Source organism: Salmonella sp. 2020_1395, from assembly GCF_043848115.1.
Taxonomy (GTDB): Bacteria; Pseudomonadota; Gammaproteobacteria; order Enterobacterales; family Enterobacteriaceae; genus Salmonella; species Salmonella enterica.
On record NZ_JBCMFH010000005.1, the window covers coordinates 1 to 115,343 of the forward strand.

General features: G+C 50.3%; 101 protein-coding genes, 3 tRNA genes and 4 pseudogenes. 50 read left to right on the forward strand and 58 right to left on the reverse strand.

The features are described from left to right. Positions 1-168 precede the first annotated feature (168 nt). The 5 genes and pseudogenes from ACH0WD_RS09365 to ACH0WD_RS09385 all read right to left on the reverse strand — a co-directional run bounded on the left by ACH0WD_RS09365 (position 169) and on the right by ACH0WD_RS09385 (position 4,838). A complete protein-coding gene (locus ACH0WD_RS09365) occupies positions 169-1,095 on the reverse strand; it encodes a site-specific integrase (RefSeq protein ID WP_000142420.1) in 927 nt (308 codons plus the stop codon). Continuing rightward, positions 1,085-2,697: pseudogene (mobH, locus tag ACH0WD_RS09370) on the reverse strand (MobH family relaxase). Before mobH ends, ACH0WD_RS09365 begins: the two are co-directional and overlap by 11 nt. Positions 2,698-2,987: 290 nt before the next feature. Then, positions 2,988-3,443 carry an NUDIX hydrolase gene (locus ACH0WD_RS09375; RefSeq protein ID WP_031602458.1) on the reverse strand — a complete coding sequence of 152 codons (456 nt, stop codon included), beginning with the start codon at positions 3,441-3,443 and terminating at the stop codon, positions 2,988-2,990. A 105-nt stretch (positions 3,444-3,548) separates the two neighbouring features. Continuing rightward, a pseudogene (locus tag ACH0WD_RS09380) lies at positions 3,549-4,459 on the reverse strand (ArdC family protein). 85 nt (positions 4,460-4,544) lie between these two features. Further along, complete coding sequence (locus ACH0WD_RS09385; protein WP_001748007.1) at positions 4,545-4,838, reverse strand: hypothetical protein; 294 nt, start codon at positions 4,836-4,838, stop codon at positions 4,545-4,547. Positions 4,839-5,285: 447 nt separating this feature from the next. Between ACH0WD_RS09385 and ACH0WD_RS09390 the strand changes: the two genes are divergently transcribed. From ACH0WD_RS09390 to ACH0WD_RS09400, 3 genes are read left to right on the forward strand one after another with little or no spacing between them, the layout of a single operon-like run. Next, on the forward strand, positions 5,286-6,338 hold the full coding sequence (locus ACH0WD_RS09390; RefSeq protein ID WP_001748006.1) for a site-specific DNA-methyltransferase: 1,053 nt from the start codon (positions 5,286-5,288) through the stop codon (positions 6,336-6,338). After that, the gene (locus tag ACH0WD_RS09395) at positions 6,335-8,347 is read left to right on the forward strand and encodes an ATP-binding protein (RefSeq protein ID WP_001052203.1); all 2,013 of its coding nucleotides are present in this window, start codon (positions 6,335-6,337) and stop codon (positions 8,345-8,347) included. The genes ACH0WD_RS09390 and ACH0WD_RS09395 overlap by 4 nt, the downstream gene beginning before the upstream one ends. Beyond that, positions 8,347-9,735: a hypothetical protein gene (locus ACH0WD_RS09400; RefSeq protein ID WP_000121182.1), complete on the forward strand. Its 1,389-nt coding sequence runs from the start codon at positions 8,347-8,349 to the stop codon at positions 9,733-9,735. The genes ACH0WD_RS09395 and ACH0WD_RS09400 overlap by 1 nt, the downstream gene beginning before the upstream one ends. 120 nt (positions 9,736-9,855) lie before the next feature. Here ACH0WD_RS09400 and ACH0WD_RS09405 read toward each other — a convergent pair. Then, positions 9,856-10,076: pseudogene (locus ACH0WD_RS09405) on the reverse strand (conjugal transfer protein TraG); the annotation flags it as partial. A gap of 75 nt (positions 10,077-10,151) precedes the next feature. Here ACH0WD_RS09405 and ACH0WD_RS09410 point away from each other — a divergent pair. After that, a protein-coding gene (locus ACH0WD_RS09410; protein WP_100229112.1) for an IS3-like element IS1351 family transposase occupies positions 10,152-11,263 on the forward strand; the annotation gives its coding sequence in 2 pieces (ribosomal slippage) (positions 10,152-10,413 and positions 10,413-11,263; 1,113 coding nt in all). A gap of 362 nt (positions 11,264-11,625) precedes the next feature. On the opposite strand, the gene ACH0WD_RS09415 is transcribed toward ACH0WD_RS09410, so the two are convergent. After that, on the reverse strand, positions 11,626-12,096 hold the full coding sequence (locus ACH0WD_RS09415) for a hypothetical protein (RefSeq protein ID WP_001222753.1): 471 nt from the start codon (positions 12,094-12,096) through the stop codon (positions 11,626-11,628). Positions 12,097-12,842: 746 nt separating this feature from the next. On the opposite strand from ACH0WD_RS09415, the gene ACH0WD_RS09420 reads away from it, so the two are divergent. The 5 genes from ACH0WD_RS09420 to ACH0WD_RS09440 all read left to right on the forward strand — a co-directional run bounded on the left by ACH0WD_RS09420 (position 12,843) and on the right by ACH0WD_RS09440 (position 17,691). Beyond that, a complete protein-coding gene (locus ACH0WD_RS09420; RefSeq protein ID WP_001099274.1) occupies positions 12,843-13,148 on the forward strand; it encodes a helix-turn-helix domain-containing protein in 306 nt (101 codons plus the stop codon). Positions 13,149-13,152: 4 nt separating this feature from the next. Beyond that, positions 13,153-14,481, forward strand: coding sequence for a type II toxin-antitoxin system HipA family toxin (locus ACH0WD_RS09425; RefSeq protein WP_001255026.1), 1,329 nt, complete (start codon positions 13,153-13,155; stop codon positions 14,479-14,481). 311 nt (positions 14,482-14,792) lie between these two features. Beyond that, complete coding sequence (locus tag ACH0WD_RS09430) at positions 14,793-15,782, forward strand: restriction endonuclease (RefSeq protein ID WP_077905772.1); 990 nt, start codon at positions 14,793-14,795, stop codon at positions 15,780-15,782. A 188-nt stretch (positions 15,783-15,970) separates the two neighbouring features. Further along, positions 15,971-17,167 carry a hypothetical protein gene (locus ACH0WD_RS09435; protein ID WP_000542997.1) on the forward strand — a complete coding sequence of 399 codons (1,197 nt, stop codon included), beginning with the start codon at positions 15,971-15,973 and terminating at the stop codon, positions 17,165-17,167. Continuing rightward, positions 17,164-17,691 (forward strand): hypothetical protein, encoded by a 528-nt coding sequence (locus ACH0WD_RS09440; protein ID WP_001043245.1) that lies wholly within the window; start codon positions 17,164-17,166, stop codon positions 17,689-17,691. The genes ACH0WD_RS09435 and ACH0WD_RS09440 overlap by 4 nt, the downstream gene beginning before the upstream one ends. Positions 17,692-17,959: 268 nt before the next feature. Here ACH0WD_RS09440 and ACH0WD_RS09445 read toward each other — a convergent pair whose 3' ends face one another. Continuing rightward, positions 17,960-18,943 (reverse strand): toll/interleukin-1 receptor domain-containing protein, encoded by a 984-nt coding sequence (locus tag ACH0WD_RS09445; RefSeq protein ID WP_000210270.1) that lies wholly within the window; start codon positions 18,941-18,943, stop codon positions 17,960-17,962. 297 nt (positions 18,944-19,240) lie between these two features. Between ACH0WD_RS09445 and ACH0WD_RS09450 the strand changes: the two genes are divergently transcribed. Genes ACH0WD_RS09450 through ACH0WD_RS09465 form a run of 4 tightly spaced genes read left to right on the forward strand, consistent with a single transcriptional unit; the run spans position 19,241 to position 26,450 of the window. Further along, complete coding sequence (locus ACH0WD_RS09450) at positions 19,241-20,740, forward strand: class I SAM-dependent DNA methyltransferase (RefSeq protein WP_000172636.1); 1,500 nt, start codon at positions 19,241-19,243, stop codon at positions 20,738-20,740. Between the two features lie 5 nt (positions 20,741-20,745). Continuing rightward, positions 20,746-22,236: a class I SAM-dependent DNA methyltransferase gene (locus tag ACH0WD_RS09455; protein WP_006495883.1), complete on the forward strand. Its 1,491-nt coding sequence runs from the start codon at positions 20,746-20,748 to the stop codon at positions 22,234-22,236. After that, on the forward strand, positions 22,237-23,385 hold the full coding sequence (locus ACH0WD_RS09460; RefSeq protein ID WP_000139625.1) for a restriction endonuclease subunit S: 1,149 nt from the start codon (positions 22,237-22,239) through the stop codon (positions 23,383-23,385). Positions 23,386-23,387: 2 nt separating this feature from the next. Beyond that, the gene (locus ACH0WD_RS09465) at positions 23,388-26,450 is read left to right on the forward strand and encodes a type I restriction endonuclease subunit R (RefSeq protein ID WP_000481469.1); all 3,063 of its coding nucleotides are present in this window, start codon (positions 23,388-23,390) and stop codon (positions 26,448-26,450) included. Between the two features lie 75 nt (positions 26,451-26,525). Here the strand turns inward: ACH0WD_RS09465 and ACH0WD_RS09470 are convergent. Beyond that, positions 26,526-27,822: pseudogene (locus ACH0WD_RS09470) on the reverse strand (Fic family protein). Positions 27,823-27,943: 121 nt separating this feature from the next. On the opposite strand from ACH0WD_RS09470, the gene ACH0WD_RS09475 reads away from it, so the two are divergent. Continuing rightward, entirely contained in the window at positions 27,944-28,366 is a 423-nt protein-coding gene (locus tag ACH0WD_RS09475) for a fosfomycin resistance glutathione transferase FosA7.2 (RefSeq protein WP_000941935.1), read from the forward strand. 352 nt (positions 28,367-28,718) lie between these two features. Then, positions 28,719-29,594, forward strand: coding sequence for a phosphorothioated DNA-binding restriction endonuclease (locus ACH0WD_RS09480; protein WP_000199890.1), 876 nt, complete (start codon positions 28,719-28,721; stop codon positions 29,592-29,594). 477 nt (positions 29,595-30,071) lie between these two features. Here the strand turns inward: ACH0WD_RS09480 and ACH0WD_RS09485 are convergent, their stop codons facing one another. The 3 genes from ACH0WD_RS09485 to ACH0WD_RS09495 form a co-directional block, all read right to left on the reverse strand. Beyond that, on the reverse strand, positions 30,072-30,788 hold the full coding sequence (locus ACH0WD_RS09485) for a YebC/PmpR family DNA-binding transcriptional regulator (protein WP_000532939.1): 717 nt from the start codon (positions 30,786-30,788) through the stop codon (positions 30,072-30,074). Positions 30,789-31,347: 559 nt separating this feature from the next. Further along, the gene (locus ACH0WD_RS09490) at positions 31,348-32,979 is read right to left on the reverse strand and encodes a class I SAM-dependent methyltransferase (protein ID WP_077905762.1); all 1,632 of its coding nucleotides are present in this window, start codon (positions 32,977-32,979) and stop codon (positions 31,348-31,350) included. Positions 32,980-32,983: 4 nt separating this feature from the next. Then, a complete protein-coding gene (locus tag ACH0WD_RS09495; RefSeq protein ID WP_001054380.1) occupies positions 32,984-33,241 on the reverse strand; it encodes a YjhX family toxin in 258 nt (85 codons plus the stop codon). Positions 33,242-33,728: 487 nt separating this feature from the next. Here ACH0WD_RS09495 and ACH0WD_RS09500 point away from each other — a divergent pair, with 487 nt between their 5' ends. From ACH0WD_RS09500 to ACH0WD_RS09510, 3 genes are all read left to right on the forward strand, one after another. Next, positions 33,729-34,337: a DUF1062 domain-containing protein gene (locus tag ACH0WD_RS09500; RefSeq protein ID WP_000864870.1), complete on the forward strand. Its 609-nt coding sequence runs from the start codon at positions 33,729-33,731 to the stop codon at positions 34,335-34,337. A 351-nt stretch (positions 34,338-34,688) separates the two neighbouring features. Further along, positions 34,689-35,600, forward strand: coding sequence for an STM4504/CBY_0614 family protein (locus ACH0WD_RS09505; RefSeq protein WP_000556763.1), 912 nt, complete (start codon positions 34,689-34,691; stop codon positions 35,598-35,600). 204 nt (positions 35,601-35,804) lie between these two features. Next, positions 35,805-36,266, forward strand: a complete 462-nt coding sequence (locus ACH0WD_RS09510) for a DUF302 domain-containing protein (protein ID WP_001654330.1) — start codon at positions 35,805-35,807, stop codon at positions 36,264-36,266. A 16-nt stretch (positions 36,267-36,282) separates the two neighbouring features. On the opposite strand, the gene ACH0WD_RS09515 is transcribed toward ACH0WD_RS09510, so the two are convergent. Continuing rightward, positions 36,283-36,948: a dienelactone hydrolase family protein gene (locus tag ACH0WD_RS09515; protein WP_000588696.1), complete on the reverse strand. Its 666-nt coding sequence runs from the start codon at positions 36,946-36,948 to the stop codon at positions 36,283-36,285. 349 nt (positions 36,949-37,297) lie between these two features. Between ACH0WD_RS09515 and uxuR the strand changes: the two genes are divergently transcribed. Then, entirely contained in the window at positions 37,298-38,071 is a 774-nt protein-coding gene (gene uxuR, locus ACH0WD_RS09520; RefSeq protein WP_000841654.1) for a Uxu operon transcriptional regulator, read from the forward strand. Here uxuR and trpS read toward each other — a convergent pair whose 3' ends face one another. Next, positions 38,072-39,085, reverse strand: a complete 1,014-nt coding sequence (gene trpS, locus ACH0WD_RS09525) for a tryptophan--tRNA ligase (protein ID WP_001094623.1) — start codon at positions 39,083-39,085, stop codon at positions 38,072-38,074. Between the two features lie 717 nt (positions 39,086-39,802). Between trpS and ACH0WD_RS09530 the strand changes: the two genes are divergently transcribed. After that, entirely contained in the window at positions 39,803-40,333 is a 531-nt protein-coding gene (locus ACH0WD_RS09530; RefSeq protein WP_000907671.1) for an Hcp family type VI secretion system effector, read from the forward strand. Between the two features lie 238 nt (positions 40,334-40,571). Beyond that, positions 40,572-41,306: an aspartate/glutamate racemase family protein gene (locus ACH0WD_RS09535; protein WP_000683250.1), complete on the forward strand. Its 735-nt coding sequence runs from the start codon at positions 40,572-40,574 to the stop codon at positions 41,304-41,306. Positions 41,307-41,311: 5 nt separating this feature from the next. On the opposite strand, the gene hypT is transcribed toward ACH0WD_RS09535, so the two are convergent. From hypT to mdtM, 7 genes are all read right to left on the reverse strand, one after another. Further along, a complete protein-coding gene (hypT, locus tag ACH0WD_RS09540) occupies positions 41,312-42,220 on the reverse strand; it encodes a hypochlorite stress DNA-binding transcriptional regulator HypT (RefSeq protein ID WP_000383509.1) in 909 nt (302 codons plus the stop codon). A 118-nt stretch (positions 42,221-42,338) separates the two neighbouring features. Next, positions 42,339-43,511, reverse strand: coding sequence for a beta-aspartyl-peptidase (gene iadA / locus ACH0WD_RS09545; protein WP_001113057.1), 1,173 nt, complete (start codon positions 43,509-43,511; stop codon positions 42,339-42,341). A 12-nt stretch (positions 43,512-43,523) separates the two neighbouring features. Then, positions 43,524-43,985, reverse strand: a complete 462-nt coding sequence (locus ACH0WD_RS09550; protein ID WP_000211979.1) for a YjiG family protein — start codon at positions 43,983-43,985, stop codon at positions 43,524-43,526. Next, positions 43,982-44,653 (reverse strand): nucleoside recognition domain-containing protein, encoded by a 672-nt coding sequence (locus tag ACH0WD_RS09555; RefSeq protein ID WP_000068752.1) that lies wholly within the window; start codon positions 44,651-44,653, stop codon positions 43,982-43,984. Before ACH0WD_RS09555 ends, ACH0WD_RS09550 begins: the two co-directional genes overlap by 4 nt. Before the next feature lie 871 nt (positions 44,654-45,524). Continuing rightward, on the reverse strand, positions 45,525-46,709 hold the full coding sequence (locus ACH0WD_RS09560) for an MFS transporter (protein WP_000233266.1): 1,185 nt from the start codon (positions 46,707-46,709) through the stop codon (positions 45,525-45,527). 219 nt (positions 46,710-46,928) lie between these two features. Further along, complete coding sequence (locus tag ACH0WD_RS09565; RefSeq protein WP_001033027.1) at positions 46,929-48,200, reverse strand: DUF445 domain-containing protein; 1,272 nt, start codon at positions 48,198-48,200, stop codon at positions 46,929-46,931. A gap of 86 nt (positions 48,201-48,286) precedes the next feature. Next, positions 48,287-49,528 (reverse strand): multidrug efflux MFS transporter MdtM, encoded by a 1,242-nt coding sequence (mdtM, locus tag ACH0WD_RS09570; protein WP_001188919.1) that lies wholly within the window; start codon positions 49,526-49,528, stop codon positions 48,287-48,289. A 478-nt stretch (positions 49,529-50,006) separates the two neighbouring features. On the opposite strand from mdtM, the gene ACH0WD_RS09575 reads away from it, so the two are divergent. After that, positions 50,007-50,972: an Rpn family recombination-promoting nuclease/putative transposase gene (locus tag ACH0WD_RS09575; RefSeq protein WP_000749992.1), complete on the forward strand. Its 966-nt coding sequence runs from the start codon at positions 50,007-50,009 to the stop codon at positions 50,970-50,972. Between the two features lie 180 nt (positions 50,973-51,152). Further along, on the forward strand, positions 51,153-52,523 hold the full coding sequence (locus ACH0WD_RS09580; RefSeq protein ID WP_172480783.1) for an NAD-dependent succinate-semialdehyde dehydrogenase: 1,371 nt from the start codon (positions 51,153-51,155) through the stop codon (positions 52,521-52,523). A 94-nt stretch (positions 52,524-52,617) separates the two neighbouring features. Here the strand turns inward: ACH0WD_RS09580 and ACH0WD_RS09585 are convergent, their stop codons facing one another. Next, positions 52,618-52,761, reverse strand: coding sequence for a hypothetical protein (locus ACH0WD_RS09585; RefSeq protein WP_031602460.1), 144 nt, complete (start codon positions 52,759-52,761; stop codon positions 52,618-52,620). Here ACH0WD_RS09585 and yjiS point away from each other — a divergent pair. Further along, complete coding sequence (gene yjiS, locus ACH0WD_RS09590; protein WP_000397917.1) at positions 52,728-52,892, forward strand: DUF1127 domain-containing protein YjiS; 165 nt, start codon at positions 52,728-52,730, stop codon at positions 52,890-52,892. The genes ACH0WD_RS09585 and yjiS overlap by 34 nt on opposite strands. A gap of 76 nt (positions 52,893-52,968) precedes the next feature. Here yjiS and ACH0WD_RS09595 read toward each other — a convergent pair whose 3' ends face one another. The 6 genes from ACH0WD_RS09595 to btsT all read right to left on the reverse strand — a co-directional run bounded on the left by ACH0WD_RS09595 (position 52,969) and on the right by btsT (position 59,257). Further along, a complete protein-coding gene (locus ACH0WD_RS09595; RefSeq protein ID WP_001280249.1) occupies positions 52,969-53,889 on the reverse strand; it encodes a DUF5655 domain-containing protein in 921 nt (306 codons plus the stop codon). Positions 53,890-54,299: 410 nt separating this feature from the next. After that, positions 54,300-54,941 (reverse strand): LysE family translocator, encoded by a 642-nt coding sequence (locus tag ACH0WD_RS09600; RefSeq protein WP_000438687.1) that lies wholly within the window; start codon positions 54,939-54,941, stop codon positions 54,300-54,302. 47 nt (positions 54,942-54,988) lie between these two features. Next, positions 54,989-55,804 (reverse strand): AraC family transcriptional regulator, encoded by an 816-nt coding sequence (locus ACH0WD_RS09605; protein ID WP_001128429.1) that lies wholly within the window; start codon positions 55,802-55,804, stop codon positions 54,989-54,991. A gap of 37 nt (positions 55,805-55,841) precedes the next feature. Then, positions 55,842-56,798, reverse strand: coding sequence for a GTPase (gene yjiA, locus ACH0WD_RS09610; RefSeq protein ID WP_000612223.1), 957 nt, complete (start codon positions 56,796-56,798; stop codon positions 55,842-55,844). 10 nt (positions 56,799-56,808) lie between these two features. Then, positions 56,809-57,012 carry a YbdD/YjiX family protein gene (locus ACH0WD_RS09615; protein WP_000460616.1) on the reverse strand — a complete coding sequence of 68 codons (204 nt, stop codon included), beginning with the start codon at positions 57,010-57,012 and terminating at the stop codon, positions 56,809-56,811. A gap of 94 nt (positions 57,013-57,106) precedes the next feature. After that, positions 57,107-59,257 carry a pyruvate/proton symporter BtsT gene (gene btsT / locus ACH0WD_RS09620; RefSeq protein ID WP_000379928.1) on the reverse strand — a complete coding sequence of 717 codons (2,151 nt, stop codon included), beginning with the start codon at positions 59,255-59,257 and terminating at the stop codon, positions 57,107-57,109. A gap of 366 nt (positions 59,258-59,623) precedes the next feature. Here btsT and tsr point away from each other — a divergent pair, with 366 nt between their 5' ends. Further along, positions 59,624-61,285: a methyl-accepting chemotaxis protein gene (tsr, locus tag ACH0WD_RS09625; RefSeq protein WP_001747537.1), complete on the forward strand. Its 1,662-nt coding sequence runs from the start codon at positions 59,624-59,626 to the stop codon at positions 61,283-61,285. Positions 61,286-61,453: 168 nt separating this feature from the next. Here the strand turns inward: tsr and opgB are convergent, their stop codons facing one another. The 6 genes from opgB to ACH0WD_RS09655 form a co-directional block, all read right to left on the reverse strand. Further along, positions 61,454-63,745, reverse strand: a complete 2,292-nt coding sequence (opgB, locus tag ACH0WD_RS09630) for a phosphatidylglycerol--membrane-oligosaccharide glycerophosphotransferase (RefSeq protein ID WP_001292705.1) — start codon at positions 63,743-63,745, stop codon at positions 61,454-61,456. A gap of 282 nt (positions 63,746-64,027) precedes the next feature. After that, on the reverse strand, positions 64,028-64,489 hold the full coding sequence (locus ACH0WD_RS09635) for a DUF2501 domain-containing protein (protein WP_001090314.1): 462 nt from the start codon (positions 64,487-64,489) through the stop codon (positions 64,028-64,030). 57 nt (positions 64,490-64,546) lie between these two features. Continuing rightward, positions 64,547-65,284 (reverse strand): DNA replication protein DnaC, encoded by a 738-nt coding sequence (gene dnaC, locus ACH0WD_RS09640; RefSeq protein ID WP_000799924.1) that lies wholly within the window; start codon positions 65,282-65,284, stop codon positions 64,547-64,549. 2 nt (positions 65,285-65,286) lie between these two features. Next, positions 65,287-65,826 (reverse strand): primosomal protein DnaT, encoded by a 540-nt coding sequence (gene dnaT, locus ACH0WD_RS09645; protein WP_000098573.1) that lies wholly within the window; start codon positions 65,824-65,826, stop codon positions 65,287-65,289. A 92-nt stretch (positions 65,827-65,918) separates the two neighbouring features. Continuing rightward, positions 65,919-66,392: a threonine/serine exporter gene (locus tag ACH0WD_RS09650; RefSeq protein ID WP_000511329.1), complete on the reverse strand. Its 474-nt coding sequence runs from the start codon at positions 66,390-66,392 to the stop codon at positions 65,919-65,921. Beyond that, the gene (locus ACH0WD_RS09655) at positions 66,383-67,159 is read right to left on the reverse strand and encodes a threonine/serine exporter ThrE family protein (RefSeq protein WP_001747536.1); all 777 of its coding nucleotides are present in this window, start codon (positions 67,157-67,159) and stop codon (positions 66,383-66,385) included. Before ACH0WD_RS09655 ends, ACH0WD_RS09650 begins: the two co-directional genes overlap by 10 nt. A 712-nt stretch (positions 67,160-67,871) precedes the next feature. Here ACH0WD_RS09655 and ACH0WD_RS09660 point away from each other — a divergent pair. Further along, positions 67,872-68,597: a response regulator transcription factor gene (locus tag ACH0WD_RS09660; protein WP_000936652.1), complete on the forward strand. Its 726-nt coding sequence runs from the start codon at positions 67,872-67,874 to the stop codon at positions 68,595-68,597. Further along, entirely contained in the window at positions 68,558-69,232 is a 675-nt protein-coding gene (gene bglJ, locus ACH0WD_RS09665) for a DNA-binding transcriptional activator BglJ (RefSeq protein ID WP_000431546.1), read from the forward strand. The genes ACH0WD_RS09660 and bglJ overlap by 40 nt, the downstream gene beginning before the upstream one ends. 50 nt (positions 69,233-69,282) lie before the next feature. Here bglJ and ACH0WD_RS09670 read toward each other — a convergent pair whose 3' ends face one another. From ACH0WD_RS09670 to ACH0WD_RS09680, 3 genes are all read right to left on the reverse strand, one after another. Then, on the reverse strand, positions 69,283-69,741 hold the full coding sequence (locus ACH0WD_RS09670; RefSeq protein WP_000058276.1) for a YbaK/EbsC family protein: 459 nt from the start codon (positions 69,739-69,741) through the stop codon (positions 69,283-69,285). Between the two features lie 150 nt (positions 69,742-69,891). Continuing rightward, positions 69,892-70,680 carry a siderophore-iron reductase FhuF gene (gene fhuF, locus ACH0WD_RS09675; protein WP_000331535.1) on the reverse strand — a complete coding sequence of 263 codons (789 nt, stop codon included), beginning with the start codon at positions 70,678-70,680 and terminating at the stop codon, positions 69,892-69,894. A 120-nt stretch (positions 70,681-70,800) separates the two neighbouring features. Next, positions 70,801-71,865 carry a GGDEF domain-containing protein gene (locus ACH0WD_RS09680; protein WP_000211207.1) on the reverse strand — a complete coding sequence of 355 codons (1,065 nt, stop codon included), beginning with the start codon at positions 71,863-71,865 and terminating at the stop codon, positions 70,801-70,803. 250 nt (positions 71,866-72,115) lie between these two features. On the opposite strand from ACH0WD_RS09680, the gene ACH0WD_RS09685 reads away from it, so the two are divergent. Beyond that, entirely contained in the window at positions 72,116-72,352 is a 237-nt protein-coding gene (locus ACH0WD_RS09685) for a DUF1435 domain-containing protein (protein ID WP_000941879.1), read from the forward strand. A 31-nt stretch (positions 72,353-72,383) separates the two neighbouring features. Here ACH0WD_RS09685 and ACH0WD_RS09690 read toward each other — a convergent pair. The 4 genes from ACH0WD_RS09690 to rsmC all read right to left on the reverse strand — a co-directional run bounded on the left by ACH0WD_RS09690 (position 72,384) and on the right by rsmC (position 73,921). Next, a tRNA-Leu gene (locus tag ACH0WD_RS09690) sits at positions 72,384-72,470 on the reverse strand. 31 nt (positions 72,471-72,501) lie between these two features. Continuing rightward, positions 72,502-72,588 (reverse strand) — tRNA-Leu (locus tag ACH0WD_RS09695). 27 nt (positions 72,589-72,615) lie between these two features. Further along, positions 72,616-72,702: transfer RNA gene (locus tag ACH0WD_RS09700), tRNA-Leu, on the reverse strand. A 190-nt stretch (positions 72,703-72,892) separates the two neighbouring features. Further along, complete coding sequence (gene rsmC / locus ACH0WD_RS09705; RefSeq protein WP_001272293.1) at positions 72,893-73,921, reverse strand: 16S rRNA (guanine(1207)-N(2))-methyltransferase RsmC; 1,029 nt, start codon at positions 73,919-73,921, stop codon at positions 72,893-72,895. 102 nt (positions 73,922-74,023) lie between these two features. On the opposite strand from rsmC, the gene ACH0WD_RS09710 reads away from it, so the two are divergent. The 8 genes from ACH0WD_RS09710 (at position 74,024) to ACH0WD_RS09745 (ending at position 80,508) form a co-directional block, all read left to right on the forward strand. Then, a complete protein-coding gene (locus tag ACH0WD_RS09710) occupies positions 74,024-74,461 on the forward strand; it encodes a DNA polymerase III subunit psi (RefSeq protein WP_000203996.1) in 438 nt (145 codons plus the stop codon). Continuing rightward, a complete protein-coding gene (gene rimI, locus ACH0WD_RS09715) occupies positions 74,406-74,852 on the forward strand; it encodes a ribosomal protein S18-alanine N-acetyltransferase (protein ID WP_001092434.1) in 447 nt (148 codons plus the stop codon). Before ACH0WD_RS09710 ends, rimI begins: the two co-directional genes overlap by 56 nt. Before the next feature lie 21 nt (positions 74,853-74,873). Continuing rightward, a complete protein-coding gene (gene yjjG, locus ACH0WD_RS09720; protein ID WP_000870686.1) occupies positions 74,874-75,551 on the forward strand; it encodes a pyrimidine 5'-nucleotidase in 678 nt (225 codons plus the stop codon). A gap of 91 nt (positions 75,552-75,642) precedes the next feature. Continuing rightward, a complete protein-coding gene (gene prfC / locus ACH0WD_RS09725; protein ID WP_000175965.1) occupies positions 75,643-77,232 on the forward strand; it encodes a peptide chain release factor 3 in 1,590 nt (529 codons plus the stop codon). A 401-nt stretch (positions 77,233-77,633) separates the two neighbouring features. Then, complete coding sequence (osmY, locus tag ACH0WD_RS09730; protein ID WP_000178963.1) at positions 77,634-78,251, forward strand: molecular chaperone OsmY; 618 nt, start codon at positions 77,634-77,636, stop codon at positions 78,249-78,251. Positions 78,252-78,379: 128 nt separating this feature from the next. Continuing rightward, on the forward strand, positions 78,380-78,541 hold the full coding sequence (locus tag ACH0WD_RS09735) for a DUF1328 domain-containing protein (protein ID WP_000490276.1): 162 nt from the start codon (positions 78,380-78,382) through the stop codon (positions 78,539-78,541). Positions 78,542-78,664: 123 nt separating this feature from the next. Then, positions 78,665-79,738 (forward strand): patatin family protein, encoded by a 1,074-nt coding sequence (locus ACH0WD_RS09740; RefSeq protein WP_000531537.1) that lies wholly within the window; start codon positions 78,665-78,667, stop codon positions 79,736-79,738. Continuing rightward, positions 79,735-80,508: a metal-dependent hydrolase gene (locus ACH0WD_RS09745; RefSeq protein ID WP_000119005.1), complete on the forward strand. Its 774-nt coding sequence runs from the start codon at positions 79,735-79,737 to the stop codon at positions 80,506-80,508. The genes ACH0WD_RS09740 and ACH0WD_RS09745 overlap by 4 nt, the downstream gene beginning before the upstream one ends. 32 nt (positions 80,509-80,540) lie before the next feature. Here ACH0WD_RS09745 and ACH0WD_RS09750 read toward each other — a convergent pair whose 3' ends face one another. Beyond that, a complete protein-coding gene (locus ACH0WD_RS09750) occupies positions 80,541-81,404 on the reverse strand; it encodes a YjjW family glycine radical enzyme activase (protein ID WP_001064943.1) in 864 nt (287 codons plus the stop codon). Then, complete coding sequence (locus ACH0WD_RS09755; protein WP_001111685.1) at positions 81,376-82,926, reverse strand: YjjI family glycine radical enzyme; 1,551 nt, start codon at positions 82,924-82,926, stop codon at positions 81,376-81,378. Before ACH0WD_RS09755 ends, ACH0WD_RS09750 begins: the two co-directional genes overlap by 29 nt. Positions 82,927-83,185: 259 nt before the next feature. Between ACH0WD_RS09755 and deoC the strand changes: the two genes are divergently transcribed. The 4 genes from deoC (at position 83,186) to deoD (ending at position 87,615) form a co-directional block, all read left to right on the forward strand. After that, positions 83,186-83,965, forward strand: a complete 780-nt coding sequence (deoC, locus tag ACH0WD_RS09760; protein WP_001519713.1) for a deoxyribose-phosphate aldolase — start codon at positions 83,186-83,188, stop codon at positions 83,963-83,965. A gap of 123 nt (positions 83,966-84,088) precedes the next feature. After that, complete coding sequence (gene deoA, locus ACH0WD_RS09765) at positions 84,089-85,411, forward strand: thymidine phosphorylase (RefSeq protein ID WP_000477840.1); 1,323 nt, start codon at positions 84,089-84,091, stop codon at positions 85,409-85,411. 51 nt (positions 85,412-85,462) lie between these two features. Beyond that, positions 85,463-86,686, forward strand: a complete 1,224-nt coding sequence (gene deoB, locus ACH0WD_RS09770; protein WP_000816454.1) for a phosphopentomutase — start codon at positions 85,463-85,465, stop codon at positions 86,684-86,686. A 209-nt stretch (positions 86,687-86,895) separates the two neighbouring features. Continuing rightward, positions 86,896-87,615 (forward strand): purine-nucleoside phosphorylase, encoded by a 720-nt coding sequence (gene deoD / locus ACH0WD_RS09775; protein WP_000224864.1) that lies wholly within the window; start codon positions 86,896-86,898, stop codon positions 87,613-87,615. 37 nt (positions 87,616-87,652) lie between these two features. Here deoD and ACH0WD_RS09780 read toward each other — a convergent pair whose 3' ends face one another. The 7 genes from ACH0WD_RS09780 to ACH0WD_RS09810 form a co-directional block, all read right to left on the reverse strand. After that, positions 87,653-88,225 (reverse strand): membrane protein, encoded by a 573-nt coding sequence (locus tag ACH0WD_RS09780; RefSeq protein ID WP_000841607.1) that lies wholly within the window; start codon positions 88,223-88,225, stop codon positions 87,653-87,655. Then, positions 88,222-90,630 carry a fimbrial biogenesis outer membrane usher protein gene (locus ACH0WD_RS09785; protein WP_000876248.1) on the reverse strand — a complete coding sequence of 803 codons (2,409 nt, stop codon included), beginning with the start codon at positions 90,628-90,630 and terminating at the stop codon, positions 88,222-88,224. Before ACH0WD_RS09785 ends, ACH0WD_RS09780 begins: the two co-directional genes overlap by 4 nt. A gap of 13 nt (positions 90,631-90,643) precedes the next feature. Beyond that, a complete protein-coding gene (stjC, locus tag ACH0WD_RS09790; protein ID WP_001112028.1) occupies positions 90,644-91,351 on the reverse strand; it encodes a fimbrial biogenesis chaperone StjC in 708 nt (235 codons plus the stop codon). 77 nt (positions 91,352-91,428) lie between these two features. Next, on the reverse strand, positions 91,429-92,118 hold the full coding sequence (locus tag ACH0WD_RS09795; RefSeq protein ID WP_000722272.1) for a DUF1120 domain-containing protein: 690 nt from the start codon (positions 92,116-92,118) through the stop codon (positions 91,429-91,431). 47 nt (positions 92,119-92,165) lie between these two features. Further along, positions 92,166-92,855 (reverse strand): DUF1120 domain-containing protein, encoded by a 690-nt coding sequence (locus ACH0WD_RS09800; protein WP_000734714.1) that lies wholly within the window; start codon positions 92,853-92,855, stop codon positions 92,166-92,168. A 310-nt stretch (positions 92,856-93,165) separates the two neighbouring features. Next, a complete protein-coding gene (gene lplA / locus ACH0WD_RS09805) occupies positions 93,166-94,182 on the reverse strand; it encodes a lipoate--protein ligase LplA (protein ID WP_000209772.1) in 1,017 nt (338 codons plus the stop codon). Positions 94,183-94,215: 33 nt separating this feature from the next. Beyond that, entirely contained in the window at positions 94,216-94,860 is a 645-nt protein-coding gene (locus tag ACH0WD_RS09810) for a YtjB family periplasmic protein (RefSeq protein WP_000090067.1), read from the reverse strand. A 116-nt stretch (positions 94,861-94,976) separates the two neighbouring features. On the opposite strand from ACH0WD_RS09810, the gene serB reads away from it, so the two are divergent. The 3 genes from serB (at position 94,977) to nadR (ending at position 98,794) form a co-directional block, all read left to right on the forward strand. Then, complete coding sequence (serB, locus tag ACH0WD_RS09815) at positions 94,977-95,945, forward strand: phosphoserine phosphatase (protein WP_001132983.1); 969 nt, start codon at positions 94,977-94,979, stop codon at positions 95,943-95,945. 83 nt (positions 95,946-96,028) lie between these two features. Continuing rightward, positions 96,029-97,411, forward strand: a complete 1,383-nt coding sequence (gene radA, locus ACH0WD_RS09820) for a DNA repair protein RadA (RefSeq protein ID WP_001029710.1) — start codon at positions 96,029-96,031, stop codon at positions 97,409-97,411. A 150-nt stretch (positions 97,412-97,561) separates the two neighbouring features. Further along, entirely contained in the window at positions 97,562-98,794 is a 1,233-nt protein-coding gene (gene nadR, locus ACH0WD_RS09825; protein WP_000093829.1) for a multifunctional transcriptional regulator/nicotinamide-nucleotide adenylyltransferase/ribosylnicotinamide kinase NadR, read from the forward strand. Positions 98,795-98,911: 117 nt separating this feature from the next. Here the strand turns inward: nadR and ettA are convergent, their stop codons facing one another. Further along, positions 98,912-100,579: an energy-dependent translational throttle protein EttA gene (gene ettA, locus ACH0WD_RS09830; protein ID WP_000046770.1), complete on the reverse strand. Its 1,668-nt coding sequence runs from the start codon at positions 100,577-100,579 to the stop codon at positions 98,912-98,914. A 175-nt stretch (positions 100,580-100,754) separates the two neighbouring features. Between ettA and sltY the strand changes: the two genes are divergently transcribed. Together sltY and trpR are read left to right on the forward strand one after the other, a co-directional pair. Further along, positions 100,755-102,725, forward strand: coding sequence for a murein transglycosylase (gene sltY / locus ACH0WD_RS09835; protein WP_217483834.1), 1,971 nt, complete (start codon positions 100,755-100,757; stop codon positions 102,723-102,725). Between the two features lie 57 nt (positions 102,726-102,782). Then, positions 102,783-103,109: a trp operon repressor gene (gene trpR, locus ACH0WD_RS09840; RefSeq protein ID WP_000192005.1), complete on the forward strand. Its 327-nt coding sequence runs from the start codon at positions 102,783-102,785 to the stop codon at positions 103,107-103,109. A 101-nt stretch (positions 103,110-103,210) separates the two neighbouring features. Here the strand turns inward: trpR and yjjX are convergent, their stop codons facing one another. Then, positions 103,211-103,726: an inosine/xanthosine triphosphatase gene (gene yjjX, locus ACH0WD_RS09845; RefSeq protein ID WP_000554310.1), complete on the reverse strand. Its 516-nt coding sequence runs from the start codon at positions 103,724-103,726 to the stop codon at positions 103,211-103,213. 48 nt (positions 103,727-103,774) lie between these two features. Here yjjX and gpmB point away from each other — a divergent pair, with 48 nt between their 5' ends. Beyond that, positions 103,775-104,422 (forward strand): 2,3-diphosphoglycerate-dependent phosphoglycerate mutase GpmB, encoded by a 648-nt coding sequence (gpmB, locus tag ACH0WD_RS09850; RefSeq protein ID WP_000942363.1) that lies wholly within the window; start codon positions 103,775-103,777, stop codon positions 104,420-104,422. Here the strand turns inward: gpmB and robA are convergent. After that, entirely contained in the window at positions 104,419-105,288 is an 870-nt protein-coding gene (gene robA, locus ACH0WD_RS09855; RefSeq protein WP_000371685.1) for an MDR efflux pump AcrAB transcriptional activator RobA, read from the reverse strand. The two genes, gpmB and robA, sit on opposite strands and share 4 nt — an antisense overlap. 211 nt (positions 105,289-105,499) lie before the next feature. Here robA and creA point away from each other — a divergent pair, with 211 nt between their 5' ends. From creA to creD, 4 genes are read left to right on the forward strand one after another with little or no spacing between them, the layout of a single operon-like run. Continuing rightward, positions 105,500-105,973, forward strand: a complete 474-nt coding sequence (gene creA, locus ACH0WD_RS09860) for a protein CreA (protein ID WP_000875811.1) — start codon at positions 105,500-105,502, stop codon at positions 105,971-105,973. A gap of 12 nt (positions 105,974-105,985) precedes the next feature. Continuing rightward, the gene (gene creB, locus ACH0WD_RS09865) at positions 105,986-106,675 is read left to right on the forward strand and encodes a two-component system response regulator CreB (protein WP_001187046.1); all 690 of its coding nucleotides are present in this window, start codon (positions 105,986-105,988) and stop codon (positions 106,673-106,675) included. Continuing rightward, complete coding sequence (gene creC, locus ACH0WD_RS09870) at positions 106,675-108,099, forward strand: two-component system sensor histidine kinase CreC (RefSeq protein WP_001219534.1); 1,425 nt, start codon at positions 106,675-106,677, stop codon at positions 108,097-108,099. Before creB ends, creC begins: the two co-directional genes overlap by 1 nt. A 57-nt stretch (positions 108,100-108,156) precedes the next feature. After that, on the forward strand, positions 108,157-109,506 hold the full coding sequence (creD, locus tag ACH0WD_RS09875; protein ID WP_000920382.1) for a cell envelope integrity protein CreD: 1,350 nt from the start codon (positions 108,157-108,159) through the stop codon (positions 109,504-109,506). Positions 109,507-109,563: 57 nt separating this feature from the next. Here creD and sthE read toward each other — a convergent pair whose 3' ends face one another. The 5 genes from sthE to ACH0WD_RS09900 all read right to left on the reverse strand — a co-directional run bounded on the left by sthE (position 109,564) and on the right by ACH0WD_RS09900 (position 115,147). Then, a complete protein-coding gene (gene sthE / locus ACH0WD_RS09880) occupies positions 109,564-110,649 on the reverse strand; it encodes a fimbrial major subunit SthE (RefSeq protein WP_001253776.1) in 1,086 nt (361 codons plus the stop codon). Positions 110,650-110,689: 40 nt separating this feature from the next. Further along, positions 110,690-111,247, reverse strand: coding sequence for a fimbrial protein (locus ACH0WD_RS09885; protein WP_001056992.1), 558 nt, complete (start codon positions 111,245-111,247; stop codon positions 110,690-110,692). A gap of 17 nt (positions 111,248-111,264) precedes the next feature. Further along, positions 111,265-113,802, reverse strand: a complete 2,538-nt coding sequence (locus tag ACH0WD_RS09890; protein ID WP_001160699.1) for a fimbrial outer membrane usher protein — start codon at positions 113,800-113,802, stop codon at positions 111,265-111,267. 45 nt (positions 113,803-113,847) lie between these two features. Then, positions 113,848-114,531, reverse strand: a complete 684-nt coding sequence (gene sthA, locus ACH0WD_RS09895) for a fimbrial biogenesis chaperone SthA (RefSeq protein WP_000680525.1) — start codon at positions 114,529-114,531, stop codon at positions 113,848-113,850. Positions 114,532-114,601: 70 nt separating this feature from the next. Next, positions 114,602-115,147, reverse strand: coding sequence for a fimbrial protein (locus tag ACH0WD_RS09900; protein ID WP_000482232.1), 546 nt, complete (start codon positions 115,145-115,147; stop codon positions 114,602-114,604). Positions 115,148-115,343 lie beyond the last annotated feature (196 nt).

The window sequence follows — 115,343 nt, forward strand, 5'->3', positions numbered from 1 at the left end:
GTAAAAGAGTCCGTGGCAATTTATAACCATGAACGGCCACACCTGGCCCTGAAATACAAAACGCCCGATGATGTTCATCAGGCGTTTTACAGACAAAAAACTGTCAACCTATATCAGGACTAGTCAATAAAGCCTCGTGCCGGATCTTTTCACTCACTCCCTGTTTTGTCAATCTCTCTCCACGCAACTTCTGAGCATCTCGACATTGTGCTCAATATAGCTGAGCGTCACCTTAATATCGCGGTGGCCGAGTAGTTTCTGCGTGACATACAGATTTTGCTCCGGTTTCTGCATCAATTCTGTGGCAACGGTATGACGGTAGCGATGTGATGAAAAACGGCTGTGGCAGGCATCGCTGAGTTTGGCAAAGAAATAACTGACCTGATTTTCCGTCATTGGTTTACCCTGGCGCAGCGTCCGCCGACTGAAACGATTGATGTTGAACAACTGATCGTCAGCCCGCATTCCCTTTGTTTTCGCTTCTTCAAGCAGATGTTCCAGATAGGGCCGCAGCCGGGAGGCGATGGGAACGATATGTTCATCATGGCTTTTGCTGCCTTCGCTCTGAATAAATAGCGTGTCATGGACCAGATCGATATCCCTGACCCGCAGGTGAATAAGCTGATTCAGCCGGATCGCGGTATAGTTGAAGGTTTCAACCACGGTCAGCCAAAACCATGCCGGATATAAAGGCGAACGATAGCCGCGCTGCATTTTCTCCCGTTCGATAAATTGGTTCAGCACTTTGCGGGATGCGAGGATTTGCTCGCGGGTCAGGGTTTTCTTTTTCCTACGAGATTCCCGCAGTGATGTTTTCTGGAACGGATTGATAAACTGCTCCAGCAGCCCTTGTTCAATCGCGAAGTTATATAAGGCCCGCATATGGCGCATATAGTGATTCCAGCTCACCGGCTTGATACAGCGCACATTTAGAAGGTAATGACGCCACTCCAGCACCATATGCGACGTCACTTCGGCGGGTAACACGTTGCGCCAGTGAGTGAACTGGTTTACTGCCGTGCGATAACAGCTCTGGGTGTCAGGTCGCAATAAGCGGGCAAAAAAATACTCTTCCAGGATCTGTTCAAAGGTCATTTGAGTGACTTCCTTCATTGAGCAAGAGATGAGGGCTATTAAAGGGAACGTCATCTCCAAAAAGCGGCGTGGGATCGTCAAGTAGATATCCCTTCAGACATGAACAACGGCGTGGGCCGACAACGGCGCAGTGCCAGATGTTGAGGCCGTTTTTTTGTTTTCGGTGAAGATTCAGGTTCTGGAACTTCTTCTGTACCTCCCGCCAGTATTCTTCAGGGACATTCTGACCGCAGGCGCTAAGCCAGAGTTTGAAAATACCGGGTGTCACCAGAAACACCGACCCGGCTACGGTATGGATCCGGGCGTTAGGTTCATTGACTTCCAGATGTTGAGCCTGAACATTACGAACCAGCCACTGCCAGAAAGCTTCGCCTGAAAGTAGGGTATCGTCATGTTCGGGGATGGTTGTTCAACTACGCAGTTCGGTGCAATCACTGTTTTTGTCGCATTCTGGACCTCCGCTATCGGTGTGACGGTTCCACTAAAGGTTGCGGGCCGCTGTTGTGGATCTTCCCAAATTAGCAAAGGGGAAAAGCGCAGCAACGTCAGTTCACTACTCCAGCCGCCGTTAGCCTCAATCCGGCAATACCAGATGGCTTTATCCTCGCAGGGGATAAGTAGCTGGTGAGCCTGCATCTCGTCGAACAGCCGCACGTTATGTTGCGGTATGGCATCAATGCCCTGGCGCAGTAGCCAGCCACGCACGGCATCGGCAGCGTTCTTACTGACCAGCCATAGCGCCTCTTCCGTCAGCCAGCCGTCAGAGCCGCCGTCTGGGTTGTTGAGCCGGAACTCATGCGCCAGCAGGTCGTGCAGGGCGGTGATAATTTGCTGCGGCAGCGAGGTTTGCGGGCGATGAATAGCTTTAACCGGATCGCCGCCGAGATTAAATGCCACCGACGCCCGGTCGGCTTTCTGTACCAGCTCCCCGGCAAGCCCGGCATACTGATATTGTCCGTTAAGGCAGTGCAGCAGGGTGGATAACGCAGCAGCGTCGGCGGCGAGCCAGTCGAGGCTTTCCGGGGGGAGAAGTTGGATAAGCAGAAGAGCTGCCGCAGCCGGATGGCGCAGGTAATCACGTTGCGGCAGATAGCGGAACCGATAAGGCTGGGTTAGCGGGCCATGCCATGGAAACCAGTGTTTCCCGCTAATATTTTCCACTTCGATATCGGTGATGAGTTTGCCCAGATCGTGCAGCAACGCAGCGTAAATGATGACCGTCGTCCAGCGTTCGGACTGAGCAGCCTGATCTTCCGGTGCTGCATCAGACGGAAAAAGATAATTCTGCCGCAGCCGTGCGGCATAACAGGCAGCTTCGAGGCTGTGGTCGAGCAAACCGCCTGCGTGGGCGTGGTGATGGTTTTCCGAGGCCGGGAACAACTGCGCCAGTTCTGCGAAGCGGTGGATTGGTATCAGCCAGAAGCGTTCAAACAGTGAGGCGGGAAGCGCGGTGCTCTGGCGAATAAACTGGATAAGCTGCTGGCGCGACGGGACTGCCAGTAATGTTTGTACGGATTCAGGATGCAGCCATCCCTCCGTGGCATCTGGTTCGCCAGTGGATGGTGTGGTGTTTTGCTTTTTGCGCGTCAGCCATATCCGCATAATGGCCCTTTATTCCCAATGGATTTTGAGGCGCAGGAAGGCGGCGACGCAGTGAATCCCCAGGAGCTTACATAAGTAAGTGACTGGGGTGAGCGAGGAAAGCCAACGCACCTGCAACTCGAAAGACGAAGGGAAGCCCCTTTTTCGGGTAAGCCCGTTCCCCCTTCACTCTCTTCCCCTTAACCCTTTGGATTTTGCCTTTTGGTGCCGTCAGATTTGGGGCGAAATTGTTTATTGGATCGCGCAAATTTATTTTGTGTGTAGTTCAGGTACCTGTTGGTGAATATCAGTTAGCGGTGGGTCTTTTCAGACTCGGAGAGGAGCGCGGATATATTTTCAGGAAAAATAACGTCAGTTGTTTTTTCCAGATCGTCAGGCGTCCACCAGTGATAGTCATTGATGACGAGCCGTTCATGATCGCTCCATGCTTCGGTGCTGATCTCTTCATCGTTAATATGCACAATAAAAAAGCGTTCCTGAGCCAGAACTGTTTCGCCGCTGGGTAACAGCATCTGAAATGTACGTTCTGCGACAGAGGGGCCGATATCCTGGCGCATAATTCCTGTTTCCTCACGAAGTTCTCTTATCGCTGCTTGTTCAAAGGATTCACCATCTTCGACACCGCCTCCGGGTGTGGCCCAGTAAGATCTGCCAGCCAGTGCGTCAGAATTGTGAGTGAACCGGAAAAGCAGGATCCGGTTTAAAGGATCAATAATCAGTAATCGTGATGAAGGGCGTGTTCTCACTGAAGGTCTCGCTATCGTTATCAATAAAATAGGGTTGAGATGTTAGCATTTAACAGCCAGGAAAGTGCCGACAGACAGAGTGAACATGCTGTCGGCATGATGAAGTTATGCGCTCAGCGCTAACGGTTGCTGCGCCCGTTCAAGCAGATACTCGCAGGCATTACGCGCTAACCCGCTGGCGCGGAAAATCGCTTTTTTGTCCTGCTGCAATACCTTCAGCCACGATGCGATGTAGCTGTCATGCTGTAGTTTCGCCTGAATGCCGACATGGGCGCAGAGAAATGCAGATCCCATTTCGGCGATGAGTTCCTCAAAACTGTACGTCGGATCGCCAAAGGTATGGTTTCCAGCAGTGATGCCGTCCCGGTTCAACCGCGAAGCGTGTCCGGTCGCGTGCGTCAGTTCATGTAGTAGTGTGCCGTAATAATCCTCACGCGAAGTGAACTGCTCAGGATGCGGCATGATGATGCAGTCGCGTCCTGGCGAGTAATACGCCCGGTTCTGTCGTCGGTGAGTGATCGTCACCGCGCTTTGCCGGGCAACCTGCTCAGCGGCGGCGATGGGATCATCGACCATCACGACAGGCTGTGAAAACGCTTCCAGCAGTCCTTCACATTGCTGAGTATTGAACAGCCGGAATTCGCGTACTACAGCGTAAGACGTCACATTAGGGTTGCCGTCGGCATCAAGAACCGTGTTCCCGTTGCTGTCCACTACCTCGCGCTGCTGGGGCAGATAGAACACGGCAGTGTGGATTTTTTGCCTTTACGAATGTTACCGCCCGCATTGCGAATCTGAGTGAAGGTCAGCCAGCGATCGCTCTCATATCCCTGTCGCTCAGCGCTGTTCCAGAGCAGAGGAATATTGATGCCGTGATACAACCGCCCGGATAAGGCATTCATCGGCACCACCGGTTCCCCTTCCCGCCATGGGCGAACCCAGGGGATCACGCCTTTCTCCAGCGCGGCGATAATTTCATCGGTGACTTTCTGGTAAAGATCGTTGCTTCTGTTCATAAGCGTAACCTCATGATAAAGAAGCCGGGTACAGCGCTCCCGGTCGGGAGTCGCCCGGCACGGGGAGTGAAGGATGCTGAGGCAATCAGCAGGTATGAAGGGCAGTAACCAACAGGTGGTTATCTTCAAGGGTTAAGCGCAGCGGCGTCATCAGCGGTACATTGCTGCTGCCGTCAGAAGGCAAACAGTACAGACCGAAATTAATGCTCTTACGGTCCGGGCCTGCGCTTTTGAATGTCAGCATGGTGGCGACAATCAGGTTTTCGAGACGGTCATCCTCCTGAGAGGGATCGGGGGGAAAACTGACTACCTTTTCCCATGCTTCAGGTGAGACAGACAACGATAAGGATTTTGCTTCGGGGCAAGATGAAGTAGGCATAGTATTTCTCCAGTGATGAAAGCAGAGAAACACCGCCCGGCAGGGAGGGATTCCCTGCATGGTGGGGTAGAGGATGTATCAGGCGCTGAGCGCTGTCCGCGAGGATGATACGGAGCGGACGAAAAGGCGAGCCTCACCGGGAAGGTGGCAACCTGAAGGCTCTGGTTGCGGACAAATCAGTTTGAATTATGCACAACTTTGGTTATTGAGCAATAGGGTAATTTGCTCGTGAGTAAAGTGAACTATCTGGTTTTGTTGAATATATTGTTACTACTGTAACAGATTATGATTGACGTCTTAGAATGTACACTCAGATGCGCTATACGGTAGAATTGTGTCTACAAATGCTCAAATACGCTGAAAACCTGAAACATTTAACAGCAAAAGAATTTTGTAAGGGATAGATTTCTCGTGCGAACTTAAGAATCTCTGTCCCTTTGAGACTCTGTGTTACCTGGGCTGAAAGCAGCTGAGGAAACACAGATTTGGATTTTAGAAAACTTGATAAATTTACAAGGTATTCAATACCATATGAATCTCTACTATAAAACAGAACTTGGAAAGCTTTATCTTGGGGACTCTCTTGATGTCCTTAATGACGAGGACATCAGTAAATACGTAGGGAAAGTAAACCTTATCGTTACATCACCACCTTTCCCATTGAATAATAAGAAAAAATATGGAAATGAGATAGGCGAAGCATACCGCGAATGGTTTAAAAAACTGACACCTATATTTAATCAACTCCTTGCTGATGATGGTTCACTTGTCATTGAGATAGGTAACGCTTGGGAACCGGAGAGGCCTGTGCAATCAACTTTGCACTTAGAATGTTTGTTTGAAATGACAAAACAGAAGAATTCTGAACTCAGATTAATTCAGGAGTTTATTTGCTATAACCCCGCAAAATTGCCATCTCCTGCTCAATGGGTCACAGTTAATAGGTTGCGTACTGTTGATAGCTATACCCATGTTTGGTGGCTTGCTAAGACTGATTATCCGAAAGCAGACAATAAAAAAGTCTTACGGCCTTATAGTAAAAGTATGCGAAAACTATTAGAGCGCCAAACTTACAATGCTGGAATGCGGCCATCTGAACACAAAATTAGTGAAAAAGGTTTCCTAAAGGATCATGGTGGAAGCATATCCCACAATTTTTTTGAACTTGAGCCTATAGATGAATATCGAGATGTTCGATTGCCGCATAATGTAATGTCTTTTTCAAATGTATCATCTAATGATTTTTTTATTAGAAAATGCAAGGAAATGGGTATTAAACCTCATCCAGCACGAATGAATAAAGGTATAGTTAATTTCTTTATCGATTTTCTAACAGATGAAAATGATCTTATATTTGATCCTTTCGGTGGTAGTAATACAACAGGATTTTGTGCAGAATTAAAAAAAAGAAGATGGTTAGCAATAGAAGCGGATGAGAAATACGCAGAACAATCAAAAGTCAGATTTGAAGACCCTGAATTGAAAAAGGAAATAATATGAATTTAAATGCGGCTTTATCAACAGATTTATTAAAAGAAGGTAGAAATAAGGAACAGTTTGTTGGTCGACCGTTCTATTTATCTTATGATATTGCTAGGCTGTTAGTTTGTGATGCCTGGAAAGCACAGGTTAAAGGGATACCAGCCGGTTGTTTTCTACTTGCATTTTACGATGGTGAAGACGGTGTTGAAGAGGCTGTATTGCTTAGAGCACTTTCTCAGACAAAACTCCCTACTGATAATGATGTAATATCATCAATGATAGAGTATTACAAGGATAACTTAGATATATCAGGGCGAGCTGGTAGTTTGAAAGGCGGGAAGTTAGATGAATTTACACGTTACGAATTTAGTTTTTCAGGTTTAGAATGTAGGGTTCTTGGAGTATTTTATAGAACACAGAAAGGGAATATAGAATTTGGTGCTGACCTTGAGAACTTTTATGCAGCTAATAATTACACTGTATACAAAGCCAATAGAGATGTTCTTGAATTTATAGTAAATCAACGAGATGATGGCGGTTTAGTTGGTCAGGACTCTGAATTTAAAATTGGTAGTGTAAGATATTCATCTAGCCGTAGACATCAATCTCAAGAGGAAAATGTTAATGTATGGGTAAATCCTAAAGATTTTTTAGGAAAAAGGTCTGCTATGTTTGGGATGACCCGTACTGGTAAGTCGAATACTGTAAAGAAAGTGATAGAAGCAACAGAGGAAATTTCAAGAAAAGCTTTAATACTATTGGATTCAGCTTCTCCTGAAACATCTGAGTTTACATCTTCTGGAAGTCCAACATTCCCCGTAGGGCAGATTATATTTGATGTGAATGGTGAGTATGCAAATGCAAATAGACAGGATTCTGGAACGGCTATATATGATCTATATAAAGAAAAAGTTTATAGATATAGTGTATTAGAGAAAGATGATTTTAAAGTGATGAAAGTTAATTTCTTTAAAGACATTGAAAGTGGTTTTAGTCTTATATCTAGTTACTTTCAAGAGCAGTCTTTAGGGGGCGACTATGTTAACAACTTTATTGCTGTTAGTTTTGAAAAACCTGAAAGCACAAATCTGAATGGTTCAGAATGGACAAGATATAATAGATTAATTGCTGCCTATAAATGTTGTTTGTACAGAGCTGGTTTCAAAGCGCCAAATGGTGAAAAAATTAGATTTACTGGGGCGGCAGAAATTAATGGTGAAATCCTAGAGGGTAGAGTTTTGGATCCTAAACAAGGATTAACCCTTGAAGAGGCTTGTACATGGTTTGAAAGAGTATGGGAACAGTATGATGAGCTGAAGTTTTTCAAAGATTATATAAATAAGAAAGGATATGAATGGGCAAATGATGATTTAAAATCAATGATGGTATTTTTAACGACTTACAAATTACCGGGTAAAAAAAATCAAGTAAGTGGTTATAAGAAGATTCGTGTAAAACAATTGCATAATTTACACACTACGAGTATGGATGAATCGTTTGAAATAGAAATTCCTCGTCTGCTACAACAAGGAAAAATTGTTATTGTTGACTTGTCACAGGGGGAACCGGTAGTTCAGCGATTATTCTCTGAGAAAATTTGTCGTTCCACATTTAACATCTCTATGGATCGCTTTATCAATAACCTTCCAAATAATTTTATCCAATTTTATTTTGAAGAGGCACATAACTTATTTCCTAAAAAAGATGATAAAGATCTTAGTCAGATATATAACAGAATTGCTAAAGAAGGAGCTAAGCTACATTTAGGGATGATATATGCTACTCAAGAGGTTAGTTCTATTAGCTCGAATATATTAAAGAATACACAAAACTGGTTTATTGCACATCTAAATAATATTGATGAAACAAAAGAGCTTGAGAAATATTATGATTTTAAAGATTTCACACATTCATTAGTTAATTTTTCTGCAACCAATGATAAAGGTTTTGTTAGGATGAAAACTTATACAAATCCTTTTATTGTTCCAGTCCAAATTGATCGTTTTTTAGCAAATAAGGGTATGTGATGAGCTATAATGCAAAAGGCAACCGCCCATTTGAGTGGGCTAGTAAATCACAGCATACTCATGTGATCAATGATCCTTCTGTTCAAAATTTGATGAAAAGATGTAAATTCCCCTCTACCAATGAAGAGTCGAAAAATGATGTCCTTGAGCATTCTATTGAAATAAATACAGGTGCATCTAGAGACGTAACGACCATCATAGCTGTTGATGGCGGTTATACTGAGGTTACTGTAAGGAAAAATTATCCGAGCTCGAAGGTTGCATTTTTTCAATTTGGTGGACTGGAATTTAGTTTGGATGACTTAAAACAGTTGGGAGATTATCCCTTTATCCATCCAGAAAAAATGGAAAAATTTAAAAAACTAGCAAGATTTAAACTTGCCATCCCTACAAAGGCAACGTCTTTAGATTCTCTTTCAATGGTTGATTCTGTCAGAATACCTATAATTGAGTTTTTTAATGAGAATAGGGACGGTAAAAAATATATAGATACACTTAAGTGGTTGGTATTTCATGAGTTTAAAAGGAAAAGCATTGACTGTGATTCATCTCTTCATCAAATAACATTTGGGAGTTTGCCTAAACGGAATGGTGAGATATTTAAAGATGTTGTTGTCAATAAATCTGATATAGATGGTCAAGGGTATTTTGTTTATGGTGGGGAGATATTTAATCTTATTGATATTTTAAGATTTCATGAGGTTGTAGATGAGGAGTTAGGGGCTAGCGGTATTTTAGGATACTTGACGAATGTGATTGAGCATATAATTATTGTTCATTGTATAAAAGAAATTGTAACTCGGAAGCCTTCATTTTTAAAACGATTTCTTTTCATTAAAGATGGTCCTTTAGGTTTTTTTGGACAAACGGCAAAGTTGCATAAAGATATGAGGGAGTTATGTAATTTATATATTGATGAACATTCGCTAAAATTAGTCGGCTTAGAAAAATCAGGTTCTTTTGTTGAACACGCAGAGCAAATCTCTTCTGGAGATAGCGCTTGTTTGCTAAAAGGTCAAGCGCTGCCACTTTTTAATAATTATATTTATAAACATATACTTCCTGGCCCTTCTACTGAAGAGGAATTAGATAAGGTTCCTCCATATGCCTCAACTTCCTATTACAGTGGAAAATTGATTTATCGTAGCAAATCGGATAGGGTTTGGGTTTTAACTATACCTATTAAAACCAGTGAGGAAATAAAAAAGTTAAATAGAGCTTCATTTTCTAATTTAGATGAAATTCTTAATGTTGTTGAACATCTGAAGTGTGACATGTATGAGAATGCTATTGTCCCTATCGCGTTAGTTAATCAGCTAGTATCTCTTGCAAATCACCCATCTTCTAATATGTTAGAAAAATTTGCTATTCAATCAATGAATGAATAAGTGCACAAAACCTTAGGTATGAAGGTGAATTAATGTTCACCTTTATTCTCTGTTAAAATAACTAAGTGCATATGATTTTTTCTATAGATTATAGGTATATTTATTATAACTATTGTTTATTCACAATAATCTCCCCACAGCCTTCCCCCCACTATCCTGCGCCACCTTAGCTCCGCCCCCAGCGCCCCATTCACCGCCACCCCAACCCTCACTCCAGCCCACGTCATCGCCCCCAGCCAAAATGTCGGCAGCACCAGAAACATCGATCCCATCACCAGATTGATAATCACATCATCCTGCGAGTTCTGAAGCCCGGCCAGATTCCAGCTACTGTGGGTGTAAGTATCCCGCATAATCGTGCCATTCACATTTAGAGATCATCCGGCATAATCAATCTGCCAGCGAAGGAGATCGCTATGCGTAAAGCCCGTTTTACTGAGCATCAGATCATCACTGTGATTAAGTCGGTTGAAGCTGGACGAACCGTTAAAGATGTCTGCCGGGAGGCCGGTATCTCTGAGGCCACCTACTATAACTGGAAGTCCAGATACGGCGGCATGGAACCTTCTGATATTAAAAAGATAAAAGATCTTGAGGACGAGAACCGACGCCTCAAACAGATGTTTGCCGACCTGAGCCTTGAGAACCGGGCGCTGAAAGACGTTATCGAAAAAAAGCTTTAAAACCAGCCTTTAAGCGTGAGCTGGACACTCATCTGATAACGGCATTCGGACTCAGTATCCGTCAGGCCTGCCGGAGCCTGAACCTGAGCAGAACGGTTTATCATTACCGTCCGGATAACACACGTGACGAACCCGTTATTACCGCACTGCAGGCGGCAGCTGAACGGTATCCACGATACGGTTTTCCGAAGCTTTTTCAGGTTCTGCGGCGGCAGGGATACATGTGGAATCACAAAAGGATCCACCGTATTTATTGTCTGCTGAAGCTGAATTTTCGCCGTAAGGGCAAACAACGGCTGCCGGTGCGTAACCCTTCGCCACTGGCCACGCCGGAAGCGCTGAACCAGAGCTGGTCTGTTGATTTTATGCATGATGCCCTGGTCTGTGGGCGTCGTTTTCGCACGTTCAATGTCGTTGATGACTTTAACCGTGAGGCGTTGTCGATTGAAATAGATCTGAATCTGCCAGCCCCACGAGTGGTCCGGGTGCTTGACAGGATCGCGGCAAACCGTGGCTATCCGGCCATGCTTCGCATGGATAACGGCCCAGAATTTATCTCTCTGGCACTGACTGAATGGGCAGAGAAACATGCCGTAAAACTGGTGTTTATCCAGCCGGGTAAGCCGACACAAAATGCTTTCATTGAGCGTTTTAACAGGACATATCGCACAGAAATACTCGATTTTTATCTGTTCAGAACGCTGAATGAAGTACGTGAAATCACGGAAAAATGGTTATCAGAATATAACTGTGAACGCCCGCATGAATCGCTGAACAATATGACACCGGAGGAATACCGACAGCACCATTATTTGGCCGGGAACTCAAAAAATGTATGGAACTAAAACGGGTCTATTTACAATATGTGTTTCCTGTTGCGGGTGGGTGTTCGCGCAGAGTGATGGCGAGGGGGTGTGAGCAATAGGAAAACGAAAACGCAGGCGGGAAGATTGTTTGGCGGAAATTTTGATGCCACTGGCATTACCCTTTAGCCTATTGTTTGCTAGGTATTGATAGGCGCTAGCGTGGTTTCAGTGGCATTAATCCCCATAACATTGTGCTGATTTATCAGAGGCAGCTTTTGTTGCGGGGTTTAGCTCAGATCCTGGGATACCCTATAAACCGTTTTCTTATATCTCGGTTAAGAGATTTTCGCGGGCCAGGGTCCGCAGGTCATTACGCGCAGTGTTAGGCAAATTTACACATATCAGGGTTTTTCAACGTCACTTTGCACATTTTTTGAGTTGAGTTGTTCCAGCAACTTGGGATCTTTAACTTCTTTCGCGGGCTTGAAATCCTCATCCAGCATTTGCGGTAAAGGAGAGGTTCCATCGCACACACCATCTCCATAACCATTAGCTATATTTTGCAGGTTCTGTTTTTGGCACTCCTTCATGTAATAGCCTTTGATTTGCTGATTGTGCCACGCCATCAACTGCTGAATATCCTTTTTTGCACTGGGTGCGTTACCATTCACCAAGACATTACTAGCGCATGCGGCAAAATCAGTTGAGCTTACAGATGGGGTATAACAGTCAATCTTTGCCTGCTCGGTTAGTCCCGCATCATCTTCTCTAGAGGGGGATGTCAGTTGTGATACCCAACCATAAATCAGCGCAGCGACCAAGCCTAGTGCAGGAAAGATAAACGGGACGCGGCTGTAATATCGAATACGCATATAAAAAACAACTCCATTCAGCACTTTCAATTATCTTGATTTTTAGCGCTAGTATATGGACTCATGACTGCTTATAGCCTACCTCTTGTGCTTTCCGCCATTCTTGAATCTCTGCATTGGCCAGTACCGGTACAGCCCAAATCGCAGCAGTTGAACTCGACGCAGCATGGACAAACGGGTTAACAGGTCGTCTTGTATATGAGCTGAGGTAGTTTTAGCGAAATTCGGTGCAGCATTGATGTCAGTGGCATCACTCTATTGCCTATTGATTGGCAGCAGATTGATAGGCGTTTATGTGATGCCATTGGCATCACCCTTTTACCTATTGATTGGTGTCGGATTGATAAATGTTGATGTGATGTCACTGGCATCACAGCGTATTTTGCTGTTTATCTCTACACAAAGGACACATAAAAGTGCCTTTTGTGTAGAGATAAATAAATTCCTTTATTTGTTGCTCTTAGCCTAAGCACCTGGCGTTAGAATTAATTCACATCTTTTCTTCAGGTTTTTCGCGCGAAAAACTTGAATTAAGGATTGGGTAACTATGTTGGCTTTATCTTTTCCTGTTTCAGAATGCTGCTGATGAGAACTCATCAGATAAAGAGACCTCTTTTTACAGCTTATAGGGTGTTTTATTAACTTAACAGCTTATAGACTGTATTTTGCATTTACAGCTTATAGGGTGTATTGTTTAAAAACAGCTTATAGACTGTATCAGCGCTTCTAACAATGGTAAATGCCTTATGAATACTGTTTATCCGTTGAAAACTTTGAATCAAATTCGTCCATTGCTGATTGGCTTTCGCAAGGCTAATGGACTGACACAAAAGGAAGTTTCTGAAAGGTTAGGAGTAACTCAGCAAACTTATGCCCGACTGGAAGCGAATCCAGCCAGTGCCAGTATGGAGCGACTATTCAGGGTATTTACCGTGCTGGGTGTAGAAATGGTACTCTCTTCTGGGCCACAGATACTTTCTTCGATGTCATCTTCAACAATGGAAGAGTCAGAACAGCAAATAGATTCACCTGCCAGACGGGAAAAATGGTGACGATATGCGTCGAACACAGCAGCGTTTATCAATATGGATGAATGGAATCCGGGTCGGATTCTGGGAGAAGGCCAGAGGCGAGGATTTATTACAATACCTTCCAGAATGGATAATTGATGAACAGGGAAGACCTTTATCGCTTTCTTTGCCTTTCACTCCAGGTAATCAGCTTTGGCGTGGTAATGTTGTTCGTGACTATTTTGATAATTTATTGCCTGACAGCGAAAGTATACGCAGACGTTTAGCCGTGCGTTACCAGGCTGAAAGCCTTGAGCCTTTTGATCTATTGGCTGAGCTGGGAAGAGACTGCGTTGGTGCAATACAGTTACTGAATGTTGATGAAGAGCCCACAGATTTATTTTCCGTAAATTATCGCCCACTTTCTGAAGCTGATATCGCAACTACATTGCGTAATACTACGGCGATATCGTTGCCTGGTCGGCAGGACGAAACTGACGATTTGCGATTATCAATTGCCGGTGCGCAGGAAAAAACGGCTTTATTGTGGCATGAAGAACGATGGTGTTTACCTGAAGGTAATACCCCAACAACGCATATCTTCAAACTACCGCTTGGGTTGGTTGGGAACATGCAAGCGGATATGAGTACATCGGTTGAAAATGAATGGCTGTGTTCTTTGCTTGTTGAGCACTACGGGATCCCTGTAGCAAAAACACAGATTGCGCAGTTTGAGGATCAGAAGGCATTAGTAGTTGAGCGTTTCGACAGAAGATGGTCAGGCGATCGGCAATGGATCATTCGTTTGCCACAAGAGGATATGTGTCAGGCTTTAGGTGTTTCTCCGTTACGAAAATACCAGTCTGATGGTGGGCCGGGTATTTCCGATATTATGGAAATACTGAGTCATTCAGATCAGGCTGAGCAGGACAAAGAGCAGTTCTTCAGGGCTCAAATTATTTTCTGGTTGATGGCTGCTACTGACGGCCATGCCAAAAATTTCAGTATCGCTATTGAGCCACAAAGTCGTTACCACCTTACGCCTCTTTACGATATTTTATCAGCATGGCCGGTAATTGGTCATGGTAATAATCAGATTTCCTGGCAAAGATGCAAACTGGCAATGGCTGTTCGCGGTAGCAGTAATTATTACCACATTTATAGAGTTCAACGACGGCATTGGATTAATCAAGGTGAATTAAACGGATTGGGAAGACGACAAGTTGAGTCCATGATGGATGACATTATATCCAGCACACCTGAAGTCATTGAGCGTGTATCTGCGTTGCTTCCAGAGTCGTTTCCATCTGAGCTTGCTGAGTGTATTTTTGAAGGTATGCGGCAGCAGTGTAGGCGTTTGGCTGGAAGGGAATAACGCATAAGAGGAATTTCAGGAGCCTTTAAATTGAAGTGCACTACGGATAGCTCATTGTGCTTACAGGGATATCGCTTGATGTGATATTTGTTTGTTTCTTTTCTAGAGCCTAAAGGAGAAAAAAGGAATGGCTTTCGAATGGAAAGAAATTATCACACCTGTTGCGACGCTGACTGCCGTTTGGCTAGGGGTGAGATTTACACTGCGTAATGAATTGCGAAAAAAAATGGAATGACCATATCCCGGTAGACAGTTTCTGTCTTCACGGTGAGGCATTTTCAGAAGGAATTATTGTGGCGACTAAAATGTGGATGATCCGCGGTGATGGCGGAAAATTGTACGATGACTTCAGGGACAAGCAGGTTGTTGCAATCGGCTGGTCGCAGCTCGCTCCCTATGTGAAACCGGGATGCTCAAGAGAGCAGTTGTTTACCCGGTATCAGGAGCTTGAGCCACAGACTAAGCCAGGCACAGTTCGTTCCGGTGCTTCCCAGGTCTGGCGCTTTGTGAATGAGATGCAGAAAGGTGACTGGGCTATCACTTATTCACCTTCTAATCGGACTTATTTGATAGGGAAAATCGCCTCAGATTTTGAGTTTCATGCCGAGTGGCTTGAAGACGGCATGGGCATCGCCCGTAAGGTGAAGTGGAACGCGGAAGAGATCAAGCGTGATAGTCTGAGCGATGCAACCAGAAACACCCTTGGCTCTACGCTGACGGTTTTTCAGGTGCCTGATTTTGCCGTGAATGAATTAGTGCAGGGCAAAAAACCTGTCTCAGATGTCGTGCCGGAAGTACCTGTTTCAGGTGGAGAGGATGAGGTTGTTTCTAATCCTCTGCGTGACATGGAAATGATCGCTTTTGAAGGCATCAAAGATCGTATCAACCGTCTCGACTGGGATGAGATGCAAAATCTGGTCGCTGGCGTGTTACGCAGCATGGGATATAAAACTCAGGTATCGCCTGCTGGTGCTGACCGTGGGAAAGATATCATTGCTTCCCCTGACGGTTTTGGCTTCGAAAATCCGCGCATTATTGTTGAGGTGAAGCACCGGCGGGAACAGATGAGCAGCCAGCAAATTCGTAGCTTTATCGGTGGCCGTCATAAAGACGATCGCGGGCTGTATGTCAGTACCGGTGGGTTCAGCAAAGATGCGCGTTATGAGGCCGATCGTTCTACAATCCCGTTGACGCTATGGACGCTGGACGATTTGGTACGCGCGTTAGTGGAAAACTATGAGCAGGTGGATATTGAAACTAAGCTGTTGGTTCCGCTTAAGAAAACGTACTTGCCTGCATGAATAACCTATGATTACTATTAATTCAGGCTCAGTATGACAAAATTGTATGCTTAAACGCGATAAAAGTTGTCTATCTGCGGTGGGGCGAGAGTACATAACGTATTGGGCTACCATACAAATGGTGGCCTACATGCAGAACAAGCTATAAAACACAGCCATTCTGCACTACTGTGTTGCTGGCTTGCCCTATGCATGCCTTCGTACTTTTTTCTTCATCTTTCAATATTTTCATGAAATACTTGGGAAAATCACATTTGAGAGATGAGTGTATGAGCGTCGGTATTGTTACATTTTTCAAGTATACACAGCTTGGTTTTTATCGTTATGGCAATGATGATTATTGCGAGCCACTTGAAATGGATACCCTTCTTTCATCCCTCCATGTGTGGTTTCAGGATAGAATTTCACTAGAAGATACACTTCTTTGGGATGACGAAACTCCTGGCTATTCTCATCGTAAAAAGGTTTATCTAAAAGCAATCGAAAAAGATGAAGAAACGGGTGAATATATCCTTGTTCTTTGGAGAGCCGTAGGAAGTGGTGATGGTGTTTATGGAATAAAAGCTGATGCGCGGCTCGATGACAACACTTTATATGATGCTAATAATGCAGCCGCTGGAGATCGAGTCATTTGGGGTGAAGCATCCTATTATTGGTTTATTCCATCTAAAAATTTGTTTGCATCAATCCGATTCTCTAATTCAATTGCAGATACCAATCTAATGAATTTATTTTTCAGAGATTTTGTCTGCTTACACGCTGATTTTAGAGAAAAACGCCGAGAAATTAAAGAAGGGAGCACAGGTTCTTACACAAAAATAACGTTCCCTGCGCAGCAAGCAGGTGAAACTGGAAATTTGTGGTTTCGTATCAGCTCAAAGCAATACACAAAACTCACTACACGAGCTGATCTGGGCGCTATCGCCCGTGACATAACTCATTTTGTTAAGCGTGAAGTGATTGCAGCAAGAGATGTAAATCAATCCGATTGGACAAGGTTTTTCGGAAGGCTCCCTTTTGTCTCTGCTGAGGTTACAAAAGATACTCGTAAAGTTGAGGTGAATATTGAAGCTAAACCAACGGCAGAAGAATTGCAGCAAATTTTCGAACAATATGCCGAGGATTACAACGGTGGTTTAGATGGTTGGCGTAACCTTGGGTTTAGAAAAGAGGGAGTGGGTGGTATTTGTTGGTTGAATAGTTTTGTGGTAAAAAATGTTCTGCCGATTGATGATACAACAGGCGGTGGTGTGGATGAAACGGGCCATTATACAGCGCAGCGCCTTTTCACAGCCCTACAATTTAAACGCGATGGTTTGCTTGCACCATTTGGCGTTGGCGCGGAGGAAGCCACTGCCCCCCAAGCTATTCAGGAATTACCATGAATAAATCTAAAGTTATTGTTTGGCATATACTGGTAGTTTTGGTTGTAACTTATTTAAGCTACAGCTTTAGGCTAGATATAGATTTTAAAGATGTTGAACCTATAATTTCTATCTTGCAAAATACATCAGCAATGATTTTTACAATAATGGGGATCTGGATTGCTTATGTTTATCCGAACGCTGTATTAAAAATTGTTCAACCCTCAAAGGTGACAGTGATATTTTCTGACGATGACTTAAAGAGAGTTAAGTTGCTGGTGGGGGTAGTTATTTCCTCAGCATTAATTTTGTTATTGTTATTGGTTGGGGTTGTCGTAAAAACGTTTGTGATAAAGACTTATCTATTTATGCAGTACCAATCAGCATTTACAGTTATTGGTTTATGGTTTTTACTCTCTTTAATTTATGCACAATTATTTTGCATATATGCGGTAATAGCATCTAGCGTAAATTTCATTATCGATTTAAAAAACCTTAACACTAAAAAACGGCTATCAGAAAAACTCGATGGCAAAATTAAATAATATGCGCTGTAATTATAAAAGCGTATTTATGATACGCTTTTATTTACTCTTAATGGAGTTGATGAAAGTTAGTGAGTTCATAGAGTTAATTTCTCCACGCACAAGAAAAAATCATTGATTGTTCAATGATACCCTATACCCGTTATTTTCGTTACAAAGTAAAAGTACTCTGATAAGGTTCAGTTGCAGCAAATCTCAACCCCTATTGAGATTTGCTAATAATGACAGCACAAAAATCGGGCAGTATGCCCGATTGTGATACGGCAAATTATCGGGACATTCTTTGCTTGATTAGCCCGAAGAACATTTCCCAGAAATGTTCCGACATCCCTTCATTCGTCAATAGTTCGTCTCGTGAGGTGCCACGACTGAAGCCTCCCATCAGAGCACGAAAACCAAGAGTCTGACCATTATCAGCAAGGCTTAGACTTTCGTTAATACTGTTTCGAACAACATTATCCTGGCTGTAACAAATATCCCCCATTCCATGGTGTTGATTTCCACGCCAGATGCCACATTGACCGACCTTACTGCCATTGATATAAACAGCACAGGTGAATGAATCTGTATCAAGCCGATTAAAATCGATGTCTAATCCGGAGTGGCGATTTTTGAGTTCATCTAACGAGTTCTCAAAATAGTGGGCAACATATTCAAAGCCTTCACGTCTGGCGCGATCTTTATCCAGATCGGTAAAATTCTTGGGTAGAGAAAGGTTGCTTGAACGCGGTGTAAAAACGGTATCCACTCCCTGAAACATCGGATTCGCCGGAGCCGGTGAAGGGATATGTGTGGTTTGCTGTGGTTTTTTGGCTTCCATCTGGGCTATGGCACGCGAGATGGCCTCGACGACCTGAACATAGCCTTCATCGTGGCTGGCAAACTTAGTGATGGGTTTACCGTCGGTAGTCGCCGCCATAATGCTGCCAAATTCTAACTGATGCCAGGCACAGTCTCTTAAAATTACCGGAATGACCACCGCCTCGCCCCGGTTATGCCGTTCCAGTGCATTTTTCATCTCTACCTGATAGCAGTAATCTGAAGCGATAAAGTCACTGCTGATCAGGAGCAGGATGATATCTGCTTGCGAAAAATAGTGGTCAATCTGACGTTCAAACTCCTGGCCAGGGACGATGCGGCGATCGTGCCATGTTGTGATCTTCCCGGTTCGCTTCAGCGGGGAGAGATGCTTCTCAAGTTCGTTGCGTAGTGCTTCATCTGCATGGGAATAGGAAAAAACGAGAGTGGTCATAGCGCGTAAGATGCTCCGGTAGAGAAATGAGGAATACCGCTATTATTGCGCCAATAAGTGTAAAAGAGTAATCCCCCTTGGCTACAAGGTATTGATGCGGAAATCAGTCCTTCATCTTGGTATCATTCTGGTGCCAGAGTATGATCTCTGGCGATTTCCTTGATTTAAGCAACTTGGGTAAAGGCGTCATACTCATTGAACGCTCAGGTGGTTGTGGAATCGCTTTGCTTGCTTTTTTACTGTGAAATCCATGAGTTGCTGAGAGTTCCAGCTTCGCAGGATCGATAAGAGACAACAATGACACTGATTAACCTAAAAGATCTCGAGGCCCATCTTTGGCATGCAGCCCATATCATCACTGGGCCTATTGATGCGTCAGATTACAAAACGTACATTTTTCCCATCCTGTTCTTCAAACGCATTTGTGATGTATATGACGAAGAATTTGCCGATGCGATGGAGAGCGTTGGGGATGCAGAGCTTGCTAAAGGGAAGATGTTTCACCGTATTCAGATACCAGAGAATTGTCACTGGCGTGATGTATTCGCTGAGACCAAAGACATTGGTCAGGCCTTAAAAGACTCTTTCCGTGGTATAGAGCTGGCAAACCCTAAACTGCATGGCATTTTTGGCGATGCCAGTTGGACCAATAAAGAACGCCTTTCTGATGAGTTACTGGCTACGTTACTTAATCACTTCAACAAAGTGAATCTCGGCGTTGCCAGTGTCCGTGATGATGATATGGGGCGCGCATACGAGTACCTGATCAAACGTTTTGCTGATAAAGCTAACAAGAAAGCTGGTGAGTTCTACACCCCACGTACTATTGTTCGCTTGATGGTTAACATTCTTGATCCAAAAGCTGGTGAGAGTGTCTACGATCCCGCCTGTGGTACTGGTGGTATGCTGCTTGAAACTATCCACCATGTAAAAGAAAACGGCGGTGATCCGCGCTTGCTAAAAATTAAAGGTCAGGAAAAAAACCTGACTACCGAAGCCATCGCGCGAATGAACCTGTTCCTGCACGGTCAGGAGGATTTTGATATTGTTCGCGGGGATACGCTGCGTGAACCTAAGTTTTTACAAAGCGATCGTTTAGAAACCTTCGACTGCGTGGTTGCCAACCCACCATTTAGCTTGAAGGAATGGGGATACGATCTGTGGTCGAACGATCCCTATGGCCGTAAGCAATATGGTCTGGCGCCTAAAACAAATGGTGATTTTGCCTGGGTGCAGCATATGTTTGCTTCACTTAACGACAATGGACGTATGGCTGTCGTGTTACCTCATGGTGTGCTGTTTCGTGGCGGCGCAGAGGGAGTAATACGAACCAAATTGCTGAAAGAAAATCGCATCGTAGCGATTATTGGTGTCGCTTCCAACCTGTTCTATGGGACTGGGATTCCTGCGTGTATTTTGGTGCTGCGCAAATCACGCCCGGCAACGCATAAAGATCATGTATTGATTATCAATGCTGAAGAAATCTATACCAAGGGGCGTGCGCAGAATACACTGTCCAACAAGCAGGCTGATGACATATACCAAATCTATCATGACCAAGCGCAACAGGGGCCGGATGCAAAAGAAATCGAAGGAGTTGCACGCTGGGTACCTCTGAAGGAGATTGAAGAAAATGACTTCAATCTAAATATTGCTCGTTATGTGCAAAAGCCACTCGAAGAAGAAACCATCACTGTGGAAGAGGCGCTCAAAGATTTTCAACGGAAGTTGGCTGAACTGGAAAAAGCAGAAGAGGAGCTGGAAACCCTGCTTATCAAAGAAGGGTTCGAGGTATGAGTACTATGAGTAATAAAAAGCTGGAAGAGCTGCTCTGGGGGGCCGCCGAATTTCTTCGTGGCCAAATTGACGCATCAGACTACAAGCAGTATATCTTCCCGTTGCTGTTTTACAAACGCCTGTCAGATGTCTATCTGGAAGAATATAATGAGGCGATGGAGCTCCATGAAGGCGATGCCGAATATGCCGCCATGCCGATGTTTCACCGTTTTAACATTCCCTCTGAGGCAGCTTGGGAAAAGGTCCGCAATACCAGTAAAAACATTGGCGAAGCGATCCAGAATGCGCTTCGACTAATTGAAGTCAATAACCCGCGTTTACATGGCGTCTTCGGTGATGCGCAGTGGACCAATAAAGAGCGCCTGCCCGATCATCTGCTGGCTGATCTGATTGAACATTTCAGTAAAATTCCGCTCGGTATTAAATCTGTCGCCCAGGATGATCTTGGTGAAGCCTACGAATACCTGATTAAAAAGTTCGCTGATGATTCCGGTCACACGGCTGCAGAGTTCTACACCAACCGAACAGTCGTGCATTTAATGACGCGCATTATGGGATTAAAACCGGGTGAAACCGCCTATGATCCGACGTGCGGCACTGGCGGGATGTTGCTAAATGCAGTGATGGATCTCCGTGCAAGAGGTGAAGAGTGGCGCTCAGTGCATCTTTATGGTCAGGAGGTGAACCTGTTGACCTCCGCTATCGCCCGTATGAATATGTTCCTGCACGATATCGAAGAATTTGATGTGCTGCGCGGTGATACTTTGGCTGAGCCAAAGTTTATTGAAAACGATCGGCTCAAGCAGTTTGATGTGATTTTTGCCAACCCGCCATACTCCATAAAAAAATGGAATCGTGACAAGTTTGCTGCCGATCCATATGGTCGTAATCTTTATGGTGTACCACCGCAGGGCTGCGCTGATTATGCTTTTTATACCCATATAATCAAAAGTTTAAAACCAGATACTGGTCGCGCCGCCATGCTCTGGCCACATGGCGTGCTGTTCCGTGATTCAGAGCAAACCATTCGTAAACAGGTGGTTGAATCGGACATCATTGAAGCGGTGATTGGGTTAGGCCCGAATTTGTTCTACAACTCTCCGATGGAGTCTTGCGTGGTAGTGCTTAACTGCAATAAACCTGCTGAGCGTAAAAACAAGGTGTTATTTATTAATGGGGTGGAACACGTTACTCGTGAGCGCGCCCATAGTCGCTTATCCAAAGATGATTTGGCTGTGTTATGCGAGGCTTATTTTAGCCCTGAAAACCAAAATAATATCACTGCACTGGTGGATATCGACGCTATTAAAGGGAATCTCTACAACCTGTCGATCCCGCTGTATGTGCAAGCGCAACAAAACGGTAAAGTACATAATATTGAACATGCGATTGAAGCGTGGAAAGTAAGCCGTATACAGTTGAAAAAACAAACTAATAAATTATTCCAAAGCCTTGCGGAGCTTGGGTATAATGTTCAAAGCAAGGTGGGGCAGTAAATGACGGAACAGCAATTACCGGAAGGCTGGCAAATGGTGAAGTTTGGCGATATTGCGAAACATATCTCTAAACGTGTAGAACCGAGCGAGACAGACCTTAAAATCTATGTTGGCTTGGAACACTTAGATCCTGATAGTCTGAAGATTAAGCGACATGGCGTACCGGCGGATGTTGAAGGGCAAAAGCTGTTGGTAAAGAAAGGGCAGATCATTTTTGGCAAGCGTCGTGCGTATCAACGTAAGGTAGCTGTGGCTGATTGGGATTGTATCTGCTCAGCGCACGCAATGGTTCTTGAAGAAAATTCTAAAATGGTTATTCCCGGGTTTCTTCCTTTCTTTATGCAATCCGATATATTTATGAATCGAGCTGTAGCTATATCGGAAGGGTCATTATCACCAACGATAAAGTGGAAAGTTTTAGCCGAACAAGTTTTCCTATTCCCGTCAAAAAATCGACAGCTGAAAATGTTGCCAATATTATCATCATGTAATTTGGCAAGTTTAAAAAACGATGCAGCCTTAGAATCATTACTCTTTTTTAGGAAGGTTATTTTTAGGGAACATATATCTAAGCTAATAATCCGTCATAATGTTTCTAGAGAAAAACTAGGTGATGTTTGTCGAATCAGTACAGGGAAGACGCCTCCTCCTAATGAACGTGAATACTGGGAGGGGGATATTCCGTTTATAACTCCGGGTGATATTAGCTCTGATTCATTATATATTAATAGCGGCGAGCGTAATATTACTCATAAAGGGCTAGAAAAAACTCCATCTGTGCCTAAAGGATCGGTTTTACTGACTTGTATAGGTTCAACAATAGGAAAAGCAGCAATTGCATCGTGTGATTTATCTACTAACCAGCAGATAAATTCATTAATTTGTAGTGAAAAAATATTGCCAGAATACCTTATTGTTTGGATTCAGAATAATTTGGAAGTTATTAAAAAATACACAGGCATTCAGGCCGTCCCTATTATTAATAAATCCACGTTAGCAAATATTGATGTCGATGTTCCTTTTCTCGAAGAACAGTTAAAGCTTGTGATGGTAGTTAGAGAAATGGATAGCTTGAGACATAAATTGAAAAAAAAAGGTGTAATTCTTACAAATTTAACAAAATCTCTCTTTGTTCAGGATAGTGATTAATTATGTTTAACGAACAAACCGTCACAGAAAATGGAATTATCGATCGCTTAAAAGGGTTGAGTGGGGTCAAGTGGTCTTACTGCCACGGTGAAAAACTGCCTAAAAAAGCGCAGGATATCTTCGTTGATGAGTGGCTAAAAGACGCGCTTTGTTCGTTAAACCCTGATATCGGCAGACAGCCTGACTATGCCGATGAGGTCATTTACAAACTTCGGGGAGTGGTTTTAGAAGCCAGACATACCGGTTTAGTAAAGGCCAATGAAAACTTCCAGGAATGGTTGATGGCAGACAAAACCTTGCCCTTTGGCGAAAATGGCGACCATATCACCATCAATCTGATTGATTTTGAGAACATAGAGAACAACCATTTCGTGGTGGCACAGCAGGTTCACTATATCGCGGCCACTGAAGTCTATTTTGATATTGTCCTTTATGTGAACGGTATACCACTAGTTGTAGGCGAAGTTAAAACCGCAACACGTCCTAGCGTAACCTGGCAAGACGGTGCCGCCGACTTTATGGGCGGCAAAAAGTACTACTGGAAAAATGTTGAATCTTTCTTTGTACCTAACTTGCTGTGTTTTGCCAGCGAAGGTAAAACCTTTGCCTATGGTGCCATTAATGCCCGAGTTAAAGATTGGGGACCATGGCATAATACTGAGCTTCGTGATGAGATTCTGCCGGGCCTGGCATCGGTACTCAACAGCTGCGAGGGTTTATTAAATCCGCAGACCTTATTGCAACTACTGGAATCTTTTGCATTATTTTCAACCGTCAAAACAGGCAAAAATACTCCACCTAAACGCGTTAAAATCCTGCCGCGTTATCCGCAATTTGAAGCAGCAAAACAAATCGTTGAGCGTGTTCGCAGAGGTTATCCAAAAAAAGGTCTGATTTGGCATTTCCAGGGATCGGGTAAATCCTTGTTGATGCTTTACGCCGCTAAAATGCTGCGTGCCGATAATGCGTTAAAAAACCCGACGGTACTTATCGTTGTGGACCGGCGAGATCTGGACAGCCAAATTAATGAAACTTTTGGTGGGGCCGACGTTAAGAATCTGATTAAAGTGCAAAGCTGCAAAAAGTTGGGTGAATACATTGAGCAAGACAGCCGTGGCATTTTAATCACCACCATCTTTAAATTTAAAGATATCGAAATTGACGATAGCAACCCTAATGGCCTGAACAACCGTGACAACATCATTGTGTTGGTTGATGAAGCCCACCGTACCCAGGAAGGTGGGTTAGGTGAGAAAATGCGTTGGGCGTTGCCTAATGCGCACTTCTATGGCCTGACTGGCACACCGATTTCTGGCATTGATCGTAATACATTCAAGTTGTTCGGTGCTGAAGAAGATCCTGGTCGCTATATGAGCCGCTATAGCTATAAGCAGTCGATCCGTGACGGAGCGACTAACCCAGTGAAGTTCGAACCTCGGTTGGCTGAACTCCGAGTGGATCGTGATGCTATCAACGAAGAGTTCGAGCAACTGGCCACCGAAAACAACCTGGATGAAGAAGAAAAAGCAGCATTGTCCAGACGCGCTGGCAAGCTGGCTATTATGCTGAAATCCCCCAGACGCATGGCTGCGGTGAGTAATGATATTGTTGAGCATTTTACCAGCCATGTTATGCCGAAAAAGATGAAAGGCATGGTTGTGGTATACGATCGTGAAGCCTGTGTGCAGATGTATTATTTGCTCGGTGAAAAGCTCGGTTTTGATGCGGTTGAAGTGGTTATGAACGTTGACCAGGCTCCGGTTAAAGTTGAAGAGGGTGGCAAAAAAGATAAGCTTAATAAGGACTGGCTCAAATGGCATGACGAATTGGAGCTACCTATTAAACAAGCCGATTTCGAACGCTGGCAGCACATTGATGCGGAAGAGCAAGTGCAAAAGGATCTGATTGAATGCTTTAAAGATCCTGTGCATCCGTTACAGCTTATCATCGTTACCGCCAAGCTGCTTACGGGCTTTGATGCGCCAATTTGCTATTGCATGTACCTCGATAAGCCTCTACGCGATCATACTCTTCTTCAGGCCATGTGCCGAACCAACCGGTTGTACGAAACCGATGATGTGCGCAAGGACATGGGATTAATTGTCGACTACCTCGGCGTTTTCGAAAATCTGCGTACTGCTCTGGCCTATAACCCTGAAGAAATTGAAGGGGTTGTAGAGGGGATCGAGGCATTTAAAGAGCTATTGCCGTTACAACTGAATAAATGTCTGGCCTTCTTCCCTGGTATAGATCGTTCTATAGAAGGTTTTGAAGGCATTATGGCTGCGCAGGAATGCCTGCCAACCAACGAGAAACGCGATGAATTCGCTGCCAGCTTTGGTGTGTTATCCAAGTTATGGTCAGCTATCAACCCAGATCCTTTTTTGACTCCTTATCGTCAGGACTATAAATGGCTAGCGCAAATTTATGAATCGGTGCGTCCGGTGGGGCAGACAGGTGCGCTTGTTTGGGCAGCCCTTGGCCCCGAAACAATTAAGATGATCCATGAGCATACTGATATCAATCGTATTCGCGATGATATTGACGAGTTGATCATGGATGAGCACGCAATTTTTACCCTGACGGTTAAAGAACAGGAACAACGCGCAAAACGCCTGGAGATTGATCTTATGGGGCGTTTACGCGGTAGCCATGATCCTAAATTTGTGGCATTGGGTGAGCGTCTGGAAAAACTGCGTCAGGACTATGAAGCTGGTGTTATCAAGGCCATCGACTGGTTGAAAGGCCTGTTGGATGCTGCGAAAGATACCGTACAAGCCGAGCGCGAAACGGGCGAGCGCCCAGTAACTGAAGCTGATAATAAACAGGCTTTGACCAAACTTTTCCTCGAAACACGCCCAGAAACTACCCCTAAGTTAATCGGCGACGTTGTTGAGCAAATCGATAAAATCGTCAAAGCAACTCGCTTTGATGGCTGGCAAAGTTCCCACAGCGGTCCACGCGAAATTCAAAAGGCGCTTTTGCTCACTCTGGCTCAATTTGGATTAGGTAAAGATAAAGAGTTATTCCAGAAGGCTTACGGGTATATCGAGGAGCATTACTGATTTTTTCTTAATGTCGTGGCCATTGTATTTGAAGGTCGGGAGGAGGTTATTTCCTCCCGATATCCTTCCAGTATATTAGCTAAGATCCCGAGATACTTTAAAAACCGTTTTCTGGTCGTTTTCTGATATCTCGGTTAAGAGATTTTCACGCGCCAGGGTACGGAGGTCATTACGCGCTGTGTTATCCGATACGCCCAGTGCCTCCGCTACACCTGCTGCGGAATATTTCTTACCAGGCTCCGCCAAAATGATATTGAGTAGTGTGACTTGTCTTCCGCTCAGCCGCGATAAACTCCCAGATTTATACAAAAAATGGTCAATTCGGGCCGCGCGGGCAACCAGGTCGTCTACATACTGTAAGAGTCTTGTCATAGCCCGATGGATAATACTGGCCTGATATTCAAGGTAGTACGTCAGATCCATATCATCGGTTTCAGTGTACTGGTAGCTGTGGGCATATTTGGCCGGGGCGGCATGTAGTAACTGGCTGATCGAGATATATTTAAACACGTCGTATTCTGATTTCAGCATGTACCAGTAAAATAGCCCACGGCTTGTACGCTCGTTACCGTCTCTGAAAGGGGGCTCGTGAGCGATCATGAAGTGAAGAACGCAGGCTTTTACCAAGGAGTGAACGTAGGATCCTGTGTCATTTACGAAGTCACACACCATTTGCAGACGCACCTGCAGGTCGGTGGCGGCTGGCGGTTGATGAACAATGTTACCGTCATAATCTGCAATCACCACATCATCGGTGTCGCGGAATTCTCCAGGACGGTATTTTTCGTCATTTATTCCACCCATTCCAACGGCATGGAAACGGCGGATTAAGTCTGGTGTTAATGGTTCCTGGAGCAGATCTGGTATTTCGGCCATCAACCGCGCATTACCAGCGATCATGTGTTCATCTTCGGTACGGGGGGCTCTGCTACTTTCAAACATGTCGCGCGCGACAAGCGTAGTTGTGTTAGCGCCTTCCAGCTGTGATGAGGTGATGGGCTCTTCCATGCTTAGTGCTGTTAACTCTTTCCCTGCCCCTGAGTCTGGCGGTGAGTTCTTTGAGCGTCAGCCTTGTGGCGTGCTTGTCCACCTGTTCACACACTGACATGATGTTAGGTGTAAGGACAAAGCCAGCCTGATCGCCTGTTTCGTTGCGATAATGGATCCGTTGCATAGCTGAGCCACGCGCGCGCCGCGTAAGCGTCCAGGCGATAGAGACATTTTCTCCGCTGGACGTACGGCGGCAGAATTCGTCAAACGGAAGATAGCGGCCTTTATCGTCCGTCACGCGGCTGTAGTGTTGGTTGAGTTTCAGATCCACTCCGTTAAGTTGGGACAATGCAATAAGTACCGGTGATCTTTTGATTGACATGTTGCTATCTCAAAATTTGATGAATTTGAGTTATACAGACCGCCACTTAAAACTATCTCAATTTTCCTTTTTTTGAGATAGAACGTTCCCTGTGAAGACATGATAATTTATAGGTATCCCTATGCTTCAATCTCTGAACCACTTAACGCTTGCTGTCAGTAATTTGCAAACTAGCCTGACCTTCTGGCGCGATTTGCTGGGGTTGCAGCTACATGCTGAGTGGGATACTGGCGCTTACCTTACCTGTGGCGACCTTTGGGTCTGCCTTTCTTACGACGTATCCCGTAACTACGTGGCCCCGCAGGAAAGTGACTACACCCACTACGCATTCAGCATTGCGCCAGAAGATTTTGAGCCGTTCTCGTGTAAGCTGAAACAGGCGGGAGTGACGGTCTGGAAAGACAATAAAAGCGAAGGGCAATCTTTCTATTTTCTTGATCCGGATGGCCACAAGCTGGAGCTGCATGTGGGAGATTTAGCATCCCGACTGACGCAGTGCCGGGAGAAGCCTTACTCTGGAATGCGTTTCGGGCCTGGAAAATAATCACGCAACTTTGTGATCTTCCACGCAGTATTCAATTTTATGTCCCATTTTGGGGGCAAATCCCCAAACTAAAACCTCACAACCCATTAATTTTCAATAGATTAAATGAAAAGGCGAGTCCGGCCTTCGCACCAGGAGCATGTAAATGGACCTCAACTGAGATCTTTTTTATGTCTAAAATCCAGAAGTTACCTACCTTTCTCGGTTGAGCGCTGTGTTTTTTCCGTTGTTATCAGCATGCTAACCGTCAGGACAGAGCCGATAGACAAAAAGTATGTCTGCAATAATGTCTTGAATGTACATATAGTTGCGAGCATCATCGCAACTATGTGCTCATGAATTCTTCAATGTAATGACCTCTGACAAAACCCTAAAGCAAGCGATATCAAATATTACTATTTGGCGCAAAGGCGAACAGCGAGCGCCGCATAAGCCGTTATTGCTGTTATATGTCCTCTCGCACTATCGGCAGAGTCACGATCGTCTATTTGATTATGGTTCTGAAATTCATGAGCAATTGCTGGATTTGTTGGAGCGCTATGGGCCACAGCGCCGTGAACAGCGCCCGGATATGCCGTTCTGGCGTTTGAAGGGCGATGGTTTCTGGGAATTGCAAAACGCGGAATTCTGCTCAACCAGCGGTAGCCGCCAGCCACCTAAACGTGAACTCATTGAATATAATGTTGCTGGTGGGTTTGATGCCGTCAATTTCGCGCTGGTAACAAAAAAACGTAAGCTAATCGACGCGCTGGCGCAGCAGATCCTTGAGGCGCATTTTCCGACCAGTATTCAGGAAGACATCGCTGACGAGATGGGTTTTGATATTTGCACCTCTCTCCGTCAACGCGATCCGAAGTTCCGCCAGGCGGTGCTACGAGCTTACAATTATCAATGTGCGGTCTGCGGCTTCAATATGCGCCACGACAACGCCCCTATAGCCCTTGAAGCAGCCCATATCAGATGGAAGCAGCATCATGGTCCTTGTGAAGTACCTAATGGCCTGGCGTTGTGCGCAATTCATCATAAAGCGTTCGATCGTGGTTCGATTGGCTTGGATGAAAATATGCGTGTGGTGGTTTCCGACGCGGTGAATGGTGGCGGAGTGGTACAGCGGCTGTTCTGGGATTTTGCGGGGAAAGAGATCGCGTTGCCGCAGATGAAAGAAAATTATCCGGGTGAACGGTTTGTGGAATGGCACAAGAGGGAGGTGTTCAGAGGAGGGCATTGATCTGGGGGAGTATTTTGAGTGTGGTATACGTTATCTGTTAAAAATAGCTCCACATCAAAAGCATCGAAGTAATCGGCCACGGTTCTCGCACTATGGTCTGTAGCGCGCTGGTGGAGTCACACCTGTGGTCAAGCGGCGCGTAGAGCGCCAGATGAGCCATCATGAGCGCAAGCGGAATTTATGAGGCGCGGCATCTTAAAGAGCACGGGGAGATTGTAAGTAGCCCGATATTGTTGGCTTTTGCTTAGCTTGCTGACGGGATTCGTCGTATGAAACATGAAAATTACCTCATGTTTTATATAAGGATTCGACACTATATCAAAACCGGTAACTCTCAATCTTTCAAAGCTATGTGTCAGATCAGGTCGTGATAATACACGTAAATTTAAAAATCTATATCTGGCCAAATAGACTTTTTTATAACAGCTTTATAAATTAAACAAATCTGCCATAGAGACAGATTTGTTTAATTTATAATTAGAGGTTTGCAACGTTATGATATACTTTTTGCACATCATCATCATCTTCAAGGGCATCAACAAGTCCTTCAAAGATTTCTAAATCTTCTGGTGAAAGTTCAACTTCTGATTGAGCAATCATTTCTAATTCTGTTGTTGAAAATTCAGTAATTCCAGCTGCTTTTAGCGCTGCGATTCCTTTATGCAGGTCTGTAGCTTCAGTATAAATAACGATGTTTCCTTCTTCTTCGGTTACATCACGAACATCAACTTCAGCATCAAGCAAAATTTCAAAAATATGGTCAGGGTCTGTTCCTTTAAATACAATTACTCCAGTATTGTCAAACATATAGCTGACAGCACCTGCCGCTCCGATATTCCCGCCTTTTTTATTAAAAATTGTGCGGATATTAGCAATCGTACGGTTAACATTAGACGTCAACGTTTCAGCGATAACCATTGAACCATTTGGTCCAAAGCCTTCATAACGCCCTTGCACGAACGTTTCATCTCCGCCACCTTTGGCTTTATCAATGGCTTTATCAATAACATGTTTTGGAACCTGTGCCTGTTTCGCACGTTCAATAACGAATTTTAAAGCTGAGTTTGATTCCGGGTCTGGTTCACCTTGTTTAGCCGCAGCATAGATTTCTACACCAAATTTTGCATATACTTTAGACGTTGCACCGTCTTTAGCCGTTTTTTTAGCAACAATATTTGCCCATTTACGTCCCACTGGAAACATCTCCTCAAAAAATTATTTACATTAATGGCAGGTTAATAACCTGCATATTTTTCTATCGTATTATATCATAATATATAAATTCTCGTCTATGAGAAATAAAAACATCCAGCTTTTACGAGGGATTACTTTGATTTTAACAATAGCTAATATGGTGGATAAGTCCTTTTCTGATTTTCTTCCGGTTCTTTTTTTATTTTTAATAATTGAATCGCAGCAATAACGTCTTATTGATGGTGATTTCGCTCATCAGGTGAGGTGGAATGCTTGCACGTCTTGCGACATATTGTGGCAGAAACTTAATGGCGAAATTAAGAGCCTATCCCATTAGGGCTATTTTACTTGCCATTTTGGACCTGGGCAGTGCTCAAAATCCTCACGTACTACGTGTACGCTCCGGTTTTTGCGCGCTGTCCGTGTCCAAACTGGCTGCGCCAATAACGCCTGGTGGGATAGTCTCTAAGACGATATATTCCCGCCTTGAGCCGTGTTAATTTGTTGCATACTTTTAAACGGAGGTATACCTCTTGTAGGCTATACCTCCTGCTTCACGTTATCGCGCGATTAACGCAAATACGCCCCAGCCAAAGTATTCTCGCGTCCAGGTGACGTGACGTTTGGGGGCTACCGTCAGTTCTGTTCGAACCTCTTGCGCAAACTCATCGTCAGGGTTTTCCTCCAGCCAGCGGCGCATGGTCATCCACTTCGCGGCTTCATATCTGTCCCAGCCTTGCGGGTCCGCCAGCACCATTTCCACTACGTCATAGCCGAGTTGGTCGAAAAAGGCGACCAGCTCGGGCAGGGGACGAAAATCGGCGACGGATGAGACGCCACAGGCGTGGGCGATCTCTTCCGTTGCGGGAATCTGACGCCAGTACGGTTCACCGATGAGAATGATCCCGCCAGGTTTGAGGCTTTTGGCCAGCAGATCTATTGTCCCCGCGACACCGCCCGCAATCCAGGTCGCGCCTACGCAGGCCGCCACGTCATATTTTTCCTCGTCGATATAACCGGCCGCGTCGTTATGAATAAAATGTACGTATTCACTGACGCCGAGCTCTTCTGCACGTTGTTTTGCCTGTGTGGTGAAGAGCGGGCTTATGTCAATGCCAGTACCTGTAACACCGTAATCGCGAGCCCAGGTGCAGAGCATCTCACCCGAACCGCTACCGAGATCGAGAATCCGTGTGCCTGGTTTCATGCGTAACGCATGGCCCAGCGTGGCGTACTTTTCCGCTGTAAACGGATTATGGATACGGTGTTCGCTTTCGCTAATGGTAAAAATACGTGGGATATCCATTGGGTTATTCCTTTTACTGAGGGCTATTCCCTCAGCGGGAGGGGCTTTTTCAGCCAGCAGCGCAAACAGCTTGCCTGCAAAAGTCTCGCCGACCGGCCAGGTGTGACTGTCCGGGCGCTGCAACACAGTGAAGCCAGCATCACCAAGCAGGCTGATATATTCATCATCGCGCCAGGCCTTCATTTGACTGCCGAAACGGGTGGTACAGCCGTTTTCCGCTATCGCCCAGAACTGCGTTGAGCTGGTTTGGGCCTCTTCATCCCAGGCATTTTCCGTTAACAGCAGATGAGGCATGGCAAGAAACAGGCCGTGCGGACAACGCTGCCAGCCTGGCTGCGCCATGCCCTGGCGTTTAACTTCATCAAAGGTATGCACTTCAACAAGCAGTTTGCCGTCCGGTTTCAACCACTGCGCGCAATGACTGATGAGGCTTTGCGCATCCGCAGCGCTAAAGACATTCAGTTCCCCAAACGTCATCATAATGAAATCGAAAGGTTCCGTGGGGTGGTATGTACGAATATCCTGCTGAATGTAGTCAATATTCAGGTTTGCGGCTTGCGCCTGCTGGCGAGCCCATGTGATGGATGCCGGAGAGAAATCTACGCCTGTGCAGTGAAACCCACGCTCCGCTAACAGGCGGGTATAAAAACCGGGTCCACAGCCGAGATCCAGAATGCGGGCGCCACCGGGTAACTGACGGGTAATCCATGTTACCTGTTGCTCAATCACGGTTAGCCGGCGGCTGGCCCAGTCGTGGTCCTGCGACAGATGATTTTCCAGCATGCGTTGGCTGAAGGCTGGCTCGTCCCAGGGGATTTTGCCTTCATCGGGTAATAGCCGAATGCGATGCGTTGCAAAAATAACGGCGCTGATATCCATCATCATCTCCTTAGCGATTATCAGGCTGGGCGCGGACGTTGTTCAGCCCGGTTGTATTAATGCGGTAGGGCTGACCGTTAACGGATTTGATCAGCTTTTTGGTTTTGAGTTTTTTGAATACAGCGAGCGTGCAATCGGCGAGCAACAGCCCTTCGCGGCTATAGCACTCAACGGCGGTGACACGGCCTGACGCATCGCGGATGTGCGTAATGCGTCCGCCTTTGGCGAGAACGTGTAAGGTACGTTGTTCCTGACGGGATAAATTCATGCTGAAGAACCTGTTTAATCATCATAGGCAAAACGTGCAAACACACTGCGGTGTCCGCATTCGATTTCGGCACATTGATAATCAGTCCGGCCTGAAAAGGTCGGAGAACTGATTATCAGATGATGACATTCTCCAGCATCAAAGCCTCGGGTTGAGTTGAAAGGTATTTACGTCGTGAATGATAACACCTGATTTCTGTAAGTGAATAACCGGGAGTGAAAAGTGTGATCTCAAAGGGAGGATCATGCGTTTAGTAAGTCAGTTGAATAGATCCCGCCGCTACCATAATGAATATTGATTAAACTCATATACCCGATAATGGCCGCTTTGATAATCTCGGCGTATCTTTTTAGCCATTGACAGGGTTGTTGCGTTGGAAATCTTTTTTTAACCCACTGAAAAATATCACTTAAATATTTTTCATACATAAACATTTATGGTCCGCTGAGTTCGGATCCGGTTTTGTATGGGTTAAAAAAGGTACGTTATGAAAGTCATATGGACTGTCACTCCTGTGGGGTATCAGCGCATAGCGAAACGTTGCCCTTCATGCAGCGTAAAACGGGACTTCACGCCTTCTGGGGCATTTCGGGTTAATTCGCAAAAGAAGGTACTCGATGTCTGGAGTATCTATAAATGCACACACTGCGATTACACCTGGAATATCTCCCTGTTCTCGCGCCTGCCAGTCAGCAAAATTAACCGCGGTCTTTATGGCCGACTGATGGCGAATGATGCCGCCACGGTGCAATATTTTGCTTATGACAACGCGATCCTGAAGCGAAACAATGCTGAATTATCGGGGCAGCCTGATTTTCACATTCAGGAACGGTGGCTGGTCAGTATCGCCTCCCACAAGCAGGTCAGTGTTAGCGTCAGGATTTCCCGTTCTTTTCAGGTCAGCCTGCTGTCGATTTTGAAGAAACAACTCCTGTTAAGCGCAGCCGAAATCAAGAGACGGATTGAAACAGGGCAAATAAGTGGCGTCACGATGAAAATGCTTAAATCGCGAAAACTGAAGAATGCGAAATATGATTTGCAGCTCTCAGTTGAAACACTGTATGACCGGCGAAGGATTGTTCTGACCCGTCGATAAAAACAATAAGCTCACCTTACGTTTAAGTGTGCTGGTATGGCAACGACGCAACGGAATGAAAGAAGGACTAAGGGACAGGTGAGCTTTAGTTGAATAACCCTTGTCTGTGGCATTCAGTGAAGACTGAATGCCATGGATAATCCAGATTTTCGCACCAGTGATGATCAGCAGAATGACAAAGGGCGATGGATTACAATTATCTGTAGAGTAAATAAATATTCACGCAACACCATTAAAAAATAAGAAAAAATGGCTCACTGTTGAGCTGATATTAATACCTGAACCACTGAATTAGAGTAATGTAGCGCTATTCATAGCGTAATTTTTTCTGTTGCGGTTACAGGGGGAGGAATGCACACCTTTAGACCATACTCACTAAGGCATAGCGATCTGTTATATGACGATATTCCGTTAGAAATACGCGAGCAAATAATCTTATTGATTATCAATACGCTAGGAAATTGCTCCTCTTTTTATGATATGACATTATACTGCTATCATAATAGTCATTCTGACGAAGTTTATCGAAGAATATGTAAAACGTTGCGCAAAGAGTATGGCTTATTCACCTTATATGCGCATTCAACGTCATATCTGGATGAAATGAGTAATCTGTTATTAAAAACAGATGATAAAAGAAAGCATATTGATACCATTGAGCTTGCTTTTAACTATATAGATACCTACCTTCGAACCTATGAAGTTACGCTTGGGTTAGAACCGGATAAGGCGATTAGTGAATTAAACAATATATTTCATGAGCATAGTTTAAAATATCGCTATGAAAATGGTAGAATTGTAAGGTTGCGCAGAATAAAACGGCTTAAAAACATATGTTATTATTTGTACTCTCCTGGAGAGTATGGCTTTGTCGAATATGATCTTATGGAAGCGTATAATCGCCTGATACTTAATGATTTTGCCTGTGTTGTAAAGGAATGTCATGCAGCCTTCAGAAGCGTTCTTCTCAGAATTCATGAGAGAAAAGGTATCGTATATCATGAACAAGATAGTTTAAATACACTAATGGCTAATCTGATGGCGAGAGGCGTTATATCTGCTGAATATGTACATAAATTTCATTTTTTAAGTAACGTGCTGGAGTCAGAAATATTTCTGCCAATGACGCCAGAAAAATCGCATCATCACTACACAATGATGCTCCGTATCTCTGAAGAATTGGCCTGTAGTATTTATTATCTTACTGAGCGGAGTATATTCTTTCTTACCCAGCGGGCTGAAGAAGATGGTGTCGCGCCATAATAATGATCGCGCTGTCGCTCAGTCAGACTGGATTATCGTTATTTAAATTTGTTCAGACGTCGGAATTTTTTGTTCTGCCGTCTGTTTTTTTAGTGATGAGCTGTTCAGTGCAATAATAAGGGGTACAGTACGATGACTGATTTTTAAACTGAATATCATCTGTGTCGCATTTACTCATGGGTATTGGGTCAGGGAGAGAGAAGAATGAGTACTATTTTAAAGCCTTTTTTATTGGCGGTAACCCTGATGTTAATCTTAATAAGGCCTGGCTTTGCAACGGAGGATGGAGCGATAACCATGGTTAAAACCTACAGCGCTTATGACTATTTGCAGACTCGAGCGCGGTTGATGCACGCTGTCGCCGATCACGGTCTGGTGTTATTTGGGGAATTTGACCATGCCAGAGCGGCACAGAATGTTAACCTGAAAATGCCGCCGACAACGGTTCTGGTCTTTGGCAATCCTAAAGGCGGAACGCCTCTCATGCTGGCGCATCCCGAACTGGCGCTGGATTTACCGTTTCGGGTGCTCATTAGCCAGCAAGCCGATGGGCGAACGTTAGTCAGTTATCATCCCGCTGAAACGCTGCAACGTTATGGTCTTGATGCCGCAGACATACAGGCTTTGAAAAAACTGGAACAGCTCGTTGAAAAAAGTCTCCACTGAAGCGGAAAATCTGGCTTCAATCGGGCGATGTGTTTGCACGAGTGATGTCGCGAATAAATGCGGTCACATCGTCCATTACCTGATGCGATAAGGCGGCATCGAAGGTGGCGCTATCAGCATCACAGAACCCGTGCCGCGCATCGTACATTTTACACTGCACCCGGGGGCGCTTTTCCAGCGTCTGTCGCATGGCGAGGGGATCAAACGCCGGCTCATAACGCGCGATAATAACCAGTGTCGGACAGCGAGGCGCAAGATGAAGGTACTGGCGTATACGGGAACCGTAATAGCAAATGACGCCATCGCATAACCCACTGGCTGCACTTAGCCATGCGAGCGTTGCGCCGACACTATATCCTACGACGATTAACGTCTCATACTGCGTTCTGAGCTCGTGGAGTAATGTGGTAACGACGGCGGGATCAAAGCCGACATTTGCTGAAAAGTGACGGTAAGCCTCCTCCTGCTGTTCATAGCGAAAGGGGGTATGGTGAGGAAACAGCGCGGGAATATAGATGTCGAATCCGCGCGTCATCCATTCATGGCCTGCGCGTTGGATATGAGCGTTAATACCATAAATTTCATGCAGAATAATCGCTGCCCGGCGATGGCGGCTCGACAGACTGGAGGCGTTGCTTCCCCCGGATACGCCTGGGGCGAAAAACACGGTGTCTTTTATCATAACGCGTTCTTGATACAAAGAGAGCGGCTGGATTTTCGCCGATCACGCTATGTCAGAGGCGTTGTTCCTGTCAATGTACAGACACATTTTATGGCCTGATTTTTGGTTGATAAATTTTATATTGGTAAACCAATATGCTGTTCATATTCAGGCATCAGGGCTAAAGGTGGAACATCAGTCGTGTATTGTCTATTGCCTTTCCTTTTATCTGGCCTCACTAGCGAAACGGGGCGCATTATTATTTTGTTGGTTGACCAGTTTCGCGTTTTTGGTGTGCTACGCGTGCTATCCCTCTTTACAAATGCTATAGTCTGATACCGGGAAATCGCATCGGACGGGCACGACCAATATGAAATCAAACACTTCTCAGCAAAGACCTTACCAGGAAGTGGGCGCAATGATACGGGATCTGATTGTTCAGACGCCGTACCGCCCTGGGGAGCGCTTGCCGCCGGAAAGAGAGATCGCTGAGAGGCTCAATGTGACGCGTACCGTCGTGCGTGAAGCGCTGATCATGTTGGAAATTAAAGGTCTGGTTGAAGTCCGCCGCGGCGCCGGGATCTACGTGCTCGACAGCGCGGATAATAACGAGATGGAAGGCGCTGACGTCAATCACTGTAATGACGCCGGGCCGTTTGAACTGTTACAGGCGCGTCAGTTGCTGGAAAGCAATATCGCTGAATTTGCCGCTCTGCAGGCCACCCGCGAGGACATCATTAAAATGCGCCAGGCGTTACAACTGGAAGAGCGAGAGCTCGCCTCCAGCGCGCCGGGCGGCTCAGAAAGCGGCGATATGCAGTTTCATCTGGCCATTGCCGAAGCGACCCATAACAGTATGTTGGTAGAGCTCTTCCGCCAGTCCTGGCAATGGCGTGAAAATAATCCGATGTGGCTCCAGCTTCATAGCCATCTGGGCGATACGCTTTACCGTAAGGAGTGGCTGGTTGATCATAAGCAGATCCTCGCGGCGTTAATTAAGAAAGACGCCCGCGCAGCGAAGCTGGCGATGTGGCAGCACCTGGAAAACGTGAAGCAGCGTCTGCTGGAGTTTTCCAATGTTGATGACATCTACTTTGATGGCTATCTGTTTGAGTCATGGCCGCTGGACAACGTTGATGCCTGATTATACCTGGAATAGCGTGGGCAGACCCAGTCCACGTTTTACTTCCTGTAGCGTCTTTTGAGTGACCTCATGCGCCCGCTCGCTACCTTTTTTCAGCAATTCCATTAGCATTCCCTTATCTGCAATAAAGGTTGCCCGTCGTTCGCGTATGGGCGCGATCAGTTCTTGCAGGCAGGTCTCCAGCTCATTTTTACAGACACGGTCGCCTAATCCGCCTTGTTGATAATGTGCTTTCATCGCCGCGACTTTGGCTTTATCCGGATGAAACGCATCCAGCCACGTAAAGACGACGTTACCTTCTATTTTTCCCGGATCGCTAATTTTTAAATGATTGGGATCGGTGTACATCGCGCTGACCGCACGGTGGATGGTCTCTTCGCTGGCGGAAAGAAGCAGGGTATTGCCGAGCGATTTCGACATCTTGGCGCTGCCGTCAATGCCTGGCAGACGGCCCGTATCGCTCAGGAGCGCCTGACAGGGTCGCAATACCGGCGAGGAGAAAAGACTATTCATCTTATGAACGATCTCATTCGTTTGCTCAATCATGGGCAATTGGTCGTCGCCAACCGGTACCATTTCGGCCTTAAAGGCGGTGATATCTGCCGCCTGGCTAATGGGATACGCCATGAACCCGACCGGCAGGGAACGGGTAAAGCCTTTTTGGGCAATCTCATTTTTTACCGTAGGATTACGCTCCACTCGGGCGACGGTAACAATATTCATATACAGCACCGTTAATTCGGCGAGGGCGGGTAACGCGGATTGCAGGCAGATCGTCGTTAGCGCGGGATCGATGCCGACGGCCAGATAGTCAGCTAACACTTGCGGAATATTATCGCGGATTTTTTGCGGATTACTGCCGTTATCGGTGAGTCCCTGCAGGTCGGCAATCAGGACATACTGTTGGTGATACTGCTGTAGCGCGACGCGCTGGCGCAGTGAACCGACATAATGGCCGAGGTGCAGCGAGCCAGTGGGGCGATCGCCAGTCAGAATGATAGGAAGGGTGTTCATTAAGGACTCCTTTATGCTTACTATAAAGCCGAAAGACGTCCCGAAACACAGTAGCCGCCTTTCGGCGGCTACTTAAAGAGGGATAGTGATCCGTGCCGCCTTCAGGAAAGCAGCCACCAGCGGAGATGACGTTGCGTAGCGTTGGATCGTTTCGTGTTCATGTGATCTAACGTATCACGACTAAACGTAAGGGTAAAGCGGCTGGCGTGTCGTCCGGGCATAAAGTCATATCGCCTGAACAGAGAACATGTTACTGACTTTGAAACGCGATTTTATAATTTGCTGCCCAAAAATACGTGGCGCTGAAAGGCGCATTTTTGATGCAAATCATTTATTACTGTGATAACACTGCGCGCGATAAAAACATTAAATATATTCACATAGTAAATATGTTCTATTGGAATGGTTGTTTTCGATATGACAAAAGTCTAAAAAGCCCATTGATGTGAAAAGGAATAAGAATTGTCTATATTCCGATTCGGTGTAATTAAGTAATTTCTCGGATAAAAATAAGAAATGATATTGATATTTCTTTTTTGATATGGTTCTTATAGCGGCTATGGTTATTCAGGAAACGATGCTTGAATGCCTGGCGTAATAGATTTCAGGTCAGTAGCGCTATTGTAAAATGGATTGTTGATGGCAGAAGGTATTTAGCAAGAATCCAGTTATAGCAGATTGTCGGTATTTAATCTGGTATACAGAGACACCAACGAAATGGCTGGAAAATGGAACGTTCTTTCATTGTTGGCGTTCCGTCCTTGTCAGCCTGCTTTGCCGCATGATAATCACGGAGGGGGGATGGACGCCATCTATTTAAAACTGGACGGTATTGAAGGCGAAAGCCGGATCAAAGGTTTTGAAAACCAAATAAAACTTATTGCTTACAACCACAACCCGACGAAACGGGAGTCCGGCGAAGCGAGAGGGACATATATTGGAGGGTTGACGCTGACAAAGCCTGTCGATCTTGCTACGCCTGGCCTCTATGAGCACTATTGTAACGGGAAAACGGTGAAAGAAGGCGTGCTGACATTATGCCGTCGTGATAAGGGCGCAATGCTGCCATTTATTATTTATACGCTCACTAATGTGCGAATTTCACGCATGAGCAATCATGGCGACGCCGAAGGCAGCGCCACGGAGACCGTGGATTTGGTTTATAGCCATATTCGCTGGGATATTCCCGCATTAGCGTCGAAAAGCAAAACACGGCGGCCCCTTCACCGACAGGCGCTGTGGCGATGAGGACAAAACAAGCTTGCGGACTCGCAGTGGGCGATGCTGTATAGCGAAATGGCATTTAGCGGCTTGCGAAGGCTGATGAGCGCTCATGTAACCAATCGATTGCCTGAAAAGGCGATAACGCATGGCCCTTACACCCGCTATGATTTTTACGCATAGCCGCTAATAAAACGGCATTTTTTATATACACATCAAGTTGATAGTGTGTTTCTGACCTTGACGTAAATAAGCGGGAAAAGCGATGAAACACACCATTGGGATACTGGGGGGGATGGGACCTGCGGCAACGGCGGATATGTTGGAAAAATTTGTTGAATTGCGACATGCCAGTTGTGATCAACAACACATCCCGCTCATTGTCAGCTCTATCCCTGATATTCCCGATCGTACAGCATGTCTGTTATCCGGCGGGCCTTCGCCATACCGTTATCTGGAGCGTTATCTGCATATGCTGGAAGACGCCGGGGCGGAGTGTATCGTTATCCCATGCAACACTGCGCATTATTGGTTTGATGATTTACAGAACGTCGCGAAAGCGCGAATGATCAGCATCCTGGACGCCACCCTGGGGGATATTCCGCCATCGGCGCGGCACGTTGGTCTGCTGGCGACCAATGCGACGCTGGCGACCGGGTTATATCAAAAGAAAGCGCTGGCGCGGGGGCTGACGTTAATTCAGCCAGAAGACGCGGGGCAGGCGTTGGTAATGCAGGCTATTTATACGCTTAAACGTGGCGATAAAACTGCGGCGCAAGCGCTGCTGCTGCCGCAAATCGATAGCCTTATTGCCCGTGGCGCTCAGACAATTATTATGGGGTGTACCGAAATTCCGCTTATTGTGGCCGGACATGAACGCGCGATAGCGTGCCCGATGATTGATTCCACAGCGTCGCTGGTGCGCGCGGCGATTCGTTGGTATGAGTCCTGGCCAGACACCCGCGCCTCTTTGACCGGGGAACAACGCCTTACCGCCTGAGGTGTTTACAGCGCGGCCTGAAGCCCACGCAGGTCGCGCCAAAATGTTTCGGCTACCTGACTCATGCGGGTATTCATGCGATAAGCATAAGCCTGGATCGGGATAACCAGTTCGTCGGCATCAAGCACTATCAGGCGTCCGTCGGTAATCTCCTGACGGATAGCATACTCGGGCAACCAGGCGATTCCGCAGCCGTCCATCGCAACCTGTTTTAACAATTCACTCATCGAAGAGACGAAAAATGTACTGAAACTCAGTTCAGCATGGCGAGTCAGAGTACGATTTATCAGTCGGCCCATATAGGAGTTCTGACTGTAATTAAGCAGGGGAAAGTGCGGCTGCTCAAGCGTATAGCGCGGCTCGCCCCGGCCATTGTTGGCGCAAACCGGAAACAGTCTCGACTCAAACAGGCGGATATTATCAAACGGCGCTTGTTGCAGGTTTTCATCGTGATAAGAAAAGATAAAATCGCTTTGCCCCTCACGTAACATATCCACCGCCTGGTCGACATCTATCGCCTCAACGGCGTAGGTAAACTGCGTCGGCATCTGCTTAACGATGGTCGGCAACAGGCCGAGGGAGAGCGAGTGGGCGGCGGCAATCTTGATTTTACGCAGCGTATAATCGCTGCCGCCACGCAGTTCGGTCAGATTACTTTCCAGCTGCTGTAACAGGTGGCGAACCTGGGAGTGAAAGATTTTACCCTGTTCGGAAAGCTGTAGCGGCGAGACCTGTCGGTTAAACAGTTCAACGCCCACGGCATGTTCCAGGGCGCGAATCCGCCGGCTAAAAGCGGGTTGCGATACGTTGCGGATAATGGCGGCCTGAGAGAAATTGCGGCACTTTTCCAGCGTCAGAAAATCATATAGCCATTTTGTCTCAATATTGTGCAAACCTGCTCCAGTTACATCCATTTACCGTTATCCTGTCAGCCGCCCGAAGGGGCATTCTACGTCCATTCGGGCGGCTGACAACCGCTTATCCCGTCCTCTTTCAGAATGCCGCGATGGGGCAGCCTGAAACTAGCAGGAATTACGCCGGTTCAAAGGTACCTTTTACGCAGGCTTTCCCCTCATTGACCATGCGTTTGCCGCGCGCATACACCTGCTCAATGCGTAAATCTGCGCTAAAGACGAGCAGATCCGCATCGTTACCGGGACGGATTTCGCCTTTGCCGTCCAGACTGAGGAAGGCGGCTACGCTGGTCGTCAGCGGACGCAAAGCATCGGTCAGGCTGAATCCGTAGTGGTTAACCAGCGTCTGCAACGTCTCCAGCAAACTTTCGAAGCCCGCGACGCCGATGCCCGTCAGATTTCCGGCAGCGTCAAATAGCGGCTGGCTGCCGTTACCGTCTGAACTGAGCGTCACCCGGGAAAGCGGGACGCCGGCTTTTACCGCTCTGGCAATGCCCTCCGCCGGCGCGACGGGATCCGGGATACTGGTGGTAATGTCGATCACGCCGCCTTTAAGCGCAAACGCCAGCGCCTGCTCGAAAAGAGATTCGCTACGGTTGACGTGGGTAGGCAGCAGTTTACCGATCGGCACGTCGCTGTTTTCCAGAATGTCATACAGCGGCTGTAACCCTTTTTTGCTGCTGCCCATATGAAAAACGCTGACACCGGGTTTGCCGCCCAGCAGGCCGCCAACGCGTGATTCGGCGGCCATGCTGGCGAGTTGATTCCCGCTGGGCGCGGCGGAACGGTGGTCGGAGACTGCGCATTTCACGCCAATGACGCGATCGATCAGCGCGACGTCTTTTTCTACCGAGCCAGTAATGGTCGGCGACGGAACGTGATAAGCGCCCGTGAGCATCCAGGCGGTGATCCCCTCCTCATTTAGCGCTCGCGTTTTGGCTAACAGCGACGCGGGATGACGGCTGACGGAGTCGGTGCCAAGCAGGCCGACGACCGTTGTTATCCCGGCTTCCGTCAGGCGGCTCAGGGAGACTTCCGGCGTCCGCGTCGTCGGCCCCGCTTCGCCGCCGCCGCCGATCAGATGAACGTGTTGGTCGATAAAGCCCGGGCACAGCATACGACCGCTAAGATTAATCACCGCACAGTCCGGTACGATATCGCCGGGGATGTCAGCGCCGACGGCAATAATTTTGCCATTCGCGAGTAGAACATCGCAGATGCCCCGGTCTTCTGGCGCAAACAGGTGCGCACCCTGTAACAAGGTAAACTCCGCGGCGGATAAATCAGGCATGATAACTCCTTATTAAACAATAAGCTGCATGACCCAGATCGACAGCAGCGCATTGATGGCGCAGACTGCGATAATATGCGGGTAATATTTGGCGTTGACTTCGGCAGTACCGAGACAGCGGCCGACATTCTGTACCGGGTTTCCCATCAGGTAAATGGCTGGCAGTAGTACGGTAACATCGTGGCCGCTTAGCGCGCCGGCGGTAGCCAGACTGGCCGCCACGCCAACGGCGCCGCCCATACTCATCAGCGAAGCCAGAAGCACCGTAGCCGCTTCGCCGGGAAGCCCCCACAACGCCATCACGGGCTGGCAGATATGGCCTACCCAGTCGAGCAGACCGGTAATTTTCAGCGCCTGAATAATGACAAATGCCATGACCACATTGGGTAACAGGTTGGTCGTGGCGATGGTAAAACCGCGGCGTGCGCCATCGATAAACATATCCATGACATTCTTACGTACCTGAGTCGTCATGATTGGGCTCCTTGCGCAGGGTGACGGCGTTCTTCGATGTTAATCCAGACGCGCAAAAGGTTTGCGCCGATAAATTTGAATAGCAGAATGACCACCAGCGGAATGATGACTGACGTCCCCAGAAAGGCGAATACCGCAACGCCGGAGGAGAAATAGTTGGTGATAATAGCGCTGCCGCTGGTCTGCCAGGCGGCAAAAATCACTTTATCGCGTTCGGTGATTTCACCTTCCTGCGCCAGCTCTTTAGTCATACCCGCCGCGGCGTCGGTATTTTGCAGGTTGGCGATCAGCGCCAGTGAGCAAATGCCGGGAATGCCAAGCAATGGTTTCAGGATGGGCGTCATCAATTGCTGTGCCGCCCGCAGACCGCCAAGCCCATCCGTAATCGCGATGATACCCAGAGAAAGGATAACCGACGGTGCCAGCTCCAGCGCAAAAAGGAAGCCATCTTTCGCGCCCGTTCCGCCCGCGCCGCGAAAGGTTTGCGTACCGGTCACATGACCGAATGACCCGTTGAGTACGGTAAAATCAAAAACGCGCCACCAGCCTTCGCTTCCGGAAAATACGCCGGAAAAGAAAATGATGGTGAGAAAAAACGCCAGATATCCCTTTATCCCGACCTTTTCTGTATCAAGCGGCATGGCCGCCCCGTCCACTTGTTGCGCCATAGCGATCCCCGAATTTTTTTGATGATGTGTTGGTTGTAGCCACAGGCCAAAAAGCCCGAAACAGAAAGACCTTATCAGCCATAAGGGTAAGGACAAAATGCAAGTATGTATCGTGCTATGCGTTTCTTGCATAGCAGCGCGAAAAATCACCATCCTCGCTACTGCCGGAGGCGCGGGGAACCGTGGACGGTATAACGCGAGGTAAAAAAGCAAAGAAACAGGTGTTGACGCAGGCCGGAGCCGGGAGCAGGAAAAAGAGGAAATAAATTTGACGTTAGTCAATTTCACGCCACTTAATTATCGTTGTTAAAAAATAGGATTTTTTAACCTAAATTTTACTTTTTTACTGTAATTTTTCACGCCTTAAGAGGAATTGTCACGGTCAGGTCAGTAGCCGCTGATAGGTCAGCTTGTGCTCTAAGAATCCTACGGGCAGGTAATAAAAAACGAATAATCGAATTAATTTCATGATGTGATTTATTTATAATTGTGATGATTTGAGAGGAAGCGATAATCATCATAATGGAATATATAGCCAAAATAATTCGAGTTGCTTAAAGGCGGCAAGGGAGTGAGTCCCCAGGAGCATAGATAACTATGTAACTGGGGTGAGCAACGGCCCGTCAGGGCGAGGCCCATGGATGGGCCGGGTAATCCGTAGCCAACACATAAGCCACTTGAAGTATGAAGGGTATATAAAATAATAGGCAGATTGATAGCACTAATAACCATAGAATAAGTATAGTTTTTAGTGGCATCTTTACCTTGAAATAACGTGTTGAGGATGTGCTATTAAAAACAGATCCGCATTGCGCCGCGAATAGCATTAAAGATACAACCTGGTGCGGAGAGCGTGGGTTTACTCTACCGCTTATTCACGTATCACAAACCGTTTTTGTTTTATCTGCTGCGCGGCGCTGATCAGCGCGGCAAAAAAGAGCGCCGCGGCGCCGCAAAGCGTGGCGTTGATAATTGCCGACGCGCCATTGCCTGACAGACTGGCGGCGAGCGGACCGAGAATTTGCCCAATACCATACGTTAGCGTCACCAGGCCTAACAAATTAATATTGCCCGGCGCGCTGAGTTGTCGGGCTAGCGGCATCACCAGCGAGGTTGTGCCCATAAACGTGGCGCCAAAACCAATACTGCTCAGTATTAACAGCAACAATGAGTCGCTGGCGAGAGACAGCAGCACGCAGGCGCTCTGGATCAACAGGTTCGCGGTCAGACATGGCAGGACGCCCCAATGTTTTGCCGCCCACAGCCAGCCGAAGCAGCCGGGAATGATCGCCAGGCCGACCAACGACCAAAGGTGCGCCGTGAGTAGCGGAGAGCCCGCGCTTTTCGCCATCAGCGGCAAATAGGTGGCGACAATGATGTAGCCGAATCCGGCGAAACCGTACAACAGCGCCAGTTGCCACCAGGGCATAGGCTGATTTTCGATTCTTGCTAAGGGCGCAGGCGGCAGCGCATGAGCGCGGGGGGGAATCAACATTGCCACGATTAATAGCAATATACCGGCGAGCGCCCCGGCCCCCAGCCATAGCGAATGGGCCGAAAGCGCATAATGTAAACCGCCAATGACATATTCGTTGCCCAGTGCAATCCCGGCCCCGACGCCGGAAAAGAGCGCGGCGATCACAAACGGATGGCGGGTATGATGCAACACAATCATTGATCCAAAAATCATCATTCCCGCACTCGCGACGCCTGCCAGGAAGCGTACCAACATGACGACCGCGGGCTGAGTAAATATCGCCATAGACAGAATAAGAATACCGGTGGCGACCGCCGAAGCCAGCAGCATGGGGCGTAGACGAGAGGGGAGATGAAAAAGGCCAAAGGAAAACAGTAAGCTTCCCGCCAGGTACCCTGCATAATTGGCGCTGGCAATCCAGGAGAGCTGATTAAACGTTAGCTGCTTTTCCGCCAGCATTACCGGCAGCATGGGCGTATACAGAAAGCGGCCAACTCCCATCCCCAGCGTCAATACCATCATACCGAAAAGCGCCGTAAAAATGGGATGGCGAGGTGAAGCGCTCTGAGCATGAACCATGGTTTTTCTCTTTGCTAAAGTAAGGCAAGAATGCCGGATTGTTGTTGTAAATGATAATAAAAAGTAAAATTAATGTTTCAAATTTGCAAGAAAAGAAAGTGAAGCGCAGGCGAATAACGGATTGAGAAGAGGGGCATCGGTGGGAAATGGCATTAAATTAATGCCTCCCACGTGCGGGGTTTGGCAGTTAATCTGAACGAGAATTGCGCCTTCCCCTTCTTAGATACTGAGCAGTGCCGGTATTTGCGACAGTAAATATAACACCAGACCGATAGCGCCGCCGACCAGCGTGCCGTTCACGCGGATAAACTGCAAATCTTTACCGATATTAAGCTCAATCTGCTGCGACATATCGCGCGCATCCCAGCCTTTTACGGTATCGCTGATGTGGCGCGTCAGGAAGGCGGCGAATTCCGGCGCGACGCGGTGCGCGGCCTGTTCCAGATGACCGTTAAGCGAGGCGCGTAATGCGTCGTCGGCGATCAGCGTCTCGCCAAACCATTGTCCGGCATGAGCGATGCGCTGCTTCACCTTCGAGTCTTCGGCGTTGATATCTGTTTTTAACCACTGGCGCAGATCCGCCCAGATCTCGCCGAGATAACGGTTAAACGCCTCATCTTCCTTCAGGTAACTTTTAATGTTTTCTGCCCGGGCAGCCATTTCCGGATCATGTTTAAGTTTATCGATCAGCTTATACGTCGCGCGATCGAAGGCATGACGAATCTGATGCGCGCGGTCGTGACTGATATCATCCAGCAGAGAATTCACCGCGTCGGAGACCAGTTCAGCGCTGTGTTCTCCCAGCCATTCGGTCGGCAGAATCTTCGCTTTTAACGGATGCTCGGTTTCCAGCCAGCGTATGATCTGTCTGGCGATAAATGTTCGGGAGCTGTCACGCTGTAACAGGGCGATAAGCTGGGCGATCAGCGTATCAAGTAACACCTGGTGACGATCGTTTTTGGTCATGCTTTCCAGCATCAGGGCGCTGGTGCCGGAAAGATCCACTTTATCAATCGCCTTATGTACCGCTCGCTTGAGCAGCCGCTGAATACGGGCGTCATCGGTCAGTTCCAGAAAGCCGCTCATAATTTGCAGCAGATGCTGCCCGACCCGGTTGGCGTTGTCCGGCTGGCTGAACCAGTTTCCGATAAGCAGCGCGGGTTCATGGCGGCGGATTAGCGCGATCAGCGACTGCGTATCAAGGAACTTCTCCTGCACAAATTGCCCAAGATTTTCGCCGATTCGGTCTTTGTTACGGGGAATAATCGCCGTATGTCGTGAAATAAACGGAATGGGAATGCGGCGAAATAGCGCCACCACGGCAAACCAGTCCGCCAGCGCGCCAACCATCGCCGCTTCGGCAATAGCTTTTACGCCCAGCACCCAAAAACTGGGCGGTAGGAAAAGCGTGGTCACAAACGTCGCGGCGGCTATCAGCAACAGTGAGAGCGCCAGGCGTTTGGCGCGTTTGAGTTCGGCGATTTTATTCATAGGGTTAAGGATAGAGCCAGACGGCAGGAACGTGCAAAAAACATCAGATGATCCTGTGCCGGATAAGCCTCTATCCGGCAGAGTGTTTACTTCTCAGTGGCCAGTTCTGCCGCCTCATGCTGGCGCACGCGCTGTAATAATGTCGCCAGGGTGAAGACCACAATCACCCCGGCCACCGCTGCCAGCAGGTGAAACGGCAGTCTCCCGCCGTGAAACCACAGCCAGCGGCCAACTTCGACCGACACCGCCATTACCGTCAGAATCACCATGTTCAGCGAGGCTGAAACCGTCCCTTTTGGCAAGTTGTTGGAGAAAAGCGTGAAGCGAAATAGCGTCGGGAAAATCATTCCAATGCCGAACGCGTACAGGCTGGTGCCCAGCACAGACCAAAGCCAGACGTGCGGCAGAAGAAGATTACCGAGGAGCAATGTCGCCAGCCCGCTTAACTGGATTGGTACGGCGCGCCAGATAAAACGCGGTCGGGTCGGATCTTTCACCAGGCGCACAACGATCATATTGGCCACGATCACCGCGCCGAATACGGGCACCTGCGCCCAGGCGAATTGCGAAGTACTCATCCCGCCGGCATCGATCAGGATCACCGGCGACACCGCCACCCAGCTCATCATCGGGATGTAGCTCAACGACAGCGTCGCCGCCCCGGTGAGAAAAATCGGGTTGCGAAACACATTACGAAAATCGCGCAGTACGCTCACCGCGCTGAACGGCACCGCGCCGCGTTGCACCGTTTCTGGCATCGCCAGCAGCAGGCCGCACAACGCCAACAGTCCCATCACCGCAATAATACCGAACAATACCTTCCAGTGAACGAAGTGCATCAGCGCGGCGCCGGAGAGCGGGCCGATAACCGGAGCGACCAGCACAATGGAGGTAATAATCGCCATCAGCTTAATGGCTTTGGTTTGACCGAAAGCCTCCTGTACCGTGACGTAGCCGACCGTTGCGATAAAGCAAATGCTGGTGCCCTGCACAAAACGGGCAACCAGAAACTGCGTCATTGAGGTCGTCAACAGCGTTGCCGCGCAGGCGAGAGTAAAAATTAATGCCCCTGCGATCAGCACTGGCCGGCGGCCAATCCTGTCGGATAGCGGCCCCAGAAGCCATTGCAACGCCATTCCGCCCGCCAGATAGAGACTGACCGAGGCCGGCGCAAGACTGACGTCAGCATTAAAATCGCGCACGACGTTAATGATGCCAGGCTGAATCAGATCCGTCGTCAGATAGGCGGCAAAATCGTACAAAATCAGCGCCATCGGGAAAAATAACGTTGTGGCGCGTTGGGAGAAAAACTGAATAATCCGTTGCATAAAAAATGCGCTCCATGTCGGAGAACCCTATGATGGGACAGCGAAACTCAATACCGTCATCGTGACGTCAGGCAGGCGATAGAAACAGCGGCTGCAGATGTACTGAATTTCATGTAATCAAACACGCTGCCGGTGAAAACACAGACAGGAAGAGACGCGTTCTGAATCTCGTCAGAACGTGTGGCGATTACAGATAACAATCAGCACATCACACCTCGGGAAATTTACGTTGCACGGAAAATATACACATTAAGTGTAATTAAATTTTGATGTTAATCAAAAGAGTTTGTCTGGTTAATAAAGATAAAGGCAGGGCGCGCAGACTGGCATTTTGCGTGTTCAGTTCCGAAAATGCATATGCATTACAGATAACAGGATTTATCTTCCGTCGCGCCTCGCAATGCTGAAAAGGTACGGATGAGAAAGGAATTTTCAGGAGGTAGAGTCGCAGCATCCTGGTTTGGGGTGACGGAGCGCCATGAAAAAATCGACGACCTCAACACCGCATGATGCGGTGTTTAAAACCTTTTTGCGCCACCCGGAAACCGCCCGCGATTTTATGGAGATTCATCTGCCGGTGTCGTTACGCCAGCTTTGCGACCTGCGGACGCTAAAGCTGGAGCCCGGCAGTTTTATTGAAAAAAATCTGCGAGCCTATTATTCCGATGTGCTTTGGTCGCTGAAAACGCGCGAGGGCGACGGTTATATCTATGTCGTGATTGAACATCAGAGCACGCCGGATGCGCATATGGCGTTTCGGCTGATGCGGTATGCGATGGCGGCAATGCAACAGCATCTGGATGCGGGGCATAAGCATCTTCCGCTGGTGGTGCCGATGCTGTTTTATCACGGTGTTGATAGCCCGTATCCTTTTTCGCTGTGCTGGCTGGATGAGTTTGCGAACCCGGAAGTGGCAAGAAGACTCTATGCCGCTGCCTTTCCGCTGGTCGACATTACGGTGGTATCGGATGATGACATTATGCAGCACCGCCGCATTGCGCTGCTGGAGCTCATCCAAAAACATATCCGCCAGCGCGACCTGCTGGGACTGGTTGAACGAATTGCTTCGCTGTTAGTTACTGGTTGCGCTAATGACAGGCAGCTTAAAGCGCTGTTTAATTATCTTATGATTCAGCACGGACATACGCCTCGTTTCACCACGTTTATTCGTGATGTGGTAGGGCATGTCCCGCACACTAAGGAGAGACTGATGACGCTGATAGAGAGGATCCGCGCAGCGGATCGCAGAAAAGGAGAACGGCAAGGAAGACAGCTCGGTCTGGAGGAAGGATTAGCAGAAGGATTAGAAAAAGGGCTGGAAAAAGGTCAGCGTGTTGCCGCATTGCGTATCGCCAGACAGATGCTGGCGGACGGACTTGACCGCGAGACTGTCCAGCGGTTCACCGGCCTTACGGCTGAAGAGCTTCAGGATGTTAGCCACTAACGCGGTTCCAGTCTGAATGTTGCAGGCCCGGTGCCCGCCGGGCAACGCGCTCTATAATTATCGTTGATAACCGCACGAATATACCGAACTTTACCGATAGCGCCAGCCATCTCTACTACCCTTATTGTTCTGAGCGGCATTTACGGCTGCCTTAATGACGATAACAAGGAGACATGTGATATGGCTTACCAGACAGTGAATCCTGCCAATAATCAGCTCATTAAAGAGTATCCCCCGCATACGGACGCGGATATTGAAGCCGCGCTGCAAAAAGCTGACGCGCTCTATCACTCCGACTGGTCCAGGGGAGAGATTGACCAACGTCTGCCGGTACTGCATAAGCTGGCTGACTTGATCGACAGCCGTGTTGAAGAACTGGCAAAAATCGCCAGCCAGGAGATGGGCAAGCTCATCGAGCAGAGCCGTGGCGAAGTCAAACTGTGTGCGCAGATCGCTCGCTATTATGCGGATAACGCGAAGCAGTTTCTTGCCCCGGTGCCTTATAAAACCGAGTTTGGCGACGCGTGGGTAGAACATCATCCGATTGGCGTCATCATGGCCGTTGAGCCGTGGAACTTCCCGTACTATCAGTTGATGCGTGTGCTGGCGCCGAACCTGGCCGCTGGTAACCCGGTGCTGGCGAAACATGCCAGCATCGTACCGCACTGCGCCGAGACGTTTGCCCATCTGGTGCGTGAAGCCGGCGCGCCGGAAGGCGCATGGACCAACCTGTTTATTTCCTCCGATCAGGTGGCGAATATCATCGCCGACCCGCGCGTGCAGGGCGCGGCGCTGACCGGATCTGAAAAAGCGGGGAGCGCCGTGGCGGCACAGGCGGCGAAGCACATTAAAAAATCGACGCTGGAACTGGGCGGGAACGATGTGTTCGTCGTGCTGGACGAAGCCGATCTTGAGAAAGCGGTGAAAATTGGCGTGCAGGCACGGCTCACTAATGCAGGACAGGTATGTACGGCGGCGAAGCGCTTTATCCTGCATGAGAAAATCGCCGATCAATTCCTCAGCCAGTTCACCGAGGCGTTCAGGAAGGTGAAGGTGGGGGATCAGATGGATGCTTCTACCGAACTGGGGCCGCTGTCGTCGAAAGATGCGCTGGATACATTGACCAGACAGGTCGAGGAAGCGGTGAAAAATGGCGCGACGCTGCACGTTGGCGGCAAGCCGCTGGAAAGCAAAGGCAACTTCTTTGAGCCGACGATTCTGACCAATATTACGCGTGACAACCCGGCGTACTTTGAAGAGTTCTTCGGCCCGGTGGCGCAGATGTATGTGGTGAAAGACGATGACGAGGCGGTAAAACTCGCCAACGATTCCCACTACGGCCTGGGCGGCGCGGTGTTTAGTCAGGATATTGAGCGTGCTAAACGCATGGCCTCCCGGATTGAAACCGGGATGGTTTATATCAACTGGCTGACCGACACCGCAGCGGAGCTGCCTTTCGGCGGCGTTAAGCGTTCGGGCTTCGGACGCGAGCTATCGGATCTGGGGATTAAGGAGTTTGTGAACCAGAAGCTGGTAGTGGTGCGCCGCTAATCCCTGTTGCCCCTCTGAAATCGGGAGGGGCCTGGCTTTTTGCAGCGAAGGACGCGGATCTTAAATCAGAACGAAATAAACGAACAAAACACCCTCAATTGCCCTCCTTATTTATCCACGTTGCACTAACCGTGCTTTTGATCCCGATATTGTTTGTACAGACATTCATGATGCCCGCATTTTCTGTTCTATGCGGAGGTCGGTATGGAATTTTACGAGAATCGCCCCAGACAACCATTTATTGGCTTTGTACAGCTCAGACGGGCGCTAAAAAGGTGGTGGCTGCGTAAGCGGGCCTGTCAGGCGCTGCGACGAATGAGTGACGAGCAGTTAAGGGATATTGGGTTGGAAAGGAAGGATGTGGAATAACAGATAAGAGTCAGTAAAACTGGAAAGGCTGGATAATCTTATCTTAACCTCTCCAGTAGGTGGGTATCCTGGAACGCTAATTTTCCTGCCAGGCTTTCTCGATCAGCAGTTTGGCTTTATCCAGATCATGTTCGTTACGCACAATCAATTCGACGTCGCCGGTTCCCCAGTGGCCAATGTTTGTGACGTCCCGGCTAAATCCTTCTTCAAGCTGGATATGCTGTGGATTGATTTTCAGCCACAGGCGTAGGTGTGGGTCGGTCACGGGATAAACGGCTACGCACAGAAAGTTGCGAATGAGGCGGAAGGCGTCATAGAGCTTAAGCTCTTTAAACTGAACCTCATCACTGAGTGACAGCACATAACTTTTTAGCTGTTCATATAATGAAAGCAGCGCGGGAGAGGCCGAAGAGAGCTGTTCGCGCTGCGTGCGGGTATGGCGTTTGCCGCTGCTGACGGAACCGTTCGCGATGATGTACTGAGGGCTATTTTCGACCACGGCGTTAACCAGTTCCAGCATTAACAGGTCGTCGGCAAAAAGCTTGTAGCGAATCAGGTTGATATTGCGGTTGATTTGCTGAACGGCATGTTCGTCGTATTTATTAAAATCGGCGGCAATACAGATTAACCGTGTGCCGGACCAGTCAATGACTTTGGCCACGGTTTTACTTATTTTCTCCATCACCAGCAACTGAAATTCTGCTTTATGGTCGAGCAGCCAATCCAGATAGAATAATCCCTGATTAATCACGTTTTCATTGCTGTGGCGCTTATATTCAATAATCACCGGGCAGTTATTTTCATCGAGGCCGAGGGAATCAATTCGCCCACGATGGGTTTTACCCGTGCGGTATTCGGTCTCGAGAAAGCGGACGCCAAGGAACGTTTCCATATGGGATTCGATCAGCATTTGCAGATCTTTTTCAATGGCTGCGGCTTTGCCCGGTAGTTCTTGTACTTTCCCGCCTCCGAGGCGGAAAAGCTGGATATCGCTCATGGATCCCTCCTGAATTTTCTGCGCACTATCATACGTTATGTGAAAAGAGATAAAAGCGGAAATCGGGCTTTTGGAGGTGAGATATGTTATAAGCCCGACAGCAGGTGGTTACCGGGCAGCGGGCCGTAGGTCGGATAAGCGTTAGCGCCATCCGACGCTGTTACAGCAGTTTGCGCATCTTACAGAAGGAAAGTCCAGCTGAAAACCAATGAAAATAAGCCGCTGGATGAGAGGTGATATTATATTTGGTGATGAGAATAAAGCGGCTATTTAGTCGCTTTATTGGTTTCTGGGGGCAGGTTAATTTATGGCGGCATCGGCATTATAAGAAGGAAAGGGTTCGAATGATGCAGACCCTATTTATCTGCCCGGGCAACGTTGACCACCGTATAAAGCTGCCCCTCATCGATTTAACTGGTAATGAACTGCCATACAATCCAGCAGCCAAAGGCGATCAGAATGCCGCCGGCGGCGCGTTCAATTTTCCAGACAAGATTACCCAGACGACGTTGAATTTGCGGCAGGGCGATAAGCGTTATCAGCAGCAGATCCCAGAGTAACACTACGCTGGTCATCCAGATTCCACATATGGCCTGTTGTGTAACGGTCACGTTTGGGCCCAGCAGGGCGGTCATTAGCGCCAGATAAAACAGAGCATTTTTCGGATTCAACAGCGATGAACCTAGCCCCAGTAATAGTTGTTTTGCCAGTGACGGACATGCCGATGCGGCGTACCGCCACTCCAGCGGCCCGGCGCGGCTTTTCAACAGTTGACGGCCCACCCATAGCAGGTAGGCGGCACCCAATAGTTCGATGATGGTAAAGAGCAGCGGCGTCTGACGTAGTAGCCCTGACCCAATCACCACCAGCAGAATATAGAGCCCATTTCCCGCCGCAATGCCGAGGCACAGCCCGACGCTGCCGCGCAGCCGATAGCGTACGGCGTAACCGACCAGCAAAAAGAAGTCCGGACCCGGGCTGAGCAGCGCCATAAAATGCGCCAGCGCCAGTGCGGGAAACGCCGGGGGAAATAACGTTGTAACCTGTTCCATAGTAACCTCAGTGATGATACTGAGGTCAGCCTATACCTGCGGATGCGCTATTTATTGTCGGATATTGATCTGTTCTGCGCGTACTGACGCGGCGTTGCCGCCGTGTAGCTGACGAAGGTTTTGTGGAAATGACTTTGATCGGCGAAACCGGTCTGATAGGCAACATCGGCAATATCGTCCCCGGCGCGCAATCGGTGCCGGGCATATTCAATGCGGGCCATATTGGTAAAGCTGACAGGAGTCAGGCCTGTATCCTGCTTAAAAGTGCGAATCAGAGTCTCCTTACGGAGCGCAAACTCCTGCGCCAGTGTGTCCAGCGTCGGCGGTTCCTGAAGGTTGCTGACTAAGCGGGCAACCAACTGGCGGCTGATGGCGCATGGCGGTTCGGCGTCGGCGCTTTGTAGCGGCAGGGCGCGCAACAGGTGGATAATAAGCGCCGGAAGTCCGGCAGTTTGTTGCTGAGTAATAGACGTCACAATTTGCTGATAAAGCTGGAAAAGCTGCGGGTCCTGCAACTGTGGCTGCGTGGTATGCAGGCGGCTATCCGCCGGCAAATGGGGGAGCTGCGTCAGGCACCAGTCCACATCGAGATACAGCATATGATAGCTGCGTGGTCGCTCGTGGAGTGGGTTACAACTGTGTGGAGATTGCGGGGGGATCAGGATCAGCTCGCCGGGGCGTAACAGATACTCTTGCCCGTTACTGATGCAGCGGGTTTCTCCGGCGATGATCGCGCCCAGCGACAGTTGCGGGTGGCTGTGGCGCTTATAGGCCTGACGGCTTTCACTGGTGGTACGTAGCTCCAGCCACGGCAGTTGTGGCAGACGCCAGAAGCGTTGGTGAATATCTCGGATAAGGGGCATACAATCTCCTGTGCGGTCCCGGCTTTTCTGCGCCCGTTTACTTCCTTAACCCCGCAAATGCCGTTCTAATCTCGTCTTCCGGCAACTGGATCCCGATAAATACCAGCGTGCTGTGCGGCGTTTCGTTGCCCCACGGTCTGTCCCAGTCGGCGCTGTAGAGGCGCTGCACGCCCTGGAACAGCAGGCGGTTGGGGGCGCCGTCGATCCACAGCATCCCTTTGTAACGCAGCAGTTTATCCGCTGATTCCAGCAGCAGGTTTTCCATCACCCGCGAAACCTCGCTGATATCCACCGGGTAATCCAGCTCCACCACAATTGACGACACATCGTTCTGTTTATCGGCAATAAAGTGGAAACGCGGTTGGCTTGCCAGCACGTTCTCTTCCAGCATAAAGCCGCTGGTATTAAACAACTGACTCAGGTCAATATCGCCGTGTACCACGGTGTAAACCGGGGCGCGGGCGTTGATACGCGCCAGCCGCTCGCGCAGTTTCTCGCTGTCGCCTGCCACGTCGGTTTTGGTCAGCAGGATACGGTCGGCGTAGCCTATCTGCGACTGGGCGATGGTGAACTGGTTCATCTGCTCGTTAGCGTGCACCGCGTCGACCAGCGCAATCACGCCGTCTAACAGGTAGCGTTCGCATAATACGTCATGGGAGAAAAAGGTCTGAATAATCGGGCCGGGGTCAGCCATGCCGGTGCATTCAATCACCAGACGGTCGAAAGCAATATCGCCGCGGTCGCGGCTGTCGAGCAGGTCTAATAGCGCATCTTCCAGCTCGTTGGAGCGGGTACAGCAGATGCAGCCGTTAGTCAGGGTTTTGATCTGTGTGGCGCGATCGCCAATCAGTTGATCGTCAACGGAGACTTCGCCAAATTCGTTTTCGATAACAGCAATTTTAAAACCATGTTGTTCGTTGAGGATATGGCGTAGTAGGGTGGTTTTGCCGGCACCAAGAAAACCGGTAAGTAGGGTAACTGCAATCGGGATCATAGTCTCTCCATTAACAACAGCGCATACCGCCTTTGCCATCGCCGCCGTAACGTGCTTGCTGACGTTCGCGGAAGAACTCTTCATAGGTCATGTACGGCTTGTCGGGATGGTTGGTTTTCATGTGCTCGACATAGTTGTCGTAGTCCGGAATACCAATCAACATTTTTGCCGCCTGGCCGAGATATTTTTTTGCCTGACCTAAAGTATCAAACATTCTGCCGTCCTGTTAATGAATAAAGCCGGATGGCGGCTTGCGCCTTATCCGGCCTACACTAGCCGGGATCGCTGTGCGCTACCCGGCATCAGTTTTAGTGGTGTGAAGAGATCTTCACGCCGCCTTCCGGCACGGGCACATACGGGGTTTCTTTATCGGTACGTTTATCGCTGTTGCGTACCTTCATCCAGGTGGTGAAACCGTAGAAGATAATACTGTACACCACCACCAGGAACAGAATACTCAAACCAGCGTTAGTGTAGTTGTTCACCACGATATGGTTCATGTTGGCAATCTGCTGCGCGGTCAGGTTGGTGCCGTTGGCAATCTTCTCTTTATACAGGTTTGCCATGTAGAAGAAACCTTCCATCTGTGGGTTGGCGCTGAACAGTTTCAGGCCCAGTGCCCAGGTGGTGCAGATCAGCAGCCATACCGCCGGGATCACCGTCACCCAGATGTATTTGGTGCGCTGCATTTTGATCAGTACCACGGTGCTCAACACCAGCGCCACGGCGGCCAGCATCTGGTTAGAGATACCGAACAGCGGCCACAGGCTCTTCACGCCGCCCAGCGGGTCGACCACGCCCTGATACAGCAGATAGCCCCACAAACCGACGCAGCCTGCGGTACCGATGATACCCGCGACCAGAGAATCGGTTTTTTTCAGGAACGGGACGAAGTTACCCAGCAAATCCTGCAACATAAAGCGGCCGGAACGGGTACCCGCATCCAGTGCGGTCAGGATAAACAGCGCTTCGAACAGAATACCGAAGTGATACCAGAAGCCCATATCCGCCATCGGCAGGACTTTGTGGAACACATGCGCGATACCTACTGCCAGCGTTGGCGCGCCGCCTGCGCGGTTCAATACTGACGGTTCACCGATATCTTTCGCAGTTTGCAGGATTTGTTCCGGGGAAATCACAAAGCCCCAGGAGCTGACGGTCGCCGCTGCATGTGCGGTAACGTCTTTCAACTGCGCCATAATCAGCGGCGCGTTCTCGCCGCCCATCTCGTGCAGGTTTGGCATGGTAATGCCCAGACCTGCCGGCGGGGTGTTCATCGCGAAGTAGAGACCCGGTTCAATGATCGAGGCCGCCACCAGCGCCATCACCGCAACAAAGGACTCCATCAGCATCGCGCCGTAGCCGATAAAACGCGCATCGGTCTCACAGGCCAGCAGTTTCGGCGTGGTACCGGAAGAGATGAGCGCGTGGAAGCCAGAGACGGCGCCACAGGCGATGGTGATGAACAGGAACGGGAACAGGGCGCCTTTCCACAGCGGGCCAGTACCGTCGACATATTGCGTCAATGCCGGCATTTTCAGTTCCGGGTTGAGGATCACAATCCCCAGCGCCAGACCGACGATCACGCCGATTTTCAGGAAGGTAGCGAGATAGTCGCGCGGGGCAAGGATCAGCCATACCGGCAGCAGCGCGGAAACAAAGGCGTAGCCGATCAGCGCGAAGGTAATGGTGGTGTCTTTAAAGGTCAGCGCCGGGCCCCAGTACGGGTCGTGGGCAATCACGCCGCCGAAGTAAATAGACGCCACCAGCAGCACGATACCAATAACGGAGACTTCGCCTACGCGTCCCGGACGCAGGAAGCGCATGTAGATGCCCATAAACAGCGCAATCGGCACCGTGGAGCAGACGGTGAAGACACCCCACGGGCTTTCGGCCAGAGCTTTAACCACGATTAATGCCAGCACCGCGAGGATGATGATCATAATTAAGAAGCAGCCGAACAGCGCGATGGTGCCTGGAACGGTACCCATCTCTTCTTTGATCATCTCGCCAAGAGAGGCGCCGTTACGGCGGGAAGAGATGAACAGCACCATAAAGTCCTGCACTGCGCCCGCGAGCACCACGCCCGCCAGCAGCCACAGCGTCCCCGGCAGATAGCCCATCTGCGCAGCCAATACCGGCCCGACCAGCGGACCTGCGCCGGCGATGGCGGCGAAGTGGTGACCAAACAGCACGTAGCGGTTAGTCGGCACGTAGTTCAGGCCGTCGTTATTGATGACCGCCGGCGTCGCGCGCGTCGGGTCGAGTTTCATGACCTTCTGGGCGATATACAGGCTGTAGTAGCGGTAAGCCACCAGATAGACGGAAACGGAAGCGACCACGATCCACAGGGCGCTCACGTGTTCACCCCGACGTAGGGCAACGACCGAGAGGCAGAAAGCACCGATGATTCCGAGAATCACCCAGGGTATGTGCTTGAATATCTTTTTCGTATCCATAGTAAAACCTGGTTGTAAGTTTAATTATCAGCCGAAGCTGGGTGGACATTGAGTTCGTGTTTGAGGAGGTAGATTGACTGCTATGCTGAGAGGATCTTGCCAGATCATCGCGCGCGTAAAGTTAGGTAAATCAGTGAGTGGTTGTATGGCGGTTTAAGCGGTCGGACGTACCGGTAAGCGGTTTCGCGGAGGAGGGCGTGGGCTATTTTATGTGATTGAGATCACGATATAAAATGGGACGATCCTTGTTGCGCGGGGCGTCATAACGACTTAACTGAGCTAATCGTGATATTAATGGCGCGCATCCCATAAAGTTTTCCCTTTCCAGGCCGAAAATTCTGTATCTGTCTAGCGGAAAGAGAAAACATGTTAAAGCGAATTAAAATTGTTACCAGCTTACTGCTGGTATTGGCGCTATTTGGCCTTTTACAACTGACATCCGGCGGGCTGTTCTTCAACTCGCTGAAGAATGACAAAGAAAACTTCACCGTATTGCAAACCATTCGTCAGCAGCAGTCTGCCCTGAATGCAACCTGGGTGGAGCTGTTGCAAACGCGTAATACCCTGAATCGCGCGGGTATCCGCTGGATGATGGACCAGAGCAATATTGGCAGCGGCGCAACTGTCGCTGAACTGATGCAGGGGGCGACCAATACGCTGAAGCTGACCGAAAAAAACTGGGCGCAGTATGAGTCGTTACCGCGCGATCCACGTCAGAGTGAAGCGGCTTTCCTTGAGATCAAACGAACCTATGATATCTACCACGGCGCGTTGGCGGAGCTTATTCAGCTTCTTGGCGCGGGTAAGATTAACGAGTTTTTTGATCAACCGACTCAAAGCTATCAGGACGCTTTTGAGAAGCAGTACATGGCCTATATGCAGCAAAACGATCGTCTGTACGATATTGCTGTTGAGGATAACAACAGTTCCTACAACCAGGCGATGTGGGTACTGGTCAGTGTGCTGATTGCCGTTCTGGTGGTCATTATCGCCGTCTGGTTCGGCATCAAACTGTCGCTTATCGCCCCGATGAATCGTCTGATTGAAAGCATTCGTCATATCGCCAGCGGCGATCTGGTGAAGCGTATCGACGTGGAAGGCTCCAACGAAATGGGGCAGTTGGCTGAAAACCTGCGTCATATGCAAAGTGAACTGATGCGTACCGTTGGCGATGTACGTAACGGCGCGAATGCGATCTATAGCGGCGCCAGCGAGATTGCGATGGGCAACAACGATCTCTCTTCCCGTACTGAGCAGCAGGCAGCGTCTCTGGAAGAGACCGCCGCCAGTATGGAACAACTGACCGCCACCGTGAAACAGAACGCCGAAAACGCCCGTCAGGCCAGTCACCTGGCATTGAGCGCCTCTGAAACAGCGCAAAAAGGCGGCAAAGTGGTGGATAACGTCGTACAAACAATGCGCGATATCGCCTCCAGTTCGCAGAAAATCGCCGATATTATCAGCGTAATCGACGGTATTGCTTTCCAGACCAATATCCTGGCGCTGAATGCGGCGGTAGAAGCGGCGCGCGCAGGCGAGCAGGGACGCGGGTTCGCGGTGGTAGCCGGTGAAGTCCGTAATCTGGCCCAGCGTAGCGCGCAGGCGGCACGGGAGATCAAGAGTCTGATTGAGGATTCCGTGAGCCGTGTTGATGTGGGTTCGACGCTGGTCGAAAGCGCCGGTGAAACCATGGATGAGATCGTCAATGCAGTGACCCGCGTGACCGATATCATGGGCGAGATTGCCTCGGCGTCCGACGAGCAAAGCCGTGGTATCGACCAGGTGGGCCTGGCGGTAGCGGAGATGGATCGCGTAACGCAGCAGAACGCCTCGCTGGTGGAAGAGTCCGCCGCCGCGGCTGCGGCGCTGGAAGAGCAAGCCAGCCGTCTGACCCAGGCCGTCGCGGTGTTCCGTATTCAACAGCAACAGCAGCGTGCGCGTGAAGTGGCTGCGGTAAAAACCCCGGCAGCCGTGTCGTCACCAAAGGCCGCTGTGGCCGACGGCAGCGATAATTGGGAAACGTTTTAAGGGCGTATGGTGAACAGTCGGCCTACAGACGACCGTAGGCCGGATGAGATGTTCACACTTTTGCCTGATGGCGCTTCGCTTATCAGGCCTGGGCGCCAGTTTATTGATAAAGGTGATGTGTAGGCCGGGTAAGGCGCAGCCGCCACCCGGCATATATGACATTCTCTTTTAACCCTCAACATTCACCACTTTGATCTCCACCATGCCAATCCCCAATTTGCGCGGCGAATGGCCCAAAATATTACCTTCGTTGGTGGAGACGGGAGCGGGCGGCGCAATGACTAAGGTATTCGCGTCCGTCGGGTTGTTGAAATGCAGCGTGATAGTGGACACATCGTGACCCAGCACCAGCGTCTGTTCTTCGTTGCCTACGCGTACCGGAATCGGCCGATTCGCGTTGTCGCCGAAGGCTTTGGCGGTGATCACCAGATCAAACTTTTTCGGCAGCGGCGCTTTATATTCGATTTTAACCTCATCGCCCAACTGCGCATTTGACCAGCGCCCCCAGGACTCCGGCCGGGAAATGCCGCTAAACTGCTTCACCTCCTCCGGCGCGCCCGCGACATTAAAGATAAAGCTATCGGCTTTATAACGAATATCGTTATCGACAATCTTTAAGGTATCGACGTTGCCTTTGTAGCGTTCCATATCGATCATCGTGTCTTTAAACGCCGTCTTACCCTGCCACTGCGCTTTATCGACATGCTGTACGGTTTGCTGCCCGCCAAGCTGCCCCTGCGAGACGCACCAGTCGGTGGAGAGCGCCAGCGCCGGCGCCCATAGCTGCGCCATTTTGTAGCAGCGATCGATCCAAACGAAATTATCGCGCGGGGCGAAGTCGGCCAACTGGAACCGTAGCGGAGCGGAGTATTCACTTTCCGGTAACGGTTCAACACGCTTATCCGATACGCGCAGTAGTAACGGCAGGCGGAAGTGGCTGCCGGAAAAAGCGATCATGTTTTTGTCCCGATCGACGGTAAAATCTTTTATCTCTTTCGGGAAATTCCACAGGCGAATGATATCCGGCTTCATCGCCAGCACTTTCTCTTTTACATTCAGGAACACTTCCGACAGCGACTGCCCGGAAAGGCTGCTACGTCCCAGACCGATAAAATTATCGCCGCCGAGAATATCCAGCACCGTTGCGCCGTTGTCCATTGTGTTGCGTTTGACCGCCAGCGTCTCCTGCTGCGGTTTATCGCCGCGCAGAATAAAAAACAGATTGTTGCGATCTTGCTTATTCAGGTATTTCCAGGCCGTATTATTCATCGCCAGATGGTCGGAAGAGACGACGATAACGGTATCTTTAAACCATGGTGACGCTTTGATTTTGTTGATAAACTCGGCGATGTTTTCCTGGCTGCAACTTACGGCGCTAAAGGACTGGTTGGGCTTGCCGTCGTAATCGTAGCGTTTGCGGTTGCAGGTGCGTGAGATAAACCCGTCCGGGTGGTGAGTATCTACGGTCAGCGTAAACAGCGAAAAACGCTGGCCTGAGCGGGAAAGCGCTTCAAATTTCTTCCATGCCTCATCGAGCACCGTATCGTCGTAGAAGCCCCAGTCGTTACGATAAGACGGGTCCGCCACCACCGTTTTTAGCTCTTCAGCGCCGTACAGATGATCAAATCCGTGTGATTTCAGGAACACGTCTTTCCCGGCAAAACGCAGGTTAGCGCCCTGCACGAAATAGTTCTGGTAGCCGGAGTTTTTCAGAATATCGCCGAGGCAGATATTCTGCGGGAAGAAGCTGGAAACCGACGCGGACGCATTGCCCTCAAACGGCGCAAACAGCGGAATACCACACTGGGAAGCCACCATCCCGGCGATGGTGTAATCCGTTCCCGGCAGTTGCATGGTATGGCTGAAATCCAGCCCCTCATTTTTCAGCGCGCCCAACTCTGGCGTGAGATTGGGGAACGCGTCATTATCAAAATAGGTCCGTTCCAGGCTCTCGCCGTAGATATAGACCAGATTGAGCTTCGGATGAGGAATGGTTTTTGCTGGTTCTTTATAATAAACGGCAAAATCCGGATCGCCATCGCGCATTTGTGATTTTACCAGTTCGGTAATCTGGCGAAACGCCGGGCTGGCGTCGACCGAACCCAACGCCAGCAGTAACGCCAGCAGGCTGTAACCGACATGATGAGGATGGTGACGGCGGCGGCGTAGTATCCATCCCAGCGCGCCAAATACCGCCACTAACGCCAGGGCAATGCCGATTCCCGGCAGAATATATTTGCCGACTCCCGCTCCCGTCAGACTATTCGTGAGCGTATAAAGCACTGCGTCGTTGATCCCGTCGCCGGTAAAATAGTCGCTGGCATACAGGGTAATATTCAGAATGACAAAAAGTCCCAGTACCGTGAGAGTGGCGGCAAACCACCAGGTGTTACGACCCGCCTTCCAGGCATATATCAGCACAGAGGCGAGAAACAGAGCGACAGAGAGCAACTCGGACAACTGACGATCCTCAATAAACCAGGCTTATCGCTGGCAGGAAAAAATTTCTAACAATGTAATAGCGATGTCACATTGCTGCAATTCTAATAACTTTACACGGCGCTGTTATTTAGAATGAGTTTAGAAAGTTGGTTTTTTGATCGGCATCACTTCCTGCCATAGCGGTTAATAACAGGAAAAGACGAAGAGAAAAATCGGGTTAATGCCGTGTTGGCGGGTAAAAGGCCAAAACACGGCTTTTAACAGGGCGTCCCGGCGTGGCGCACGGTCAGAAAAACGCAGTCAGGAGAGGAAATTCAGCCCTTGCTGCAACACCAGATCGCAAGCTTTGGTTTTCACCTTTTCCGCCAGCGGCGTACTGCCGATATTATTGAGGTTCAACTGCTGGCCGTCCTTCGTCTTGAGCAACCCTTGCAGGCCGTTCAGGTAGTTAGTGTCCTGCTCCTGCTGTGTGGTATCCAACCCCAACTTGTTCAGAATCTGATTTTTAACGTTTTCCACGTTGGTAGCGGACGCCAGTTTCTGTTTGGCGCAGTACTGCAAAATACCGGCGGCATTATTCATATTATCGGCGCTGAGTGACTGGGCACCTCTGCTGAGCAGACCGGTTAGCGCAGAAAGCGACATCCCGCCCTGCTGTGCGTTCGCGCCCTGAGCGCTTAACTGACTGGCGGCAATACCGCTGGTGGAAATCAGTACGCTGGCGATCGCCGCGCAGCACAGAACATGTTTCGCTGTATTCATGGTAATCACCTGTGTTATGCCAGCCAGGCGTCGTATCGCCCTGGCGCACGTTGCAATTTAATACTCTTTACCCGTCACCCGGCTGCGGTAACTGTCCCAGGTAAAATTAACCCATAAACTGTTGCCGAGACGCATACGGTCCATGACGCGTTCGCCAAGCATTTTCGTCATCTCTTCCATATTGCTGTTCGTCAACATGCCGGTGGGACGTTTTGACGAGGAACGACGATCGACAATTTGATTGATGATCACTTTTTCATAGCGGGATTCGGTCTGCACGCCGATCTCGTCGATCACCAACAGATCAACGTTACTCAGATCGTTAAGCAACTGCTCTTCGCTGGTTTCCCGATTGCTGAACGTGTCTTTCATCGCTGACATAATATCCGCTACGGTGATAATCAGTACTGACTTTCCGCGCAGCAGCAGCTCGTTACAAATAGCCGCGGCGAGATGATTTTTACCGGTTCCCGGCTTGCCGGAAAAGACAAAGCTGGCGATATTGCCGTCAAACTCATCAACGTACTGTCGGGCTTTGCTTAACGCGTTCATTTGTCCGTCGCACTCAACCCGATAGTTATCAAACGAACAGTTTTGATGCAGCGGTCGAATGCCGGAACGGTTAAAGGTGCGCTGCATTTTCATCGCCCGGTTTTCCCGCGCCAGCGCCGCCGCCCGGATCTCGCCTTGCTCTTTCTGCCACGCCAGTAGTTCTTCGCCCGTTTTAAATGCCGGCGTAATATGCGCAGGCATCATTTTTTGTAGACGTTGCATCAGGTCGCCAACATTTTTCATCGTTACCCCCTAAAACCTGGTGGAATATGATTGTCAGGTTCGCTGACGCTATTGATGTCGCGCTGCGGCATTCCGCCATTGCTGGAACGGCTGATTTGCACGCTGCGCGCCAGCTTTTGCTGCCACTGGATATGGTGAAAAACCTTACCTTCCGCCTGCCAGTAGGCGATAAACGCCGCCAGCTCTTCTGCGGTGACCGGCTCCCGAAGCGCCACGCCCCAAAGGGCAGCCTGACGCTGAAAATCCGCATCCGGTTGCCAGGCGGGATACATGGCGAATTTTCCGCAGGGAATCGCAACGGGGGCGGCTTCGGGTTCTTCGTAAAATTGCGCGTCTAACGCCACATCGCTTCCCGGACGTGATAACTTTTCTTCAAGCGCCAGCAGTTCAGCCATGCGTGCAGGCGTCACGGCATAAAAGGCAGGCGCATTATTAGCGAATACCGCCACTGCGCCGCCCGTTGACTTCGCCAGCACAGCATGATGATCGTGTAAAAGGGCGTCAATACCGATGACGTCCGACGTTAAAATTCTGGAAGACATAATGTTTCTCAATATGGAACAACAACCGAGAAGGGCGACTGTTTTTATAGTACCACACAGACCTGTAAGAACAGCAGGAGGCGTTCCACCGATCACACGCGGGGGCGTTTGCGGTACAGCCATAATCCCGGTACAGAGAGGCCAATTGAGAGCGCGCCAACAATGGAAGAGGCTTTCAGAAAATTGGTCAGCAGCGTAATCATCATCGGTTCGCTATAGCCCAGATGGCTAATTTTTACTGCGGAAATCATCGCGGTATAGGCGGAAATCCCCGGAAACATCGGGATCACGGCCGCGACGGTAAACACTTTAGGGTGAGCGAGATACCAGCGTGACCACTGAATACCAATACTGCCGACCAGCAGCGAAGCCATAAACGTCGACCATTCGATATTAAAGCCAGCGCTCATCATCAGCATACGCGAGCCATGACCCAGCGCCCCCAGTAGCGCGCACCACGGAAGCGCCCGGTGGGGAACATTAAAGACCATCGCAAACCCGACGGCGGGGATCGCAGACAAGATCATGTCCTGCATTAGCGCCAGTAAAAAGTCGATTATACCCATCCTCGTAGCCCCCATATTGTCATTGACATCACTACGCCCACACAGGTGGCCAGTGTCAACAGGCTGGCGATAGCCCAGCGCGCCAGCCCGGTATTAATATGTCCTTTAAACATATCTGCGACGGAATTAATCAGCGGAAAGCCCGGCACCAGTAGCAGTACGCTCGCCGCCATGGCGATAGTGGGCGTCTGGCTAAAGGCGGGAAGGGTGAGCATCAGCCCGGAAATCGTGGTAGCGACAAAGGCGGTAATGCAAAAATTGATCTGCGGATGTAAATGCCGCTGCGCCAGCATCTGGCGGATATACATGGCTATCATACTGGCGAAAAAGGTGATAACCGCGCCATCCCAGCCGCCATTATTCAGCTTACAAAAGCAGGAGCAGGAAAGACCGACCATAAACGCCACCAGCCAGCGCGGATAACGCAGCGGGCGGAGCTGGCTAAAGCGTTTTTCCACGCCTTTGTAATCCAGCAGACGATGTTCCGCGAGGATAACGATATGCTGAACCTCCGTGACGACGTGCATATTAATGCCGCGATCCTGGTTTTTACGTGTCGATGTCAGACATTGTCCGTCTTTAATGGTCGTCAGTACAATGGCGTTAGAGGAGATCGCGCTTTCGACGCTATCCATACCGAGCGCCAAACCGAGGCGGGTGGAAAGCTCATCAACCAGTGCGCTTTCCGCCCCGTGCTGCAATAAAAGCAGCCCGCATTGAATACATAACCGTGTTACTGCTCGTTGAATTGATTGCTCTTCTTGCATGACTCGTCCTGTCCGAAAAGACATTCTATGCGCCGCCACTATGACAGAGGCTTTCTTTTTAACACGAAGCGCAGGCATGATGGCGTTGGTTAAGATCAATTTCTTGTTGATAAAAACGTCAACCACCAGACGCAACGCATAAGCTTCCTGAGACGTGCGCTTCGTCACAGGCAGGATATCCTTATGGGCGACGGTTCTCGTATGTCCGTTTCCAGAATAGAGGCATTATGCCAGCCTGGCCGCTCATTTTTGAATCAATGATGTGGTGAATTTTATCAACTATATGCATTAATGGTTTAACCACAATGGCGTGAGCAGCGGGCGTAAAAATAGGCATGACTTAGTGTAATTCGTAGATATTACATGGGTTTTATGGATGGTGGACAGTATTGTTGGGCTTTTGTTTTAGGACTCAGCAATATGAATGAAGGGCAAACTCATATTTTAAATTTATTAATATGATGCGTTTTCGTTAGAATTGCTAATGTGCAAATTTAGTTAATTTAATTGTCTTGCTTCTGGTTTTATGAGTAACTATGCGATAGTGATTTCATGTTTTTGTGCTATGTGGATTGTAGCGCAATCAATGTTAGATATTTAAAAATAAAACAAGGATAATTAATCCACTCGGCCTATATTTCTTTGCGATCATTGTTAATAGTGTTTTTATTAATGGGGCAATGAAAAGTGGCGGCGTGGGTGCGGAGGAATTATGCTGCCAGGATGCTGCAAAAATGGACTTATTATCAGTAAAACCCCTCTTATACAGGAAGGCCTTAAAGGGGCTATAACAGGTAATTTCCCCGATTATAAACTGGCGTATTGTCGTACGATAGAAGAGCTAACGCTGCTACAGCTACGCCGAAGTAATTTAGTTATTGCTGATTTAGCAGTTAACAATGCCTCTCCCCGCGCTATCTGCGAATATTTTTATAGCTTAATCTCGCAATATCGCGACATACATTGGGTATTTCTGGTTCCTAAATCCTGCTATCCACATGCGGTTGATCTCCTGATGGGCCCCGTCAGCACCTTGCTTTCAGACGAAGAGCCAATCGAGAATCTTATTAGCGTTATCCATGCGGGAAACGCTCGCTCAGAAAGAATAAGTAAAACGTTATTATCGCCTCAGGTACCGTCTGAAATTCAGCAGGCCCACGACAGGCCGATTGTCCTTACGCTGTCTGAACGAAAAGTATTACGCCTTTTAGGAAAAGGGTGGGGCATTAACCAAATTGCGGCGTTACTTAAAAAAAGTAATAAAACAATTAGCGCCCAAAAAAATAGCGCCATGCGACGCTTATCAATACACAGTAATGCAGAGATGTATGCATGGATAAACAGTTCTCAGGGAGCCAGAGAATTGAACCTACCTTCGGTATATGGAGAAACCATGGAATGGAAAACAGAATCAGCAAGAGAAATGTTGCGCTCGTAGAAAAATGCGTGATGAGCACCATTGGTATTAAAGGGCTATTTGATGCAATGCCGGATTGCCGACATACGCTTCATATTTTTTCAAAACCATCCGCGTTTTATAAGGCTGCGCTAAAGACGCCGTTTTCTGCCGTTATTTTTTCTCTTTCTGCGTTAAGAACTGAACGCCGGACAGGATTATCCAGCCTGACGGAACTGGCGATAAATTATCCCCATATGCGGCGTCTGGTGATTGCCGATGATGATGCTGAAGCCCGCTTAATCAGCGCGTTATCCCCGCTGCCGCTGGATGGGGTCATCAGCAAAGCATCGCCGTTGGATGTTTTACAGGATGCCTTATTTACATCGCTTAATAGCGCCCGGCGGACAACGGAGCGTACAGACAATCTTTGGGAACTTCACCAGAATTGTATGCTTAGTCCAACCGAGCGGGAGATTCTGCGTTTCATGTCGAACGGCTACTCAATGCCGCAAATTGCCGTCCAGTTAGAACGTAACATTAAGACTATCCGGGCGCATAAGTTTAATGTGATGTCCAAGCTGGGCGTGAGTTCTGATGCCGGGTTACTCGATGCGGCGGATATTCTGTTATATCTGCGCGCCGGAGATGCTACCGCGCTTCAGCATCGGGTATAGCCCGCGCCGGATGCGCCGTGCTTGTTCGGGGAATCCGGGTGTCAGGCACGTTATTGGCACACGTCTACCCAGGTCGCCGATGTCAGTTCTGCCATTCTTTCCGGCGTGATGCGTACCGCGCTGTGCGTGGCGCCTGCGGCAGGCAATACTTCGTTATACCCCTTCAGAGAGATGTCGCAATAAACGGGCAGCGGGTGCTCCAGCCCGAAAGGACATACGCCGCCGACAGGATGTCCGGTTGCATTGACCACTTCATCGCTGCTCAACATACGGGCTTTTGCGCCGAAAGTGGTTTTAAGCTTCTTATTATCCAGGCGGGCATCGCCTTTCGCGACCACCAGGATAATGGTGTCTTTTACTTTAAGCGAGAGCGTCTTAGCTATCTGCCCTGGCTCTACGTTGTGCGCTTTGGCTGCCAGCTCGACAGTCGCTGTACTTTGATTTAATTCGATAATTTCAATATCGGGAGCATGATCGGCCAGAAATTGCCGTACAGATTGCAGACTCATTCTTCTCTCCTGAGACCTTACCAATAGCCACGGTAGACCCAAAAATGGCAAAACGTAATTTGGCATACGGAGAGCGCCGCTGTAAATATAATAATGTGACAGGCCAGCAGCAGTAAGCCGTGACGATAACTGAAGGCAACGTAAAGCGGTTTACTTTAGCGTGCAGTCGCCGCACTGCTGTACGTCAGGTAAGCGGTAACGTTGGCAGCAGGTTCTGCGTACCAGAAGACCGTCGCGCATTACGACGGTCCGCCACAGCGGGTTATCCTGACCGTCGGATAGCTGCTTTTCAAAAAAACAGCGCTGGCGTAGCGTTGCCAGCAGGGCTTCGCCAAGCAGCGGTTTCATCTCAGTCAGATACCAGTTGATTAAATAACCGGTATTGCTCCAGATAAGTTTCGCGCTGATGTCGCCAGTCGCCTCCAGCGCCTGAATGACCGGCTGTAGTGCGGAGACTACCAGCGTTTCCATTCGTTCTTCCGGGGAACGCGCCGTTGCCAGGTTATCCTGATGCACATCAAGCCAGAAACACGCGGCGCGCCCGGTTTCATGAAATTCAACGTGAATATGTTCTGCCGAGACATTGATAGCGCGCGCTTGCGTCAGTAATGCCAGCATCAGCGGCGGCGCCATCAGCCCGATATACCATTGCGCCCACAGGGAGAGTAACGGTTTATTTTCACGTGGCAGGCCTGGCGTGTGCCGATAGATGTGATCGGAATAGGCGGCCAGCAATGAACGAAACGTCACGGGGCGCGTCCACTGGGCAAGAGTCATTGCCGTTGGCGGCGGTGTTTCATCCAGCCGGATGAAGTCCAACAGGTGCTCACGGGTAGAGGCGATCGTCTCGCGTACTGCGTCCGCCAGCGAGGCGTCTTCCGGCTGGGGAGCAGCTCGCCAGATAATATCGTCAGCAATCGGTGCGGAACGGTAGGCCATAGCGCAGTTTAATGATGTTAATCTAAATGATAATTATTACTAATCCTATCGATAGCGATAAACGATGGCAAGCGGTTTATGGTTAACGCTGTTGGCGTAGCACGATTACGTCAGCAGGATTCATAGGGCGCGCATGTCGTCGCTGACCAGAATGTGGTTACGTCCAAGATGCTTGGCTTCGTAGAGTGCTTTATCCGCTTTTTCGATAGCGTCTCCGATATTGCGATCCGTCAGGGGCGCAATGCCGATACTGACAGTGACATTGGTGGCGACGCTTTCGTTAAACATATGCGGGATTTTAAGATCGTATACTTCCTGTCGGATACGTTCTGCGGTAGCGCGGGCTTGCTGTGGTTCGGCGGTGGTCAGCAACACCAGAAATTCTTCCCCGCCAAAACGGCAGACGACATCGCGCGATCGCACGGCGTCCCGAATTGCCGCTGAGACGCGGATTAACGCCTGATCGCCCATCATATGACCGTAGTGATCGTTGTACGCTTTGAAATGATCGATATCCAATAGCAGGACGTAGTGTTCATGGCTGCCCGGCGCCTGTAACGTATCCAGCCGATTTTGCAGGCCACGGCGGTTATATAAGCCGGTTAATGGATCAAGCATACTCAGGCCATTGAGAGTTTCCCGCTCGGCCAGCAGCTTAAACATGAGCTGTTGGGCAAAATTATCGTAGCGTTTCTGGATAACATGTTGAATAGCGATTCCCACCATTGGCAGGGCCAGCAAATAGAGAATTCGCAAACCTTGTTCATTACCGTTCAGCCACAGGCAGACCGCGACTGGCGGTAGCGAATAGAGCGTAAACGCGACGATATTCGCGGCAAAGGCTATCGAGCCGATAAACAGAACGCTAAGCAGGGAGATCAGTAAAAAAGAGAAATCATAATGGCCTAACGCCGGATACTTTAGCGCAATATGCGCCGCCCATATTCCCCCAAAGAGTAGGGAGATAAAGGGGAGATTAATTCTTTTTTGCCCATATTTCCCATGCCATATCAACAGTAATACGCTCAGGACCACTATCCCGATCATTGGCGTGCAAAATACATTGATCTGATAAAGGGGGAAAACGAGAGTAAATAGCGCCGACACGGCGTTGAGAAACAAGAAAAGACGTAAAGAAAACTGATACTTCTTAATACGAAGCGACCGCCAGGATGGTGTTGTCATGGGTAATTGTCGTTATTTATCGGTGATATACACGGAATCGGGCGCCAACATGAAAATAACGTATGAGAAAAGGTCGCCTAAAGCGAGGTGTTGTTGTTTTTACGTTAACAGTCGGACAATTTATCACCTTACTGAATACGTGTCATCAACCGTTAAGTAAAACTCATCTCTTTAGCTTTCTCCCTGGCTGACAAATGAGAAAACATATCATATGATATTGGTTATCATTATCAATTCCAGAGGTGAAACCATGTTGCAGCGGACGTTAGGCAGCGGATGGGGCGTGTTATTGCCTGGAGTGATTATCGTTGGACTGGCGTTTATCGGCCTGTCAGCTTATGCGCTGAAGCTGTTGATTGTATCAGGATTGCTACTGTCTGCGCTGATGTTGTATCACAAACAATTACGGCATTTTGTATTGCTGCCATCGTGTATGGCGCTTATTGGCGGCATGATGTTGGCAATGATGAACTGGAATCAGGGATGAAAATGAAGAGACAAAGGAAGGATAAGATAATTGGTGCGAGGGGGGGGACTTGAACCCCCACGTCCGTAAGGACACTAACACCTGAAGCTAGCGCGTCTACCAATTCCGCCACCTTCGCACAGTTATCTTACTTTTTGATATCGCCTCGTTGGTGCGAGGGGGGGGACTTGAACCCCCACGTCCGTAAGAACACTAACACCTGAAGCTAGCGCGTCTACCAATTCCGCCACCTTCGCCCAGTGCGAGCAATATCAACGTGGTTTTGGTGCGAGGGGGGGGACTTGAACCCCCACGTCCGTAAGGACACTAACACCTGAAGCTAGCGCGTCTACCAATTCCGCCACCTTCGCATACCATCGATTCTTGAAAAGAATCACTACCACGGAGGCGCATTCTAGTGGTTTTCAGCTATTCGTCAATAGTTAATTGCATGGGATAGATTGATTGCTGCAAAAATGGGCGCGAGACGTAGGTTGGATAAGACGCCTGGCGTCGCCATCCGGCACATGCAACCAGATGGCGCTGCGCTTATCAGGCCAACTATTTCTTCGCCTGACGGGTCATCACGGTACGATAAACCTTAAAGCGCCCGGTTTGCGCGATGACTTCATGGAAGCCAAAAGTCTCATCCAGAATCTTAGGATAGGGCAGAAAGGCGTTCGCCACGATGCGTAACTCTCCGCCGCTGTTCAGATGGCGCACTGCGCCGCGAATGAGCGTTTGCGCCGCATCAAGGCTGGTTTGCATTCCGTCGTGGAACGGCGGGTTGGAGATGATCATGTCAAAACGTCCTTTGACTTCCGAAAAGACGTTGCTGGCGAATACCTCGCCTTCAAGACCATTAGCGGCAAGCGTGGCGCGGCTAGCTTCCACCGCCGGCGCGCTGACGTCACACAGCGTCAGGCGCACTTTCGGCGAATGGCTGGCCAGCGCGGCGGAAAGCACGCCAGCGCCGCAGCCGACATCCAGCACTTTACCTTTGGTGTGCGGCGTCAGCGTAGACAGCAGCAGTTGGCTACCAACATCCAGTCCGTCGCGGCTGAATACGCCCGGCAACGTTTTGATGGTCAGCCCGTCGATATTGTACTCGGCCCACCAGGATTCAAGACTAAACTGCGGCTGCTTTTCCAGACGACCATGGTAAAGGCCGCAACGTCGCGCGCTATCTACTTTGTTCAGCGGCGCATAGTCCGCCAGCATCGGTTCGGCGCTACGCACGCCGCTGCGGTTTTCTCCCACGACGAAAACATCGCTGCCCACCGGCATCAGCGACAAAATATTCATCAACTGGAACTGCGCTTCGGGTTTATTTTTCGGCCAGTAGTAGATCAGCGTATCGCAGTCAGCGACATCGCTGGCTTGCGCGACCAGGCTAAAACGGACGTTATCGCCCATCTGGCGGCTTAACGCCTGCCAGTGGTGAAACTGTTGCGTATACGCGCGGCTGGCGGCGCATTCAAAGCGCGCGGGCAGGTCATCCTGCAAATCTCCGGCAAAAAGAATACGGCTTTGTTCGAAATCATCACTGTGGCGCAGCAAGACTTCACTTGCCGGGGTAAAAGCAGACATGGAATGCTCCTTAATTCAGACTGGCGGCGATTATAGTAGTTTGATGGCGGAGATTCGACAGATTTGCTATATTTGCGCCCCTGATTACAGGAGCGTTTCGCTATGACATCCCGACGAGACTGGCAGTTACAGCAACTGGGTATTACGCAGTGGGCGCTGCGACGTCCTGGCGCGCTACAGGGCGAGATTGCGATTTCCCTTCCCGCGCACGTTCGTCTGATCGTGGTTGCAGAGGAATTACCCGCGCTGAACGAGCCGCTAATGCGCGATATTTTACGCGCGTTGACCGTGAGTCCCGATCAGGTTTTACCCCTGGCGCCTGAGCGCGTCGCCATGCTGCCGCAGGGCAGCCGTTGTAATAGCTGGCGGTTAGGAACTGACGCGCCGCTCCAACTCGAAGGCGCTCAGGTCACGACGCCGGCGTTTAATGAACTCCGGGCAAACCCGGCGGCACGCGCCGCACTATGGCAACAAATCTGCGAACATGAACACGATTTCTATCCTCAGCACGACCGATCTCCCCGCAGCCTGGCAGATTGAGCAACGCGCTCATGCGTTTCCGTGGAGCGAAAAAACGTTTTTCGGCAACCAGGGCGAACGGTATCTCAACCTTAAGCTGACCGCTGCTGACAGAATGGCCGCGTTTGCCATTACACAGGTGGTGCTGGACGAAGCGACGCTGTTCAATATTGCCGTCGATCCGGATTTTCAGCGTCGGGGGCTGGGGCGTATGCTGCTTGAGCATCTGATTGATGAACTGGAAAAACGTGGGGTTGTAACGCTATGGCTGGAGGTACGCGCCTCTAACGCTGCCGCCATCGCGCTGTATGAAAGTCTGGGGTTTAACGAGGCGACGATTCGCCGCAATTACTATCCTACGGCACAAGGGCATGAGGACGCCATCATCATGGCGTTACCGATAAGCATGTAATAAAAGAGGCAAGGTGTAATGATGAAGTGGGACTGGATTTTCTTTGATGCCGATGAAACGCTGTTTACGTTTGATTCTTTCACCGGCTTACAGCGGATGTTCCTTGACTATAGCGTCACCTTTACCGCTGAGGATTTCCAGGATTACCAGGCCGTGAATAAGCCGCTATGGGTGGATTATCAGAACGGCGCGATTACCTCATTACAATTGCAGCACGCGCGCTTTCAAAGTTGGGCTGAACGGCTAAACGTTGCGCCGGGGCTGCTGAATGACGCTTTTATTAGTGCGATGGCGGAGATCTGTTCTCCTTTGCCGGGCGCCGTTTCGCTACTTAATGCGATTCGCGGGCAGGCTAAAATCGGTATTATTACTAACGGTTTTACCGCGCTACAACAAACTCGTCTGGAGCGCACCGGGCTGCGTGAGTATTTCGATCTGCTGGTGATTTCCGAGCAGGTTGGCGTCGCGAAGCCCGATCCGAAAATCTTTAACTACGCCCTGGAGCAGGCGGGGAATCCTGACCGCTCGCGCGTATTAATGGTTGGCGATACCGCGGAGTCCGATATTCTTGGCGGCATTAACGCCGGACTGTCGACCTGCTGGCTTAACGCGCATCATCGCGAGCAGCCCGCGGGTATTCATCCAACCTGGACTGTGGCGTCATTAAGCGAACTGGAGCAGCTCCTGTGTAAACACTGATTGCCTCCCCCAGGTTGATGGGTAAAATAGCCGCATTTTTCGTATTCAACATGCGTGGTCAAACGCCGCGCTTACTCAAGAAGATTTGACTATGACGTTGTCTCCTTATTTGCAAGAGGTGGCCAAACGCCGCACTTTTGCCATTATTTCTCACCCGGACGCCGGTAAAACCACCATTACCGAAAAAGTGTTGCTGTTCGGACAGGCGATTCAGACCGCCGGTACGGTAAAAGGCCGTGGCTCCAGCCAACATGCAAAATCTGACTGGATGGAGATGGAAAAACAGCGTGGTATCTCTATCACCACCTCGGTGATGCAGTTCCCGTATCACGACTGTCTGGTGAACCTGCTGGATACCCCGGGGCACGAAGACTTCTCCGAAGATACCTACCGTACTCTGACGGCGGTGGACTGTTGTCTGATGGTGATCGACGCCGCGAAAGGCGTTGAGGACAGGACCCGTAAGCTGATGGAAGTTACCCGTCTGCGCGATACGCCGATCCTGACCTTTATGAACAAACTCGACCGTGACATCCGCGACCCGATGGAGCTGCTGGATGAAGTCGAGAACGAGCTGAAAATCGGCTGCGCGCCGATCACCTGGCCGATTGGCTGCGGCAAGCTGTTTAAGGGCGTTTATCACCTTTATAAAGATGAAACTTATCTGTATCAGACCGGTAAGGGCCACACCATTCAGGAAGTGCGCATCGTTAAAGGGCTGAATAACCCGGATCTGGACGCCGCCGTCGGTGAAGACCTGGCGCAACAGCTGCGCGACGAGCTGGAACTGGTGCAGGGCGCGTCTAACGAGTTTGATGAAGAGCTGTTCCTGGCAGGGGAAATTACCCCGGTATTTTTCGGTACCGCGCTGGGTAACTTTGGCGTTGACCATATGCTGGATGGTTTAGTGGCGTGGGCGCCCGCGCCGATGCCGCGTCAAACCGATACCCGCACAGTGGAAGCCTCAGAAGAGAAGTTCACCGGTTTTGTCTTTAAAATTCAGGCCAATATGGACCCGAAACACCGCGACCGCGTGGCGTTTATGCGCGTGGTTTCCGGTAAGTATGAGAAGGGCATGAAGCTACGCCAGGTCCGTACCGGCAAAGATGTGGTGATTTCCGACGCGTTAACTTTTATGGCGGGCGACCGTTCGCACGTTGAAGAAGCGTACCCGGGCGATATTTTGGGTCTGCATAACCACGGCACCATTCAGATCGGCGATACCTTCACCCAGGGCGAGATGATGAAGTTTACCGGTATCCCGAACTTTGCGCCGGAACTGTTCCGTCGTATTCGCCTGAAAGATCCGCTCAAGCAGAAGCAGCTACTGAAAGGGCTGGTGCAGCTTTCTGAAGAGGGGGCGGTTCAGGTATTCCGTCCCATCTCCAACAACGATCTGATTGTCGGCGCCGTGGGCGTTTTGCAGTTTGACGTTGTTGTCGCGCGCCTGAAAAGCGAATACAACGTTGAGGCGATTTATGAATCCGTCAACGTGGCGACGGCGCGCTGGGTGGAAAGCGCCGATGCGAAGAAATTCGAAGAGTTTAAGCGTAAGAATGAAACGCAGCTGGCGCTGGATGGCGGCGACAACCTTACCTATATCGCCCCCACGATGGTTAACCTGAACCTGACCCAGGAACGTTACCCTGACGTTCAGTTCCGTAAAACGCGCGAACACTGATCCCTTTCCGGGCGCGGCATCCGCCGCGCCTTCGTACTTTCCCTGCCTTTTTAACCGCTTACGGAATGTTCTTAAATCCCGCGTTTTTTCTCCGATCTGCCTGTTTTTTATACGCACCGACAAGCGATTTTAAAATTGTGATCTATATTTAACAAAGTGATGACATAAATGTCGGCTTTAATGCCTGTTCAATGCGTGAATATGAGAGCTTAAAGCTGAGATTTGTTTCAGTCACGATATTAATAACTGAAACGGAAGGGTGGCAGGCGACGCGTCGTTACAAATTCACGAATGTGATGCCAGTCATTGACTTCAGAAACCGGTGAGTTTCACCGCATTCAGCAATGCAACCTCGTGTTGCCTGAGCTCAAATTACGAGCAAACTATACAGGACAAAATCGATGACTATGACAAGACTGAAGATTTCTAAAACTCTGCTGGCCGTAATGTTGACCTCTGCTGTTGCGACAGGTTCTGCCTTTGCAGAAAACGCAACAACGGACAAGGCGCAAAGCGGAACCGAAACCGCAGGGCAAAAAGTCGATAGCTCTATGAATAAAGTCGGTAACTTCATGGATGACAGCGCTATCACTGCGAAAGTTAAAGCTGCGCTGGTAGACCATGACAATATTAAAAGCACCGATATTTCTGTCGAAACCAATCAGAAAGTCGTCACCCTGAGCGGCTTTGTAGAAAGCCAGGCGCAGGCTGAAGCCGCCGTGAAAGTGGCGAAAGGCGTAGAAGGCGTGACCTCCGTTAGCGACAAACTTCACGTTCGCGACAATAAAGAAGGTTCCGTGAAAGGTTATGCCGGCGATACGGCCACGACCAGTGAAGTCAAAGCCAAGTTGCTGGCGGACGATCTCGTCCCTTCCCGTAAAGTAAAAGTGGAAACGACCGATGGCGTCGTACAGCTCTCCGGTACTGTTGAAACTCAGGAACAAAGCGACCGCGCTGAAAGCATCGCGAAAGCCGTTGATGGCGTAAAAAGTGTTAAAAACGATCTGAAAGTTCAGTAATTCGTCGTAATTCGTCCTCCCGACGTTTGTCGGGAGGCGTAATGTGCACCACACTAAAAATATCGCGAATGAGTAGCCTGAGCGCTCATATTTAGCGGTCGACATTAACTATGGTAAAGGAGAGGCTTATGTTTCGTTGGGGCATTATATTTCTGGTTATCGCGTTAATTGCCGCCGCATTGGGTTTTGGTGGACTGGCTGGTACGGCTGCCGGCGCGGCGAAAATCGTCTTCGTCGTCGGGATCGTGCTCTTCCTTGTCAGCCTGTTCATGGGCCGTAAACGACCCTAGCAGGCAGCTGTAAAGATATATTGCTATCAAGCCAGTCCAGCGGACTGGCTTTTACGGTTTTAGCCGTTAACGTTTTGCGTTACCTTGTCAGCCTGGAAAAAAATGAAAAACAGGAAGGCAGAGGTGGGCCAGCGAATACCGGTTACGCTCGGCAATATTGCGCCGTTATCATTAACACCGTTCCGGCCAGGCCGTATGGCGCTGGTCTGTGAGGGCGGGGGGCAGCGGGGTATCTTTACCGCAGGCGTGCTGGATGAGTTTATGCGTGCGCAGTTTAATCCTTTCCATCTCTACTTCGGCACATCAGCCGGTGCGCAAAATCTCTCGGCGTATCTCTGCAACCAGCCCGGCTACGGGCGTAAAGTCATTATGCGCTATACCACCAGGCGCGAATTTTTTGATCCGCTACGATTTGTACGCGGAGGAAACCTTATTGACCTCGACTGGCTGGTGGAATCCACCGCCGCCCGGATGCCGCTGCAGATGGATACCGCAGCGCGCCTGTTCGACAGCGGAAAATCCTTTTATATGTGCGCCTGCCGGGGGGATGATTACACGCCGGGCTATTTCTCGCCGACAAAACAAAACTGGCTTGATATCATTCGCGCCTCCAGCGCCATACCGGGTTTCTACCGTACCGGCGTTACGTTAGAGGGCATCAACTATCTGGACGGTGGCATTAGCGACGCCATTCCGGTTCAGGAGGCGGCAAAGCGGGGGGCGAAAACCATTGTGGTGATCCGCACCGTACCCTCGCAAATGTATTACACGCCGCAGTGGTTTAAGCGTATGGAGCGCTGGCTGGGAGAGAGCAGTCTACAGCCGTTGATCAACCTGGTGCAGCATCATGAAACGTCCTACAGCGCGATCCAACAATTTATTGAAAAGCCGCCGGGTAAGCTGCGGATCATTGAAATTTATCCGCCGAAACCTCTGCACAGCATGGCGCTGGGCAGCCGTATCCCGGCGCTGCGTGAGGATTACAAAACCGGGCAATTATGCGGGCGTTATTTCCTTGCCACCGTTGGTAAATTGCTTGCCGCAACGCCGCCTCTCCTGCGCCATACGTCGCGGATTGCCGTGCCGGAAACGGTGGTCGTGCCTCCGGCGCCGGTGGCCAATGATACGCATGTGGCGGAGGTCATTAGCGCGCCGCAGGCAAACGACACCACATTTACCGACGAGGATCTGGCGTGAGCTGGCGCTTTATCGATACGCATTGCCATTTTGATTTCCCGCCCTTTACGGGCGATGAGCGCGCCAGTATTCAGCGTGCCTGTGAGGCGGGCGTTGAAAAAATCATCGTGCCGGCGACCGAGGCGGCTCACTTTCCCCGCGTGCTGGCGCTGGCGGCGCGTTTCCCGTCGCTTTATGCTGCGCTGGGATTACACCCCATTGTGATTGAGCGTCATGCCGATGACGATCCTGATAAGCTACAACAGGCGCTGGCGCAACAACAGAACGTCGTGGCGGTAGGCGAGATCGGTCTCGATCTTTATCGCGACGACCCGCAGTTCGCCAGGCAAGAGCGATTTTTAGACGCGCAGCTGCAACTGGCAAAACGCTACGATCTGCCGGTGATCCTGCACTCGCGGCGCACGCATGACAAACTGGCGATGCACTTAAAGCGCCAGGATCTACCGCGAACCGGTGTGGTGCATGGTTTTGCCGGCAGTCTGCAACAGGCCGAACGCTTTGTGCGACTGGGCTATAAAATCGGCGTCGGCGGCACCATCACCTACCCGCGCGCCAGTAAAACCCGTGATGTTATGGCTCGGTTGCCGCTGGACGCGCTGTTGCTGGAGACCGATGCGCCGGATATGCCGCTAAAGGGGTTTCAGGGGCAGCCGAACCGCCCGGAGCAGGCGGCGCGCGTATTTGATGCGCTCTGCGAATTACGTCCGGAGCCCGCAGAGGTGATAGCCGATACGCTGTATCGCAATACCATTACCTTGTTTCGGCTCTGATGGCATCGCAGCCGCCGTCCGGCAGGTGACGCTTACAAATATAGCGCCGGCAAAATCAGCTTCGCCACCCCACGCGCGCGCAATCCGTCAGCCAGCCGTTCCACCTCTTGCGGCGTCGCGCCTGGCCAGGCTTTCGCTTCGCCATAGACGCCGTGCGCATGAAAGGCATTCAAACGCACCGGAACCTCGCCCAGCGAAGTAATAAACGCCGCCAGTGAATCGATATGCGCCGCATAGTCCACCTGACCCGGGATAACCAGTAACCGCAGCTCCGCCAGTTTTCCCTGCGCAGCAAGAAAGCGGATACTGTGCTTAATATGCGTGTTATCACGTCCGGTCAGACGGTGATGACACTCGCTCTTCCAGGCTTTCAGATCGAGCATTACGCCGTCGCAAACCGGCAGTAGTTTCTGCCAGCCGGTCTCGCTTAACTGACCATTACTGTCCACCAGGCAGGTCAGTCGTTGTAACTGCGGATCGGCTTTGATCGCTGTAAATAGCGCCACAATAAACGGTAATTGCGTGGTCGCCTCTCCGCCGCTGACGGTAATACCTTCAATAAACAGCGATGCTTTACGAATATGACGCAGCACATCGTCAACGCTCATGGTCTGCGCCATTGGCGTTGCCTGCTGTGGGCACATTTTCAGGCAGGTATCGCACTGCTCGCAGACGTCCGACCGCCATACCACTTTCCCGCCATCAACGCTGAGGGCGTGGTGCGGACACTGCGATACGCATTCCCCGCAGTCGTTACAGCGTCCCATCGTCCACGGGTTATGGCAATTCTTGCAGCGCAAATTGCAGCCCTGTAAGAATAATGCCAGGCGGCTGCCTGGCCCATCGACGCAGGAAAACGCAATGATCTTACTGACTAAAGCGCATCTGTTGTTCATGGCTGACTACGCGTGGCTGTCGTTCCAGGATGCGGGTATTACGTGCGGCTTCTTCTCCCAGCCAGGTGGTATTCGTGCGCGAGCCTTCGGCGCGAAATTTCGCCAGATCCGACAGGCGCACCATATAACCGGTGACGCGCACCAGATCGTTGCCGCTGACATTGGCGGTAAATTCCCGCATCCCGGCTTTGAACGCGCCAAGACAAAGCTGAACCAGCGCCTGCGGATTACGCTTGATGGTTTCGTCCAGCGTCAGAATGTCGCTGATCCCGGCATGATAAAAGGCATGGTGCGGCGCGACGGTTTGCAAATGGGTGATAGGGTCCGGTTCATCGCCATACGGCAGACGCGCGCCCGGCGTAGTGCCAATATCGGAACTGATGCCAGACTGGGCATGGAGCAGCGCCCGTTGCTTCCAGCCATACTTCACTGGCGTATTTTCGACGAAATCCGCCAGTTGGGCGCTAATACGGTAGCCCAGCTCGTTCGCTGTTTCATTTTTGCCATAACGGGCGTTCAGGCCCGCGTTTTCGCACAGCAGATTCACGGCTTCCGCCAGCCCGTACATACCGAACATCGGCGCAAAATGTTCGGGATCGATCAAACCTTCCTGTACAAGAAAGCTATTCTCAAAGAAATGTGACTTTTCATAGAGGAATTCACATCGTGAATTAATGATGGCGATCTGCTGTCGGCAGTAGTGCGGTAGCGTGCGTGAAAAGAAGTCATCGACAGACGTACTGCGTTCTGCCACGGCTTTCAGGTTGAGACGTACCAGCGTACTGCCGCCGCCGCCAAGCGGTAGCGAGTTATAACAACTGACGATGCCATAATGGCCTTTTGTGAAAATTTTATCATTTACAGGGCCATTGGAAATGTGTGGCTTACTGCATTCGCAAATGTTTTTGGCGACCTCCAGCAGCAGATCGTCCGGCGTGATTTCCGCATCGTAGATAAACGTCAGGTTAGGCGCCACCTGCTTTAGCTCGGCATCAGCGCGCAAAATCGCTCGTGTGACAGGCGTATCGGCAGGGCCAATATTGGCATGCATAAAGGCGTCTGGCAGCGTTCTGTCGAGATAACGCCAGAAACGTTTTATTCGAATATCGATCGCATCTTGTGTTAGAATTCTAACATACGGTTGCAGCAACGCATCAAGCTGGCCGAGATAAACCGGCATGGACGTCACGGAAGGAACGTGATGATACAGAATGGTGAGTAGGGATAACGCATCATCCAGATCTTTCGCGCCTTCCAGTTCCAGCCACTGTGAACCGTTAGCCAGAAATCGGGCGTAATCGGGCAACACGTAGCGCGGTTTGAAGGGGGCGTGCCCCTCAAACATATCGCAAATGACGCCTTCATCCAGCGCCTGGCGGGCATCTTCCGGCAGGGTGGGATAAGGCAGGGCGTTTTCAGCTTCCAGCGCCAGAAAATGGCGTTTTTGTTCAGGCGTGAGCACCGGGCTGGTCACAATTTGCTGGCAACGCTGCTGGAGCGCAGTTTCGCATGAGGCAGGCATCTTCGTTTCCTCTTTATGCCGGGACGATGCGCTATTGTAGAAAATGGCGGCAAACCGACTTTGATCCTGATGCGCTTATCGCTCGAAGAACAGACGGTGACGGCGGGATAATTTGATTCAGATCTCATTACAGTAATGCAAATTTGTACGTAGTTTTCATTAACTGTGATGTATATCGAAGTGTAATCGCGAGTGAATGTTAGAATATTAACAGACTCGCAAGGTGAAATTTTATACGGCAATGCCGTTGGAGAATGTCATGACTGATTTAAAAGCAAGCAGCCTGCGTGCGCTCAAACTGATGGATCTGACCACTCTGAACGATGACGACACCAATGAAAAAGTGATCGCGTTGTGTCATCAGGCAAAAACCCCGGTCGGGAATACGGCGGCGATTTGTATTTACCCGCGTTTTATCCCGATTGCGCGTAAAACTCTGAAAGAACAAGGTACGCCGGACATCCGCATTGCAACGGTGACTAACTTCCCGCATGGCAATGATGACATCGATATTGCGCTGGCGGAAACCCGTGCGGCGATCGCCTACGGCGCTGACGAAGTGGACGTGGTATTCCCGTACCGCGCGTTGATCGCCGGTAACGAGCAGGTGGGTTTTGACCTGGTAAAAGCCTGTAAAGACGCTTGTGCTGCAGCGAACGTATTGCTGAAAGTGATCATCGAAACCGGCGAGCTGAAAGAAGAGGCGCTGATTCGTAAAGCCTCTGAAATCTCCATCAAAGCCGGTGCGGATTTCATCAAAACCTCTACCGGTAAAGTGCCGGTAAACGCTACGCCGGAAAGCGCGCGCATCATGATGGAAGTGATCCGCGACATGGGCGTTTCCAAAACCGTTGGCTTCAAACCGGCGGGCGGCGTACGTACGGCGGAAGACGCGCAGAAATTCCTCGCGATTGCAGACGAACTGTTTGGCGCTGACTGGGCAGATTCTCGTCACTACCGCTTTGGCGCATCCAGCCTGCTGGCAAGCCTGCTGAAAGCGCTGGGTCACGGCGACGGTAAGAGCGCCAGCAGCTACTAAGCTCTGATTTGCCGGATGGCGCTGCGCTTATCCGGCCTACAAATCCAGGCCTGTAGGCCGGATAAGGCGTTAGCCACCATCCGGCGATGTAAGCCTTCTACTCTTTTCCCTCAGGAGGGTACCGTGTTTCTCGCACAAGAAATTATTCGTAAAAAGCGTGATGGTCATGCGTTGAGTGACGAAGAAATTCGTTTCTTTATCAATGGTATTCGTGACAATACTATCTCTGAAGGGCAGATTGCCGCCCTGGCGATGACCATCTTCTTCCACGATATGACCATGCCGGAGCGTGTTTCGCTGACCATGGCGATGCGGGATTCCGGTACTGTCCTTGACTGGAAAAGCCTGAATCTCAATGGCCCGATTGTCGATAAGCATTCGACCGGCGGCGTAGGGGACGTGACGTCTCTGATGCTGGGGCCAATGGTAGCGGCCTGCGGCGGTTATGTGCCGATGATCTCTGGTCGCGGCCTTGGACATACCGGCGGTACGCTCGACAAACTGGAAGCGATCCCGGGCTTCGATATCTTCCCGGATGACAACCGTTTCCGCGAAATTATTCAAGACGTGGGTGTGGCGATTATTGGGCAGACCAGCTCGCTTGCACCGGCGGACAAACGTTTTTACGCCACCCGCGATATTACCGCGACGGTGGACTCTATTCCGCTGATCACCGGTTCCATCCTCGCCAAGAAACTGGCCGAAGGACTGGATGCGCTGGTAATGGACGTGAAAGTCGGCAGCGGTGCGTTTATGCCAACCTATGAACTTTCTGAAGCCCTTGCTGAAGCGATTGTCGGCGTGGCAAACGGCGCGGGAGTTCGCACTACGGCGTTGTTAACCGATATGAACCAGGTGCTGGCTTCGAGCGCCGGTAACGCGGTGGAAGTGCGTGAAGCCGTGCAGTTCCTGACCGGTGAATACCGCAATCCGCGCTTGTTTGATGTCACTATGGCGCTATGCGTGGAGATGCTGATCTCCGGCCAGCTGGCGAAAGACGACGCCGAAGCGCGTGCGAAATTACAGGCGGTGCTGGATAACGGTAAAGCGGCAGAAGTCTTTGGTCGTATGGTGGCCGCGCAGAAAGGGCCAAGCGATTTCGTTGAGAACTACGATAAATACTTGCCGACCGCCATGTTGAGCAAAGCGGTATATGCTGATACCGAAGGGTTTATCAGCGCAATGGATACGCGTGCGCTGGGGATGGCGGTCGTCTCGATGGGCGGCGGCCGTCGTCAGGCGTCAGATACCATTGATTACAGCGTTGGCTTTACCGACATGGCCCGTCTGGGCGACAGCATCGACGGGCAGCGCCCGCTGGCGGTGATTCATGCCAAAGACGAAACCAGTTGGCAGGAAGCGGCGAAGGCCGTCAAAGCGGCAATTATCCTTGACGATAAAGCGCCAGCAAGCACACCTTCGGTCTATCGTCGAATTACTGAATAGTTGTATACTGATCTGATCAATTATTTTTGAAGCACTAAGTACGGAGAAGATATGAAACGTGCATTTATTATGGTGCTGGACTCATTCGGCATCGGCGCTACTGAAGACGCGGATCGTTTTGGCGACGTAGGTTCCGACACTCTGGGCCACATCGCAGAAGCTTGCGCCAAAGGCGAAGCTGACAATGGCCGTAAGGGCCCGTTGAATCTGCCTAACCTGACTCGTCTGGGGCTGGTGAAAGCGCATGAAGGCTCTACCGGTAAAATTGCCGCCGGTATGGACGGCAACGCGGACGTTATTGGCGCATACGCATGGGCGCACGAACTGTCCTCCGGCAAAGATACGCCGTCAGGCCACTGGGAAATCGCCGGTGTGCCGGTACTGTTCGACTGGGGCTATTTCAGCGACCACGAAAACAGCTTCCCGCAGGAACTGCTGGATAAGCTGGTGAAACGCGCCAACCTGCCGGGCTATCTCGGCAACTGCCACTCGTCCGGTACGGTCATTCTGGACCAGCTCGGCGAAGAGCACATGAAAACCGGCAAGCCGATTTTCTACACCTCCGCTGACTCCGTGTTCCAGATTGCCTGCCACGAAGAAACCTTTGGCCTGGATAAACTCTACGAGCTGTGCGAAATCGCCCGTGAAGAGCTGACCGAAGGCGGCTATAACATTGGCCGCGTGATCGCGCGTCCGTTTATCGGCGACAAGGCCGGTAACTTCCAGCGTACCGGTAACCGTCACGACCTGGCCGTTGAACCGCCAGCGCCGACCGTGCTGCAGAAACTGGTCGATGAAAAACAGGGACACGTGGTGTCCGTCGGTAAGATTGCCGACATCTACGCCAACTGCGGCATCACTAAGAAAGTGAAAGCGACCGGTCTGGACGCGCTGTTCGACGCGACCCTCAAAGAGATGAAAGAAGCGGGCGATAAAACCATCGTCTTCACTAACTTCGTTGACTTCGACTCTTCCTGGGGCCACCGTCGCGACATCGCGGGCTACGCCGCAGGCCTGGAGCTGTTTGACCGCCGTCTGCCGGAGCTGATGGAGCTGGTGGGTGAAGATGACATTCTGATCCTGACCGCTGACCACGGCTGTGACCCGAGCTGGACCGGTACTGACCATACCCGTGAGCACATTCCGGTGCTGATCTACGGTCCGAAAGTCAAACCGGGCTCTTTAGGTCACCGTGAAACCTTCGCGGATATCGGCCAGACGCTGGCGACCTACTTTGGTACATCGCCGATGGACTACGGTAAAAACATGCTGTGATACCCATTGTCTTTCGCGCTGTAGATGCGTTGACTTCATTCGCTCACCCCGGTCACATAGTTAATCTATGCTCCCGGGGATTCACGAATTCGTCGCCTTCCTACAACGCGAAATCCTTAGGGTATTTCACTGTTTTTGCACACGTTTTGTAGGCCTGATAAGGCGTAGCCGCCATCAGGCAATAACAACAAATTTAAAGGGAACTGAAGATGGCAACTCCACATATTAATGCAGAAATGGGTGATTTCGCTGACGTCGTATTGATGCCGGGCGACCCGCTGCGTGCGAAGCACATTGCTGAGACTTTCCTCGAAGATGTCCGCGAAGTGAACAACGTTCGCGGCATGTTAGGTTTCACCGGGACTTACAAAGGCCGTAAGATCTCCGTGATGGGCCACGGTATGGGTATCCCATCCTGCTCCATCTATACCAAAGAGCTGATCACCGATTTCGGCGTGAAGAAAATCATTCGCGTCGGCTCCTGCGGCGCTGTGCGCATGGACGTCAAACTGCGCGACGTGGTGATCGGTATGGGTGCCTGCACCGACTCCAAAGTGAACCGTATCCGTTTTAAAGATCATGACTTCGCGGCTATCGCTGACTTCGACATGGTGCGTAACGCGGTTGACGCAGCAAAAGCGCTGGGCGTGGACGCGCGCGTGGGCAACCTGTTCTCCGCAGACCTGTTCTATTCTCCGGACGGCGAAATGTTCGACGTGATGGAAAAATACGGCGTACTGGGCGTAGAGATGGAAGCGGCGGGCATCTACGGCGTTGCGGCTGAGTTTGGCGCGAAAGCGCTGACCATCTGCACCGTGTCCGACCACATCCGTACCCACGAGCAGACCACAGCCGCTGAACGTCAGACGACCTTCAACGACATGATCAAAATCGCGCTGGAATCCGTACTGCTGGGCGATAAAGAGTAAGATTGTGAAGGGGGCCAGAGCAGGCCCCCTTCATCGTTTATTTCGTCAGCACTTCCCACTGTAAATTGCTTTCCAGCATGACCGTATCGGTAGCATGCGTAAATTGATTATCGTTCAAGACAGGTGTTAATGTCAGCGTGACGTTCATCATTTTCCCACTGACCTGCTGATTATTATCCATCGCGATGATACCGTTGTTATTATGTAGCAACAGACTATCCAGGGCACTGTCATTGGGAGCAAAGCTCACTCTATCAAGGGTGCTGGCAATAGGATAACTTTTACCATCTACTATCATCTGACTAACACGTACGGCGAGACCACCGTTATTTCCAAAATAAAATCGTCCCTTTTCCCCCGCTGAGGCTTGCACAAAAAGAGCAATATTCTGGCTTTCTGGGCAACTCACACTAACGTGAACCTCCTGTGAAGACATTTGATTCCAGCCTTGCTGAGAATTGACGATATCATCTTGCTTAAGCCAGCCAAAGCTGACGTTTGGCGAAGAGAACGTTATTTGGCAGTCATCGTCGGCCCGGGCTGATGGAGGGAGTAGTGCGGTGAAGAGACAACATATAGCAATCCCCAACCATTTGCTGTTGGATTTCATTGACAGACTCCCTTTGCCGTTTCATAAAATGCCTCTTTATCCTGGGTTTTCTGCAGCGTGTAGTGGATGCGACACAGACGATTCATATCATCATCAGCGGCATATAACGCAGGATTATCCCCAACATCGGTGATAAATACGCGTCCGCTGTCGACAGCGCTGACCAAATAGTTATTTTTTTCATCTACAATGCTGGTGCCTTTAGGTAGCCATGAGCCGTCCGGACGCTTTACTGTCAGCATCACACGGCGTGTATTCAGCACGTTGAAATCCAGTACCCGAAAAGCGCTGTGCGCGACGGTAATATTCTTAATACCGTTTGCCAGTTCCATGCTCTTTGGTAGCGTATTCGCATTAACCTCTACGCGGGATTTCCGCCATTCAGTTAGCCCCGGAATGACGGCCTGCCCCCAGCGGTCAGTCCAGATTCGCCCCTGTGGCGTGGCGATTTCAATGCCGCTTTCTGGTTCACTCAGGCGTGCGATAGCAAAGGTATTTTTGATGGTGTAAGGCGAGAACGTTATGCCATGTTCGTGTGCAGCGATGCCCCCGCTGAAGGTTGCGTTATAATTGCGGTAATTATCGCCATCAGTGCCGCCGCCCACGCTGAGTTGAGTGTAATGGAGATTGCTATTGAGATTACCGTTGAAGCTATTTTGCTGGTTTTTTGCATCACGATCCGCAGAAATATAGTAATGGGTATCTTTACTCAGCGAACCATTATTTTGTAGCCCGTAGGTTGTTTTATCACCTTGATTACGCATATAAGCGCCGACGCGCTGCTCACCTAGTGGAATGCTGATGTTGATGTAAAACATATCATCATCATTACTGCCGTTATGATTCTCATCATCCTGATTAACAGCGTGCTGCCAGTTAGCGGTAATTGAGGCATATTTAAATGTTTTGCCCCAGGAAGCCATTATACTGCGAGAGTCGTTGTTATTATCCGTAGCCTGATAAGTGTAATAACCCAGAGAGAAGGTACCTAACAGATTATGGTTCCAGGCGATATTAGCACTGGAGCTACTTTGGTATTCGTAAGCATCTTTATTGAGCGCATCCGTTAACTCACGGTATCCGTCGCTGTAGCGGGCGGTACTGACGTCAAGTCTAATTTCCCCGGGCAGCGCCATGCTGGCGCGTAGTTCACTTTTCGCACCCTGCAGAGATTCGCCAAAGGACGCTTTACTGCCCAGCATTGAGCCGGAAAACGTCCATTTGTTGGTTGGAAGCCATTGCAGCATACCTCCTGCCGCTTGATAGTCTTGTGCCAGTACGCCAGACGCCTGCGCCAGCCAGTTTTCACTCAGTTTCCAACCATCGCTGATGTTATAGATCCAGGGGAGAGAATAGTCGCTGGTGGTATCACGTACGCGCCCTATGGACATTGTCAAGCCTGCGGGCGTGAGTTCGCGTAAATTAAAAGATACTGCCGGCACCGTGAAGGTTGTCGTTGAGCCATCGGTTTCAACGACGCTGACGTTAAGGTCGGTATTGCTGCGTATGATGGGGACATTTTCAAGGGTAAATGCCCCAGCGTTCACTGGTGCGGTATAAATAATCTGTCCGGACTGACGAACTTCAACGCGAGCCTGGTGGGTTCGGGCAATACCGTTAATGGTTACGCCTTGGGTATCCTGTGCCAGCCCTTGTTCAGGGATAAGCTGTACGCCGTTGATCGGCGCGCCACTGAATAGACTGGAGTTGACGTTGATCTGCCCAACTTGCGCACGCATTTTTTGTGCCTGAAATACGTGCTCCGCATAGGTATATAGACTATCGGTACGGTATTCTCCATCATTATTCGTCAGCATGTAGCGGCTGCGCAGCGTCCATTCCGCGAAGTTTAAGCCAGCTTCAAGGTTTGCCTGGGCATAGTTTCGGCTATCGCTACCGGATGACTCGCTGCGACTGGCGTACAGGTTATAGTTAAATAACCCGGCGGTGCCGCCTTTAATCACGTTGTTTAGCGAGAGTAAGTTATTATCCAGAGCCTGCGCCGGAACAAAAAGCTCCAGCGATTCACTGTTTGGCAGTGGGGTAATAATCGCTGAGGGATAATCTTCTTGTAGGCTATGGCAGGTTTCTTTGGCGCTGATATTAAGCGGTACGAGCCCGCTGGCGCTGAGGAAATCGTCATCCACGCAAAGTTGGCCTTCTGTGTCGAAACGCGCGACCAACGACCCTCTATTTACGCCATTGATCTTTACCATGACGGTGTGGCTGCCTGGTAGAAAACGCGGCGCACGGGAAAAATATTGTGCCACGTTGGGGCTAATGCCTCTGGAGGTGAGAATACCCATGTCAAAATTCAGCTCCTCCGCCAGAGCCGAAAACGTCGTGGTCGCCAGTGAGCAATAAAGCGCAGTTTTGATGTATAGCGGCAGTTTTAAATACTTCACGTGCTAGCTCTCATCACGGCACCAGCGGTGAGGTAAAGCTGGGGACTTCAATGCCGTAACGGCTGGCAGGGTAAAAACGTACGGATGTATCAGCAGCAAGGGGCGTTTTTATACTGACGTTCAATGTTTCGCCGGGCAGAATATAGGTTTTTTTAATCGTGCCTTCGCCCCCGGAAGGTAAGAAGGTAATATTTTGGGCTAAACGTACAACGTAGGGAGACGGATTTTTGACGTTGATTGTTTGTCCGTTTCTGGACCAGGTTAATAATTTCCAGGCATCAGTAACGACCGGTAGATTTTTAGGACGAATTAATACCGGCAAATCCTGGCGTAGATTAAAACCTATTTTCATTCCCTTATTGGTAGATTTCGGAGGAATACCTTCAAACGTGACGCGTTTATAGTGCTCGACGGTGAGCGGTTCCGTGCTTTCCATAATAAAGCGTAGTTGCTGCTGCTGGCCTGCTTCAACGCGAACAACCGGTTGAGTGACATCCAGTTTCACACCATTGTCGTCAGGTAAATCAACGACGGTGGTATATAACAAAGCCGGATTGCTGTCGGTGTTTTTAACATTCATTACGCCGCTGTGTGTGGATTCTTCAATCACCAGTAGCGTAGTTTCCGGTACCATGCCGGCAGCGTTAGCCTGTGAAAAGAGTGCTGAAAAAACAAAGGGGACGCTGAGTAATAATAATGGAAGTTTAGTCACTGCTGGCATCAGAATTAGTCCTTTAATTTTAATCTGTCTCCCCATAATAAGGGAGACAGATCAATAACCTTTTTATACGGTCTGGATCAGAGATATTTAAGCGTGATGGTTGCCTGACCATCCAGAACAGTATCATCAGTAATGGCCAGCGTTGCAGTATCCTGAATGGCCAGTGAGGTTTTCAGCGGGAAAATGGCAAGAGTATACGGAACTGGTTCGGTGGTGCCTTTTGTAGCAACGGTAAACATTTCCATATTGCCGTTTTTGATAATCCCGGTGGTGGACTTCTGCCAGACTGGGCTATCAACGGTTCCTGAGATAGCGTCAGATTTTACACCATCAGCGGTAACGTTCGCGGTATCGGTGTAAATAGAGAACGCGCCGATTTTTACACCTTCGGTTGTTTTGCCAACGCCGTAGGACATTGTGGTATCAGATACTATACCATTAGTCATATTGCCATTGGCTATGGAGATAACGGATGCGCCTGGGTGGGTGTCCGCACGGTCATCGGTAATAGTCCAGGCTGCTTTGGTTGCAGACGGACAAGAGATACTCAGAGAGACATCTTTAGTGCCCAGTTGGTTTACATCGGTTGCGGAAAGTGTGGCGAGGCGGATAGTACCGTAATCAACCACGCCGCCGTCGCTGAGTTCTGGGGTACAACCGCCAACAATCAGTTGACCGGTGACTTTTAATACGGCGGTGGTGTCAGCATTCACGCTGGTTGTAGCAAAGGCTGCTGCAATTGCAGTAATAAGCAAAATTTTTTTCATTATAGTTCCATTAAAGAGGTGTTGAATATTCCATGTGAATGCTGGAGTTACAGATATACGAGTGTAAAGGTCGCCTGACCATCAAGCGTGGTGTTATCGGTAATAGCCAGTGTGTCCGTTCCCTGTATAGCGGCAGCTACGCGTATAGGAAATGTTGCAATGGTAAAAGCGGCGGGGCCATTTTCATCGCCGACACTATATGTAGTGATATTTGGAAATGTATTTGTAAGCGCAGTGAATTCGTTTCCTGTGATAGCCCACAAATCTGGATTATTACTACTTGACGCTACCATTTTCGTCTGAATGCCATCGGCGGTCGCATTATTCAAGTCCATAGAGAGGCCGAATGAACCAATGTTGATACCACCTGCTGTTTTACCCAGACCTAGCTGATAGTTTGGTATTCTATTGTTCTGATGTCTAAATGTTGCGTCATCGATAGTCAATGATGTTACCGAATCGGGATGATTATCGGTAACGGTCCAGCCAACTTTTGCCGGTGCAAGACACTGAATCGTGAGTGTTATATCTTTGTATCCCAGTTGATTCGTCTCAGTTGGCAGCAGATCGCTAACGGCCTTAGTACCGAAATCTACAACTCCACCATCACTTAACTCTGGTATACATGCGCCGTTGGTTAAAACGCCAGTCAGTTTTAATACAGCAGTGGATTCAACCGCTTGCGCTGAAGTTGATAATCCTATTACGACAGAGGTCGCTATTAATAATTTTTTCATCAGTAATCCCTAACGATTAAGTATATTTCCAAAGAACATGTAATGCGCGCCGGGATTCTATGAAGAGAATGATAGGTTGTAAATTTAATAAAATTAAATCTTGGTTAAGAAAAACTTTAATCATCATTGGTGATGATAAATGGTTTATAATTCGCTGGGTTTATGAAGTGCGGGGAAATAATATTAATTTTAAAGATTATAGTAGTTGGCGAGTGTGTTTTAACTATTTGTGCTATTCACTCATTTTTCAGAATATGTTGTTATGTTTAAATAATATCAGAGACACATTCATCTCTCTGATATTATTCATTTAGCGCACTGCTCCGGCAATCCACGCCGATAATTCCCGCAGTTCTTTTTCCTGCTCCGGGAAATCAACCAGTAGCGCTTCGCACGCCTGTTGCAGCATATCCGCGCGGTACAAGCACCCTTGCAGCCGCTCGGCCAGCGCTTCCAGCGGTGCCGGGTTCAGGCTATCGGTAAACACCTGTGCGCGGGTAATCACACCTTTCTCGACGTCAAAATGCAGCTCGACGCCGCCCCAGGTAAAACGTTCATCCAGCAGATGGCTGAACGCCGGTGCCTGGCCGAAATTCCACTCCCAACTGCTCTGGCGCGCAAAGGTTTCGGCAAAATTCGGCAGATCCGGCGTTTTATCCGGTGAAATCACTTCCGCGTCGACGCGTTCGCCGTAATGGGCGAAAAAGGCTTCCGTGACCGCCTGGCAGACCTGTTCATGGGTGATACCCGGTAATAGCTTGGTAAGATTGGCCACGCGGGAGCGAACGGAGGTAATCCCTTTCGCCGCAAGTTTCTTTTTATCGGGATTCAGATAGTTCGCCAGACGGCTGAGGTCGGCGTTCAACAGCAGCGTGCCGTGATGGAAACCGCGATCTTTGGTTTCGCGATAGGCTGAACCGGAGACTTTGCGATCGCCGTCCGGCGTTTTTACGACCAGATCGTTGCGTCCCGAAGCATCGGCCATGACCCCCAGCGAATTCAGCGCCGCGAGCACAATATGGGTGGAGATGGTTTTATCGTATTCCGGTTTACCGGCCATAAAGGTAAAGCAGGTATTACCGAGGTCATGGAATACCGCGCCGCCGCCGCTGCTACGGCGGGCCAGACGGACGTTATCTTCTTCCATACGCCGCGTATTACACTCTTTCCACGGGTTTTGCGCGCGTCCAATCACCACCGTATCCGCGTTGCGCCACAGGAACAGCACGCGCTGGGTGGCGGGCATCTGGCGGAAAATGCACTCCTCGACCGCCAGGTTAAACCAGGGATCGTAAGAGTCAGAAATAAGCAGGCGTAATGTTGTCATGGTGGTTTTCCTTACCTTTATTAAACCGTCATTTTACTCTTTTTCCTCACGCTCTTCCTCTTCCGGAACAGGCTTGCTGGCCGTTAGCAGGAAGGGCGACTGCTGCCAGCGGGTGCGTTTACCTTGTAGCAAGGTGCGCGTTAGCACCACGCCTATCGCCAGCGAGAGTAGCAGCATCAGGCGTAGAATGTTGGTGGTGTTATCGACCTGCTTTGCTTCGGTGGCCAGCGTGTGGGTATCCAGCGTCAGACGCAGGTAACCCAAGGGGCCGTTTTTCCCCTGGATAGGCTCGACAATTTGTTGGTTAAAATAGCTGCCCGCTTTTTTGCCATCCAGCGCCAGCCTGTCGCGCACATTGACGCTTTCGCCAGCGCGAGTAATAAGATCGCCCTGTTCATCATAGACGCCGGCATCCAGAATTCGGCTCTCTTGCGTGAGCTGACGCAGCACGGCGTTGATGCGATTTTCATCCGGTGTTTCGCTGCGCATCAGCGGGGCGATGTTGAGCGTCACCTGGCGCGCCAGCGTGCGGGCCAGCTCTTCCAGCTGCGGATTGCGCTGTCGCTGGTGGTTTTGACTAAACCAGGACGCGCCCTGCATGAGCGCGACGAGCAGTGTGAGACAGAACAATACAATGACTGCACGATGCAGCCGAAATTTCAGTTTTGCGCGAGCCATATTCCACCTGCTGAAAATTTGAGGCTTAATGTTGCCAGAAGCGATGGTTACAAGGTAGCCTCATGCGTTATTTTCCGCGGGGCGGTTACCGGCCTGAACGATTTACAGGAGCTTTAATGCCTAACATTACCTGGTGCGATCTGCCTGAAGATGTCTCTTTATGGCCTGGTTTGCCTCTTTCTTTAAGCGGCGACGAGGTGATGCCTCTGGATTACCATGCAGGCCGCAGCGGTTGGCTGCTGTATGGGCGCGGGCTGGATAAGCAGCGTTTAACTCAATATCAGACCAAACTGGGCGCCGCAATGGTGATTGTCGCCGCCTGGTGCGTGGAGGATTATCAGGTCATTCGTCTGGCGGGGTCGCTGACGCCGCGTGCGACGCGGCTGGCGCATGAGGCGCAGCTGGATGTCGCGCCGCTGGGTAAAATTCCGCATCTGCGCACACCGGGGCTGCTGGTCATGGATATGGATTCCACGGCGATCCAGATTGAGTGTATCGATGAAATCGCGAAGCTGGCCGGTACCGGTGAGAAGGTGGCTGAAGTGACGGAGCGCGCGATGCGCGGCGAGCTTGATTTTACCGCCAGCCTGCGCAGCCGCGTGGCGACGCTGAAAGGCGCGGATGCCGATATTTTGCGCCAGGTGCGCGGGAATCTGCCGCTAATGCCAGGATTAACGCAGCTGGTGCTAAAACTGGAAGCGCTTGGCTGGAAAATCGCTATCGCCTCCGGCGGCTTCACTTTCTTCGCCGACTATCTGCGTGACCAGCTACGCCTGACGGCGGCGGTCGCCAATGAGCTGGAGATCATGGACGGTAAATTTACCGGCCACGTTATCGGCGATATTGTGGATGCTGAGTATAAAGCCAATACCTTGCTTCGTCTGGCGCAAGAGCATGACATCCCGCTGGCGCAGACGGTGGCGATTGGCGACGGCGCTAACGATCTGCCCATGATCAAAGCGGCAGGGTTAGGTATTGCCTTCCATGCCAAGCCAAAAGTAAACGAAAAGACGGAGATTACGATCCGCCACGCTGACCTGATGGGCGTGTTTTGCATTCTCTCCGGCAGCATGAACCAGAAATGATTAACCTGCCCAATGGCAAGGCGACCGTAGGCCGGATAAGCGTCAGCGCCATCCGGCAACAGCGTTAACGAAAGAGGTAAAACGTGGCAAAAGCTCCCAAACGCGCCTTTGTTTGTAATGAATGCGGGGCCGATTACCCGCGCTGGCAGGGGCAATGCAGCGCCTGCCATGCCTGGAACACCATTACCGAGGTGCGCCTTGCCGCGTCGCCGACGGTGGCGCGTAACGAACGTCTGAGCGGATACGCCGGCAGTGCGGGCGTATCAAAAGTGCAGAAACTGTCTGACATCAGTCTTGAGGAACTGCCGCGCTTTTCTACCGGTTTTAAAGAGTTTGACCGCGTGCTGGGCGGCGGGGTGGTACCCGGCAGCGCCATTTTGATTGGCGGTAACCCCGGCGCGGGCAAATCAACGTTGCTGCTGCAAACGCTGTGCAAGCTCGCCGAGCAGATGAAAACGCTGTACGTCACCGGCGAAGAATCGCTACAGCAGGTGGCGATGCGCGCGCACCGTCTCGGCCTGCCGACCGCTAATCTGAATATGCTCTCCGAAACCAGCATCGAGCAGATCTGCCTGATAGCGGAAGAAGAACAGCCGAAACTGATGGTGATCGACTCCATACAGGTGATGCATATGGCGGACATTCAGTCGTCGCCAGGCAGCGTCGCCCAGGTCCGCGAAACGGCAGCCTACCTGACGCGCTTCGCCAAAACGCGCGGCGTGGCGATCGTGATGGTCGGCCACGTCACCAAAGACGGGTCGCTGGCGGGGCCGAAAGTGCTGGAACACTGTATCGATTGCTCAGTATTGCTCGACGGCGACGCCGATTCTCGTTTTCGCACGCTGCGCAGCCACAAAAACCGCTTTGGCGCAGTCAATGAGCTGGGCGTTTTCGCCATGACCGAACAGGGGTTGCGCGAAGTGAGCAATCCGTCCGCCATCTTTTTAAGCCGTGGCGATGAGGTCACTTCCGGCAGTTCAGTGATGGTCGTCTGGGAAGGCACGCGACCGTTGCTGGTGGAGATTCAGGCGCTGGTCGATCACTCGATGATGGCGAACCCCAGACGCGTGGCGGTCGGTCTGGAACAAAACCGTCTGGCAATCCTGCTGGCGGTGCTGCACCGACACGGCGGTCTGCAAATGTCGGATCAGGACGTCTTCGTCAACGTGGTCGGCGGCGTGAAAGTCACCGAAACCAGCGCGGATCTGGCTTTACTGCTGGCGATGGTCTCCAGCCTGCGTGACAGGCCGTTGCCTCAGGATCTGGTGGTGTTTGGCGAAGTGGGGCTGGCAGGAGAGATTCGTCCGGTGCCGAGCGGGCAGGAGCGTATTTCCGAGGCGGCGAAACACGGTTTTCGTCGGGCGATTGTGCCTGCCGCCAACGTACCGAAAAAGCCGCCGGAAGGAATGCAGGTGTTCGGTGTTAAAAAGCTCGCAGATGCGTTAAGCGTGTTTGACGACTTATAATTCTCTGTATGTAGTGATGTTGTATAATTTGCCGGATGGCGATGCAATGCGTCTTATCCGGCCTACGGATTGATACGGATTGATGTTGTAGGCCTGATAAGCGAAGCGCCGTCAGGCAGTGTTATGCGATTTTTCCAGCAGGAGGCTCTTGTGTCATCGTTCGACTATCTCAAAACCGCGATTAAGCAGCAAGGTTGCACTCTGCAACAGGTGGCTGACGCCAGCGGTATGACCAAGGGGTATCTGAGTCAGTTACTTAACGCCAAAATCAAAAGCCCCAGCGCGCAAAAACTGGAGGCGCTACACCGTTTTCTCGGGCTGGAGTTTCCCCGCCGACAGAAAAACATTGGCGTGGTGTTCGGTAAATTTTATCCATTGCATACCGGACACATCTACTTGATCCAGCGCGCCTGTAGCCAGGTGGATGAGTTGCACATCATTATGGGATATGACGATACGCGCGACCGCGGGCTGTTTGAGGATAGCGCCATGTCGCAGCAGCCCACCGTGTCGGATCGCCTGCGCTGGTTATTGCAAACCTTCAAATACCAAAAAAATATTCGCATCCACGCCTTTAATGAAGAGGGGATGGAGCCTTATCCGCATGGCTGGGACGTCTGGAGCAACGGCATTAAAGCGTTTATGGCAGAGAAGGGAATACAGCCGAGCTGGATCTACACTTCCGAAGAGGCTGATGCGCCGCAGTATCTTGAGCATTTAGGGATTGAGACGGTGCTGGTCGATCCTGAACGCACGTTTATGAATATCAGTGGGGCGCAAATCCGCGAAAATCCGTTTCGTTACTGGGAATATATTCCTACCGAAGTGAAGCCGTTTTTCGTGCGTACCGTCGCGATTCTGGGCGGGGAATCAAGCGGCAAGTCTACGCTGGTCAATAAGCTCGCCAATATTTTTAATACCACCAGCGCCTGGGAATATGGCCGCGACTATGTCTTTTCGCATCTGGGCGGCGATGAGATGGCGTTACAGTATTCCGACTACGATAAAATCGCGCTGGGTCATGCGCAATATATTGATTTTGCAGTGAAATATGCGAATAAAGTGGCGTTTATCGATACCGATTTCGTCACCACCCAGGCATTTTGCAAAAAATACGAAGGGCGCGAGCATCCCTTTGTCCAGGCGCTGATCGACGAGTATCGCTTCGACCTGGTGATTTTGCTGGAGAATAATACGCCGTGGGTAGCTGACGGGCTGCGAAGCCTGGGCAGTTCAGTGGATCGCAAAGCGTTCCAGAACCTGCTGGTCGAGATGCTGAAAGAGAACAACATTGAGTTCGTTCACGTTAAAGAGGCTGATTACGATGGCCGCTTTTTGCGCTGTGTGGAACTGGTGAAAGAGATGATGGGCGAGCAGGGATAAGAACCAATGCCTGATGCGACGCTTACCGCGTCTTATCAGGCCTACAGTTTCACAACGTACTGGAATCGCTGGGTTTGTAGGCCGGGTAAGCGCAAGCGCCACCCGGCATTCAGACATTTATTTGGCAATACGCTTGTACTTGATACGCTTCGGCTCCAGCGCCTCGGCGCCCAGCGTGCGTTTCTTGTACTCTTCGTATTCGGTAAAGTTGCCTTCGAAGAATTCCACCTTACCTTCATCCTGATAATCCAGAATGTGGGTGGCGATACGGTCAAGGAACCAACGGTCGTGCGAGATAACCATCGCGCAGCCAGGGAACTCCAGCAGGGCGTTTTCCAGCGCGCGCAGGGTTTCGATATCCAGGTCGTTCGTCGGTTCGTCGAGCAGCAGGACGTTGCCGCCCACCTGCAGCAGCTTCGCCAGATGCAAACGACCGCGCTCACCGCCGGACAGTTCGCCAACGCGTTTGCCCTGATCGACGCCTTTGAAGTTAAAGCGGCCTACATAGGCGCGGCTTGGCATTTCAGTGTTGCCGATCTTCATGATATCCAGCCCGCCGGACACTTCTTCCCAGACGGTTTTGCTGTTGTCCATCGCGTCGCGGAACTGATCGACCGAGGCCAGCTTGACGGTTTCACCCAGCGTAATGGTGCCGCTATCAGGCTGCTCCTGACCGGACATCATGCGGAACAGGGTCGATTTACCCGCGCCGTTTGGCCCGATGATCCCGACGATAGCGCCTTTCGGCACCGAGAAGCTCAGGTCGTCGATCAGTACGCGGTCGCCGTAGGATTTACGCAGGTTGCTGACTTCAATGACTTTGTCGCCCAGACGCGGTCCTGGTGGAATAAACAGTTCGTTGGTTTCGTTACGTTTCTGATACTCAACGCTGTTCAGTTCTTCAAAGCGAGCCAGACGCGCCTTACCTTTCGACTGACGGCCTTTCGCGCCCTGACGCACCCACTCCAGCTCTTTCTCAATGGATTTACGGCGCGCCGCTTCGGCAGACGCTTCCTGCGCCAGACGCTGATCTTTCTGCTCCAGCCAGGAGGAGTAGTTGCCTTCCCACGGAATACCTTCGCCGCGGTCAAGTTCCAGAATCCAACCGGCAACGTTATCGAGGAAGTAACGGTCGTGGGTAATCGCCACGACGGTGCCTTCGAAGTCGTGCAGGAAACGTTCCAGCCACGCAACAGATTCGGCATCCAGGTGGTTGGTGGGTTCGTCGAGCAGCAGCATGTCCGGCTTTTCCAGCAACAGACGGCACAGCGCCACGCGGCGGCGCTCGCCGCCGGACAGTTTTTCGACTTTGGCATCCCAGTCCGGCAGACGCAGGGCGTCAGCTGCGCGCTCAAGCTGCACGTTCAGATTATGACCGTCGTGCGCCTGGATAATCTCTTCAAGCCGGCCTTGCTCTGCGGCCAGCTTGTCGAAGTCGGCATCCGGATCGGCGTACAGCGCGTACACTTCATCCAGACGTTTGAGGGCGTTAACCACTTCCGAAACGGCCTCTTCAATCGACTCGCGTACCGTGTGTTCCGGGTTTAGCTGAGGTTCCTGCGGCAGGTAGCCAATCTTAATGCCGGGCTGTGGGCGCGCTTCGCCCTCGATATCTTTATCGAGACCCGCCATGATGCGCAGCAGGGTAGACTTACCGGCGCCGTTAAGGCCCAGCACGCCGATTTTGGCGCCAGGGAAGAAGCTCAGCGAGATGTTTTTCAGAATATGACGTTTCGGCGGAACCACTTTGCCGACACGATGCATGGTATAAACGAATTGAGCCACGTTGGACTTCGCCTCTATGTTTATCGTGATGGTGAATAGATTTCAAAGGCGAAGTGTAGCCTTTTTCCCTGCCTAAGCCCAGCCAGCAGATCGCACTCGCAATAAAAGTAAAAAAGTGTCCGTAACGTGGCGCAAATGGCTATGACTGGTTAGCATAAATTCATTACGCGGCATGATGCTGCATTGGATAACAATTGAGGAAGTGCTTGTGGATAGAGCCAAACCATTTGTCTGGCGTCTCGTCGCCGCCAGCGTATGCCTGCTGACCTTTTGTCACCTCGCGCGGGCCGACTCACTGGAAGAGCAGCGTAACCGCTATGCGCAGATTAAGCAGGCCTGGGACAACCGCCAGATGGATGTGGTAGAGCAGATGATGCCGGGTCTGAAAGATTATCCGCTCTACCCGTATCTGGAATACCGTAAGATCACCGACGATTTGATGAACCAACCGGCGATTGCTGTCACGCAGTTTGTGCGCGCCAATCCTACGCTTCCGCCTGCGCGTACGCTGCAATCACGCTTCGTCAATGAGCTGGCGCGTCGTGAAGACTGGCGCGGCTTGCTGGCGTTTAGCCCGGAGAAACCCGGCACCACGGAAGCGCAATGTAACTATTACTACGCGAAATGGAGTACCGGGCAAACGGAAGCGGCCTGGCAGGGCGCGAAAGACCTTTGGCTGACCGGCAAAAGTCAGCCGAATGCCTGCGATAAACTTTTCAGCGTTTGGCGGGCCTCCGGCAAGCAAGACCCGCTGGCGTATCTGGAACGTATTCGGCTGGCGATGAAAGCCGGGAATACGGGGTTGGTTACGGTGCTGGCCGGACAGATGCCGGCGGAATATCAAACGATCGCCTCAGCGATCATTACCCTGGCTAATGACCCTAATAACGTGTTGACCTTCGCACGCACCACCGGCGCCACCGATTTTACCCGCCAGATGGCGGAAGTCGCGTTTGCCAGCGTCGCCCGCCAGGACGCGGAAAATGCGCGTCTGATGATCCCCTCGCTGGTACAGGCGCAGAAACTTAATGAGGAACAAACGCAGGCGCTGCGCGATATCGTTGCCTGGCGACTGATGGGCAACGATGTGACCGATGCGCAAGCGAAATGGCGCGATGACGCGATTATGCGCTCGCAATCGACGTCGCTTATCGAACGGCGCGTGCGTATGGCGCTGGGGATGGGCGATCGTCGCGGTCTCAATACCTGGCTTGCCCGCCTGCCAATGGAGGCGAAAGAGAAAGACGAGTGGCGTTACTGGCAGGCGGATTTATTGCTGGAGCGCGGTCGTGACGCCGAAGCGAAAGAGATCCTTCATGCTTTAATGCAGAAGCGCGGTTTTTATCCGATGGTCGCGGCGCAGCGTTTAGGCGAAGAGTACACGCTTAAAATCGATAAAGCGCCCGCCAACGTAAACAGCGCGTTGACGCAGGGGCCTGAGATGGCGCGTGTACGGGAGCTGATGTACTGGAACCTGGATAACACGGCGCGCAGCGAATGGGCGAATCTGGTAAAAAGCCGTAGTAAATCTGAACAGGCGCAGCTGGCGCGCTATGCGTTTAACCAGCACTGGTGGGATCTGAGCGTACAGGCGACGATCGCCGGAAAACTGTGGGATCATCTGGAGGAGCGTTTCCCGCTGGCGTATAACGATCTTTTTACCCGCTATACCCGCGGAAAAGATATCTCACAAAGCTATGCCATGGCGATTGCCCGCCAGGAGAGCGCCTGGAACCCGAAAGTAAAATCGCCGGTAGGGGCCAGCGGCTTAATGCAGATTATGCCGGGAACGGCCACCCATACGGTGAAAATGTTTTCGATTCCGGACTACCGCGGCCCCGGCCAACTGCTGGAGCCGGAGACCAACATCAACATTGGCACCAGCTATTTGCAGTATGTCTATCAGCAGTTTGGCAATAACCGTATTTTCGCCTCGGCGGCGTATAACGCCGGGCCGGGGCGCGTGCGCACCTGGCTTGGCAATAGCGCCGGGCGTATCGATGCCGTAGCGTTTGTCGAAAGCATTCCCTTTTCGGAAACGCGCGGCTACGTGAAAAACGTTCTGGCCTATGACGTTTACTATCGCCACTTTATGGGGCAGAAAGAGGCCTTAATGAGCGACTCTGAGTGGCAGCGACGGTATTAATGCAGACGGGTTATGTTATCATTTGTACTCGTGTAACAGTACAAACGGCGGTATAACATGACCCAGCATTCCCCTTATTCATCGGCTATCGCCGAACAACGTAATCAGGAGTGGCTTCGTTTTGTGGAGTTACTCCGTCAGGCATATGCAGAGGATCTGCATCTGCCTTTATTACAACTGATGCTTACGCCGGACGAGCGTGAAGCGCTGGGAACGCGCGTGCGCATTATTGAGGAGTTGCTGCGTGGCGAAATGAGCCAGCGCGAGTTGAAAACCGAGCTGGGGGCGGGCATCGCCACCATCACGCGCGGGTCAAACAGCCTGAAATCCGCGCCGGTTGAACTGCGTCATTGGCTTGAGCAGATACTGCTGAAAAGCGCCTGATTTGCTCGTAGGCCGGATAAGGCGAAGCGGCCATCTGGCAACATCGCCGCGAAATTCCTGATGGCGCTGTGCTTATCAGGCCTACAACATAGCGCAAATAATTATCGATACACCGCGTTATGAAACGGGCTTAACGCCAGGATCACCGCCTGGTAGTAAACGCTGGAGCGCGTTAATTTTCCGGCGGTAAATACGCCAATGGCGCCCTCTTTGCGACCAATCTCGTCAATACCGGTATAGTGGGACATCACCGGGCCAAGCGCTTCTCCCTGGCGGACTCTGTCGAGAATGACGGCGGGCAGCGGCAGCGTGGCCGATCGCGCTTCACCGCGCTGAACGCCGTTATCAATCACCACCCAACTGAAGGTGGCGTCATCGTCAATTCCGGCTTCAATGGCTACCCAGAAATCAGCTTGTGGATGCAGGCGTCGCGCATTATCCACGCGATTTCGTGCGCCAGCACGCGTTTCCTCGCTTCCGAAGGGCTGCTCCGGTACGCCGCTCTCGACGGCGACGGGCGTAATATGGCACGATCCTTCGCCGAAAATCTCTTCAAATGCCTGTAGAATTGCCTGAATTTTGGCAGGATTGGTGGTCGCAGAGATAACCTGGTGCATAATTAAGCTCAGTTTTAAAAATTTATCGCAGTATAACGGAAAAAAAACATGTTACAGGTATACCTTGTTCGCCACGGTGAAACGCAGTGGAACGCCGAGCGACGTATTCAGGGCCAATCGGACAGTCCCCTGACAGCAAAAGGCGAGCAGCAGGCCATGCAGGTAGGAGAACGCGCCCGCAGCCTCGGCATCACCCATATCATCAGCAGCGATTTAGGCCGCACAAAACGCACGGCGGAGATTATCGCCCAGGCGTGCGGGTGTGATATCACCTTTGACTCCCGCCTGCGCGAGCTGGATATGGGCGTGCTGGAAAAGCGCCAGATCGATTCGCTGACGGAAGAAGAAGAGGGCTGGCGTCGTCAGCTGGTCAACGGCACGCAGGATGGCCGCATTCCCGGTGGGGAATCGATGCAGGAGTTGAGCGATCGCGTTCATGCCGCGCTGGCGTCCTGTCTGGAGCTACCGCAGGGCAGCCGACCTTTATTGGTCAGTCACGGTATCGCGTTGGGCTGTCTGGTCAGTACTATACTGGGACTACCCGCCTGGGCGGAACGCCGGTTACGTTTGCGCAACTGCTCTATTTCCCGCATCGATTACCAGGAAAGTCAGTGGCTGGCGTCTGGGTGGGTGGTAGAAACCGCAGGGGACGTTTCGCATCTGGACGCCCCTGCATTGGATGAGCTACAGCGTTAACGGCGAATCGGGATCAGAAATTCGCAGCGCAGGTTGATAGGGCGATCGCCGGTTTTGGTATCTTCTGACGGGTAGTATCGCTCTATATCCTGTCCTTTACGACGGGTCAGATTCAGCATTGGCATACAGGTGCCGTAAACGGTCAGGATAAAATCCTGCACGCCGGTTCCTAACCCTTCATAGGTGAACATGACGTATTCACCGCCCTGCAACAGCACAGGATGCGCCGACTGAACATAGCCATCGGCCTGCTCTTGCGGCAGTGCGGTGGTATAGAATACTTCCTGCTCATCGTCTTTCTCCATGCTGGGGCGCGTTTCATTAAGCCCATAAAGCACTGGCGGAATAGTTGGCGAATGACCGAGGAAATCATGCCAGAATTGCACGCGCATTTCGTGGCGGAAGTCGGAAATCTGTTCCAGCGAGCAGGAATAGCTCTGCGTGACGCCAAGGAGCGGCGTATCTTCCAGCGTAACGAACTGATGTTCCGGCACGGTAAACTCGCCCAGCCGTAATGGCGGGCGAATGCCAAAGGCGCTCCATTCCGAGGAGCGACGATACAGCGCTGGCGTCTGGGAAAACTGTTTCTTAAAGGCGCGCGTAAAGGTTTGCTGAGAATCGAAGCGGTACTGAAGAGCAATATCCAGAATTGGACGCGCGGTCAAACGCAGCGCCACTGCTGATTTCGATAAACGACGGGCGCGGATGTAAGCGCCAATGGCGTGGCCCGTCACGTCCTTAAACATTCTCTGCAGGTGCCACTTGGAATAGCCTGCTTTTGCCGCCACATTGTCAAGTGACAGCGGCTGATCCAGATGACCTTCCAGCCAGATTAACAGGTCGCGAATTATGCCAGCCTGATCCATAAAATATCCCCATCCTTTCAACAACGAGCACCCGATATCAGGTAAGAGGATAATAGCATTTTTTGTTCTTTTAGCATTCAGTGTTTTTTTTGAGCTTAAATGCTTTTTTTAGGCAACGTGACAGGTAATTATTCTAATCCTGTGATCTATAACCATTTTATTTTAGAATGTCTAATAATTACGCAATGTAACTTTTATGAATGGTAACAATATGAAATACAAGAGCTTAGTACTTTTCTCAATTTTGTTGCTGCTGGGGCAGAGCGCCCGCGCGGAACAAATTGGTTCAGTCGATACGGTATTTAAAATGTTCGGTCCTGACCATAAAATCGTGGTGGAAGCTTTTGACGATCCTGATGTCAAAAACGTGACGTGCTATGTTAGCCGGGCGAAAACGGGCGGCATAAAAGGTGGATTGGGGCTGGCGGAAGATACGTCTGACGCCGCCATCTCTTGCCAGCAGGTCGGGCCTATTGAACTGAGCGACAAAATTAAGAACGGCAAGGCGCAGGGAGAGGTGGTTTTCAAAAAACGCACCTCATTGATATTTAAGTCATTGCAGGTCGTGCGTTTCTATGATGAGAAACGCAACACGCTGGCGTATCTGGCCTATTCCGACAAAGTGGTCGACGGGTCGCCGAAGAACGCCATCAGCGCGGTGCCGGTCATGCCGTGGCGACAATAACAGGGAAAGAGTATGCAGCAACCGCAGGTCTGGTTAGTCGAGGATGAACAGGGAATCGCCGATACGCTCATCTACACCCTGCAACTGGAAGGGTTTACCGTTGAGCTATTCGCTCGCGGGCTGCCCGCGCTGGAAAAAGCGCGTCAGCAACGGCCAGATGCGGTGATTCTCGATGTGGGACTGCCGGATATCAGCGGCTTTGAGCTGTGTCGGCAGCTGCTGGAACGCCATCCTGCGCTGCCGATTCTTTTCCTGACTGCCCGTAGCGATGAAGTGGATCGATTGCTTGGGCTGGAGATCGGCGCAGATGATTATGTCGCCAAGCCGTTCTCGCCGCGCGAAGTGAGCGCCCGCGTGCGCACGCTGCTGCGCCGGGTGAAAAAGTTTGCTGCGCCGTCGCCGGTGGTGCGTACCGGACATTTTGAACTCAATGAACCGGCGGCGCAGATCGCCTGGTTTGGTACGCCGCTCTCGCTGACGCGTTATGAGTTTCTGCTCCTTAAAACCCTGCTGCTGTCGCCGGAGCGCGTGTACTCGCGCCAGCAATTGATGGATATTGTCTGGTCTGATGCCCAGGAGACCTTCGATCGGACGGTCGATACACACATCAAAACCCTGCGCGCTAAGCTACGCGCGATCAACCCGGATCTCTCGCCAATTAACACGCATCGTGGAATGGGATACAGCCTGAGGAGCGTCTGATGCGCATCGGAATGCGTTTGCTGCTGGGCTACTTTCTTATTGTCGCCGTCGCCGCCGTGTTTGTGCTGTCTATCTTCGTTCAGGAGATAAAGCCGGGCGTCCGCCGCGCGACGGAAGGGACGCTGATTGACACCGCGACGCTGCTGGCGGCGCTGGCCCGCGACGATCTCCTTTCCGGCAACCCGACTGACGGCCAGTTGGCGAAAGCATTCGCCCAACTGCAACATCGCCCGTTTCGCGCCAATATCAGCGGGATCGTCAAAGTGCGCAATGAATACCATGTCTACATGACGGATGCGCAGGGGAAGGTGTTGTTTGATTCGGAAAACAAAGCGGTGGGGCAGGATTATTCTCGCTGGAATGACGTCTGGCTTACGCTGCGCGGACAGTATGGCGCCCGCAGCACGGCAAAAGATTCTGCCGATCCCAATAGTACCGTGATGTACGTAGCCGCGCCGATAATCAGCGATGGACGGATTATCGGCGTCCTGTCTGTCGGTAAACCGAATGCGGCAATGGCGCCGGTGATTAAGCGCAGCGAACGGCGCATTCTGTGGGCCAGCGCCGTTTTACTGGGAATTGCGCTGGCAATTGGCGCGGGGATGGTCTGGTGGATTAACCGCTCCATCGCCCGGTTGACGCGCTATGCGGATTCTGTCACCGAAAACCGCCCGCTTGCGTTACCTGCATTAGGCAGCAGCGAGCTGCGTAAACTGGCGCAGGCGCTGGAGAGTATGCGCATTAAGCTGGAAGGCAAGAATGAGATTGAGCAGTACGTGTATGCGTTGACTCATGAGCTGAAAAGTCCACTGGCGGCGATACGCGGCGCGGCGGAGATTCTGCGTGAAGGACCGCCCGCGGATGTGGTTACCCGCTTTACAGAGAATATACTGGCGCAAAATACGCGAATGCAGGCGCTGGTAGAAACCCTGCTGCGCCAGGCGCGGCTGGAAAACCGACAGGATATCCCTCTCGCGCCGGTTGCTGTTGATGAACTATTTACGCAGCTTAGCGAGGCGCGCAGTATTCAGTTGGCGGCAAAAAATATCACCCTTACTCTACGGCCTTCCTCGCTGGTTGTCGTCGCCGACGCGGAGCTTCTGGCGCAGGCGCTGGGCAATGTGTTGGACAATGCTATCGACTTTACGCCTGAAAATGGCGTTATCACATTAAGCGCTCAGCCGATGGGGGAGAAAGCGATCCTGCAGGTGACGGATTCCGGCTGTGGTATTCCTGATTTTGCGCTGCCGCGCATTTTCGACCGATTCTATTCGTTGCCCCGTGAAAACGGACGTAAAAGCAGCGGGCTTGGGCTGGCGTTTGTCAGCGAGGCGGCGCGGCTCCTCAACGGTGAGGTGACGTTGTGCAACCGCCCCGAAGGCGGCGTGCTGGCCTCGTTGACACTTCACCGTCACTTCACATAACTTCAAATTCTCCCCACATCGCGTTCTTACACTGCTGGCATTGCAAAGGAGAACGCTATGTTGAAATCCCCCCTGTTGTGGAAAATGATTACGTTAGGCGGCGCCATGATCCTGCTGTTAATTCCCCTGATGATGGTACGGCACACCATCGTGGAGCGTGCTGATTATCGAAGCCATGTAGAAGCCGCTATTCGTCAGAGTACCAGCGGCCCGCAAAAGGTTGTCGGCCCGCTGGTGGCGGTTCCGGTGACAGAGCTCTATACCGTGCTGGAAGAGGAGAAAGAGGTCCAGTATAAGCGCAGCTATCTCTATTTTTGGCTGCCGGAGTCGCTATTGGTCGAAGGCAATCAAAACGTTGAAGCGCGAAAAATAGGTATTTATCAGGGGCAGGTGTGGCATACCGATATGGCGATAAAGGCGGAGTTTGATGTGGCCCGTCTGCATGAGCTGAACAGACCGAACATTACCCTTGGAAAGCCCTTTATCGTCGTGGGCGTCGGCGATGCGCGCGGTATCAGCGCAGTAAAAGCGCCGCAGGTCAATGGTGAAACGCTCACTGTAGAACCGGGAACCGGCTTACCGGAAAGTAGAGAGGGCATTCATATCCCGCTGCCGGACAGTCAGTGGGCGACGCGCAACCTGACGTTGGCGATGTCGCTAAATTTAAGCGGAACCGGCAGCTTTTCACTGGTTCCCGTCGGGCGTAGCAGTGAAATGACCCTGACCAGCAACTGGCCGCACCCAAATTTTGTGGGGGATTTTCTTCCCGGTAAACGCGCAATCAGCGGTTCGGGATTTCAGGCCCAGTGGCAAACCAGCCGGTTTGCCACGAATCTCGGCGAACAGTTTGCTGATGCGCAAAAGGTGGATTGGGACAACTTACCGGCGTTTAGCGTCGCTGTATCGACGCCAGCCGACCAGTATCAACTGACGGACAGAGCGACGAAATATGCCATTTTGTTGATTACGCTAACGTTTATGGCTTTCTTTGTCTTCGAAACCCTGACGGGGCAGCGGTTACACCCGATGCAGTATCTGCTGGTGGGGTTATCGCTGGTGATGTTCTACCTGCTGTTGCTGGCACTGTCGGAACATATCGGTTTCACGCCAGCCTGGATCGCCGCCAGCCTGGTGGGCGCGTTGATGAATAGCGTTTATTTGCAGGCGGTGCTGAAAGGATGGCGCAATAGCGTGCTGTTTACGCTAGCGTTATTGGCGCTGGATGGCGTGATGTGGGGATTGCTGCGTTCGGAAGATAGCTCGTTGCTTCTGGGTACCGGCGTTCTGCTACTGGCGCTTGGCGGCGTGATGTTCCTGACGCGCCATCTGGACTGGTATTCGCTCTCTTGTCAGCAACGTAAGTCATTACCGCCAGTAAAAGATGACGAATTACGTTTGTGGAAATAAATCTAACGGGCGCGCGCGTTAACGTTTTCCCGCGCAGCGCCAGAAACTGTGATGCCGTTAGTTATAGGTCAGGTTTAATGTTGCCGTGGCATTCGCTTGCCCGGCCGTTACCGTGGCGGCGGTTTTATAGTAGCGCGCGCTAATTTTCAGGGTGGTCGACATATTCATGGTTCCGCCGTTAACCGTCTGGCTGCCATCGGCATTGGTGGTAATCGTGTGAGTAAAGAGATCAATTTTTTGATTGATTGGCAAACTGTCGGTAAAGAAACCGGCGTCCGGCGCCTGAATACCCAACTGTACGCCAACGCCGGTTGCGCTGGTTGGCGCGCTTGCATTGCTCAACTGGATGACTGAATTATCAGGATTGTTTCCGCTGGCCGGTTGGGCGCTTAACGATGCGGAAATGGCGGTGCCTTGTTCGCAGGTCAATAAGATATCCTGCTCGCCTGTGCCCGCCGTTTGACTGTTAGCGAAACTGCCTAAATTGACGCTGCCTAAATCCACGGTGATGGCAGGTGTTTCTACCCGACATCCCATCGCTTTCATAATCAATTGCGTATTCCCCAAATACAGATGGGTCAGAACATCGCCGCCGGAGTCTTCCGTTGCGCTATCGCGAAAAGATACGCGCGCCAGTGGACTTTGGAATGTCGCGGTACCGGAGGTGATCGGACCGCCTAAGGCGACCAGTTCAACATTGTAGGCGGGAGCCATCGCATGGTGTGTTTTATTGCCATCGCCATTATGGTAGGTATTATCGATTGGCATGACATTATCGTAAGGGCCAGCATTCGTTTGGGTTTTAATCGCAATGCCCACGCCGGAAATCCCGGTGCTAAATACCGGCGTGTTGTTCCCGTCATTCGCATTGATTGTCGCTGATGTATTTGACTGCGCGCTACCGGGTTCATATAAAAAACCGACCTTATAATCGCGACTACAGCCATCCATTGTGACTTCGGAGGTGGAAACCCAGCCCGATTGCCACAACACTTCGCCTGCGGTATAGGCGTGGCTATCCACCACAAGCTGCGACGGCGGGGTGATAGTGATCGCGCCTTCATTACCGGAACGTTTACAGGAGGCGTAACCATGACTGGAATACGCGAACAGCAGAATAAGCGCCAGATATAACCTTCTCATGAAAAATTCCTGCTTTTATACCAGGTGAAATAGAAAGATGTTATTGCCATGCGATAGTGATCGTCACAACGGACGTGAAATCCCCTGCCGTGACTTTTCCGTGCGGGGTATACATCCTTGCGGCGACAGGCAAATTGGCTTCATGGGTATTACTGTTGATATCCACCGTGTAAGTGACGTTGTTGGCCAGATTGACCAGACTTTTGCCGTCCAGGTTAAAAAGCTGTAATCCTAAATCCTGCGCCGGATTGGCCGCGCTGTTTGCATAAATTGCAGAAGCATAATTTGGATCGGGATAAGGTACGCCGTTAAATGAAATCGCGGCTTTTGTGGTCGTTGCCGGGCAATTCGTCATTTTTATGGTGAAAGGAATGGTGGCGGTATTGCCACCGGCCACAGCGATATCCGCCCGGGCATATTGCCCAAGAGAGATCGTGTCAGGTACCGTCACGGTACACGGATCGGCATAAATTAATCCCGTAACGTTAATGTCTACGGCATCTGCGGTATTGTATGCCGCGCTGCTCGAGGGCGACCATAATGCCAGACCCGTGAACGTTAACAGGGCGGTTAATGCAGCAAATCTGTTCATATTCATCTTTTATCCCACCAGAATCACTGGCATTGCTCGTGTAAGATTTCTACGCCAGAAGCGGAGGGGGAGCTTGGTATACGATAAGAGACCTGACACTGGTCTGCTGCTGTTGGCCCCCACTTCACTAATAAACGCCCTTGTTTTTCCAGTCCGGTTAACCAGGCTTGCCCCGCATCACCAACAAAACTGCTGTGATTGTCTGGTTTTGTTAAAGACGAGACGGTCGCGCCAAAAGGAACAGGCAGATTGTTTATGCGGGTTAATACCATCAATGCCTTGTAACCAATATTGGTTTTATATTCAGCCCTGACCACCGCGCCACGGGTAGGCACCAGTGTTTTACTGGTATCAATGAGCTCAATATTTTTTCTAATGCCAGTCGTATCTAAAGACACTTCATTACGATGGTAAGGCGAAGCATAAGGTACGACGGCATACCCGCGAAAATCGGTGTCCACGCCCGTTTCGTTATTCACGGGGACACCCGCTGCGCCAGGGGCTTTAACCAATATGATGGTGTCGTCCATTGGCTGGGATAGTGTCAGGCCATTTCGATGTAGTAGTACGCCGCCCTGAACGCCATAATTCAGGCGACGCATATGATTATCGTAGCTATACCCGCCGTTAATATCCGCATACGTCCCGTTATAGGTTGCGCTCACATTACCGCTGGTGGCTTTCTCTTGAGAGGAATAACCTTCCTGAACGCTCCATGAGAGATTTTTCTGTGCCAGCGCTGTTCCGTTTAAACCGACAGTATGCGTGGTATCGCCGTCTTTCGCGGAGTTCATATTGTAGGTGGCATACGTTGACGGCATAAAGGCATCTAACGGAATACTAATATTGATTGAAATTTGCTGGTCATTACTGTCTTCCGTATCGTCGTCTTCATCCTGAGAATTATCGGCGTTCAGCGTATAAGAATAGTTAATGCCATAGCTTACGTTATGCCATGTGTTGTTATAGCCAATACCTAATGATGTGGTATGAGTGTCATTCCAGTAATCTTCATTATATAAAGTGAGTGAAATGGAACCGTAGATAATGTCTTGCGATAACGACAGGTCGGTGCGATTACGTACATGATCATAGTGACTATTATCGCTATAGGTATCCAGCACATCCTCAAGAGCGTAGTAATCTTTGGTCGAATAACGGTAACCGGCGACAGTGAAATTGGTACCTGTTGACTGAATATCTTTGCTGTAACGAATACGCCAGGATTGTCCGGTAAGCGTATCGCTAACCACATCGCCTGCTTTAATTTTTGACCATGAGTTGGTGACGTCTAAAGACAATGCGCCCAGATCGCCAAGGTTTAAACCTGTCCCGATGAGCGCCGCATGATAAACATCATTGCTCAGCGTACTCTCTATTCCGCCATAGGCGGTTATGCCGCCTGCTAATCCGTATAAGGCCGTCAGTTCAGCGAAGTTCTGTTGCGCGGAATGCGTATCTGATGAACGCGTGCGGCCTACCGTCAGGTCGTATTTCAGGTGGCCTTCACGCTGTAATACCGGAACGCTGGCGTAGGGCACAATGAAATGCTGTTCAGAACCATCGGATTCTTTGATGGTGACGTACAGGTCGCCCGAGCCGCCGGTTGGATAAAGATCGTTGATGGCGAATGGACCCGCCGGAACGTTAGTTTTGTAGATGGTATAACCGTTTTGTTCAACGGTTACCTGCGCGCTGCTTTTGGCTACCCCGCGAATGACCGGGGCGAACCCTTTCATACTGTCCGGCAACATATCGTCATCAGAAGAGATCTGTACGCCCTTAAATGAAATACTGTCAAAGACGTCCGCGGGCGTGTTATTTTCCCCGGCGATCAGCTGTCCTTTTAAAAATTCGATATCGCGAGAAACATAGGTGTAGGCAGAATCCCAGCTATTTTGCCCATCGCTATCATGATTCCAGGTTGAGTAGTTACGAAAACGCCATGCGCCAATGTTAATACCAGGGCGCAGGTTGGCGTATTCGCTATTTTCCGTCCGGTTTTCATCAATATCGTGATCCTGCGATCCAGTAAAACTGTAGTTCAGCAAAAAAGCATTAATGCCTTCATCCCATTCGCTGGTAGGGACGAATTCTCGCGGGTCGGCGATCAACGCGATTTGAGGGATCGCTAAATCCAGCCGGTTACCGATGACATTGAACTTTGCTACAGCGCCAGCCAGCAGACTAAGATCGGTACACCCGTTTGGGTCATTTTTAAGCTCGGGGAAGTTTTCTGTTTTTACGCCCCACTGCTTGAGTTGTTCAACGCTAAGACACGGCTGTAGGAAGAGCTTATTATCTGCTGATTTTTTATTTTTAAAGGCAATATTTTTTGTTTCAACATTGGTGTTATTAATATAAATATCAACGTTATAGGTGCCTTCTGCCTGCCCCCCCTTTTCGAAAACCGATAGATCGACATTCTCCACGCCCGGTTCATCATTTTCCAACGATAATGGATTAAAATGATCATGCGCTAACGCTGGTTTTATGGAACAGCATATAAACAGAAACGATAACGCTAATTGAGAACGGGGCTCTACTCTGGAGAATTGCACAGTAAAAGTCCTGAAAGGGTAAAAGTAAAGTGAAGTCGTTAATGGCTAGAATGAACCGGAATGCGGCTCTAAACTCATCCCATAATCGCTGATTAATCGCCACGTTACCGTGCCATGAGGGGCGGCAGTAGAACCCAATTTAAATGACGCTGATGATTTTGGCGGAACGAAGGTCGCTGATTTCACTTCATGGCTGTTAAGCGTCACACTGGCAAAGTTCATATAATAGGGAGTGGGGTTATTTACGGTAATAACATCACCTGCCGTCTGCCATTTTAATTGTTGGCTCTGGCTATCAGGCGTCGATTTTGTTAATGCTGGCGGCCGATATATAAGCTTTATTTGGGTATTAATGGAGATTTCCACGCGGTTCGCGGAGGCATTATCATCAATAGAAGGAATACCCTTAATATTGAGCCAGTACATAGATTCCCGATCTGTAGGTAGAGGGGCGCCAGAGCGAATAACCCGAATGCTGTTCTTTTGCCCGGCATCAAGGCGAAAAAGAGGCGGGGTGATAATAAACGCCTGCTTATTTGTGACCTGGGGATCGGCAACCGATAACCATGACTGAACAAGATTCGCTTTGCTGTCTTTATTCTCTACATTGATTGACGACTCATCATTATTGCCGTCGAAAACCAGTCGGGTTCCGCCAACAACAATGCTGGCATGGGCAACATGGCTTGTCAGTAATACGACCAACACGGATTTCTTTATGTGTTTCATTTTTTACTCTGTAAAGATGTTTTACGCTATGGACTGGCATCCTGCCTGTCCACATCAGGATGAGAATTCCTTACTGATACGAAACGGTATACGTAACCTGAGTGCTAACATCTCCACCGGTTACGGTTGCGGAACCATCGTTTGCCATGGCGGCGTAATAGGTAAAGTCTGCTTTCGAGCCGTCGGTTGGCAGGTTCACTGCGGCATCATCCGTGTTATCTGTCACATCGCTATGTGAAGCGTTCTGAATAGAAATACCGACACCCGCGGCGCCCGTTTCCGATCCTTCGTCCGCGTTTTTGAAGTACGTTGGGTTGGAATCATCTGTTGCGCCGTGGAAGCGGAACATGGCCTGGGTCGGTACGCCAGTCCCTGCTTCCGGGCAGCTAACCAGGCTTACGATAAACGGCACGTAATCGGTTGTGGCGCCTTTTTCCGCGATGCGTTCTTTGCTGTAATTACCCAAATCAATGGTGGTATCCGTGGAGCCATTAACCTGAACCGTACACGCCTGATCGTAAATTTTGCCATTGAACGTAATCGTGTTCTTGGCAAATACCGGTGTGGATGCTACGGCAGTTAACATTGCCAGGATGATAATTTTCTTATTAAACATATTAATTGTTGCCTGATTCTATTCGCTGAAAAATAAAGATAGCCATATAAAATAAAATATTATATTTTACTCTGTATGCGCTTCTTTCTGTTCTGTAGATAAGCAGGCGGCTATTCTACGTATATCAACTATGAACTCAATAAAAATTCTGATGCAATATTGAACGGCAGTCCAGTTTCGGACCCGGTAACAAAGT

Bases quoted from the DNA above. Each gene is read 5' to 3' on its own strand.
- ACH0WD_RS09365 (WP_000142420.1), bottom strand. From the start codon at position 1,095: ATGACCTTTGAACAGATCCTGGAAGAGTATTTTTTTGCCCGCTTATTG.
- ACH0WD_RS09385 (WP_001748007.1), bottom strand. From the start codon at position 4,838: ATGCCTACTTCATCTTGCCCCGAAGCAAAATCCTTATCGTTGTCTGTC.
- ACH0WD_RS09395 (WP_001052203.1), top strand. From the start codon at position 6,335: ATGAATTTAAATGCGGCTTTATCAACAGATTTATTAAAAGAAGGTAGA.
- ACH0WD_RS09400 (WP_000121182.1), top strand. From the start codon at position 8,347: ATGAGCTATAATGCAAAAGGCAACCGCCCATTTGAGTGGGCTAGTAAA.
- ACH0WD_RS09415 (WP_001222753.1), bottom strand. From the start codon at position 12,096: ATGCGTATTCGATATTACAGCCGCGTCCCGTTTATCTTTCCTGCACTA.
- ACH0WD_RS09420 (WP_001099274.1), top strand. From the start codon at position 12,843: ATGAATACTGTTTATCCGTTGAAAACTTTGAATCAAATTCGTCCATTG.
- ACH0WD_RS09425 (WP_001255026.1), top strand. From the start codon at position 13,153: ATGCGTCGAACACAGCAGCGTTTATCAATATGGATGAATGGAATCCGG.
- ACH0WD_RS09430 (WP_077905772.1), top strand. From the start codon at position 14,793: ATGATCCGCGGTGATGGCGGAAAATTGTACGATGACTTCAGGGACAAG.
- ACH0WD_RS09435 (WP_000542997.1), top strand. From the start codon at position 15,971: ATGCATGCCTTCGTACTTTTTTCTTCATCTTTCAATATTTTCATGAAA.
- ACH0WD_RS09440 (WP_001043245.1), top strand. From the start codon at position 17,164: ATGAATAAATCTAAAGTTATTGTTTGGCATATACTGGTAGTTTTGGTT.
- ACH0WD_RS09445 (WP_000210270.1), bottom strand. From the start codon at position 18,943: ATGACCACTCTCGTTTTTTCCTATTCCCATGCAGATGAAGCACTACGC.
- ACH0WD_RS09450 (WP_000172636.1), top strand. From the start codon at position 19,241: ATGACACTGATTAACCTAAAAGATCTCGAGGCCCATCTTTGGCATGCA.
- ACH0WD_RS09455 (WP_006495883.1), top strand. From the start codon at position 20,746: ATGAGTAATAAAAAGCTGGAAGAGCTGCTCTGGGGGGCCGCCGAATTT.
- ACH0WD_RS09460 (WP_000139625.1), top strand. From the start codon at position 22,237: ATGACGGAACAGCAATTACCGGAAGGCTGGCAAATGGTGAAGTTTGGC.
- ACH0WD_RS09465 (WP_000481469.1), top strand. From the start codon at position 23,388: ATGTTTAACGAACAAACCGTCACAGAAAATGGAATTATCGATCGCTTA.
- ACH0WD_RS09475 (WP_000941935.1), top strand. From the start codon at position 27,944: ATGCTTCAATCTCTGAACCACTTAACGCTTGCTGTCAGTAATTTGCAA.
- ACH0WD_RS09480 (WP_000199890.1), top strand. From the start codon at position 28,719: ATGACCTCTGACAAAACCCTAAAGCAAGCGATATCAAATATTACTATT.
- ACH0WD_RS09490 (WP_077905762.1), bottom strand. From the start codon at position 32,979: ATGATGATGGATATCAGCGCCGTTATTTTTGCAACGCATCGCATTCGG.
- ACH0WD_RS09495 (WP_001054380.1), bottom strand. From the start codon at position 33,241: ATGAATTTATCCCGTCAGGAACAACGTACCTTACACGTTCTCGCCAAA.
- ACH0WD_RS09500 (WP_000864870.1), top strand. From the start codon at position 33,729: ATGAAAGTCATATGGACTGTCACTCCTGTGGGGTATCAGCGCATAGCG.
- ACH0WD_RS09505 (WP_000556763.1), top strand. From the start codon at position 34,689: ATGCACACCTTTAGACCATACTCACTAAGGCATAGCGATCTGTTATAT.
- ACH0WD_RS09510 (WP_001654330.1), top strand. From the start codon at position 35,805: ATGAGTACTATTTTAAAGCCTTTTTTATTGGCGGTAACCCTGATGTTA.
- ACH0WD_RS09515 (WP_000588696.1), bottom strand. From the start codon at position 36,948: ATGATAAAAGACACCGTGTTTTTCGCCCCAGGCGTATCCGGGGGAAGC.
- uxuR (WP_000841654.1), top strand. From the start codon at position 37,298: ATGAAATCAAACACTTCTCAGCAAAGACCTTACCAGGAAGTGGGCGCA.
- trpS (WP_001094623.1), bottom strand. From the start codon at position 39,085: ATGAACACCCTTCCTATCATTCTGACTGGCGATCGCCCCACTGGCTCG.
- ACH0WD_RS09530 (WP_000907671.1), top strand. From the start codon at position 39,803: ATGGCTGGAAAATGGAACGTTCTTTCATTGTTGGCGTTCCGTCCTTGT.
- ACH0WD_RS09535 (WP_000683250.1), top strand. From the start codon at position 40,572: ATGAAACACACCATTGGGATACTGGGGGGGATGGGACCTGCGGCAACG.
- hypT (WP_000383509.1), bottom strand. From the start codon at position 42,220: ATGGATGTAACTGGAGCAGGTTTGCACAATATTGAGACAAAATGGCTA.
- iadA (WP_001113057.1), bottom strand. From the start codon at position 43,511: ATGCCTGATTTATCCGCCGCGGAGTTTACCTTGTTACAGGGTGCGCAC.
- ACH0WD_RS09550 (WP_000211979.1), bottom strand. From the start codon at position 43,985: ATGACGACTCAGGTACGTAAGAATGTCATGGATATGTTTATCGATGGC.
- ACH0WD_RS09555 (WP_000068752.1), bottom strand. From the start codon at position 44,653: ATGGCGCAACAAGTGGACGGGGCGGCCATGCCGCTTGATACAGAAAAG.
- ACH0WD_RS09560 (WP_000233266.1), bottom strand. From the start codon at position 46,709: ATGGTTCATGCTCAGAGCGCTTCACCTCGCCATCCCATTTTTACGGCG.
- ACH0WD_RS09565 (WP_001033027.1), bottom strand. From the start codon at position 48,200: ATGAATAAAATCGCCGAACTCAAACGCGCCAAACGCCTGGCGCTCTCA.
- mdtM (WP_001188919.1), bottom strand. From the start codon at position 49,528: ATGCAACGGATTATTCAGTTTTTCTCCCAACGCGCCACAACGTTATTT.
- ACH0WD_RS09575 (WP_000749992.1), top strand. From the start codon at position 50,007: ATGAAAAAATCGACGACCTCAACACCGCATGATGCGGTGTTTAAAACC.
- ACH0WD_RS09580 (WP_172480783.1), top strand. From the start codon at position 51,153: ATGGCTTACCAGACAGTGAATCCTGCCAATAATCAGCTCATTAAAGAG.
- yjiS (WP_000397917.1), top strand. From the start codon at position 52,728: ATGGAATTTTACGAGAATCGCCCCAGACAACCATTTATTGGCTTTGTA.
- ACH0WD_RS09585 (WP_031602460.1), bottom strand. From the start codon at position 52,761: ATGGTTGTCTGGGGCGATTCTCGTAAAATTCCATACCGACCTCCGCAT.
- ACH0WD_RS09595 (WP_001280249.1), bottom strand. From the start codon at position 53,889: ATGAGCGATATCCAGCTTTTCCGCCTCGGAGGCGGGAAAGTACAAGAA.
- ACH0WD_RS09600 (WP_000438687.1), bottom strand. From the start codon at position 54,941: ATGGAACAGGTTACAACGTTATTTCCCCCGGCGTTTCCCGCACTGGCG.
- ACH0WD_RS09605 (WP_001128429.1), bottom strand. From the start codon at position 55,804: ATGCCCCTTATCCGAGATATTCACCAACGCTTCTGGCGTCTGCCACAA.
- yjiA (WP_000612223.1), bottom strand. From the start codon at position 56,798: ATGATCCCGATTGCAGTTACCCTACTTACCGGTTTTCTTGGTGCCGGC.
- ACH0WD_RS09615 (WP_000460616.1), bottom strand. From the start codon at position 57,012: ATGTTTGATACTTTAGGTCAGGCAAAAAAATATCTCGGCCAGGCGGCA.
- btsT (WP_000379928.1), bottom strand. From the start codon at position 59,257: ATGGATACGAAAAAGATATTCAAGCACATACCCTGGGTGATTCTCGGA.
- tsr (WP_001747537.1), top strand. From the start codon at position 59,624: ATGTTAAAGCGAATTAAAATTGTTACCAGCTTACTGCTGGTATTGGCG.
- ACH0WD_RS09635 (WP_001090314.1), bottom strand. From the start codon at position 64,489: ATGAATACAGCGAAACATGTTCTGTGCTGCGCGGCGATCGCCAGCGTA.
- dnaC (WP_000799924.1), bottom strand. From the start codon at position 65,284: ATGAAAAATGTTGGCGACCTGATGCAACGTCTACAAAAAATGATGCCT.
- dnaT (WP_000098573.1), bottom strand. From the start codon at position 65,826: ATGTCTTCCAGAATTTTAACGTCGGACGTCATCGGTATTGACGCCCTT.
- ACH0WD_RS09650 (WP_000511329.1), bottom strand. From the start codon at position 66,392: ATGGGTATAATCGACTTTTTACTGGCGCTAATGCAGGACATGATCTTG.
- ACH0WD_RS09655 (WP_001747536.1), bottom strand. From the start codon at position 67,159: ATGCAAGAAGAGCAATCAATTCAACGAGCAGTAACACGGTTATGTATT.
- ACH0WD_RS09660 (WP_000936652.1), top strand. From the start codon at position 67,872: ATGCTGCCAGGATGCTGCAAAAATGGACTTATTATCAGTAAAACCCCT.
- bglJ (WP_000431546.1), top strand. From the start codon at position 68,558: ATGGAAAACAGAATCAGCAAGAGAAATGTTGCGCTCGTAGAAAAATGC.
- ACH0WD_RS09670 (WP_000058276.1), bottom strand. From the start codon at position 69,741: ATGAGTCTGCAATCTGTACGGCAATTTCTGGCCGATCATGCTCCCGAT.
- fhuF (WP_000331535.1), bottom strand. From the start codon at position 70,680: ATGGCCTACCGTTCCGCACCGATTGCTGACGATATTATCTGGCGAGCT.
- ACH0WD_RS09680 (WP_000211207.1), bottom strand. From the start codon at position 71,865: ATGACAACACCATCCTGGCGGTCGCTTCGTATTAAGAAGTATCAGTTT.
- ACH0WD_RS09685 (WP_000941879.1), top strand. From the start codon at position 72,116: ATGTTGCAGCGGACGTTAGGCAGCGGATGGGGCGTGTTATTGCCTGGA.
- rsmC (WP_001272293.1), bottom strand. From the start codon at position 73,921: ATGTCTGCTTTTACCCCGGCAAGTGAAGTCTTGCTGCGCCACAGTGAT.
- ACH0WD_RS09710 (WP_000203996.1), top strand. From the start codon at position 74,024: ATGACATCCCGACGAGACTGGCAGTTACAGCAACTGGGTATTACGCAG.
- rimI (WP_001092434.1), top strand. From the start codon at position 74,406: ATGAACACGATTTCTATCCTCAGCACGACCGATCTCCCCGCAGCCTGG.
- yjjG (WP_000870686.1), top strand. From the start codon at position 74,874: ATGAAGTGGGACTGGATTTTCTTTGATGCCGATGAAACGCTGTTTACG.
- prfC (WP_000175965.1), top strand. From the start codon at position 75,643: ATGACGTTGTCTCCTTATTTGCAAGAGGTGGCCAAACGCCGCACTTTT.
- osmY (WP_000178963.1), top strand. From the start codon at position 77,634: ATGACTATGACAAGACTGAAGATTTCTAAAACTCTGCTGGCCGTAATG.
- ACH0WD_RS09735 (WP_000490276.1), top strand. From the start codon at position 78,380: ATGTTTCGTTGGGGCATTATATTTCTGGTTATCGCGTTAATTGCCGCC.
- ACH0WD_RS09750 (WP_001064943.1), bottom strand. From the start codon at position 81,404: ATGAACAACAGATGCGCTTTAGTCAGTAAGATCATTGCGTTTTCCTGC.
- ACH0WD_RS09755 (WP_001111685.1), bottom strand. From the start codon at position 82,926: ATGCCTGCCTCATGCGAAACTGCGCTCCAGCAGCGTTGCCAGCAAATT.
- deoC (WP_001519713.1), top strand. From the start codon at position 83,186: ATGACTGATTTAAAAGCAAGCAGCCTGCGTGCGCTCAAACTGATGGAT.
- deoB (WP_000816454.1), top strand. From the start codon at position 85,463: ATGAAACGTGCATTTATTATGGTGCTGGACTCATTCGGCATCGGCGCT.
- deoD (WP_000224864.1), top strand. From the start codon at position 86,896: ATGGCAACTCCACATATTAATGCAGAAATGGGTGATTTCGCTGACGTC.
- ACH0WD_RS09780 (WP_000841607.1), bottom strand. From the start codon at position 88,225: ATGAAATCCAACAGCAAATGGTTGGGGATTGCTATATGTTGTCTCTTC.
- stjC (WP_001112028.1), bottom strand. From the start codon at position 91,351: ATGCCAGCAGTGACTAAACTTCCATTATTATTACTCAGCGTCCCCTTT.
- ACH0WD_RS09795 (WP_000722272.1), bottom strand. From the start codon at position 92,118: ATGAAAAAAATTTTGCTTATTACTGCAATTGCAGCAGCCTTTGCTACA.
- ACH0WD_RS09800 (WP_000734714.1), bottom strand. From the start codon at position 92,855: ATGAAAAAATTATTAATAGCGACCTCTGTCGTAATAGGATTATCAACT.
- lplA (WP_000209772.1), bottom strand. From the start codon at position 94,182: ATGACAACATTACGCCTGCTTATTTCTGACTCTTACGATCCCTGGTTT.
- ACH0WD_RS09810 (WP_000090067.1), bottom strand. From the start codon at position 94,860: ATGGCTCGCGCAAAACTGAAATTTCGGCTGCATCGTGCAGTCATTGTA.
- serB (WP_001132983.1), top strand. From the start codon at position 94,977: ATGCCTAACATTACCTGGTGCGATCTGCCTGAAGATGTCTCTTTATGG.
- sltY (WP_217483834.1), top strand. From the start codon at position 100,755: ATGCTGCATTGGATAACAATTGAGGAAGTGCTTGTGGATAGAGCCAAA.
- trpR (WP_000192005.1), top strand. From the start codon at position 102,783: ATGACCCAGCATTCCCCTTATTCATCGGCTATCGCCGAACAACGTAAT.
- yjjX (WP_000554310.1), bottom strand. From the start codon at position 103,726: ATGCACCAGGTTATCTCTGCGACCACCAATCCTGCCAAAATTCAGGCA.
- gpmB (WP_000942363.1), top strand. From the start codon at position 103,775: ATGTTACAGGTATACCTTGTTCGCCACGGTGAAACGCAGTGGAACGCC.
- robA (WP_000371685.1), bottom strand. From the start codon at position 105,288: ATGGATCAGGCTGGCATAATTCGCGACCTGTTAATCTGGCTGGAAGGT.
- creA (WP_000875811.1), top strand. From the start codon at position 105,500: ATGAAATACAAGAGCTTAGTACTTTTCTCAATTTTGTTGCTGCTGGGG.
- creB (WP_001187046.1), top strand. From the start codon at position 105,986: ATGCAGCAACCGCAGGTCTGGTTAGTCGAGGATGAACAGGGAATCGCC.
- creC (WP_001219534.1), top strand. From the start codon at position 106,675: ATGCGCATCGGAATGCGTTTGCTGCTGGGCTACTTTCTTATTGTCGCC.
- creD (WP_000920382.1), top strand. From the start codon at position 108,157: ATGTTGAAATCCCCCCTGTTGTGGAAAATGATTACGTTAGGCGGCGCC.
- sthE (WP_001253776.1), bottom strand. From the start codon at position 110,649: ATGAGAAGGTTATATCTGGCGCTTATTCTGCTGTTCGCGTATTCCAGT.
- ACH0WD_RS09885 (WP_001056992.1), bottom strand. From the start codon at position 111,247: ATGAATATGAACAGATTTGCTGCATTAACCGCCCTGTTAACGTTCACG.
- sthA (WP_000680525.1), bottom strand. From the start codon at position 114,531: ATGAAACACATAAAGAAATCCGTGTTGGTCGTATTACTGACAAGCCAT.
- ACH0WD_RS09900 (WP_000482232.1), bottom strand. From the start codon at position 115,147: ATGTTTAATAAGAAAATTATCATCCTGGCAATGTTAACTGCCGTAGCA.